Below are 115,343 nucleotides of genomic sequence, written 5' to 3' on the forward strand. Positions count from 1 at the left end.
GCGGTTTAATTATTCCCGGGCTATATTCTCTTTCAAATACAGTAAACGCACCATTGTCACCAACTGAATATGATGCCACAAAAGAGGTTGACGGTATTTTTGCAGGCGCTACACTCACCTGGAAAAAGATGCTGACCTTAGATGGTACCATCAGGAGGGATAAATCATCCACGCTGCCGGCTGCAAATAACAGCTATTATTATCCTTCAGTTTCGGCAGGTTTCGTATTCTCAGAACTGCTGAAAAATTACACCTGGCTTTCATACGGAAAAATAAGGGCGAATTACGCACAGGTGGGCAGTGATGCACCGCTTTATACAGTTAACGATACTTACTCCATCGTTCCGCCGTTTGGTGCAAACCCTCAAACCCTGGTTAACACCACAAAAAACAATCCTGATTTAAAACCTGAACAAACCAAAAGCAAGGAAATTGGTATTGAAATGGCTTTCCTGAAAAGCAGGCTTGGGTTTGATGCAAGTTACTACAGCACCAACACTTTTAATGAAATATTACCGGTAAACGTTTCAGGCGCAACAGGGTACAACTTTAAATATTTAAATGCGGGTTCTGTTGAAAATAAAGGTGTTGAGCTCTCATTAAACGGAACCCCTGTATTAACCAATAGCTTTAGCTGGAAAATTAACGTAAACTTTACCGCTGCAAAGAATAGGGTTACATCACTTTATACTGATGCAACAGGTAAAGAAGCAAGTAACCTTGAGCTGGCAAGTTTTCAAAATGGCGAGTCGCTTAATGCGCCGCTTGGTCAGCCGTTTGGCACTATCCGTGGAACAGACTACGTTTACAACTCAAAGGGACAGAAAATCGTTGGGGCCGATGGGCAATACCTGATCACATCGACATCTAACAACAATATCGGCAATACCAATCCCGACTGGACCGGTGGTATTAACAACAGTTTTACCTATAAAAACTTTTCGTTAAGCTTCCTTATTGATATCCGTCACGGCGGTTCGGTGTTTTCAAATGATTTGGCTTATGGTTTGGCTGATGGAATTTATCCGTTAACAGCCTATACAAATGACCTCGGCAAACCAGTTCGTAATACATTAGCTGATGGCGGTGGTTTCATCAGGCCGGGCGTTTATGCCAACGGACAGCCAAATACCACCAGGGTGACCGCCTATAATTACGGCGACTTTGGCGATGGCGCAGGTTTATTGCCGTTATCTGCTTTTGTATACGATGCAAGTTATGTAAAACTGCGCGAAGCGCTTATTGGCTATACAATGCCTCAAAACGTGATCAGCAAATTAGGCCCGATAAAGGAAGTAACCTTTCAGCTTATTGGACGGAATTTATGGATCATCCATAAAAACCTGCCCTATGCCGATCCCGAAGAAGGGCTAAGCGCGGGTAATTTGCAGGGCATCCAGGAAGGTGCCTACCCGACCGTTCGTACCATTTCGTTCAACCTAAAATTACGTTTCTAATCATACAGACATGAAAAAAACAGCATTTATTTTTGTACTCGTCTCGATGCTTTCGGCCTGTACAAAAGATATAACCAAACTAAATATCGACCCTAAAAACCCGGTGAATGTTCCGTCTTACAGTTTGTTTACCGAGGCTGAAAGATCAATAACAAATACCGTTACATCAGCGAGCGTCAATTTAAATATTTTCCGTTTAATTGAGCAGCAATGGACCGAGACTACTTATTTAAATGAGACGGATTACCAGATAACCTACCGCAAGCAACCGGATGCCATCTGGAGCGCTATTTACAGTGGCGCACTTACCAATTTGGACAGGGCCAAAAAATTAATTCCAACGGATGTAAACGATGCCGGAACCCAAAAAATGAGATAGCAATTGCCGACATAATGGAGGTTTACAGTTACTATTACCTGGTTACTACTTTTGGCAATATTCCCTATTCGCAGGCATTGGATATCAACCAGCCTTTTCCAAAATACGATGATGCGGCCACCATTTACAGTGAACTGTTAACTCGCCTGGATGCAGATATTGCGGCACTGAATCCTTCCGCAGGCAGCTATGGCAATGCGGATATTATATATGGCGGGATACCTGCCAACTGGGCAAAATTTGCAAATACGCTAAAGCTGAAAATGGGAATTACCATTGCAGACTTTGACAATGTTAAGGCTAAAGCCGTTGTGGAAGCGGCTGTTAAAGCAGGCGTTTTCACCTCAAATGACGACAATGCTTTATTCGCATATGTAACAACCCCGCCCAATACCAATCCTGTTTGGGTTGACCTTGTGCAAAGTCAAAGACATGATTTTGTTGGTACCAGTCAGTTTATTGGTTTATTAAACCCTAACACAGCAACGCAGGACCCGCGCACGCCATATTTCTTTGCCGAAAACAAAAACAGTGTATACTTAGGGGCCGATAACGGCTCAGGTAGCGGTGGTATTGTTTATAGCAATTACTCGCTGCCCTCCGGGCCGCTGTTAACACCCGGGCCACCCACATCATCCCAACCCAAATCAATTGGCAGTGTAACAAACCCTGATTTCCCCGGCTTGCTGTTGGATTACTCTGAAACTGAATTTAACCTTGCTGAGGCTGTTGAAAGAGGGTACAATGTAGGGGGCACAATTGAATCTCATTATGATGCTGCAATAACTGCGTCAATAACATATTGGGGCGGTACAGCCGCGCAGGCAAATGCTTATTTGCTGCTTCCAAATGTAGCATTTGCTACTGCCACAGGTACAACGCCACTACAAAAAATTGCCTTGCAGGAATATTTGGCTTTGTATAACCGCGGCTGGGATGCATGGATCGTAAACCGTAGGCTTGATTATCCCGCGTTAGTTGCGCCACCCAATGCTTATAGTGCGTTCCCCGTGCGTTTTACCTATCCGATAAGCGAGCAGAACGTAAACGTGGTTAATTATAACCAGGCATCAACTGCCATTGGGGGCGATAAAGTTACAACGAAACTCTTCTTCGATACGAAGGGGGCTTATTAACTATAACTGGCCCTTCTGTAATTAACTACGAATAGGTGTAGTGGTAATTGTACTTTAAATTAAAGGCGCCCTTGGTAATACAGAGGCGCCTTTTTATATTTATAACAAAGCGTCAAGCTTTTTGAATCGCCGGTTAATTGTTTTGTTTTACCGGTTTGTCCTGTTGCTTTGGTTTGTTTTCTGCTGGTTTGGCCGGTTTAGCCTGTTGTATAACGGGCTTCGGTGGATTAGCCGGCTTATTAACGGGCCGGGGCGGATTTGCAGGTAGTCCTGCTGGTTTTGCCGGGTTATTACCCTGCCCGCCTGGATTGTTACCCACACGTGCTGGTCTGTTTGGATTGGTGGCCGGTGCGTTAGGGTTACCCGGATTGTTGCCTAAACCTGCCGGTTTGTTTGGGTTAGCGGCTGGCGCATTAGGATTAGCCGGATTGTTACCAGCACCCGCCGGGTTATTTGGATTAGCACCCGGTGCGTTAGGATTGCCGGGATTATTTCCTAAACCTGCCGGTTTGTTTGGGTTAGCGGCTGGCGCATTAGGATTAGCCGGATTGTTACCAGCACCTGCCGGTTTATTTGGATTAGCACCCGGTGCGTTAGGATTGCCGGGATTATTTCCTAAACCTGCCGGTTTGTTTGGGTTAGCGGCCGGTGCGTTAGGATTAGCCGGATTGTTACCAGCACCTGCCGGTTTATTTGGATTAGCACCCGGCGCGTTAGGGTTGCCGGGATTATTTCCTAAACCTGCCGGTTTGTTTGGGTTAGCGGCCGGTGCGTTAGGATTAGCCGGATTGTTACCAGCACCCGCCGGTTTATTTGGATTAGCACCCGGTGCGTTAGGGTTGCCGGGATTATTTCCTAAACCTGCCGGTTTGTTTGGATTGGCACCCGGCCGGTTGGGATTGCCCTGGTTGTTACCAACACCTGTTGGTTTATCTGGATTGGCCCCCGGTGCATTTGGATTTCCCGGATTTGCATTCTGGATACCAGGTTTTCCCGGGTTATTTCCCCGGCCGGTTGGCCGTCCCGGATTATTGCCTTGTGGCTGATTTTGTTTGCCTCCTACACCCTGGCCTACCTTGTTTCCGCCATTATTTTGCGGGTGAAAGGGGATAACTTTTGGAACGGCTAAGTTGGCGGGTTTTCCCCCCGGGTTCCCTTTGGTGAATTGGTTGGGATTCTGCCTTGCCCGCCACTGGTTACCGTTTTGTTCGGCAGTTGGCTTGTAATGGCGCTCACGGCCTGCAGATACTTCTGCTGCTGTCGGCCTGTCATCTACGCCTCCGCGCCCGCCATTAAAGCTGTTGCGGTTATGCCTTTCGTTATTTCTGATCACTATCCTGTTTTCGTAAACATTCCTTATTACCGTTCTGTTTACCCTAACCACGGCTGTATTATAGTGAAAACGCCCTTCACGCCATTCTCCGCCATAATAACCATGGCCTGAATAACCATATCCATAGTTTATCCCACCGTAAAAACCAATATGATCGCCCCAATAACCTATATGGAAAACGTAGCGGTTGCCTTCATAACCCCAGTAAGGAGGTGTCCATAAAACACCCGGATTTGGCGGAGCCACCCATGCTCCCGGCACCCAGTAATAATCTCCTCTTTCCCGGCTAAAGGCCCAATAGCCAGGCTGCCACAAGTAGCCATCGCTTGGGCATTCAGGTTGTTCGTATTCAGGCATTTCTGGTGGCGCAGTGTCTGCGGCAACATCCGCATCCACGGGCTGGTCTAAATCAACCGAAGCATCAACAGCAACCTGCCCGCCCTGCTCCTGTAAAGGTTGGTTGGCAAACTCCTCATTAAACTTTTGGGCATACATTGCGGCTTTTCTAAGGTTAAACACATTGTTGGCCAATATTCTTTCCTGTACCCATGCCTGCGTGTTCTGGTCATAATAATATAAGGTATTATCATCTGCGTGATAAACGAAGGTGTAGAGATTAACATTTTGCTCCGGATCCGGCGCCTGGTAATCAAGGGAGATCTGGTAGCCGTTAATATTCGTTTCAACCCCCATTTGCGTAACGGTAAAAGTTCTGTTTTTGTATTCAGGAGAAAGGCCTGATATTACTGCTCTTGCACTTGGCGTAGCTCTTACCAGCTCGATGAGTGAATTTTTAAATAAGATCGCCAAATCGGTACTCACAGGAGTTTCCTGGCCCGATTGGGGGTCGATAACGTAAATTTGGGCCCTCGGATGTGTGTCCACAACAGGGTTTTGCGCATAACTTATGCTGCAAAAAGCGAACATAAACAAAGCCAGAAAAAATGATTTCATAAAATTAGAGGTTAAATGGTTGTGAAACTGTAAACGGGTTATTTAAATAAGGATGTAATAAAACGGCGGGGTATTATAAAAGTAGTTATTTTCGTATGTTATCAAAGATAAACAGTATTTTTTTTTCAAAAAATGATATACATCAGGAAAATATATGTCACTAACTTTTTTAATATCACCTGATTAATCATTGGTTTTTGAATTGTTTTTTGCTGCACTTTGCGATTATATGATAAATTTGATTTTTCCTGTTATTCTCTCATAAATCATTAAACTCCAGGCGGATGACTGCATCTTTTTTTTACTTGTTAATATGCCTGATTGCCGCAATCGCCTTAATTGTTCTGCTTACCACCAAATATAAAGTTCCTGCTTTTTTTGCTTTGATCTTATCTGCGTTCATGGTGGGTTTGAGTGTGCAAATGCCCATTGGTTTAATGATAGGAACAATTAAAGATGGGTTTGGCAATATCCTTAAATTATTAGGCCTTGTGATTGTTTTGGGCACAACGTTAGGGGTATTGCTTGAATACACAGGAAGTACGGCAGTAATGGCTGGTTATATTTTGAAAAGGACCGGCGAAAAACACGCAGCCTGGGCGATGAGCATTACAGGTTTTATAGTCGGGTTACCTATATTTTGTGATTCAGGATTCATTGTATTGAGCGGATTGAACAACAGCCTTGCACGGCGGTCCGGAGTACCGTTAACCATGATGTCGGTTTCATTGGCGACTGGCCTTTATGCCGTTCACTGCCTGGCGCCCCCGCATCCCGGCAGTACAGCGGCCGCGGGAATCATAGGAGCCGATATTGGTAAACTAATGGTATACGGAGCCATCATCGCTATCCCCGGAATGATTGCCGGAAACCTATGGGCAAAGTATGCGGGAAGAAAATACCCGGGAGAGAAACCCGTGATTGAAGTAAACACCACAGTAACACAGCCGGGTCCTTCGGTTATCAAAGCCTTTTTGCCAATTATAGTGCCTTTATTATTAATAGGATTAAAATCTTTTATCACGTTGGCCGCTTTAGCCAATACACAATGGCTTATCCAACTGCTCCCGGTTGGTGACCCTGTAACCGCTCTTATGATCGGCATTTTACTGGCGTTCAATTGCAAAAGAAAGTGGACGAAGACTGAATTGGGACACCTTTTGCAGGATTCGGTGGATAAAGCGGGCGGGATATTGATCATTATTGGTGCAGGAGGCGCTTTTGGCGCCATATTGGCTGCCACAAAAATAGGAGCCCACTTCAGTGAGTTTTTAAACCTCGGTTATTTGGGTTTATTTTTCCCGTTCCTGTTAACCTTTGTTTTAAAAACTGCGCAAGGTTCGTCAACAGTAGCCATTATTACGGCAGCTACTATTGTGCAACCCTTGTTGGCAAACCTGGGCCTGGATACCGAAAACGGAAGGGTATTATGTGTACTGGCAATGGGAGCCGGTTCAATGATGATATCGCATGCCAATGACGCCTATTTTTGGGTGATCGCCAGATTTTCAGGCCTCGAAATGAAGACAATGCTTAGGGTTTATACTATCGCTACTATTTTCATGGGGTTAACGTCCATCACTTTGGTTTATATTCTTTCTAAATTCATCTGACATGCACATATTAATAGCCCCAAACGCTTTTAAAAACAGCCTTTCTGCTGAAGATGCGGCATTGGCTGTCAAACAGGGGCTGCAAATGAGTAAACTTAAATGTACGGTCACCTGTTTCCCGATTGCCGATGGGGGCGATGGCACGGGATCATTGATTATCAAACAATGCAAGGGTAAGGTTATAAAAAAAGAAGTCCATCATCCTTTCGGTACGAAGATCATGTCTCAGTTCGGCCTGATCGATAACGGGAAAACGGCCGTTGTTGAAATGGCAGATGCATCAGGATTAAGACTTTTAAATAAAGATGAGCTAAATCCAATGCTGGCCTCGTCAGCAGGAACCGGCGAACTGATCAGCTTTGCACTGGATGAAGGTGTAAATAAGATTATTATTGCGATGGGTGGCTCAGCCACGGTTGATGGCGGTTGCGGCATATTGGCCGCGCTGGGCGCAAGGTTTTTTGACCGGGCAGATAATCTTTTGCAACCTGTTCCACAAGGTCTTGCAAATCTCGCACGGATAGACATATCGCAGCTTGATGAACGGGTATTTGATTGCGAAATAATTGTGTTATGCGATGTAAATAACAAACTGCTGGGCCCCGATGGTTCAGCTGCTATATTCGGTCCGCAAAAGGGCGCTGGCCCTGAAGAGGTGGCCAGGCTCGAAAAATTCCTGGTCAACCTTGATGATATTACCGGTAAACAGGCAGGAAAAAGACTATCGGCAATGAAGTATGGCGGTACTGCCGGCGGGGCAGCTGCTGGTTTAAGTGCCTTTTTAAATGCAAAACTGGTTAATGGAATCGGGTACTTTTTACAGGTAACCGGTTTTGATGCTGTGCTTAAAAAGAGTAATTTATTGATAACCGCCGAAGGTAGTATTGATATGCAAACGCTGCAGGGCAAAGGCCCTTTTGGCGTTGCCGAACTGGCAAAAAAAAATGATATACCGGTAATTGGACTAGCCGGCCTTATCCCGCTCACAGAAAATATAGAATTGAATAAATATTTCGATATCCTGTTGGCTATTGGAAACGGGGCTGAAGACCTGCCCGAAGCTTTAAAGCATACAAGGGTGAACCTGGTGAGGACAGCCAGGGTGATTGGAGATTTGCTGTCGATGAAAAAGTAAGCCAGCCGGATAATAAAGCCATCTTATTTTTGCTGCTTACCTTCCACCAGGTAGTTGAAACTCAGTCCTGCTGCCGGGTATCGTATTTCCAACTGGTGCTGAATTTTTTTATAAACCCTTATTTCGGGATATGGCGCTACATTGGTTTCGGATAGGGCCCAATATCCAAGGTCGATAGTACTGTAGTCGTTGCAAAGATGGCGGTAATCAGGCTTGCAAAATCGCCTCAACCCGGGGCATTTGCTGGTGTCTTTAACACAAATAATCATTTGGGGTAGTTTGCCGGAATACATTGCCGACGATAAATAATTGTCCCAGTAACCTGCCAGGTTGAAGGCAGGTAAAATGCCCCAGCAAATCAAAACAGGTACATTCCTGCCGGAAAGAAGATGTTTAAAAGCCAGATCTGATTTGTTATTTTTAAAGAAGATGAGGTATAAATAGAGGATCATTGCCATATTCCAGGGCCAGACAATGCGGTTATAGTTTAAGCCGGGCGGACCTAAAAATATAAGGATAAACAGGTGCATTAATATCAGCAGCCCTGCTGCTATTCTCCTGGTTCTGGTAAATAGCAGTCCCAACCCAGCCGTTAACTCAAAAAATCCGGCACAATACCCGCCATAAAATAACCATCCCTGTTGTGCTGTTTTTGCCGGGATCCGGAGGAACAAATGAAGGATCATTTTACTCCAGATAGTTTGCAAAAAGCCCTCATTAAGTTTGCCCAAACCGCTGTAAAAATAAGTTGACGCTAAAATAAATGCAAAAGCAATGGTGGCTAACTTTTGATTGCCTGTATTTACAATAAAAATAAAGAGCGTAAACATGTACAGGTAATCCCATGGCTGAATCCTGTTTTGATCGAGCAGGCAGGATATGATTTCTGCTCCCAGTAAAGCGGCCAAAAATATTTTGTTTTTTGGAGAGATGAGCAATAAAAAAAGAAGTAAAATGGAAAGGCTAAACAGGGCGATATGAATGGCCGGCGGGAATCGGCCAGTAATTTCAAAAACCGGCGCCGTTGGAAATAACCGGTTGGTAGTAAACATTCTCCACCCCAACACTTTAACCGGCAGCCAGCATAAACAGGTTATTCTTATGATGAGTATATTTAATTTGTTATAGTCGCCGGGTAAGGAGTTGTTGTGCATTGGCGGATTTTAAATCTCAGCAAAATAAAAAAATAAAACCCGATTTACTTACGTAAACCGGGTTTTATTTATAATGATAGCGGCCAGTGCTGTTTGTTGTTTAACCGTTGCGCAGGCTGCTAGTAAAAATAAGCGTTAGTGATCAGGTCAGCAGCCAATTTGTCCCCGTTATTTGTGGTATTGGCCAGGCCATGAAACAAAATAGTATATACAAAACCGTTACTGATGGTTACACCTGGTAACGTTGCTAACACCGTATTTGTGCCGGTTTGCATGATTTGGAAAGTATAATTTGTTTGCCCGCTGATTGGCAAAAATGACGAATATCCTTTAAAAGCCTTGTTTGAAACCAAAATAGCACCCCCCTGTATTTTCAGATCAACGGAAGGGGCATCAGGACTCAGATTTACAAGGCGTACACTTGCTTTGCCGGAAGCTGGTCTGTTAAGTGTATCGTTTAGTAATACAATTTCCGGGTGGGCGCTCGTGTTGGCCAGGAAAAGCGAGTAGGCATTATTGGCTACAAGTGTAACGGGCGCTGTTGCAATGGTGTTTAAGGAGTTTGTGAAAAAGAGATTAACAGTTCTTTGTCCTGCGTAAGCCCTGAAATAGTCAATGTCATCACCATAGTATATCGGGTTTTGATTAACCTGGTTGGTGTTTAAAGCAAGGTTCATAGCGGGTTCATCAGGTGAGGCCTGGTAAAAAGTTACCAGGGCTGTAGGCGGGGCCACGTAATTAGAGGTATCTTTCAAACAAGAACTTAGCAATAAGGAAAATAAACCCAACGCCCCGATTCCCAACTTCATTTTTTTTGAATTTTTTAAAAGCCTTTTCATAATGCGGAAATTTTTGAAACTATTTTACTGCCATAACGAGTTCCGGGCTTAATTCGCTACAAAAGCGATGTGAAATTTGCCGTTTTTAATGAAAGTGAAATAGCACGAAGCGGCAAACACTTCGCATCGGCATTCATAAAATCCCGTAAAACTACGTGGCCAATTGCCGTAAAAACCCTTTAAATTCCGGGGTATAATTTTTTTAGATTTATACTAACATTACTAAACACGCAAAATCTTAACGCTATGGAAGCTCACAAAACAGATCATTCCAATATGAAACTTGGAAAGTCGCCGGCAGTTCACGACCCCCGGACCTTACTGATGGCTAACTATTTAACCCCTGACGCATTGCCGCCAACGCCTGCAAAATACGTGTATGCAAAAAATATACCTGCAAACGGATGGGGGATGATGGTTAATGATAAAATTGGAGATTGTACCTGTGCCGCTGCCGGTCATTTAATAATGGAGTGGACGGATGATAACGGCGCCCTGTTTACCCCATCAGATCAGGATATCGTTAATGCTTATTCGGCCATAACCGGCTATAATCCGGTTACAGGAAAAAACGACAATGGCGCGGTTGAAACCAATGTGCTGAATTATTGGAGGAAGAACGGAATTGCCGGGCATAAAATAATGGCGTACGCATCGCTTGAACCCAAAAATGAATCTCATATCAAATTAGGTACTTTTTTATTTGGCGGCTGTTATATCGGGGTATCCTTACCTTTAACTGCGCAAACACAAAAAGTTTGGTCGGTGCCGCCGGGCGGGGCAGCGGGTAGAGGTGCACCGGGATCATGGGGCGGCCACGCAGTTTGCGTTGTGGGTTATGATAGCCATGGTTTAACCGTTATTACATGGGGCGCTACCAAGAAAATGACATGGTCTTTCTGGAACGCCTATTGTGACGAAGCCTATGTCCTGATCAGCACTGATTTTGCTGCCGGAAAGACCGCTCCAAGCGGGTTTGACCTCGCCGCATTGCAGGCCGACCTGAAATTAATTGTGGCGTGAGGAAGTTGAAATAAGTTGTAAGGGTTGTAAATTGCCGCACCCTTACAACCCTTGCAACCTTTTTTACCAACTAATCATAACAAAGTATATATTTGAACAACCTTCAATTATTTCACCTTTATTATGATTCAGAGAAAAGTTATCCTATGGTCCGTCATTGTCGCTATTGGCGGATTTATTTTTGGGTTTGACACCGTTGTAATTTCCGGCGCCGAACAAGCCATCCAGGCCTATTGGCAATTAGGTGCATTAGCGCATGGCCTTACTACATCAATAGCTATTGTCGGCACCGTTTGCGGAGCGTTTTTCGGCCGGATCCCGGCAGACGCCCTTGGACGCAAAAAGTCGCTCCTTATCATTGCGCTTATATTTTTATTTTCCGCGATATTTTCTTCCTTCGCAACCAACTGGTATCTGTTCATGATCTTTCGCTTTATCGGCGGGATAGGAGTGGGCGCTTCATCAATTATTGCCCCTATATACATCTCCGAAATTTCGCCGGCAGCTGCCAGGGGCAGGTTGGTGGTTTTATTCCAGTTTAATATCGTGTTTGGTATCGTTATCGCTTTACTTTCAAATCTCGTGATCGTGCGCATCCTTGGCCCCTCGCATAACGATGCATGGCGATATATGCTTGGCGTAATGGCGGTGCCTTCACTTATATTTTTAATCTTGCTGAAATTAGTACCTGAGAGCCCGCGCTGGCTACTGCTGCAAGGCCGTTATGATGAAGCAAAAAATATATTTCAAATTATTAATCCTGATGGTTTTCAAGGCGAATTGGATTCGATCGTAAAAAGCAATAAGGAGGATGCTGAAGAACCGGGTGGTAAAGAACTATTCAGCGGCAGGTACAAAGTGCCCGCCAGGCTTGCCGTACTGATTGCATTTTTTAACCAGGTTTCGGGTATTAACGCTATACTTTACTACGCGCCCCGGATATTTGAAATGACGGGCCTGGGTAAAAACGCTTCCCTGGCCTCGTCGCTGGGCCTGGGTATCGTTAACTTTACGTTTACGATGATAGCCATCAAATTTATTGACAGCGTAGGCCGCAGAAAGCTGATGTTTATTGGGTCGGTCGGGTTGATCCTCACCTTAGGGCTGGTAAGCTTTTCGTTTTTTACACAAAATTTCAGTGGCTATTATATTATTATCTACCTGTCGTTGTTTATCGCATTTTTCTCTTTTTCGCAAGGCGCCGTTATCTGGGTGTTTATTTCCGAGATCTTTCCGAATCAGGTGCGGGCCAAAGGGCAAACATTGGGCAGCTTTACCCATTGGTTTATGGCAGCGCTCATTACGTTTATCTTCCCCTATTTTACAGAAAAACTTGGCGGCGGAAATACCTTTCTGTTTTTTACCATTATGATGATGTTCCAGCTGCTGTTTGTTTGGAAAATGATGCCCGAAACCAAAGGGAAGTCACTCGAAGATATTGAGCATACTTTAATAGGGCATTGAAACGTAGGTAAACATTGATTTAATTTGAAAATTTAACAGGCATGAAAAAGCTGATTCTTTTTGCGGTGCTTTTTTTGAGCATTACAACGGTCCAATCGCAAAACCAAACTAAGGTTACCAATCCTGATTATGATGAGGTGCTTGCAAAAAAGCTTGGGGCTGATAACTATGGTATGAAGCAATATGTTATGGCTTTTTTAAAGGATGGCCCGAACAGGATAACGGATTCTGTTAAAAGAAATGATTTGCAGCGGGCGCACCTTAAAAATATTATCAGGCTGGCTAAAGAAGGGAAGCTATTGATAGCAGGCCCGTTTTTGGACGGTAAAGAAGTAGAAGGTATATTTATTTTTAATGTGCCCACTGTTGAAGAGGCACGGGCGCTTACCGAAACTGATCCTGCTATTCAGGCTGGTTCGCTGGTAATGGAATTAAGGCCCTGGTACGGTTCGGCTGCTTTGGTCGAAATCTATTCCATCCATAAAAAACTGGAAAAAAAGAGTGTTGCCGATTTTTGAGTTTTTATATTGATTGCCAGTGTGTTATGAATTTATAGCGTGCTTGATAGATAGAGTTAATTGATTTAGCGGCGTTATATTTGTTGGTTTTTATTATTTGTTCCCAATTTGATTACTTGGTAAATAACACCAATTAAAAAAATAGCCAACAATACCAATTGCGCTTTTTGCACAAGCGGATCGTCAGGGCCAGCGGCTAATGGGTGGCCCATTGGCAATCTTGTTGATGTTTCAACAATAGCCGGTATAAATGAAAGAAAAACGGTTGTTGACAACAGGATAAGCTGGATGTAAGCCCTCGCTTTTCCGGAAATACGCTTTGCATAAACCCCAAGCGCAAGCAATACCAGTATGATTACACCAAGATAGTGCCCCGGCGTGGGGTGTCCGAATCTCATTATTGGGAAACCCGTAATACAGGTAATAACCGTCAATAAAATGTACAATTTCCCGGGGGAAGTCGCCGGGTTTATTTTTCCGTCCTTATATAAGGCATAGAGCGCAACCAGGATGGCTAATATGCTGATTGCTGTATGAATAATTCCCAAAATTGAAAGGTGGTTCGGCATAGTGTTAACGAATAAAGCGTTCGGTGCAGTTTAATAAACTAAATATCAGAAATAAATTTCATAAAACGCAACCACTTCATTTCGGCATTAGTTAACAAGCGGAATGTTTTTCCGATCTGTTTTTACTCCCATTTGAATGACCTGATGGATAAGGGGATGATGGCACAAGTCCAAAGCAAAAGACCGGCAACCGTGAGGGGCATTTGCCAGATATGGGTGCCCTCAAAGGCTATTTTACGCAAACCGGTTACAAAAAGCGTTAAGGGGAGCGCACTGCATATTTGCTCCATAAAATGCGGATAGTTTGTAATCGGGAAAAATAAACCGCAAAGCAGGATCTGCGGCAACACTACCGTATTGGCAATAGGGGTGATGGAATTTTCATTTTGCACCAACCCGCTGATGATGAACCCTATGCCCATAAAAATACTTAAACCAAAAAGCGAGAACACCAGCATTTCAGCTAATGTGGCAAACCCGTTTACCAGGGTGAACTTAAAAACAAAATAGCCAATGGCCACCATTACCAGGAAGCTGAGGATATGGAAAAATAAACGACTCAGCATTTCGCCTGCAATAATGGCCCTGCGCTTTACCGGCGCGGTGCGTAACCGCTTGAGCACCATGTTTTGGCGGAGGCTGAACAGCAGGAATGACGAACCGTAAACCCCTGCCATCAGCAATGAAAACCCCAGCTGCCCGGGTAAAATAAAATCGATATTGCGGTAAATGCGGCCTGGGGCTTTAGTCACCTGCAATAAAGCAATTGATGGATTATGCGGGAAGGCTTTGTGGTCAATTTTACTGATCGTTTCATTCAGCTGGGTTTGCAGCAGGCTAAGGTTATCTCCGGACGAGCCAGAGCTCCGTAAATGAACATTATAATGCGGCGCCAGGGTGAAAATATGATCGGCCGTAATATTTAAGATGGCGGTTATTTGCCCTTTCCGGAGTTCCTCGGATTGCCCGGTTTCGGATAAACCGGTGAGCAATTTAAGGTTTGGAACAGTTTTAATTGCTTTATACATCACGCTGCTTGTATCACATCCCGGCGCTACAGCTAACTTTATTGCCGGCGGCGCACCTACGTTAATTGACCCGAAAACGGTAATAAAGATTAATGGAAACAGCAGCGAAAAGACAATAGAAGTAGGGCTGCGTAAAGTAGCGAGTAAACTGTACCTTGAAATAGTTAACGCTGCCTTAAGCTGGTTTGCGGGATGGCTCATACCAACAAATATATTTCATTAGATACAAATAACTGAGTGGCCTGGTATTTTATTCAAATATTAAAACAAAAAAAGGAAAGCTTTATTATTTTTGCTGCCGCTGAACCGTCGGGCTGTTTAAGCGGTAAAGCGTTAAATTTCCCCTTAAAATGAAACTAAAACCAAGGCTCCTTTACGCACTTATTCTGTTAATCTTTACCTTTTATTCGTGCAAAACATTAAAACCATTGGCGCCGGCAAATGAGCAATCTGCAATCCCAAACATAGTTCAACCGGTTTCAAATGTGGAGGTGCCCGTTTCAGTGGACCTAAAGAATTATATTGTGCAGGCAGAGAATTCCGTCCCGCTTAAATTTGCCGATAACCAGCAGGCCTGCCAGGGATTAAGCTATGCTTATACCTTCACCCGCACCCCTTTTACCATCACCGGCAGCAATAACGTTGCCAGCCTTAAATTTACGGGCAGTTATGGCATCAGCGCATCTTATTGCGCCAAATGCGCCGCTGTTTTTGGCTCCGGGCCAAGGTGTATTGTGCCTACGGTTTCTGCACAATGCGGCTGGGGCGATGAGCCGCAACGGCGGATGGTGATCTCCTACCAGTCTACCATAAGCGTTATGCCTGATTATCACCTGCGTTCAAAAACTGTTTTATTCCCGGCCCCAAAGCCAATTGACAGGTGCAATATCCTATTGGGAAATATTGATGTAACCGACCGCCTCATCCAATACCTGAGCGGCCCGTTAAACGACCTTGGTAAACAGGTGGATACCAAAATTGCCGCGTACAACATCCGCCCTATGGTGGAACAGTTATGGAAAAACATTGCCACCGAATATAAGATGGAGGATATCGGCTACCTGTCCATTAACCCGCAATCAGTTCGGCTCAGCAGCTTTAATTTAAGCGGGTCGCAGCTAAACTTTTCTGTCGGGCTCTCTGCAAAGCCGGTGGTTACTACGGTAAGCATTGCCGCGCCGCCCAAACCTTTGCCCAACTTAACCACTTATGTGCCCGCCAAAGGCTTTAACGTGTACCTGGACCTGGTGGAAAACTATGATCATCTTACCAATATGGTGAACCAGCAGGTGGCCGGCCAAAAGACCACGGTGGCAGGCAACGAATTTATTGTTGACCATGCCCGCGTCTTCGGCACGGGTAAACAAATTGTGATGCAGATCGATTTCAGCGGTTCTTCAACCGGCACTATTTACCTGGTAGCAACGCCTACGTACGACCCGGTAACGCACATCCTCTCGTTCCCCGACCTGAGCTTCGACCTGCAAACCAAGGCATGGATGCTTAAAGTGGCCAAATGGATGTTTAATGGCAAAATAGTGGATGCTATCCGACAAAAGTCCGCCTATAATTTCACTAAGTTTTTGGCCGACAGCAAAAACCGCATCCAAAAACAAATGAGCCGCGACTATGGCAATAACATCAGCTCCGAAGTAACCATACAGGATATGGATATCCAGGCCATTTATCCAACGGTGGATAAGCTGGTGATCCGCACCCTGTCAAACGGGCAGCTGAAGGTAAAGGTGGTGATGTAATTGGTAACCGTCGCTTTTGTCCGCGGGTGTTCCTCCTTATAGCAGGACAGCCTGTCAACAGTATGAAACACCCTGAACAGGATCTGAAAACCGGGTACATTTACCTTTGCAATCTGTATTTTTCTTGACACTTACGCCGATTCTTTCATTTTTACGGGCTGCACAACGAGTTGATAAACAAGTAGTAATGCTTTTTAATTAGCCATAAATTATTCTTTTTTTAACCTTTGCTAAATATTACGTTGGAATTTGATTGCTTAATAAGTAATAAATTCAACTGGCAGAATTTCAAAATAATTTGCATTTATTCTTCCTGTTGTCTATATTCATCGGTAGTTAAATATCACAAAGCCCGGACGCCGAAAAGGGAACAAAAGAGTAGGCATACCTAAAATCTTTTACATCATGAATCATCATTTAACCATCATCCTGTTGCGTATTTAGTGGCTTTGCCTTGGCAAACCAAATTTTAAATACCGTAAAAACACCTTTTTAAATACCGTGAAATTGCCCGTTACCGGGCGGTTTTGGGTGTTTAGTTTTGAGGTAGTGAAATAGTAATAAATACCCGGAAGCTGAAAAGGGATTTTAGAGTAAGCGGACTTAAATCTTTCACATCATGTTCAATAGTGTTATCTTGGATGTCGCGATTGGAGTTGTGTTTATTTTTCTGACTTACAGTTTGTTGGCTACATCCATACAGGAAGCGATTGCAACTGGCCTTTCCCTTAGGGCACGTAATCTCAAGGACGGTATCGTTAACGGAATGCTCAGTGATACGCCAAACGATCCGAGGTGGTTAAGCTTTTTTAAAGGTATATGGTCAAAAGGTGTTTGGTCGTTTCTTTTAAGTCTTTTTTATATTTTTGTTCCAAGACCCAAACCCAAATGCAAAAATCTGGGGCATCATTTTTATGAGCATCCAATCATAAAAAATTATGGTTCCAGTCGTTTCTACCCGCATCCCTCGTATTTGCCTACTTCCAATTTTTCAAGCATCTTGGTGGACGTTTTAAAAAAGGATTTTACATTTAAAATTAACGACATCGCCAATAAAAAGGCGATGATGCAGCCAAACCTTACTCAAAATCAAATAAAACAGAATCTTCAAAACAGCCCTGATGTGGTTAAACTAAAGGAGTTGTTGTCTTATTACGACAATATAATATACCGACAAAGTAAAGGGGTCGATAAAGAAAGTCAAGCAAACGGGGGAGTAATCATTGATAAAGACACATTGCGGATACTTCAAATGCATTTGCGTAATAGTTTATATAATATTGATGATTTTAATAAAACCCTCGAAAGTTGGTTTGATGATACTATGAACCGTATTTCCGGTTGGTACAAAAGGCAGGTTCAGGTCATTCTTTTTTTGATAGGATTTTCTTTCGCGGTTATTTTTAATGTTGATATTATTCAAATCGAGGGGAAACTGTCTACGGATAAAGATGCCCGCGATCAACTAGTTCAGCTTGCTGTCAAGCAAGCCGCCACAGATAAAGCTAACCCGCCCGGCGCGCCTGCAAATGCAACCCAAAATACTAATCATCTTGAGGAAGCTAAAAAATTGATAAACGATAATGCAATAAAAGCCAATACGCTAATGGGCCTTGGCTGGGGCGACTATGGCAGAAAGCAGGATAGTGCAAAAATTGTTTCTGATTACTTTAAAAGCAATAGTGATTCATCACATATACTATTTAATCAAATTGCGGATATTAAAAAATTAGCCTTAAGCCAGATAACGCCATTAAATACCATAGTTAAACAAACAAAAAACCTGAGCGCACTTGAGGCAAAAAAAATAAACGAAACAAATTCAGCTAAAGCTCAGAAAATTCAACAGCAGGCAATGGCAGAGGCCAATAAGATCAGAAAAAAAATAGTTGATAGCGAATTCGGTGCTGGTGATAAGATATCTTTTGTTTGGCACAAGTTGAGAAATTGGGAAAAAGTTCTTGGCATGTTGATCACTGCTTTTGCGGTTTCACTTGGTGCTCCGTTTTGGTTCGATTCGCTTAGCAAACTAATTTCTTTACGTGGCACCGGCGCAAAGGAAGGCAGTAGCGGCAATAAACCGGCAAACAATGCTTCCGCTGCTCAAACCCAACCGGTAACAGTAAATGTTGCACAACAACCAGGTAAGGAGGCGGTAGGATAAAATGGCTATATATGTTGTAACCGTGGATAAACTTAACAGACGCAGCGTGATACCGTCAAAAATGCCCGACACGAATAATATTGTTGGAGTAGTAAATAAGGGGTATAAATTTAATGGTCATGAAGTAGACCCGGACGAAATACCCAACTACACCTTGGGAAAATGGTATCGGGGAACCGATGGGAGCTTTTATTGGGGCGGTGGCGTTTCACTTGTTCAGGCGGATGTGAAAAAAACATTATTGGACTTAAACCAAATCGTTATAGTAACCGGGGCAACCCTGGCAATCGCCCAATTGTTTCTTCAGTATATTAACCATGCCTGTGCCAGGTATCAAATTAATACGCCGGTAAGGCAATTGTGTTTTTTGATTCAGCTTGGCCACGACAGCGACGGGCTTTTTTATACCGAGGAGGTAGCGACCGGACATGGATACGAGGAAGATAAACATTTGGGCAATACACATAAACACGACGGGGTAACCTACAAAGGGCGTGGGCTGCTGAAAATTGTTGGCCGGCGCGCGTATGAAGAACTTGAAAATGAATTTGACAAAAACTTTGTTTTAAAGCCAACCATTTTAGGAGGCAAAAACGCCACTTTGTGCGAATCGGAACAACTAAAATATGCTGCATTAAGCGCAGGCTGGTTGTGGGATAAAAAAGAACTAAATAAACTAGCTGATAAAATCGATATAAAGAAACCCATCGATGAAGAAACAAATCTTAAACACTTTGAAGCAATAACCTATAAGATCGCTGGCAGCTATCAGGGCCTTTCCGATCAAATAAAAAAGTTTAACGCTGGCTTGCAATATTTTAAATAACCATGACACAATACATTGTAACCGCTGATTTATTAAACGTTAGGAGGGAAACCCCGCAAAGTCTTACTGATCCGAATGTTGTGGGGACAGTAAATAAGGGCCATGCTTTTGACGGAACTCCAGTTCCAGCCAATCAACTGACTAATCCTGATTTAGGGCCTTTTATTAAGGATAATATTAGCGGGAATGTTGTTTCGGGCGCCTTTGTGATGGCCGGAGATGAAAATGGTTCTTTAATCCCGACATCCCAAAGTGATATTGACACTTTCAACAACAATGCCAAATTTCCACCAACCTTAATTAATTGGAATAGTAGAGTTGTAAAACTTCCGGCTGAAATAAGAAATACCTTAGGTAGCGGGATTAGAGTTGCAGTTTTGGATACCGGGATCGAAAGGACGCATATAGACTTAGCTCAAAACTTAGTTGATTCAGTAGATTTTACAGATGCGGAAGCCGGGGATTCAGATCAAGTGGGCCACGGAACCGAAATGGCGTCTTTAATAGCGGCAAGCGCATATTTTGCTGGCATCAAAGGGATTACAGGCGTAGCTCCACAAGCGAAAATTTATTCGGCAAAAGTTATGTATGATGAAGGTGGTCCCGGCGACAATGACCCCAAAATATTTCTGAGTGTGGAAAATGGACTGAGTCATGTTTTACAAAAAAATGTTGACATAGTTAATATGTCAATCGGACGTCCTCCAGCATTCCCTTTTCCAGATGTCAAAAAGGGAATTACCAACATGATTTCTCAGAATACTACAACTGTTTTTTTCGCGGCCACAAAGGAAATTAGTCAAATTAATAGTGCATCCGATTTATTAGATATTTTTCCAGCTAATATTGAAAATGTTATTCCCGTTTGCACATTAACAAAAGAACTTGTCAATGAATATTGGGATCAACTGCCGATACCCTTGATAATAATCCCTGTTTTTAAACCATGGGCCTGTGACATCCAAGTTAATCAATATTATTCTCAAAATTCCGGCAGTAGTATTTCTACTGCATTGATGGCCGGGATTACTGCGCTCATCTTAAGTCACAATTCATCCGTCATTAGAACTAAACAAGGAATTATCGACGAGTTGAAAAAGTATACTTCGAACATAGATGAAGCCTTTAGTAATATCGGAAACGAAATTCACCTAATCTTAAAAAGTTAAATAATGTGCCATGAAAAAATTTAGTTTGATTGTATTCTCTCTTTTTCACCTGAGTATTTGTTATTCTCAGGTCGCGTATTACGATGCGAATAGTTTATCGAAGTTACTCGATACTAACAAACACTTTAGCAAAACGGCAGTTAAAGTGTCAATGCTGTATACCATACTGCACAAAAGCTATGGTGTTGATAGTGCAAGCTTCATTAAACTTCAAAACGATCCGAAATATAATCCGTTTCTGTATCCGTTTTTTGAGTCAGCAAACGGAAAAACTTTAGCAGAAACGACGCCAATACTGTCAAATAATTGGGTGTCAACTACAGAGAATGCAATTGGAAATCTGCCAGTAACAAATATCGCCAGTGGGCTAGCTGGTTTTTTAGTAAAAAGAGCCAAGGAAGAGTTGTTTATCTCAATAATCCAAAAACTTCAAGATCCCACAAAATTTCCTGAGTTTCAGATCCTTTTTCCCAAAACTATGGCTTTAATGAAAAATTTTAAAGCCTGGGAATATTCCAATGTATTAAACACTTTAAAAGCAGCCTTTGAAAAGGATTTACAACAATTGCTGATCGATATCCCCCAATTAACTACGTTACCTAACTTAGATACTACAGGTATGCCCGCAGTTAGTAAAAAGAAAATAGATAGTCTTTATTCTAAAGCCGTAATCAAAAGGGTTAATGCAATACGGAAATTTCTTAATACGGCTGATGCACGCGTTTTAATCTCTGCCATGCGGATAGGCGGAGGAATTATTAACGGGGAAAAAATTCCGGATATCATTCATGTTGTTTCAGGTGACAAGTTTCTAGCAAATATACCTGGCGAAAAACCGAATGTCACAAATGCAATCAAATTTCTCGATATCCTCAGTTATAGTTTGCGAAGCCAGACAAAAGGACAAAATTATATTCCATTCAAGGAATTTGAAGCTTTTATTGCTGATAATGTGTCCGCTAAGCTTTATCTGGGTTTGATCTATCAGCAAATGATCAATGAAAATATACAATTTACAAACATTAATATCAGTAAATTAGAAGGAATTCTTAATTCAAATGGGCTTAGAACATATTTGGACAGTTTGGTACATAATGGAGAAGATTTAAATACAGCAATGTCTGGCTTGACGGCTGCAAAAAAGAAAGGTGAAAAGGATTTATCCACCTACTGGTCGGCAATATTTCAATCTGCAAATGGATTGATCCAGTCATTATCCGATATTAAAGTAATAGACAATGACTTCGAGGTTCCGGCCAGGGTTGATTCAGTGTTTAGTTACAGTTCAAAAACATTGGAGGTTGCCCAGGATATTGCAAGCAATAACTATAGCGGTGCGATCGTTGGAATAGATGCTCTTATACCAGCAACAGGTAAGGATAACGATTTTAAAAAGCTTTTTCTAAAATATGGATCTTTTGTGGCGAATTTGGTGGAGGCTAAGACTGCCGGTGATGCAGAAAATGCTATCGAGGCGGTTGCCTTGCCCGTTGGAAGTTATACAGTGAAACAAAATTCAACATGGAATATCTCCGTTAACGGATACGTCGGCTATGGGAAAGATGGTAACTACGCAAGCGGGATATATGCTCCCATCGGCTTTTCAGCGTCGACTTCAAACTTTTGGGGATTATGTAATTGCCAAGTGCCTTTAACACTTTTTGTTCCGATATTTGATGTCGGAAGTATTGCTCAGTATCAACTCAACAATCCAACCACAACCGGTACTTCAACAACCGGTACTCCAACTGGTACTTCCACCACGGCATCTACCATTAACACCTCATCAAGCAACCAGCAAATTAAATTAGGGAGTCTTTTTGCCCCAGGTGCCGAATTGCTTTTTGAATACCCTAAATGGCCATTCGCTTTTGGAGCTGGTTATAGGAGAACGCCCACGCTATCTTATTCAAGCGGATCGACTTACACAACGGTAGGGGCAAGGTGGGAAGTGAATTTCACGATTTTAATTGATATTCCAATTTTTACCTTGCTTAATAGAAGTAAAGATTGAAAAGAATTTGTAGCCAGATTTTATAGAATTTTAAATATAACAGAAACCTAAAGTCTAAGCCTTAAAAGCCTTGATCGCAAAACGGTCAAGGCTTCTTAATTTTTAGCGCCGAAGGGACTCAGGGCCTTTTGCAAACCTGGTTTAAAAATAAGCTTATGTTTGTCATGAATCTGTGGAAGGAATTCCCCAATTAAAATGAAACACATTGAAAATAAGTTAGTTACCAGAATGTATTTTAAAAATTAAATTTTAAATAATTGATTATCAGTTTTTTAGCTAAAATCGGTAATTTGTTAAAATGTGAAATATCCTGATAATGAGCGTGTTTCACAACGTTCCACTTTGTTCCGCGAGTAAAAATGGGACACCTGGAACGCCATAAGCAAAGGTTCCGCCAAGCGTGACCTGTTGATCAGTCCCATCCAGATCGTTAATCAAAAAAGAAGAATTTCACAATTTCAGAGGGTTTCTAAGTATAACGCGCTAAAAACCACGATCCCCCCTTACTTCGCTATCCCCTCCAAATATTCCACAAACTTTTTATTCGTATAGTCTGCGCCGCCTTCGTGCCTTAACACCATTTTGCCGGTTTTGTCAAGGATGACGGTGGTGGGGATGGCGTTGCCTAAATAACCTTCGGGCATTTGGCTGGCCAGGTTATAAACGGGCAGGGCGTAGGCGTTCTTCTTCATAAAGGGTACCGACTTGCTGAAGTTATTGTCTACATCTACCGGGAAGATGACGATATGGGGGTTGTTTTTAAACCGTTTGTACAGCGCGTTGATGGACGGCATTTCGGCCACGCAGGGCGGGCACCAGGTGGCCCAGAAATTAATCAGGATCACTTTGCCTTTCAGATCCTGGATATTGAGCGTTTTGCCGTCGGAGGATTTAAGCAGCAGGTAGGGTATTGCCGTATTGCCGGTATTTTCTTTTTCATTAACTGTACTGCCTGTCGGCGGCTGAAAGAAACCGATCTTCATACAGCCTTCAATCATTAACGCTTTGGCTTGCGGGCTTATAATAAGGGTCACCATTAATGCCCCGATGATTATATTGGTTATAGCAGACTTGTTGAACAGTTTCTTTTTCATGCGCTAAATTTATGTTTATTAAGTGGATATTTTATTATATCAGACTGATCCCCGTAAGGGCAGTTGCAAACAGGGGCTAAGGTCGGGATAAATTTATAGCGGTATGGTAACAAAAGTTACCATATACGATGAAATGGTGAGGCGCAACAGGAGGGTCCAAACACCGGCACGCCTGGATAGCCTAGCTATTTTCAAATCGTCCGGATTTTTTGCTCAGCGTAATTTTGTAAACGATCACTTCGATTTTGGTATCTATTTCGCTTTCTTTTTCGGCTATTGCATGGTGAGGGTGTTCCGCAGGTTTGTCAACCAAAGGCATTATGCGGTGGATCAGCCCCTGCATTGCCTGTTGTTTCTCATCAAAATCGGTAATCTCTTCATACTTGCCCCAGGCAATAACGCTTTGCCATTTAAACACACTTTGAATATCATCTACCTGGAAACATACTTTCGGGTTTTTCCGCATCATGTCAATTTTTCGCCCCTTTGCTGAATGTGCGAAAATATACGGATCGCGGTAAAAGTAATTGATTGGTACCACATAGGTAATGCCATCCGCATGGCAACCAAGCCGACCTGTTACCTGTTTCTTCAACAGGTCTTCAATCTGTTTTTCGTTTAGCTTGCCCAGCATGGCCTTAGTTTTTTGGTTATTATTGGATTTGCTTCTTATAAAATTAAGCCGTATTAAACCGGAAATAAATGACAGTGGTCAGTTAAAATAATAACACTCATCATAATGCCCTGCTCCATTTCAGGCAGCACAATTAAATGGAATTTTCGCCATTTAATATGCCGGAAAGGTTGAATGCTTTAAGCAATTAAGTGCTCAAAAGTTAAATTCTGTTTTAGTATCAGGCAAAACTGAGTTCAAATAACGCAGTTGGTATATACAATAACAGCGTTGGTGTAATAAATTTGGAACTCGATTTTTTTAAAACCTAACTTAGGGTATTAATTAATCAATAATCCCCTGTTTTATGGAAGCGGTTAATTAGTAATGTTCCTGAACCCCGATCATATTATCCAAATTATAAATAAAAGACTTGAACCTGATCTGCCTTTAAATAGTGCTTATTAAAATTTGTTCTTAAATCATTGGTAAAGCTAACCAGGTAAAAATCTTAGGTCACCTATTTAAAAACGTCTTCTAAAAAACATAGCATTATGACCATCCTTGGGCCAGACTCTATAAACCCGGTTGCCATGCAAATTGGCACGCTGATAGGGCTTTTTACCAAAGTTGAGGACGAGTACGTGTTTAACAATGCTTGGTTTAATGATCCTTGGTCGTACATCAGCGCCATACCGGCGAACCCGGAGATGTTTGAGCTGCTGGGTACACTGATGACAAGCGCCCAGGGCACAGCGGTAGGTACCCCCAGGCAGGCCCTTAACCGAACCTGGTATCCTATCCTTAACCCTATCGTGGAAGAAGGCGGAACCCCGGCGCCAACCGGTATTTATATTGTTGCCAGCCAGCAGGTTAAAGGGAAACCTACCGAGCTTGGCGTGGGCGCGCTGTACGAGTGGAAGTACGATGATTTTTCGATGCTGCCTTACGCTTATTTCCCTATATTAAAATTACCAACCCAGGAAGGCGGCAGCTTTGAATTTATATTAGGCGATGAGGCACACCCTGTGGAAACCGGTATCAATATCACCGGCTCAAACGGTGTTTTTAATACCGGCAATGGCATCGCGAGCCTGTCGTTCGATGGTTTCCAGGCGGCCAGCCAGATCTATTTTGTGGAGGGCAAATACCCTTCGCTCGACCTCACCTTTTTAAATCTTAAACTACCCGGCGAAAAACAGGGCAGTAACCGCTCGCTTTTCGATCTGATCCAAAATGCATCGGTACAGCAAAGCATCACCGTTGCCCTTTCCGTATTGGGCAGCCAGCTGTCGCAACTGGAAGGCGGTGCGGGCACCGCGGGTAAGATGGTAAATTCGGTATTGGAATTGCTGGGCCTGCTGGGCCCGGTGCCGGGGATAGATTGGGATGCGCTTGTGCGCGACCCTGCCAACGTAGTAAAAATATTTACCGACTGGCTGCAAAACATCACCAGTAACAATGCCACCCTTAAAGCATGGCTGAATGATTGGTATTGCCTGTTTAAAGGTTTGGATGCTACCGAAGATAAAAGCTATGTGACAGGCGATGGCACAAGGGTGAGTCCTTTTTCTGCTAATCTGCTCTCGGCAAAGTTTACTGAAACGCTTTCTGTTGATTTTGACCTTACGTTTGCCACACAGCAAACGCCGGAAGGCGAGTTGAAAATTTATCCCGGCTTTAGCGTGGCGTCCTCAGCCATCAACCCCATTGAAAGTATGCCCGAGTTTGGTGTGAAAGTACTTGCGTCTGCCGAAGTGTTGTGTTACACCATGCATCCAAAATCTACCAACCAAAACAGCACGATCAGCTTTTTCCCGCAATACAGTGTCATGGCTTCGGCGGCCAATACTGTAAAAGGCAAGCCTTTATTTGCGGTAAACGATACTTTTGGCGCCCATGAGCTGGCTGCAGACGAAGCGCCTGCGGGATTTAGTATAGGCAGCATGGAAGTTGGTTTTATTTACGATGCCGCCATTGCTGCAAGTAAAATTCCAAGCCCTAACTTCAGGCTGCACGATGTGCAAACTGCTATTGGCTCCTGGCCGCTGATTGATCTTTCCAACTTCAATGTCGAAACGATTGAAAAGGCGATTGGCCCAATAGTAAGCGCTGCAATAACAGCCTTTTTCGGCGAAAATAATGCCTATGCAAAGGCGTTTACCGCAGTGTTCGGTATCGATCCGCCGTCTTCCTACGTGGGCGAGTGGCCTTTAAAGGATAAAATGCTGCTGTCGCCAAACGAACTGGCCCTGCTGATTAAAAATCCGTTTGCCGCCATCGGCGCATATTATTCCCGGTGTTTGAATACAAACGGCGATGGAAAGCCATTATTCAAATACCTGGTTCCGGATTTTTCGACCCTGTTAGGCAGCGAAAGCGATACGGTAGTGGGCGAGGGGACGGAGAAATTGCCATGGCTGATCCCCATCCTGAAAGTGGGCACAGCCACTATCAACCTGGCATTATGGGAACCTGCAGAAAATCAATTGGGCATCGCCTTTGATTTTGTTGTGCCGATGCCGTTTACCTTTATTTCGGCTACGTTTGATTTGCATGCAGCGATGATGGTGATGCAATTGCCGGGTAATGATGGCGCAGGCACCTGGAACGCTGCCTGGATGCAAACTATAACCGGGACGCTGGTTATAAAAGATGCAGACGGCGGAAAATTGATGACGCCGCAAATTGGCGGTGTTTCCATTGCCGCTACAGATGTTTACGTTACCGGCGGCTGGAAAAATAACAGCAGCTTTTTTGTGGTGGCCGGCATTGATAACCTGCAATTAAATTCAAGCATTGGCACTATTGTATTAGGAGATATTGAATTCAGTACCGTAGGATGGGATGTTGAACAACTAAAGAAATTTACACCGGCCATAGTAAATGGTTTGGGTTTGCTGATGCTGGAAAATGGCGGAACAGTAGGCGTACTGATCACCACCACGCTGGGATTGCTGCCTAACCTGCCTCAAATATTCGACGGGCAGGAACATCCCGAATATAACTTCCCGATACCTGAATACCTGATCATACCACAAAACTGGCCGGTTATTTCGATAGACAATTACACCAATCCATGGATCGATGTAGTGAACCAGCTGAGCGCCCTTTATTCAGGCAGCGAGTTTATGGTGCCGCTGATGCAGATGATAGGCTGGGGCATTACCGGTATAGTGCCGGGCGCGCCGGATATCATCCCCGCAGGCACCCTCGCCGATCCTTGGAATGTGAGTATCCCAGATGTGTTTGGGATAGACCTGCTCACTTATATAGAGGATAGCCAGGCCGGTTATGGGGTGCGTAAACTGTTTAACGTTAACGCAACGGAGTCGGTACAAATAGCTACTATCTTAAGGGCGGATGTTCCGGGCGTAATGCTGAACGGGGCCACCGGTCCTACAAACAATTATCCAGGCATATCGTTCATTAACGTCATTCAGAATCCAAATGTAACGCTGCCGCTGATTGATGAGGGTGGTTTGTTTATCGATAAAGTGCAGCTCGGCGCATTTTTGCAGCTGCAAAATGGTCAGCTGGTACTGATCCCTGTGCTCCGGTTTGTGAACAGCAGGCTAAAAGATACAGAGATCTTAAGAGACATCGAGCTGATCCCCGTACCTGGCAAGCCGCAATTTACCGCTAATGACGCTATCGACGCCTTCAACTCCCTTATCAATGCGATGATGGAAAAACTGTCGGCGACCATCCAGGCTGAAGGCTTTACCCAGTTACAGGCATTTTTAGATATTTTGGCCCTTTACAGGGTGGTGGATATAGTGATTGACGAGGATACCAAATTAAAAACCTATTCCTTCAATCCCGGGGCATGGGCATCTATACTTTCCAACCCGGGCGGCTATTTGTTTACACAAACAACACTCATACTGCAAAATGAACAGCCTTGTGCCGACCTGGTAAAATCGTTGGCGCAACTATTAGGTTATACCAGTTTCAACCTGCCGGCGGCCTGGCAGGGTATCCAGTACCTGCTGCAATCGCTCGAACTGGCGAAAGATTATAACGGATTTTATATCCCCGTGTTTGATGCCTGGCTGGCCTTGTTTAAAGATCCGGTAGGTTATCTGCAAAACAGCGTTTCCCATCTCTTTAACACCCCGGCACTCATCAAACAATTGGTTACCAATGTAGCAACGCTGGTTACCCTGCCTAAAGGGCCTGGCGGCGTTAACCTGGAGAAATATTTTAGTGTTGATACCAGCGGTACCATCCTTACCATACAGGTGCCAACCGATAAAATAGTGATGATAGGTGACGAGATCCAGTTGTTTGCCGACCTGGTAATTGATGTAAACGCCTATACGCTCACCAACAGCATTGCACTTGGTTCGCGTACGCTTGATTCTTCGCTGGCCTTCAACTGGACACCAAGCTTTACCGGCGGCCATCTCAGCGCTGATTATGGATTTTATCTAACAGGTATCCCGCATACCCCGCAGGCATTCCCGCCGCTGCCGCTTTGGCCGTTCCCTGCCGATACCCAAAAGTATTTGCAGCAAATTGGCTTCCAGGTGCCGATGACCTTGCTGAGTTCGTTTTCAGTAAAATATGTGAATGATTTTGTGGTGCCGCAAAACCCGGCGGTCATCAATATTTTCAAGGTGCTGGGTTTAACTTCTACCGTTGAAGGAACTGATTTGGTGAAACCGCTCACCGGCATTTTCATGAACCCGCTGCAATGGCTGCTTACACCCGAAGTATTGGGTAACGGCACTGGTGGTGTCGATCTTTCAAAATTGGGCGGATTACTATACGCCATTACCGATGCTGCAGGCATTAAAAACGGCAGCATTGAGTTAAAGGCTTACGAGCATGACGGTAAAAAGGATGGGGTTGAATTGACGGGTCTGCCATGGGGTGTTAGCTTCATCGTTTTTGCAAACACCTTAGAAGGGGCCAACCTGAGGGGTAACTTTAAACCGGCACTGCCATCGCCGGCGCCAAATATCAATCTTACAGCAGGCGTTGCATTTGGTACACCAAACGGCGTAGGTATTGATGGCAGCATCAGTATGAGTTACGACCTGGGCGAAGGCTCCGGAGGTACCAATAATACCTTCGGTATTACCGCCGCGTATGCCAAAAAAGGATTTGTACTTTCGGCAAAAGCCAATGCGAACGAATATCTGCTGCTGCCATGGGGTGGTTTTAACCAATTTTTAAACGAAGGCACGGCAGGCACACTCTTAACCATTATTGGCGATAAACTCTTTGGCGCCTACCACGAATATGTGCTCGAAAACCCCGGCACCCCGCTTGAACCTTTTGTTAGAAGTATTGAAATACTGACCAAAATAGTTGATGGCGCAACCCTGTTCAATTTCTTTAATGCTATTTACCAGGATCCGCTGGGCCAGTTTACCGAAGCTAACATCACGGTAACCCTGCCAAGGATCAATGAATTCCTCACCACGATATTAACGCTTGAAGGATTTAGCATAAGCAGCGATGAGAAACTGCTGGTATATGAACACACCTTTGCATCGTTCCCCGGTGCAAAAGTGGTCATCAACATTGGTTTGAGGACGGTGGAGGGTGTTACCATATTTGGTTTATGGCTGCAACCGGTGGCTACTTATAGCTGGATGTCGCTCGGGCTCGTGGATACGGGTGTGGGTATAGTGATGCCGGTAAATTACGACAGCCCCGATTTGCGGTATGAAGTTAACATCGCCATCGGCACAAATTTCAGCAGCTTTAATATCCCGAACGTGCCGGAACCAACGCTGGTTTTTGGGTTGAATGGCGATTTGAAGACCATCCATGGGCCAAACCTTAAATTTTACCCGGTTACGGTATCCGATGCTGCCGGGACGTTGCAGATCGAAATATTACCAACCGCTCAATTGCTTATAGCAGGCAGAAGTAATGTAACTACCGAACAATGGATGATCAACTTTGGTGTTGAATTCCTTATTCCTTTTATGGCGAATACCGCCCTCGGCGTAAAAGCGGTTAAAGACTGGCTTGATCTGACCAAAATAGGAAATGTTGTCGGGATCCCCGGTAAGGTACTGGTGGATTGGGGACTGCTGGAAAAAACCGGCGGCAATTATTACCTCAGCAACCTGCGCGAAGCCTTTGACCTGAATGACCCTATTGAAATAGTTACCAAACTTATTTTCAGCGCCCTTAACCTGCTCGACGGACAAAGGGTTGTGCCGATAAAAGACCATGGCATATACGTACAAAGTGAAACGGAAGGTACCAATAGGCGTTACGGTGTCCGCATCCAGATCACTGATATTGAAGTTACCAGTTCCTTAAACTCCGATGGGGCCAAACTCCTGTTCCAACTGGGCAAATACTACGCAGACCAGGATAAAAACAATAACTGGACAGGCCTGAAAAGTGATCCGGGCTTTGTGGTTTATTTTATTAACAGGGATACGGCTAATGATACCATGACCTTCCTGCCAAAATTTGATCTGGTAAGTGTGGGTCTTGATTTTGCCGGCGCTAATGCGCAAAAGCCGTTAATCAATACCAAAGGGGTAACCATTCAATCCATAGAACCCCGCGTGTATGTGTCCCTTGATTTAAATGGTAATTTAAAAACCGATTTCGGCGCGGGGATCATGTTGTACAATTTGGGTGTTCCGCTTGGCCCCGGATTCGATAAACCAAGTAGTAACACCAACCCCGTAGCGCAAAACCTGCTTACCGGTGGCGGAGATCCCGGCAAAACTGATGCCATTAACCCCGCATTCTCCGTTGCGGCATCCTATGTTTATAATTCGCAAACATTCACCCTGCAGCTTTACGATTCAAAAAACCTGCCGGCAGATAAAGTTTGGATCTCCATCATGCGGGCATTCGGGCCATTGCAGGTACGTAAAGTAGGTATTGGGTGGAAAGGCTCCGCCGTACCAAAACGCCTCGATTTTCTTTTCGACGGGCAGGTGTCGCTGGCTGGCCTCATGGCCAACCTGGTTGAACTGGACATCGGGATCCCGATCACCGATCCAACAAACTTTGGCGAATATTCATTGGACCTTGCCGGGCTTGACGTATCCTACAACGCCGGCGCGGTATCCATTGGCGGTGGCTTCCTGAAAGATGATAGCGCCGGCTATATTCAATATACAGGCCAGGCAAAAATACAAACTGCGGCATTCGGTATAGGTGCATTCGGTGCTTATGCATTGATAGAAGGCCATCCGTCTTTATTCATCTTTGCTTATCTGAATGCGCCGCTGGGCGGGCCTCCGTATTTCTTTATCAACGGGCTTTCAGGTGGTTTTGGATATAATCGTACCATCAATATTCCTCCGGCGAAAGAAATTGAGAATTTTCCTTTTGTAGCAGGTATTGAAAATCCGGCTGCACTGGGTGGCAAAGATGGCAAAGCGCCAACCAACGAGGAAGCCTTAAAAACGCTCGGCACAAAGACAGTTCCGCCACAACTTGGTTCATATTGGGTTGCTGCGGGGATCATGTTCGCCTCTTTTGAGCTGATCAACTCCAAAGCAGTGCTGATGGTGATCTTCGGGAACGATTTTGAGATCGCCTTATTAGGCCTCTCGGGCATGGTTTTGCCCAAAAAAGGCAAGACCTATGTGGGTGCGCAAATAGCGTTCAAGGTTACCTACAAAGTGTCAACCGGCTTGCTGGCCATGGAAGCTGTATTGACCTCCAACTCCTATGTGATCGACTCCAATTGCAGGCTAACCGGCGGACTGGCCTTCTTCGTTTGGTTTAAGAACCAAACAGATTCAGCAGCCAAAGCAGGTGAGTTTGTATTTACCCTTGGCGGCTATCACCCGGCCTTTAAAAAACCCGATTATTTCCCGGATGAACCGCGGCTTGGCTTTAGCTGGGCTGTTGGCGGCGGGGTATCCATAAAAGGCGGTGCCTACTTTGCCTTAACGCCATCTGCGGTTATGGCAGGGGGCTCGCTGGAGGCCGTTTACCAGAGCGGCAACCTCAAAGCCTGGTTCACTGCCTATGCTGACTTCCTCATTATGTGGAACCCGTTTTATTACGATATCCGGGTAGGAGTGAGCGTGGGTGCATCCTATACCGTTAAATTTATCTGGACAACAACCTTCAAGGTTGAACTTGGCGCTGATGTGCACATCTGGGGGCCTGAAATGGCCGGCAGCGCTACTGTACACTGGTGGGTTATCTCCTTTACGGTTAATTTCGGCGCAACAAATACCCGTCCGAACACAACCAATATTATTGAGTGGGGCGAGTTTAAACCCTATTTCCTGCCCAGCGACCAGGCCCCTGCCGTTGCCCCGCAACAGCAGCCGCAACCTCAGCCGGACGAGAAAGGTTTGGTAAAACGTACGATAGCTCCGGCTCCGCAGGAAACCATACCGGTGCAGCAGGTATCGCATATCAAGCAGACAGCGGGTTTGATCAAAGAAATTCCAAACCCTGATCCTGCCGTAAGCGAAAAGAGCCCTGTTTTGTGGCAAATAACAGCAGACGGCTTTGCGTTTACCGTAAGCACGGTTGTACCGCTCAATAAGATCACTATTACCGGGGTTGAGCAACCGATCACCAGTGATAAAAAATTCGGCATCCGGCCGATGGGTAATGTGGTTTTCGGTACACCAGGCCAGATGTCTGAACTAACCTTCACCGTAAAATATAACAATGATATTTACAAGGCTTTCCAAAACTGGAATTTTAACGGCGATCTGAATGGGATCCCCGAATCGTTATGGGGAACTACCAACGACGGTAAAACAGCTATCGACGCCAAAATAATACCTGATGCACTGGTAGGTCTTTCGGCTAAGATAATTTCTTCTTCGGATAACCTGCCCGTGGGGGGCCCGCCGATGTTCCCTTTGTCCAACCTGGGTTATGCCGCCTGGCCATGGCGGAAACTGACGCTGGCCAATAACCCGCACCTGCATCCTTCAGAACCGGCCAAACAATCAGATCAGTCGTTGATCATTATTGAAGACACCGTTATGGCAGTCGGAGTGGTCACTGTGAGGGAAATGATTCTAAACGCTATAGTAAGTGCCGGGATAAACGTGGTGACAGATGGCAGGCTTGATCAGATGGCGGCCTATGCATCCGCTACCTTCCAGTCGTTCCCGATGCTGGGCGAATTAGGTAGCCTGGGCTATCAGCCTGAATTACAACTCGCTGCCATTCCGCAAACTTTCCACCGCAGTAAACCTGAGCTTTTACTGAAGGCGGAACCACGTGAATTTGCAGCGCCTTTGGTTCGGGCCGTTGCATTCCAATATGCCGGGCCGGAACTGCCGTCAACCGTGTTTATGGCAGCATCAACCAATGATGTAAAAATGACCCGGCCTGTAAAGGGTAAAATGTTTAGTTACGACAATACCCAGCAATGGATGGTAGATGCCGTAAAACAAGGTACCAACCTGAGGGCTTCGGGTGCTGAAGGCTTGCCTGAATTTACCATATACCCGGGCGTCTCTGTCATTGTTGACTTTGATCCGGATGGCCCTGCATCACTCATCAAATTGGCGGGTAATGATCCGGTATTCGCCTGCTGGTTCGATCAGTATAACCAGTTGCTGGGCAGCGAGGTGCTGAGCGCAAGCAAGGAACTGCCGGCCGGTGTGGCCCAGCTGATCCTGAGCGGGCTGAATATCGAAGCATTAAAAATACCTTATGCCTACGGCTGGTATGCTACATCTGAACTTACCCTGGTTAATCCCAATTCACTGATCGGTATGGGCGCCGTCATCGCGCCGGATGCCCCTGTCCGCGTAAAAACCAGGATTTCGTCAGAAGGGTACGGTTTGATCCAGGGCCAGGGCATGATAAAGGTTAACCGCATCATGAAGGATGGGGTAAGCGTTCCTGCGGGAGTTAAAACAATTATGCCGTCAGATTTGAAAACGGTGGCCGCTATTGCTTTGAAGAAGGACCTGGGAATGCCTTTCAACAGTGATAGCATCAGCCTGGAAATAAAAGTGCTCACCGGAAATATACCTGAATACCGGAAGCTGACACCGGCGAAGGTTATTGACGGATCATACGAAGCTGCTGTATTATTTGAGGTGCCCGGCGATACAGGTTACAATTATAATGTGATCTATACTACATCCGACGCGCAGACGACAATTACCGGGGTAATGGGGCTAACGGAAGAAGTGAAATATGTAGAAGAAAACTGGAAGGATATCGTCATTCAGCCGGCATTACCGTACCCTTATACCTGGCCGCAACCAACTGCTACCATAACCATTGAAACAATTTAGCTATCAAAAAATAGAGCTGTCAATTATGAAAAACTCAGAGTTTATTTTAAATGCTTCCTTAGACGATAGCCAGGTGCAGATGCAGCTGTACGATTATTGTTCGCCCCCGTTGCCCTCGGGTACCTTCACTATTGAAACACACCAGCAGGTAGTGTGGACCGAAAAGAAAGTGAATGAACCGTACGATAAACTGCAGCAATTTTTTGTGGATGGGCCCAGGTTTACCTTAGATCCCAACTATGTTTATTCCATCTTTCCGCCCGCTAATAAGCAGGGGCAGTTTGATGTTTATGTACCCGATATCGTATTAACCAAAAGGACCCTGCCCTGGGAACGCACCATTGATGATAAATCGCCGCTTATTCCGCCCGAGCCCTGGATGGCCCTTTTAATTTTTACGCAGGAGGAGGTCGAAAAAGTAAAAAACGGCACCGTGGGCGATGTGGTAACCCCAACCGATCCAAAAGTGATGGGCCCGCAGAACCTCACGACTACCGAAGCAGAGCGGGCCGTACAGTGCCTTTATGCCGATATCCCAAAAGATATTTTTAGTGCAGTTGTACCTGCACGCGCTGAACTGCCCGACCTGGCGCATTGCCGCGAGGTAGATATGGCTGACAAAGAGCTGCGTGCAGATATACAGGAGGGTTGGTTTTCTGTAGTGGTAGCCAACCGCTTTCCAACGCCCGGAATGGTAAATAATGCCTTCCTTGTTTCGCTTGAAGGGTTTTCCGAATACTTATATGGCGGCAAGCCAATACCGGCGCAATATGATACGGTGAGAATGGCGGTGCTGGCTGCCTGGAGTTTTACCGCTTTGCCCGCACAGGGCGAAACTTTTGAGGGTTTGGTGCAAAATATAAATGTATGCTCGCTGCACCTGCAGAATAAGCCTGTAAATGTAGTTACCGATGCAGAGAAACTGGTAGCCGACGCTTTTCATGATGGCTACGTAGCGATGACTTACCACACCCGCGACGGCGAAAAAACCGCCGCCTGGTATCGTGGTCCCTTAACCCCCGTAAAACTGGACTTTGTGAAGCTTGATCCTTTTTTCAGCGCTGAATCAGGGATGATCTATGATGCAAAAACCGGCCTTTTTGACCTGTCGTATGCCGTTGCCTGGCAGATAGGGCGGTTGTTAGCCCTGTCCGACTCCGAATTTTCAGTCGGGCTGATGCGGTGGCGCAAAGAACAGAAAGTCGCCCAAAATCTTAACATGGAGCAGGGGAACACCCTGGCCAGGATGCAGGGTTTGTTTGGCGATACTGCTGCGCAGTTTGAATACAATGACAAAAAAGCAATAGCTAACCTGATCCACACCTTTTTGTCAATGGATTTCGCCAACATGGTAAGGCCGGAAAGCATAGCCGCCGAACCGCTGATACGCCTGGCCGATCACACCGGTACAAGAGGAAGAACCAGCCAGATGCCAGGCCTGCTGTCAAAACAGGAAGTCGCCGATTTATTAAGACAAGGCCCTTTTATCATGGAAAGGCTGAAACAGATCATTAAAACGCCGGGGGCTAACAATACGGAGGAACAAATATGATAAAGAACTTACCCGACGGAGGCGAGTACCTTAATGCGCTGAAAGGCGGTGCGGAGGTAAAAAAACTAAGACTGAGCCTTAATTTTGAGGAAAGCGTTTTACCTCCGTACCTGGAAGACTGGCTGGGAAAATTATCCCTGTTATACGGCGTGCCATTTGAGCATTTGGTACCTAATGCAGCAATGTTACCCATTGAATCGATGCGTTTTTTTTACGTTGACCCGAACTGGACAAGCTGCCTTGTAGACGGCGCCCTCAGCGTAGGTGCGCAATCTTCGCGGGATACGGCTATCACGAAGTCGGTTTATGCGCAGGTGCAGTTAAGCCTGAATGCATCCATGCAACTGGTACGCAGGAGGCTGGCGCAGGCGGAACTGCCCGGGGAGGTAAATTCAAATATTGCGGTTGCCGGTTTGCTTATCCGCTCGCAACTGATCTCTGGCTGGCCCGGCCTTGAAATAGCGGCCTATGAAAATTATACCGTTCAGGAAAATCCCGAAAAATTGATCCCCGCCGATAAAATTGAAAACCTGCGGCTGGAGCGGCTTGCGCCTGATGTTATGCTGTGCCTATATGGCAAAATGCCCAAACTGGTTCAACTGAACGAGCCTAAAGAGGGGTTATGTTTTGGTGCGCGTAGTAATGGCAAGGTAGTACCGCGCTGGCTGGGCTACCATCCAAACCAGCCGGCCGGTGAATTTATAACTGAAAACCCCGGCCCCGGTGATCAAACGGAAATTTTTAAACGCAATAACGGCAAAGGGGTAATTGACGTTGCTGCCACAAAAGCGGGGCTTGTTAACATATTAAAGGAAAAAAATGCGCTGAGCAGTTCGGGCGAATTATCACCGGCTGACTTTGCCATACAATTGATCAAATCGGCAGAGCAGCAATCCTTTTTAAGCGGCGAAATTGTAATACCCAACATAAATGATTGTACAGATTATTAATTCATTCAATTGAAAAAAGATAATGGCAAAATCTGCAAATAATACCGGGCAATTTTTATGGAACGGCCCATCTCTTTTGGTCCCTGTAGATGTGGAAGCGCTCGTTGTGTCCAATCTTTCGCAAGCGCTACCCTGGGCGCGCGTAAACATGAAATACAACAATGCCGGTGAGTTTTTAAGCGTACAGCCCAACCTTTTCCAGGGAACAGATGCTGATAAACCGAAAGTGGGCATTACCCTGCATTGGGCGCTTCCTGACGGTATTACGCATGGCAGGCAGGAAGTAGCCGGAAACAATATTGTATATCCTTATGTTCCTAACCGCTGGCTGGTGATCAGGTATTATGACGGGAAATCAAAATCATGGATTTTGCAAAGCGATTACCTGGATCCGGATGATGGCGTTAACCTTTTTCTCGACCCCGGCGCGCCCGAGCCTGAAACCACCAGGATTGGAAAAGTTTGGCCGGCAGAAGCCTGGCCCGGCGAAGGCGGCGTAACACAGGAAAAGTTTTTAATAGCATTGGGCCCTGGTAACCCGGGCTTTACCGCATTTACTGCAAATATTGATGCCGTATTTTCTTTTTACGATAGTATGGAAGATATTATCGATAAAACAACCCCGGTTACCTATATGATATTGGGTTGGTACGCTAATGCCGAAGATGATCCTTTATTCAAATTCACTAACCTGACCGAATGGCTGGGCCTGATGGACGAATTAAAATGGACTGTTGGTAATAACAACGATCTGCAAAAAGCAGTGAACGACTGGACCGCATGGGCCACTGCCAACGGTATCACGGTAGATCAGGATAAACCGAAAGATATTTATCCTTCGCGTACGATCTGCCAGGGGATGATATACGATGTTAACTGGGAAGGGCGAAACGGAAAATTGCAAAGTGGCGTTCCTTTGTATAATACATCAACCGACCCGCTCAATACCCTGCCCCAAATTGCGATTGCCAATACGGCTGTTGACGCTTTAGCCGCGCTGGTTCAATATGAACTGGATTTAACCGGGCAGAGCGGCGGGGCTGCCGCTGCTGAATTGCTGGAGGCTTTTAATTATAACCTGCTGGATAATTATGAGAAACAGGGCGGGCAGTTTGAGCTTTATCGCGAGATCTATAAAAATTGGTTCGGGGAGCACGATGCCGAATATTACCATTATATTGAGGATACCGACAAACCCACCAGCCCGTTTATTGACCCGGAAAGGTTAGCCAAACTAATACTGTTAAATAAAAAGTCAGAACAATACGACGCTATCTACCATTTGCTGAATGCTGCACAATCAGGCCTGTATGGCGATTGGTGGAAAACCGGTAAATCCGCCCAATACGTGGTTAAGCCGCCTCCTGATGTTACTCCGGACCAATGGAAAAAAATAAAGGCGGATTTAAAGGCTGCGATACCTGTGGATAAGGCCGCTGTGACAAAATTACAGGCCGATCTTGATGCGCTTGCGGTTGAAATAGCGCAATTGGTAACTGAAGTGAGCACAGGCCTTCCGTCTACCCAGCAATTGAAAAAGAATATAGGTAGCCGTTACCGCCAGGCAAACGAGCCGGTAGTGCTTATTTACGGTGCACACCGGGCGTACAGGCATGGCGAGGACGGACGTTTTGATGAGGACGACAGATTGTTTACCCGTTTTACCGGCCAAACTATCCTGGGCCTTAAAGTGATGCTGCCAGATCAGGCTGATCAGCCCGTAACAAGTGCAAATGTTACTTTACCGCCCGTAAATATCCCGGTAACTTTGGTGCCGAAAGAAACCGGCAGTTTATGTATCGAAACCTACTTTTTTGATACGCTTAATGCTGAATCCATTGCAAAAGCAGCCTGCACATTGCTCGGGATCCCTTTTCTTCCTGAATATACAGCCATTGTAGCCGCACAGCAGACCTCCGCCTGGAATATAGATGTAAATGATCTGGACAGGGAGCAGGTTTTATATGCATCGGGATTTATGGGTACTATCCCTTCAAAAGTTGCCGTTCAGCTATGGGCGGCTCCTTGGGCCCCGCTTTATATGGCCTGGGAGATCAGGTGGTTTCCATCCTATGATACCCCTGTTGAAGCTTTAAAAAAATGGATTTTCGACCCGGCCATACTTGAATATAGGTGGAATACCGATTACACGCCCGATTTAAGTACAGGTGTTACCATAACCGGGAGCTGCATGATTACACCCAAAAGCGCTTATGTAATGAAGCTGCAGCTGGAAAAATATTTTGAGGACACCGGGAAGTTCCCTGATCTCAAAAACTTTTTGGATTCGGTAAGTCACTGGGATTTTTTAACCCAAAGTATGAGTGGCTTTAATGACCTGTTGCTGGGGTTAACCACAGATCAGCTGAACCAGCCGCCGCCTGATATTAACACCCTGGCGGGGACAATGACCCAGCTTTCGCCAATTCCTAATGAAAGCTTTGGTTTTTATCCCATCAGGGCAGGGCATTTCCAGGTAACCAAACTGTGGGTGGTGGATGATTTCGGGCAGGTGTTTGACCCCATTTCGGCTGTCAACCAAAATCCATCCAGCTACAACCTGGTTTTGGGTACGGGCATGGTTACACCCACTAAAACAGGCGAAAATAAAAACCTTGCGCAGTTGCCGCCGCGTGTTACCCAGGCCACAAGGTTTGATTTTAACTTCGTGAACGGAAGCGGCAAAAACGATGATAATTTACAGGAAAACCAGCTGACCGACCCGCTTTGCGGCTGGTTGCTGCCAAATCACCTGGATAATGCGCTGTCCGTATACACGCCCGACGGGCATTTGCTTGGTGAGTTGATTTTAACAGGCAATACCAAATTAATGAGGTTGCGCTGGGATAACGCTCCCGGAAAAAATACGCCCGTCGGTACGCCTTTAAGCGAAATTATTGAAAATGAATATTTACGGTCATTTGTTGAACAATTGCTGCAAAGGGTTGATAATGCAAAGGCTTTCCAGGATTTTTTAAAGATCATAGATGAAACCCTGTGGACCGTAGAACCCCTCGGCGGAAGACGAAATGAACTGATCTCGGTATTTATTGGCAGGCCGCTGGCGCTGGTAAAGTCAGTGATGCAATATAAATTGATGGATTCCCTGGTATACGACCAAAGTTGGTTGGATTCGACGCTCAAAGTGACCAATGGATATGAAAACGTAAGTTTCCCGGTTCAGGTAGGCTCGATACAGGATCCGCAGGATGGTACTATTGGCTATTTCTTTGATGACTTCGCCACCTTTAATTCCATCCTGTCCAAAAAAATATCTGTTTCATCAGGGTATATCACCGATAACCCGGTGTCACTCAACCTTGCCGACCCAAAGAAGAATGTTTTTATACTGGTTGATCCCCGCGGCGAAGTGAATACAATATCGGGCATATTGCCGGTGCAGGTTAATGTATTGCCTGGCCCGCTGGTTGAAGATGCGATGGCCAATATGCATGTAACTTTCCGTACAGGTCCGCTGATCACCGATCCCGATAAGCTTTCGATGCCGCTGCCTTCCGAAATGAGCGGTAACTGGTCGTGGATCCAGCACACCGGGGTAACCACATGGGAAGAGATCGATAAGATAGCGCAGGCAAATGTAAAGGCCCGCCTTGGGCCTGATTACGAACTAAAAGACGGCTGGCTTAAGCTAACCAACGCAATACATGAAAATGATTAATACATAAAAAAATGGACGAGGAACTACCTAAACTTAAATACACCGTACTGCCCGAAAGCGTTTATTATACCCGCGATGCCAAAAGCCCGTCGATGGCGTTGATCACAATAGGCGCCAGCAATATTACGGATGCGGACATAAAAATTACCGGCTTCCAGGTGGTGATCGTTGTGAACAGCGATGTGAAAAAAACCGATGCGCTTACAGCGAATCCCTCGTCAATTATTCCGGCTTCGCTGCAACCCCTCGAATGGGATTTTCAACAGGTAGATGACGGGGTTTACTATGCAAAACCTGTCAAAAAAACAACCGTAGTTCCAGCGGGTGCAAGTATAACTTTTCAATTGCAGGGGGTTACGGTGAATGAAGCTGCAGGAACCACTGTCATCACCATTGCTGAAATTGACGGAACCGATGTGTTGTTTGATTATAAAACCATCGGGAAGGTGAAAAGTGCGCTTGAAATCACCAAATTTGAAGCCGTGCCTGATCATGTTGCCTCTGGCGAAGCCAGTATTTTATCATGGACCACCGTCAACGCTGCGCGGGTAACATTAAGCCCCGGGGAATACCCGGATTTAGAAACAACCGGGCAGGTTACCGTAAACCCGGGAACGACTACTTTTTATACGCTTACCGCTTACGGTGAGGGACCAAATGTATCCGCGCAAAAAACCATTGCTATTGATCCCCCTCAAATCGTAGATTTTAAATCGTCGGCCTCAAAAGTTGATGCAGGCGATATGGTTAACCTGTCATGGGATGTAAAATATGCCAATGAAATTTCCATTTCGCCGGGCGATCACAAGAATCTTCCGGCTACGGGCAACTTCGATGTGCAGGTATGGACAGAGACAAATTTTATTTTAACAGCCAAAAACAAAGGGAACGAGACAGCCAACAGGCCTGCCCCGGTGGGCATTAACCCGGTTACGATCAACTTTTTCAGGGCCACGCCCTCTTATGGGGCACGCCTGGGTGAGCCGATTGTGCTTTCATGGGAAGTTAAATCAGCGGTTTCAGCATCTGTTGAATACAGTACAATAAGCGGGGTGGCACAGGATAAGTTAAAGCAGGGCACCTTAAGTGTAATTCCCAATACAGGTGTGGCCTATTCGTTGATCGCTCAAAATTCCCTGGGTTCGGCCATGAGCAGTATTGAGCTTTTGCCAATGCCTGTGGGCTGGTATAAGTTTACTTCCGGCGCACCCTTCAAGTTTCCTGAACCGCCTTTGCTGCTTAAATACAAGAATAAGATCTGGGCAATGGCCAGCGGCCTGATGAACTCGGTATACCAGTCATTTGACGGGTTAAACTGGATCCCCGTAACAAACAATATCCCCTGGTCGCCGCGTAGTTATAGCGCAGGCACTATTTTTAAAGATAAGATGTGGCTGATGGGGGGATGGGTAAACGGGAACACCTGCATGAATGATGTTTGGAGCAGCGCCGATGGTATTACCTGGACGCAGGAAACACCCGGCGCGCAATGGGCAGGGCGCCGTAGTTTCGGGTGTTTCGTGCTGCCCGGTGTCGATAAGGTATTCATAACCGGCGGAATCGATAATTCAGGCAATTGCCTCAATGATGTATGGAGCAGTACCGACGGCAAAGATTGGGTAAGGGAAACAGAGAATGCATTTTCCCTGGCGAGGGGCGCCTTTGGAATGGCCGTATATAATGGCGCTGCCTGGGTAATAGCAGGGCTGGTGAATGGAAAAGAGGGAACCGGAACACCTACAAATGATGTGTGGTACAGCACCAACGGAAGCCAATGGTCTATCCTTAACAAAAGGCCCAATTGGCAGGAGCGTTATTACCCCAGCGTAGCGGGGCTTACCACCGGACTGTTTATGTGCGGTGGCATTGACGATAAAGGCACCGGTTTAAGCGACCTCAATAAAATGAATACCGACAAAAACTGGTCGGCACAACCCGGGCCGGCATGGGGGGATGTTAAAGTTACCAGCGGCGTGGAATACCAGGATTCGTTATGGTGTGCAGGAGGCAGTTTGCAAAACAACAAAGCAAATACATCGGTATGGGCCTATTCGCCCGCACCGGTGGTTTAAATACCTGTTCTTAATCAATTATCAACATAAACTAAACAACTATGGCAACTTACAATGGTATTTTTATGCGTTCTTCACTGAACCAGCTAAACACAATTCCGCGGCCGGGGGCGCAGAGCAATTCGCCCGACATTATTCCCTACGGGATTTTTAATCCGGATGACCCGCAAAAATATTTCAAGGATACCTATGAGCAGGATGTAGGTAAGTTGCTGGAAGCCAATAAAACCAACTACATTTATTTACGTGGTAAAAACTATGCGGCACAGGATATTGACGATAGCGGCGATAACCGCCCGCGGCTTTACTGGACAAAGGCTTCCCTGCTTTCGTACCCTAATAAATGGAATGAACTAACCCAAACAGGTTCAAGGCAGCCTGTTTCATTAAAAGTGCCGGCAAACGGCGGTATAGGAGTGATCAGCGAACCGCTGATCTGGGTTCCTGACAATATCGACAACGATCATTACTGTATGATTGCCAGCGTACCATCCCCGGGTTATGATAATTCAATACCTAATACCTTGCAGATAAGTGATTTAGCTGGTTGGGTTGCAAAAAGCGGCGGCGTAGCATGGCGGAATGTAACTGTTATCAATTCAAAAACACTTACGTTAACCGGCGAAAAACTATTTTATCAGCAGGGCACAGAAGCGGGTACAATGGAGTTTACCATTAAATGCGTGAATGTACCAATTGATACTGTGGTGTCTTTTTCGGCGGGTAAGGCGGGGCCGGTTCCCCAATTCAGCTTAAGGAAACAAAAGTTTCCACTTATCCCAGTTTTAATACGGGGATAGAATGCCAGGTGCCCGCAAATTACGAAAGTGATATTTATTTTAACCTGGTGGCCCCCTCCGGGGTAACCTCCCTGCCCGACGCCAAAGTAACCATCCAGGCTACCTATACGGTTAGTGGTGAAAGTGAATTGTATGCGTATGGAATGACACGGCAGGAGCTTGGTATGCCAAGCCCGGATGAAGCCTACGCAATGATTTGGCGGCAGCTGCTGGCTGCGGGTAAAAACAGGCTTGAGCCGCATCACGAACAATACCTGGAGCAGCTTACGGATTTATTTAAACCCGGCAATAAGATGCAGGCTGCTGACAGGAAAATTGTGGTAGGACAGAATAATTATGATTGGAAAACGATCTGACTAATAAAAACCAAAGAAAATGAAACCATACGATAAAATATTAATCCGTACATCCCTTGATGAGGGCGGAGAAGTACCGCGGACGGGCGATCTTTCCGATTCGCCTGATGTTATTCCCTATGGCACCACCAAAGTTGAGGATCCGGTAAGTTTCTTTCTGGACAACTACGATGATAACGTGAACGCCGATTTGAAGGCAACAGAGGTAAATTATATTTATATCCGCGGCAAGGACCTGGTTAGGGGGGTTCAAAAAGGTGATATGTATGTTTATTACGCGCTGGATGCGGAACTGGATATGCCGGCATCCTGGGCTAATAACAAGCTGAAAACAAGTTCGGGTAAAAATTTTGTCTCAGTTTTGGGGCAAAATAAGGATGATATATTGGTTGGCGCCGAGCCATTTGTATGGACAGTGCCCAACCCGCCGACAGGCGTTACTTACAGCCTGATAGGGATTGTTGTGCCTGCCGGAACAGTGCCTGATTTTAGCGGCGTTACTGACTTTGAAGCTTTTGTTGCCGATAACGTAAATGTTGGGTGGACAAAAGTGACCATTAAAACACCGCCACCGCCGCCAATACCAAAATTACGCTGGCAAACTACCTTTAACTATAAACAGGGTGATGTGGCAAGAACCATGACTTTTGACATCGGATGGAATGGTATACCCATAGGAACTTACGTGAGTTTTAAAGCCGAAAAAGAGGAAGGCCCGGTACCCCCGATATTTTTGGATAAAACTAAGGTTGTTGAAACAAAGGCTCACTTCAGTATTGATTCTGATGTGCCTGCCGGGTATGAAAGCAATATCACTTTTTACTTTTATTGTGATAATGCGCCGGCAGCCGGTAGTACGGTCACTTTAAAGGCCTATTATCTTACCGGGGAGTCTCCGCAGAAACCTGTTACGGTTGCATCGGTTACTACAGCAAATTAATTTTTTTTGCAGGCGGCAGATAAATCTGCTGCCTGCATTTTCAATATTTTCAAATCTCGATTTTACAAAATATGAATCAGCTAAAAATTACACATAGTCAAAGTCACTCATTAGCGGGAACAGATACCAGAATTGAACATGCTATGCCCTATGAGCAGGGCTCTACGGGAGGGCTTGTACAGTTTTCACTTATTTGCCATGAAATTCCTCTTGGAACGACAGTAGGCTTTAGCAGCGACAAGCCGGGCCCCCATCCTCCTATTAATTTACTGCCCACCATTGTGAGTATCTACCCGTCATTTATTACCGGCATGGTTTCGGACGTGCCTGCAGATTATAGCGCAACAATAACATTTTATGCAATTTTTAACCAGCCCCCTCCGGTGGGGGCCTCAATTCAATTGCAGGCAGCATTTGTGGTCCAAAACTAAAATCTATTTTTTTAAAAATCACCCATGAACGAGGATAAACCCAAACTTGATTACACGATAACCCCCACAAGTATATATTATACCAGGGATTCAAAAAATCCATCAGTAGCGCTTCTTACTATTGGGGTGAGCAACAATACTGAAGGGGACATTGATATAAATGGTTTCCAATTGCTTTTGCCGGTTTCTTCTGATGTCAAAAACCCCGATGCGGTTACGGCTGATCCAGCATCGATTATACCGGTATCATTGCAACCAGCCCAATGGGATTTTGTAACGGTGGATGACGGTTTGTTTACCGCTAAACCGGTGCCGCCGGTTACCGGTATTAAAGCAGGGAAAAGCATAACCTTTCAGCTTAAAAATATCATCGTAAATCAAGCGGCTGGTACCGTAGTGATTCCGATTGCCGAAGATGATGGTGGGGGAGAATATCCTTCAATCAACAAACAAATTATTAAAATAAAAAGCGACCTGGATATCGTAACCTTCACGGCTGTTCCAACAGATATTTCGTCTGGCGACCCCAGTCAATTGTCATGGTCGACTATCGGCGCCGCAAAAGTAACCTTAGCACCGGGAGATTTTCCCGACATAAAAGTAAATGATTCGGTGATCGTTCACCCTGACTTAACTACAACTTTTACGCTAACAGCTTTAGGCGAAGGTCCGAATGTATCAAAACAGGTCACCGTGCAGATTCCGCCACCTAAAATTGTAAGCTTTATTGCCGACCCTTTGAATGTGAATGCGGGCGATTTGGTTACCTTAAGCTGGGAGGTGCAATATGCAAGTGATGTGTCCATCATTCCCGGGGACTTTCAAAACCTTCCCCTCAAGGGCTCAAGGCAGGTTCCGGTAACGGCCGACACTACTTTTATATTATATGCAACCAACCAGGGCCATCAATCAACCAATGCTGCGCAGGCGGTAAAAATAAACTCAGTACGCATAAAATCATTTAATGCCAACCCCGGCTATGGCGTGCAGGTTGGCGATGCAGTTGAGCTTCGCTGGGAAATAGAATCTGCCACCAGCGCGTACATACAACCCGGCAGTATAAATATACCCAAAGATAATTTAAAAAGCGGTTCCTGGTGGGTAACGCCTACGGCTGCAACATCATATTCGCTTTTCGCCCAAAATAGCTCCAACCTGGAGGTAAGTGTGGTCAACGTGCTGCCAATGCCGCTGGGGTGGTATCAATTTTCATCTTCGGCGCCCTTTAATTCACCTACAATCGGTGTGTTAAATTTTAAGATCAGGATGTGGCTTTTTACACAGTCGGGCCGTACCTATAATTCGTGGGATGGCCAAAGCTGGACACCCTCAGCCGCCCTTGCACCATGGCAGGACCGAAAAGGTTGCGCAGTATGCGTGTTTAATGACAAAATGTGGCTGATGGGTGGCGAGAAGCAGTCGAGTTGTTTAAATGACGTATGGAGCAGTGCAGATGGAATAACCTGGATACCGGAATCGAATGCGGCACACTGGCCGGCGCGAAAAGATTTTGGCTGTTATACAATGCCGGGTACCGGCAAAATGTATATTGTTGGCGGGGCAGATAATGGCGGAAATTTTTTTAACGATTTGTGGAGTACTGCCGATGGAACAAACTGGACACTTGAGTCAAACAACGCTTTTTCAACAGGGAGAAGCGGTATGGCTATTGCAGCGCCCGGCCCTACAGCTTTTGCTGTTGGCGGAACCACTTCAAATGGTAATGTAAACGAGACCTATAGCTCTTCTGACGGAAAAACCTGGAATAAAATGGGAACGCCTGCCTGGGCGGCGCGGACCGACGCAAAAGCAAGTATCAATATATCAGGGCTCTATTTTGGCTACGGGACAAATAATAACGCGAGTTTTTATGATCTTTTTACTTTGAATGGAACCGGATGCTATCTTAATCCCTTAAGCCAGCCCGCAAGCAATGTTTCGCCATTTTTACTTGACTACCAGGAAGCCCTTTGGCTTGTCGGCGGTTCGCAGGGCAGCGCCCTCAATCAAAATATATGGTCATATAATCCTCCTGTCACATTAGATACCCCAACACAAAAAAGAATTGTTGATGATTTTGATTCGGGTAATGAACCAGCGCGGCTTCAGTTTGCTATCGTATGCAAAAATATTCCGCTGAACAGCAAAGTTGGTTTTTATGCTGACAAGCCCGGTACCAATCCATTGATTTGCGCGGTAGATATAACCGTGAGTAACCAGGGTAACTTTATGGTCGGGCTTCAAAGTGATGTTCCGGCGAATTTCCGATGCAATATAACCGGGTATGCCAATACCCCTCCCAATGTGGTTTTCCCGGATAACGCGTCAATTTCTATCGTAGTTTTTTATCCAATGGGCGGTGAGCTGATGAATAAATAATCAAAAAAAATTAAATAAAATTAAATAAAAATAGCCATGGTACTAACTTATGATCATTACGCATCTTACCTGATAGATTGGTGCAATGAAAGAGGCCCCACATTTAAATATTATTTTCCGCTAAAAGGCGGATGGGAGTTGTGGGTTCAGGCAGATTTTGCGGCCTATGTTTTAGCCAAAGACAGTACTTATGATATTTTAAGGGAGGTGCAGATCTATAAAGACGTGTATCAAAGGGTTGATATGCTCTTTAATGAAAATGCACCGCTTGTTACTGATAAAATTGCCATTGAAATTAAATGCCAAACATTTTTAAGCCAGAATGATTTTATAGCAGGGGTAGGGGCTGATATTGCAAAGCTTGCACAACCTAAATTAAAAGTTCAGTTTCAAACCTGCCAAACAGGAGTATTGGGGATTTATTTTACACAGCAGGCGCACGACTGGCTGGTGACTAATAATTTTACTATTATTTATAACTATGGCGAAGTTGGCTGCGCCATTAGAAAACTTTACCCGTAAAAAGTAATACTTAAATCAACCTAACCAGTTCGCCGGATTTTCCTGCCGGTATCTCCAATACTTTCCGAAAAGGGAAACGGAACGTTTGCTGCCCGATTTTCTTTACTCGTCATCAAATGAAAAATAAATGGTAAAGGTATCGCGTACCCGATAAACCGTTTACCGGGTAATAATTTCAAATCGAAAAATCGATTCCTAAAATTTTATAATACCTTTAAAAGCCGGCAACGCAAACGATGTTGCCGGCAAAAAAAGTAGTGCACCTATTTTTGCGCGCAGTTATATCATATTAAATGTGAGATAATTAAGGCGCTGTGCGGGTATTCATAAATTAATGCAGATGAAAATTAAACTGTTGTCCTTCGTTTTTCTTTTAGCCGGATTTGCTGCCTATTCACAACAAGTACCTTATACCAATTGCCCTAATTGCTGGCTTCCGGATTCATTGGGGAATCACCGGGTTGTGCTTGAATTTAATGGAACAGGTAAAATTGCGAAAGCGGTAATTAATTGGAGGCGGCGGGATAACGATCCGCAAAATAAACGCATCATTGTTGAAGATGGCGCCACACACCAAAAAGTGGTTAATACAAAAACCGGCACGTTAAACCGGGAGTACGGCGAAATTTATTTTGAGCCTGTTTCGGGGAAAGGCGTATATTACGTGTACTATCTGCCCTATAAAAATGAAGGGCGTTCCAATTATCCAAAAGGCGTTTATTTGAAGCCTGAAAATATTGCTTCAGCCGATTGGTTAAAAAGGGTGCTTGATGCAGGCAATGAGCTGCCATCCGCTACGGTAAGGGAATTTCAATCCATAGATGCATTTAATAGTTTTTACCCGATGGAGGTTATCGCCACCAAAGATGAAACCAACCGCCTGGTTAAAACGCACAAAGCTGATAAATTCCTTGTTTTTCCTGAAGACAGGTTGAATTCGATCAGGATGGAAAACGATTTGCCTGAACGGTGGATAGACCGCGGGCCGCAGGATAATTTTACGGGAGAGGTAGCAAAAGGAGAGAATTTTGCATTTCAGTTGGGTATTTATGCGCTGCAAAACCTTGACGATGTTAAAATTAAATTCAGCGATCTGAAGTCGGCAGCCGGGCAGGTTATTAAAGCTCAAAATCTTTTTTGTATGAATACCAACGGAGTGGCTTATGATGCAAACCTCCTCACAAAAACAGTAAATGTAGCGGCCGGTAAAATACAAGCGATGTGGTGCGGTATTGATGTGCCTAAAAATGCTGTCGCTGCGACCTATACCGGCAAGGCCATCTTAACCCCTAAAGATGGGCCGGCTAAAGAGATCAGGTTATCTATCACTGTAAATAATATCGCATTGGCTGACGGCGGCGTAAATGAACCCTGGAAAATGACCCGCTTGAAGTGGCTCAACTCCACCATGGCGCAGCAAAATACCGTCATAGCGCCCTACACGCCGCTTGTGGTTAGCGACCATAGCATCAGTTTGCTGGGAAGAAAAGTGGAGCTCAATAATGATGGTTTCCCCAAACAAATACAAACGTTTTTTACGCCGGAGATGACGGGCTATTCAAAGCTGCCCAATGATCTGTTAACAGAGGCCATTCATTTCCATTTTACCAAAATGGCGGACGGTAAAAATATGACTCTAAAAAACCAGGGCATAAAATTTACCAGAACCGAACCGGGTACTGTACAATGGAAAGCCAGCAGCGGCAATGATACCCTGCAAATGGAAGTATCCGCATCAATGGAATTTGACGGCTTTATAGCCTATACGGTAAAAGTAAAAGCCCTGCAGGATGTTGATTTAAAGGATATTACCATGCACATCCCTTTTACAAAGGACGTTGCTAAATATATGATGGGTTTGGGCCAGAAAGGCGGCTATCGCCCTGAAAATTTTGACTGGAAATGGGATGTTGCCCATAAAAACCAGGATGGCGCCTGGATAGGCAATGTAAATGCCGGCCTTCAATATTCGCTTCGCGATGAAAAATATGTTCGCCCCTTAAATACAAACTTTTACCTGCAGAAACCTTTGCTGCTGCCATCCTCATGGGGCAATGATAACAAGGGCGGCATTAAAGTTTCCGGCGCAGGAAAGGCTGTTTTAGCCGACAATTACAGCGGCGAAAGAAAATTGATCAAGGGCGAAGAATTATATTATAATTTCAATTTACTCATCACACCCTTCCACCCGGTCAATACCGATTTTCAGTGGGCCACGCGGTTTTATCACGCCTATAAACCTATCGATACCATTAAAGAAATAGGCGCATCTGTAATTAATATCCACCATGCCACGGCGATAAACCCCTATATTAATTACCCGTTTATCGCATGGAAAAAGATGAAAGCCTATGATGATTCTGCGCATGCGGAAGGCTTAAAGGTGAAAATTTACAATACCATCCGCGAGCTCTCCAACCACGCCTATGAAACCTTCGCGCTGCGAAGCCTGGGCCACGAAATTTATTCGCCCGGTAAAGGGGGCGGCTTTAGCTGGCTGCAGGAACACCTGGGTGATGATTATATTGCGGCATGGTTTGTCCCTGAGATCAAAGATGCCGCGATCATCAACAGCGGGATGAACCGCTGGCATAATTATTACGTTGAAGGCATGAACTGGCTAACCCAAAATGTGGGGATAGATGGAATCTACCTGGACGATGTCGCTTTTGACAGGGTTACCATGAAACGCATCAAACGGGTACTTACCGCTGATGGGCATCCCGGGATCATCGACCTGCATTCAGCCAACCAGTACAATAAAAACGATGGGTTTAATAACAGCGCCAATTTGTATATGGAGCATTTTCCATATTTGAACCGCTTATGGTTTGGCGAATATTTTGATTACGAAAAAAACTCCCCTGATTTTTTCCTTACCGAGGTGAGCGGCATTCCTTTTGGCCTGATGGGCGAGATGCTGCAGGGCGGGGGCAACCCATGGCGGGGTATGGTGTATGGTATGACCAACCGCATCCCATGGAGCGATAATGCTGACCCCCGGCCGATATGGAAAGTTTGGGACGATTTCGGGATGAAGGGCAGCCAGATGATCGGCTACTGGGTAGATGCTAACCCTGTAAAGAGTGACAATGATAAGGTGTTGGCCACTGTTTACAAAAAACAGGGCAGGGCCCTGGTATCCATAGCCAGCTGGGCAGAAAGTGATACAGATATTGTATTAAATATCGACTGGGAAAAATTAGGCATTAACCCGTCCGAAGCGACAATCACCGCACCCGAAATCAAAAACTTTCAGCCCGGAAAAACGTTCGGGCTGAACGAAAAAATTCATGTTGAAAAGGGCAGGGGATGGTTGTTGATCATCAAATAGGATCTTCCGCCACAAAAAATGGTCGTTATATCAGGAAAATCAGGCCAAACAGTATGAGTAAGATAGCGATGATAAAAAAGACTACCGATACTCCGTAAAATGTGGTCCACCTCAGCCAGTTTACAAATTGCTTTCCCATTTGCACAACGGGGTCGTCCGTCTCACTTATCACCAGGTAACTGTTTTTTAAGTTCGTCTCGGTATTGATCCTTTTGTCTTCCGCATACCGGAAGCGCCCGGGATCAAGGTGTGCTTGGCAATATGGGCATGTTTCATCAATTTTGCCAGTCCATTTGCTCCACTTTCCGCAAACAGGACATTTTATTTCGCTAACCTGACTCATATCTATTTTTATTTAAAATTATCAAAGTCGTAAAGGATGTAAAAGCGCTAAGCGTATATTAAAATTAAATAAAAATAATGGAGAATACAAAGGCCCGTATGCAGTAATTTTTTTGACCGGCGTGGAAAATTTCGACACCTATTTGCCTGGCCCAATTTTAAATCTGTTGTGCCTGATGTAATTTGCCCGCCACGGCTGTCGCGCAATTTTCCGGCCAACAGCTGTATCACTATACCAGCCATGTAATGCCCACCCCAATTAATTGGCCACTGCAGATCAATTTAAAATGGCCATTTTGCGCATACAGGCCTTACCGGGGCCTTTATATTTATAGCTAAAAGTTAGCATCAGAACCTGCAAAACACTGTAGGTTTAATTATGTCCATATTATACCAGCAAAGCTATTTGGCTGATTACCATCTTTGTTAAAAGAAAATATTAAAACTTATTTTTATGCAACGCAGAAAATTTTTAACTACAGCCACAGTTGCAGGTATTTTAGCAACATCGGCAAAAAGTCTCTTTGGTTATACGGCAGCTAAAGTGGGTTTTGTGTTGAAAAAAGGTAAAAACCGTTTTAATGAACATACCATGCTCATTGGCAATAGCCCTGTTGATATTAAAGTTTCCGGCAAAGATACCGGCGGGGCTTTAACCATCAGCGAATATACCGGATTTGCAAAAGGCGGCCCGCCGCTGCACATACATCCTTTACAGGACGAGGTATTCTACATTCTCGAAGGTGAACATCTTTTTCAGTTAGGCGACCGGCAATTTCATTTAAAACAAGGAGATACCGTCTTTATACCGCGCAATACGCCTCATGCCCCTGCCCAGTTGAGCGAAAAAGGCAAATATTTATTTTTTTCACACCCTCCGGAAAAATGGAGGATTTTTTCCGAGCTTTAAGTGCTTTAAAAAAAGATGCTACTTCGGCAGATGCCGTTAAAATATTTGAAGACCACGATATGAAAATTGTGGGTCCGCCATTATCTGTAAAATAAAACGTTCCCCAATGCCCGTTTACGATTACCGACTTCCCAGCCCCGTTTTGGGTGAATATGTCAGGATCTACCAGATCGTTGGCTGCTGTTTTCCTGCCAGTATGACTGATCTGCCGGTAAAGGCCTACTGGCCGCGGGCCGAGAATTGTCTGTCGTTTACACCGCGGGATCCTGAAAAGGTGGAGTATGGTTTTAATGGCAACCTGATTGAAACGCCAAGATCAAGAATTAACAGCCAACATATAATTGCAACAAACCGGCATGTTGGCCGTGATTTTTTCATATTCCAGGTAGTATTCCAGCCCGGGGCTTTGTTCAGGCTCACAGGCATCCCTTCGCATGAACTGACTAATACATTAATAGATGCAGAAGCTGTTTTTTCTTCGGAGATCGGCATTGTGAATGAACAACTGGCCAACACTGCTCATTATGAGCAAATGATCGGGATTGTGGAGCGCTTTTTAAATTACCTGGTTGCACGTTCAAAAAAGCGGGCCCTTCCGATTGATAAGGTAAGCCGTTATTTGTTAAAAAATCCAAATACCGCCTCATTGGATTGGCTCGCTGACCAGGCTTGCCTGAGCCAAAGGCAATTTTACAGGCAGTTTTTAGAAAGGGAAGGTATCAGTCCGAAATTATACGGACGTATAGCAAGGTTTGAAAACGCCATGAAGATTAAAAATGCCCACCCGGAAAGGGACTGGTTTAGCATTGCCATTGAGTTGGGTTATTATGACTACCAGCATTTGGCAAAAGATTTTAAGGAATTTACATGTTTGAACCCCACCGCGTTTGAAACGGCAACAGCCAAAGGGCCGGAAAGAACTTTTGGCATCAGGGAAACCTGATAATGGCGCCATGACAATTTAATCCCGGATATGATGGTTAATGCTCCTCGTTTTATGGCTTCGGTGTTATTTATGTTCCCCTGGTCTTCAGTCCTTTAAGCCATCTCCGGCGCTATCCGGGGCGATTCAAAAAATGCCATAGATATAAAATCCGCACCGGCTTCCGCTTCTTTGATCGGACTAATTATAAATCTTGTTGTTAAAAGGGTTTGAAATATTTTAACCCCGCATCTGTTATCCATTGCATACTATTACAGATTGTTTAGTTTTTAAAAATGAATGCAATATATTGCTACGGCGGTAGCTGTCGCTATTTTTTACTACAACAGTAGCTGAACTTTTTATATGTTTAAACACTATTTATAGTATACTTGAAGCTGCGCTTGCTGATGAAATAGATTTTAACTATATTGAGGCTTCAACCAGGCAAGGATGTTTAAATTAATAAGGAATAACGATTATGGAATATACGCGACTTTCCAAACCGCATAGTGAAAGGAAATGGAAAGTTTGGGGCCCCTACCTTTCTGAACGCCAGTGGGGAACCGTTAGGGAAGATTACAGCCCTTCAGGAAATACATGGAGCTATATCAACCACGACCTTGCCCGAAGTTACGCTTACCGATGGGGCGAGGACGGCATTGCCGGTTTTTGTGACATTGAACAGGTATTGTGCCTGGCGCCGGTATTCTGGAATGGTAAGGATACTATTTTAAAAGAAAGGCTTTTCGGCTTAACCAACCAGGAAGGCAATCATGGCGAAGATGTAAAAGAACTCTATTTTCACCTTGATTCTTCACCAACGCATGCTTATTGTAAATTTCTATACAAATATCCGCACGCAGCGTTCCCCTATATGGAGTTGCTGCAAAAAAACCAAACGGACCGTTTAAGCCCTGAATTTGAGCTGCTGGATACTGACGTTTTTAACGATAGCCGCTATTTTGACTGCTTTGTGGAGTATGCAAAAGCAGGGCCAAGGGACATTTTGATGAAAATTACGGTCCACAACCGCGGACCCGAAGCGGCAAGTATTCATGTACTGCCGCACTTATGGTTCCGTAATTTCTGGCGGCATAACCCCCGCTATACCAGTCCTGAAATTACGTCGCTATCAGGCCATTGTTTGCAGACCGATTCAAGCCGGAATGGAACTTATTATTTTTACCATGAAGATGGGGAACAACTTTTTTGTGAAAATGAAACCAATAGCGAACGCATTTTTCATAAACCGAATGTAACGCCTTTTGTGAAAGACGGCATTAATAACTACGTAGTTGACCGGCAAAAAACCATCAACCCGGCAAAAAAAGGCACAAAAGCTGCAGTATGGTTAAAGGGAGAAGTAGCGCCGGGAGCATCCAAAATATTTAAGGTAAGGCTTTGTGCTGAGGAGATGGAAGACCCATGGGCGGATTTTGACGGCGTTTTTCAAGCTCGCCTCGCCGAAACGGATAGTTACTACAAAAAGCTTACCCCCGCTACTTTGTCGAAAAAGCAAAAAGGCTTGTTGCGGAGTACACTGAGCGGATTATTATGGGGCAAGCAGTTTTATTACTTCGACGTTTACAAATGGCTTTTTGGCGAACCGCATGAAAAGCAATTACCACGCAACTTTCAGCGGAATTATGACTGGCAGCACTTAACCTGCCGCAATATCATCTCCATGCCTGATAAGTGGGAATATCCATGGTTTGCCGCCTGGGACCTGGCTTTCCATGCCGCCACCTTCGTGCACATCGACCCGGAATTTGCCAAGCAGCAATTGCTGGTAATTCTGCGTGAATATTATATGCATCCCAACGGGCAGATCCCGGCGTATGAATGGAATTTCAGCGATGTAAACCCTCCCGTGCATGCCTGGAGCGTTTGGTATGTATATGAAGCTGATAAAAAGAAAACGGGTGTGTCCGACTGGGACTTCCTGGAAAGGTCCTTTCAAAAACTGCTGATGAACTTTACCTGGTGGGTAAACCAAAAAGACGCCAATGGTACCGATATTTTTGAAGGCGGTTTCCTGGGGCTGGATAATATTGGCGTATTCGACCGAAATTATATGCCCCCGGGCATTAAAAAGCTGCAGCAGGCCGATGCTACCAGCTGGATGGCCATGTATGCCATCAATATGCTGCGCATTTCGCTGGAGCTGGCGCAGCACAACCTGGCCTATGAAGAATCGGCCGCCAAATTTTTCCGCCACTTTTTAAATATAGGCTGGGCCATGCACCATGTCGGCAAAAGAGAAATGTCTTTATGGGACGAAGAAGATGCCTTTTATTACGATGCCATCCAATTTGAAGATGGCGCCAGCGAGCGATTGAAAGTTCGTTCTCTGGTCGGCATTATCCCATTGCTGGCGGTTGAAATTATGAATGTCGATCTGTTTAAAAAGCTGAACGAGTTTAACGCCAGGCTGGGCAGCATCAGGAGTACCAGGCCCGATTTAACCAAAGTAATATCAGACATTGAAAAGAAAAACAAAGACGGCAACTACCTCTTCGCCATTATGGTGGGCGACCGGCTGGAGCATTTGCTGAAAAGGCTTTTGGACGAAGATGAATTTTTATCAGATTATGGCATCCGTTCCTTATCCAAATGTTACCACGACAAGCCCTTCGTTTTCGGTTATAAAGGAAGCGAATACAGCATCCAGTATGAGCCAGGTGAAAGCTCAAGCTCCATGTTTGGCGGTAATTCCAACTGGCGCGGGCCCATATGGCTGCCCATTAATTATTTGATCATCAATTCGCTGCGGAAATATTACGAATATTATGGGGATAGCTATACCTATGAATTCCCGGTTCGGTCGGGTAATAAATTAACGTTGAAACAAATAGCCAATGAACTGACCAAGAGGTTACTAACTATTTTTGAGAAAAATGAGGAGGGGGCCTACCAATACCACTCCGCCACGCAGGAACAATGGACAGACGAACATTTTAAAGAACATCATTTATTTTATGAATTCTTTAATGGCGATACCGGCCAGGGCCTGGGCGCCTCGCACCAAACCGGCTGGACAGCCTTGATCGCAAATTTGTTGCTGGAAATGGATGAGGGGTAGGGGGATGAAAGTAAATTGATATGAAAGTAAAAAAATGCCTGGCCGGGTTGGTTTTCCTGTTAATCATCGCAAATGCTGCTTTGGCACAGGTACATCAAATTAAAACATATACTAATCCCCTTTTGCCGGCTGGAGCCGATCCCTGGGTGATCTATAAAGATGGCTGCTACTATTACACCAATAGTACAGGCAGGAATTTAACGATCTGGAAAACCCGCAATATGGCCGACCTTGACAAGGCTAAGGCAACAGTGGTATGGGTGCCGCCAGCCGGTACCGCATATTCAAATGAGCTATGGGCGCCGGAATTACATTATTTGCAGGGTAAATGGTATATGTATTTTGCTGCCGACGATGGCGACAATAACCACCACCGGATTTATGTGATTGAAAATACGGCCCCGGACCCAACAACGGGCCACTGGGTTTTTAAAGGCCAGGTTACGGACGACACCAATAAATGGGCCATAGATGTATCGGTATTTGAAAACAAAGGCCGGCTTTATATGATCTGGTCGGGCTGGGAGAGTGACCAAAATGGTGAACAGGACATCTATATTGCCGCGCTTAAAGATCCATATACGGTTGGGAGCAAACGCGTGCGGATTTCGAGGCCCGAATTTGACTGGGAACAACACGGCGACCTGGGCAAAGCCTCCAATCCGCCGCATGTAAACGTAAACGAAGGCCCCGAAATACTTCAGCATGGCGACAAATTGTTCCTGGTATATTCGGCCAGCGGTTGCTGGACGGACTATTATTCACTGGGAATGCTCACCGCAACGGTAGATGCCAACCTGCTTGACCCAAACTCATGGCGAAAATTTGCCAGGCCGGTTTTTATGCAAAGCGAAGCCAATGGCGTGTACGCTCCCGGGCATAATTCATTCTTTAAATCGCCCGATGGGAAGCAGGATTGGATCCTTTACCATGCCAACCCCAAACCGGGCTGCGGCTGCGATGGCCAGCGCTCGCCGCGCATGCAGCAATTTACCTGGCGCCGCGACGGTACGCCTGATTTTGGTATTCCCCTGAAAACCGGGATTGCGGCACCGGCGCCGGTTGAGGCCAGGTAAAATTTTAACTACAGTACCCGCACGCCGGAATTTTGGGGTATGTTAGGCAGCAGTAAGTAACTTTAATTAAGTTTACTGCAAATAAAATTAGTAATATTATAGTTTTAAACATGATGCCATGAGAAAAGGCGAGCCTGCAAAATCAGATTTGGAAAAACTGCGTAAGGGCATAGAAAAGAGCAAAGATAAAGAGAATCAAGAACTAACCTTGCCCGAATTAGCGCATGAACTGACAGTTTACGAGGTTGAACTCAAAATGCAAAACATTTCATTGTTTGATACGCTTGAGAAACTGACGGCCGCTCATAACGAGTATGAAGAATTGTTTGAACTATCGCCGGTGGGGTATTTTATACTGGATAAAAACGGTATTATACAAAAGGTAAACGAACGTGGCAGCGAGCAGCTGGGCTTAGACAGGCTGCAGTTGGTAAAACGCCATTTTTCAATATTTTTAAACAGCGAGTTTGATCAGGATAATTTTTACCGTCACATGAACCTGGTAATGGAAGACGGCCGCCCTGGCCGCCTGGTATGTGATATAAAGAAATTCGGGGGTGGCTTTTTCACTGCAGTAATAAAAACTAAAATAACCAGGGATGAGCATTTGAAATTCAAAAATCTGCTTTTAATGGTGAGCGACACTCCATAAACTTTCCAAAAAAGGATAGCAGGTATTCGCCCGGAAACCTGAAAGAGTGCTGTGTACGGAATAGTCTTTTTTTGATCCCGAATTTTAATAATTCTGATTAAATGGTGTTTAAAAATATATGGTTTGGTTTTTTCAGTACACTGGTTTTGTTAAACATTGTATTTATTTGTTTTTAATGACAACTGTCATTTTTTTAAACTTTGTTTATATTTATTTTAGGTATACTTCATCTTAAATTGAATTGAACAGAAAAAGTATCATATCAGAACAATCAATACGCGGACTCGAGCGAATTGAGAACGTGCATTCGATGATATTATATTTTGATAGAGATTTGATTTGCCGTTTTGCAAACAACGCCTGTGAAGATTGGTTTAAAACCAAACCAATTGACATCATCGATAAAAGAAATCTTGCCGACCTTTTTGGAATAGATTACCTGATAAAAACCCGGGCCTTTAATAAAGAAATACTGGAAGGCAGGGAGCAGGTTTTTAAAATTGACATTCAAACCCGTTTACGGGAGGTAAGGAGTGCTATTGTAACCTATTCCCCGGATAATGCAAGCGGGGAAATAGAAGGATTTTATGCCCATATAGTTGATGTATCCTCGTTAAACAATCAGTCGTTCGTTATTGATTTAAACGGGGTTGAAATCAGCAGGCAATATTTAGATGGCAGATATAAACAGCTGGGTGAAGTAGTGGCATTTTTGAAGGGAAACCTAACCACTGAATTTCCGGGCATACCCGAACTTGCAAAAAAAATATTAATATCCGAATCGAAGCTTAAACGTGATTTTAAAGCAAACTACGGAACAACCATATTTGACTATTACCGGCACCTACAAATGGAACTTGCCGAAAAATATATTAATGAAAAAAAGGCCAGCAAGAAACAAATGGCGATTTTGCTCAATTTTAGTAATCCATCCAATTTCTCTGTTTGTTTCCGAAAATATCTAAACGAAAAAAATAGCCTGACAAGAAATGCTGCTTCTGAAAAAGCAAACAACAAAAGTTATCGCATTTTTGTGGCTCAATTGCCGGTAGCCGCAGCGATGTTTGATAATGAATTAATGTTTATGGTTGCATCTGAAAAATGGTTGGATGATAACCAATTACAACCCACTGAAATAAAAGACAAAAGCTTATTCGAGATTTTTCCGTCTATCAGTACAAAATACAAAAAAAAGCTCTGGCAATGCCTGGACGATATTTCAAACCACAACACCCCGGTTTATTTAATGATTGAACAGGATCCGTTAAAGCAGGTACGATGGAATGTGAGTACATGGATCAATGAAAACAGCGGGATTGGCGGCCTGATTATTTGTTCCTGAAATTTAAGCAATGAACATTGCGGCTGAAAGAATTAAAATGGCATTTGACTTCGCGGAAGCTCAACCGTAAAAGTTGTCCCTTCATTTTGCCGGCTGGTAAAATTAATTGTTCCGTTTAACAACTCCACATATCGTTTAACGACAGTAAGCCCCAGGCCGGTCCCCTCCATATTACCTGTATTATGCGCACGGAAGAACCGGGAGAAAACATTTTGCTGTTCGGCCTCCGGGATACCTATTCCATGATCTTTAACTATTAAAAGTATGTTATGATCACTTATATTGGTGAATAGATTGATCTCCTTTTCTTCCCCCGAATATTTGCAGGCATTTGAAAGCAGGTTAATCAATATATGCTGTATTATATTCCGGTCTTCGTTTACTTCGTTGTCCCCGGCATGATGATAATGAATTACCTGGCCTTTTTTCCTGATGGCATGTACCTCCTCTATCAGGTCATTACAAAATTCGGTAAGGTCGAAAATACTTCTTTGGATTTCCACTTTGCCGCTTTCCAGTTTTTCAATAGAGAGAAATTCATCAAGGATAGATACCAATGTTCTGATCGATGATTTTATCCTGGTTAAATGCCTTTTTGTTTTATCTGCCTCTCCATTTTGCAAATATTGCTCAATAAGTGAAGTGCTTGATAATACAGCAGACAATGGTGTACGAAATTCGTGGGAAGCCATACTTATAAAACGCGACTTCATGGCATTCAGTTCCTCCGATTTGATGAGTTGCATCTCCACCAGGTGTTCATGTTCCTTTATTCCCGATATGTCGGTCACTATTGAAAGTAAATGTTTGAATTCGAGTTTTTCCCCCTTTATCACCTTTGACTTTACGAAGGCAGAAAAAACGGAACCATCCTTTTTCTTTATTTCACATTCCAATCGTTGCAACGTTCCTTCTTCAATGGCGAGGTTTTTGTGCCGGTAAAAATTATCCTGGTCAATTTCAGTATAAAGAAATGAAGAAAAGGGCTTTCCGAGCAAACCGGCTTTTTCAAGCCCTAACTGAACGGTGCCCCTTTCATTTACTTTTTCTATAATGCCATTTTTGTCTAAAATAAAATAACCAACCGGTGATAGTTCAAATAATTCGGAATATTCTAAAAGGGCTGCATTTAGTTTTTCCTGCGTTTCAAGCAGCTCCATGTTTTGCATCCGGAGTTCGATCTCATGCACATTAAGTTCATGCTCAATTTCGCCCGCAGCTGTTTTTGCCGGGCTTTGCCTTAATTTTTCTTCCGCTTTTTTTCGCAGCTCCGAAAAATCATGTTTGTTTGACCGGGAATTACTCATCGCCTGATCTCCTGTTAAAAAAATTACTAAAGTTGATTTTTATTTTTCAAAGGCCGGGGCGTTAACGTTTCCTGCCAAACGCCCGCAACGTAAGGCGGTTTCCCGGTTTCCGCCGCGGCATACCTTATAAAATTAATAAACTGTTTGTATTTTCCATCGGCACATTTCCACCGGAACGTTTGGTCGTCATTGCCTTTTTTTGAAATATTGGCGTAGGCGTCAAGTGTTTTCTTTTTATCATCCGGGTGTAACCGGTTGATCCAGAATGAGGGGTTCCCGGTGAATTGTTCCGGCAAAAAGCCGGTGACTTTTTCGCAGCTTTTACCGACAAAACTAAATCCGAGGTCAGGTTCTGTTGTACAGGTATAAGGTACAGCAGGCAAGTTTTCCATCACCAGGTTAAGGTGTTCGTTGCTTTTTGCCAGATTTTGTTCAACCGTTTTTTGAGTGGTGATATCAACCAGCGTAATCAATACGCCTTCAATAATATTTTCCGCTGTCCGGTAGGGGATAATCCGCATGTAATACCAGGCGCCGTCAGTAGCGCTTACTTCCAGGGCTTTTGCCTCCAGTGTTTTGAGTGCATGGGTAACATCGTCCGCAAGGGTTTTGTAGTGCAGGTTAATGGATAATTGCGTAAGCGGCCTGTCAATATCCGATGGGATCAGGTTAAATATCTTTGTGGCGGCCGGCGTAAATCTTTTTACTTTTAACGTTCTGTCAAGGTATACGGTTGCCACTTCTATGCTCCGGAGCAGGTTGTTCAAATCATTATTGGCTTGCGAGAGCTGATCGATTTTGCCGGTGAGCTCCGTATTAACCGTAATTAATTCTTCATTTAACGACTGCAGTTCTTCTCTTGACGTTTCCAGTTCTTCGTTGGTGCTCTGCAGTTCTTCATTGGCGCTCTGCAAGTCCTCATTGGAAGTTTCCAAATCATTGATGGCTGTCTGCAAATCCCCGCGTGTTATTTTCAGTTCATTTTCAAGATCACTGTTCCTGTGCTTTCTGCTTCCGGAATTACCTGTGCTTTGTTTACTTTTTGTTTTTTTTGCGGCTGCGGGTTCAAAAATAATCATCAAGGTGCCTGAGTCATATTCCTTGGTAAGCAGGGGTTTAACATTTAGATTAACAGCCTGAATTCCGTTGCTCCCCATTACCTCAACGCTATTTTTTTTAACGGACGCTTTGGTAGTGCGTGCTTTTTTATCGCTTTTTCCAAAACGGTCCTCAATCCTTTTTTTGCCATTTCAAGGATGTTCCAATTGGCTACACCATCAGGCGGCGCCAGGTATATGCCCGTATTGCCCGAAAAATAAAGGGCATCGTTATTCATGTCAATAATGACCGAAGGAGGCTGTGACGGTTCAGCTAACAGCTTTTCGGCAATATCGGACACGCGCGTTATTTTAGAAACTACGGATGACATATCCTGCTTTTTTACATCTAATTTTCGTTCAACAAAAGGCAAATCAAATATTGGGTATGGTTTACGGGAATTTATATTCTTCTTTTTGAATATTTTGTGTTTGGCATCAATAGGGGTAAACAAATCGCCATGCTCGCCAATGCTTTCAGAAGTTCCTAGCAGCAACAGCCCGTCGGTGTTTAAGCTGTAATGAAATACCGGGATCACTTTTTTTTGCAAGTCGCCTTTAATGTATATCAAAAGGTTGCGGCAGCTGATCAGGTCCATTTTTGAAAATGGGGGGTCTTTTATTAAATTATGATGGGCAAACACCACCATTTCGCGTATTTCTTTCTTAGGCTGGTACCCGTTTTCTTTTTTTACAAAATATTGTGCCAAACGTTCGGGCGAAACATCTGCCAGTGCGCTTTCATTATAAATGCCGTTCCTCGCAAATTCAATCGCTTCATCATCAATGTCCGAAGCAAATATGGTTACCTTTAAATATTGCCTGTTTTTTTCAAGCGCCTCTTTAAGTATTATGGCTAATGAATAAGCTTCTTCGCCGGTTGAACAGCCACATATCCATGCCCTTAGTTCTTGCCTGTCGCGGCATTTCTCCAGCAAATGCGGAACAGCCTTTTTTTCAAAACTATTAAAAACCTCTTTGTCCCTGAAAAACGAGGTAACACCGATCAAAAAGTCCTTATATAGTTTGGTTATTTCATTGGGATGGTCCTGCAGAAACTTCGTATAATCCTCCACGGCGTTGAATCCGTTAAGCGCAATTCGTTTGCTTATTCTGCGGGCAATGGTATTTGTTTTATAATTGGTAAAGTCATACCCTGTTTGTGTGCGGATAGCCTGAAAGATTCCCTTTAAGTCGTTTTCAACCAAATCCGGCGGGCCGGATACTATCCTGCCATCGTTGTTCTGCTTTTTATTGATATAGTCAAGTAGTTTTTCGGGTATTTTTCCGGGGGGCATAATATAATCAGCCACCCTGGCGGTAATAGCGCTGCGTGGCATGCCGTCAAACAGGGCGGTTTCAGGATCCTGCACAATAGCCAGGCCGCCCGCCGCCTTTATTTCTTTTAACCCCAATGTGCCTTCCGTGCCGGTACCCGAGAGGATAATGCCAATGGCATTTTCTTTCAGATCTTCGGCTAATGACCGAAAAAACGAATCGATCGGTCTGCGTTTGATCCGTTCGTCCGGCATCGCTGCCAGGAATAGCCGTTGTTCCGAAATGGCTAATTCCCTGTCAGGCGGAATGACATAAACACAGTCCGGCTTTACGGTGGTACCATTGATGATCTCTTTAACCATCATTTTTGTATGAGGGGAAATCAGATCGGTCAGCATGCTCCTATGGGTAGGATCAAGATGCTGAACGATAACGAAGGCCATCCCGCTGTCAGGCGGCATATGGTCAAAAAGTATCTTTAGAGCTTCCAGGCCCCCGGCAGAGGCGCCGATACCCACAACAAAAGCAGCAGACTGTTGATGAGGAGAAGTATCGGCCGGTTGTGATGCCGCCATTTTTTTTGATTCGGTATGATTTGTTGCTTTCTTCACAACCCGGATGTTTAAACGAAGGTAAACAATAACCTATTAACAGCGCCGGGGTAATGCAATTTTTTTCAATAGCAGCTTCATTGACCATCGGCTTTCAGCAATATTACTTTTATACAAAAAAAGTTGGGGTGGTAGTAGCGCCGGTGGAGGTCAGGTACCCAGGGAACTAAAAAGCCCTGGCATTGAGGTTTTATATTTTAAATGGAATAAACAATTGCGGCTGGTTTTTTCAGAAAAACCAATTGCCAAGACCAATGCCGCAATATGATCAACCCGCTTTCATTAATGCGTCATATTCCATTAGCGTGTTAAAGCCGATCTACGGATGATTATGCGTGGAGACCGTGTCTCCATTATGATAAAATGGCGGTGGAGAGCTATAAGTCCCTTATATCCGGATGGGATCCGTTATTTCTGCCGGACGGGAGGTTTTTTCTGCCTTATGGGTAATAATCCTTTCGATCTGGTTGAGTTGTTCGGTGCTTAAAGCCTTTAAATTTTCCTGGCTGATGATGGTGTTGTTGATTTGGATATAGTTGTTTTGCTCGTTCACCACGGTAGTTTGCGTTTTATGGAGTGCGCCAACCATTTCGAAATAGAGGCGGGCGGCGCGCATATCGCCGCTGCTGGCGTATTTAAAAACGTTGGCCAGTATTTTGGGGGCCATAAATTTAAACTGTTCCATTTGTGCTATAAATTCGGGCTGTGCTTTGTAGGCGGCAAAATGTTTGTTAATGGTTTGCCTGCTGAGGCCGGTTTCTTCGGCGATGGCGGTTTTAGTGGGCATAACGCCATGATGCCGCATCAACCGGGCGATGGCATCGCTGATCATGAGGTGGTTATATTCCCAGATACTGCTTTTTGTAGCGGCGGGAATGATCAGTTCTATTTTATTGAGGAAGGTATCCCGTTCGGCGTCTTTTAATTTGGCCAATGTTTGGGTGGTGGTTCGCTCAAGGCATTGCCGTTCGGCCGGGCTAAAATCTTCAATATCTTTTAAGGTTATTTTTGTGAGGGCCAGGAGGCCTTCAACTTTTTGTTGCACAGCGGTACAACTTGTTAAAGTAGTGTTTTTGGAAGTCATAACGGTTTTTTTGGGAGGGAGAAAGCAAAGGTACGGAAAATATTTGAAAAATACTAATTTAATTAGTAAATAGTAGTCTCGGAGTGTAAACCCGTATATTATGTATATAATTGATTATCAATTAAATATATAAAATATAATTTAAAAAATGTAAACCATTTGTAAACCAATAATGCCTGTTGGTTTTGTTTTTTAAGGAAGGCCGGCGGCTGTAAATAGGGCAGCAACGGTAAAAGCAAAAAGCCCTCAGAGGTTTTTCTGAGGGCTTTTCAGTGGAGCCGGAGGGATTAGCGTTGCTGATCTCCTCCTAACCCGTAAAGGGAACCGAAACAGAGCCGCTATCGCGGCTTGCGTCTCTCACAAAAAGCAAAAACCCGAATAAAATTCGGGTTTTTGCTTTTTACTCGATCCGCTGCCTGTTTCGGTCATCAAGTGGAGCCGGAGGGGGTTGGTATCGAACCCCTTATTCCACTTCTAGAGTTTTTTGACAGGTTGAATTTAAAATGATTTTGATGATTGTTTCGTATTTGCAAGTAGTCATTTTAATTAGTATTCTGCATACTTTGATAAATTGTTGTTATTGGATAAAATAGTTTATCAAATATGAAAGCAGCTTAGTTATATGTTCGCGGTAGTACCGGCTCACGAAAAAGCAAGTTACTTTTTAATCGAACAGGAGGCGCGTTCAATGCACCGTTGTGAAATTAGCAATATAAAAGTCAAATAGTTGTTCATTTAGTTAAACCAGTAAATCGGAATGACCTGATCGGGACTTCAGAATAAGTAAACTGCTGTTTGTGTCCACTTTGAACATTCCGTACTCTATTTTCTGACTTTTGTACACCATCATCCATTTTTTCCTTCTATAATTTTACTCCCAGATTAATAAATCTGGCACTGATAGTTAAAATTTTGTCGCTGAAACAATAGTTGGGTTTCGCTGCATTTAACGTATGTGTGTGTTCATTAATATCCTTTCGCCTTGCGAAGATAGAATTTAACCAATTAAACCGGTTCAGACCCGTTTTATTCTTATTGAAAAATGAAACTAATGTTAGACTCATCCCTATTTGGAATGGCAACAGCCTTATTATTAGTCTTTTTAATAGATGTAATTACTGTAATAAACAGTCTTTATACCTTTCAAAGTGTAGGTAATAACTTATTATTTACTTTAAATAAAGGGTTGAAGAAGGTCACTATTTGCAGTAATGACATCACTGAAATAAAGCATGCTTTACCTGGGCTTATCAATCGGTCTTCTCCCGTGAAAGAAACGAAAAGGGGGGTAATATTTTTTAAGGTTTCGAAAGCTGGGAATCGCGTTGTTGTAATGACTGCCAGGCTAATTGAGTTAACAAATAAAGTCGGCAATAGCATAACGTACTTAAATACTTATCACAATCAAACAGGTAGCCCTGGTTTACCTGGTTGCCTGACACCTTCAATTGTAACTAACCAATTTATTCACAGCGGCAAACTAATAAGTCGCATTAACCAATTTTTTTATGAAGAAAACATCAAACTATCTTTTATGCCTCCTTGCAATCATCGGGTTGACAAGATGCGGTAAGCAACAAATTCCCAATCCGGCCGTTAAACCGCTTATTTCAAAAAATAACAGTAATTCACTGGCGTCGTACCCGAGTTGGAACACCAACCCGATTGCGCCCGATCAAACGGGTATGACCAGTACAGCAGCTCAAATCGCTGCAAACATCAATTTGGGGATTAATATTGGTAATACAATGGAAGCCATAAACAACGAAAACGGGTGGGGTAATCCCAATATTACCCAGGCACTCATTGATACCTACAAACAAAGGGGTTTTAATGCCATACGCATCCCTTGTAATTGGGATTGGTCGCATATTATTAACACATCTACTGAGCAAATAGACCCGGCCTGGCTCGCCCGAGTGCAGGCTGTTGTGCAATATTGCATTAACGATGGCCTGTATGTGATATTAAATATACATTATGATGGCGGATGGTTGCAAAGCAATTGTACCACGGCTGCACAAGCTTCAGTTAATGCTAAACAAAAAGCACTTTGGGAGCAAATTGCCACACAACTGCGTGGTTTTGACCAGCATTTGATGTTTGCCAGCGCGAACGAACCCGATGTAAGCGATGCTACCGGCGAGAGTGTTCTGCTTTCTTATCATCAAACGTTTATTAATGCGGTTAGGTCAACCGGCGGGCACAACAGTTACCGCACTTTGGTTATCCAGGGCCCGGGCACCGATATTACAAAAACAAATAACCTGATGAATACTTTGCCCACCGATGCGGCATCTAGTCGTTTGATGGTGGAAGTACATTACTATACCCCTTATAACTTTTGTTTAATGAACAGCGATGCTTCATGGGGCAAAATGTTTTACTACTGGGGTTCTGGGTATCACACCACCTTCGATCCTACGCGCAATGCTACCTATGGTGAAGAGTCGGACATGAATACATGGTTCGGGCAGATGAAGACTAAGTTCGTTAATAACGGCATCCCGGTAGTAATGGGCGAATTTGGAGCGTGGCGCCGCGGCATTTCGGGAGATTCTTTAACATTCAATGCTGCTTCCGTGGCATATTGGAATAATTATCTTGTACACACTGCTTTGGCTAACGGCATGCTTCCATTTTTATGGGATACCGGTTCAATCATTAACAGGTCCAACTACTCGGTACAAGATCAACAACAGTTAGCGTCCCTCACACAAGGCACACAAAACGGATCGTCCCAAACATTCCAGGTTGGTGGCGTTTACCAAATTCTTAACAGGTACAGCTTTAAGCCTTTAGAGATCTGGGGTTGGGGTACTGCTAACGGCTCGACTGCAGACCAATGGGATTACGCCGCTGGTCAAAATCAGCAGTTCAAAGTCATTAGCGGCAGTAACGGTCACTACCTGTTAATACCTATGCACGCTCAATCCAGGTGTTTGGAAGTATTAAATTGGTCTGGTTCTAACGGTGCTACCGTGGATATCTGGGATTATTCGGGTACAGGCGGTAACAATCAAAACTGGTCAATTCAGGCAACCGATAATGGTTACTATAAGATTCTCAACGCAAATAGCGGAAAGGCTCTTGAAGTTTCACTGGGAAGCAATGCGGCGACTCCGCTCAGAAATGGAACTTCGGTTGATCAATACGATTACAGTGGCGGTAAAAACCAGCAATGGGCATTTGTGAAAATATAGCACAAACCGAAGTAGACTAATTTAAGCTATTTTATAATTCCCGAAAAATTCCTAGTGCCTTATTTTAAAGTGAGGTGTTAGGGATTTTTTAAGTTTCATGCTGATGGCTGAGCGTTACGGTTGATGTAGAGTTTTGCAATAATGCCCTTACAAAGAGTTAGCGGTACCGAAAGCTCATACGAACGTAACAATCAAACCTAAATAGTGCCCCTTATTATATTCCTTTGCAAAGTGTCAACTATTTTCTTTCCGTTAGTTTATCTTTTTCGCGATGAATTTAATTTTTATCAGGTAAGCCACTCGTGATATACATTTTGTTTGAGACTTGCTGATTTTATGGCAATTTGAACATTTCATACTCTATATATTCACTTTTGTACCCGTTCATTCATTTTTCTGATCTATAATTTTGGCGCTTTCAAATAAACCGGGGACATTTCAAAATCGGGCTAAATGAATTTTTATGATCGTGATACAGCCACCTGTAATGAAGATCATTTTTATGAATCAACCTTCGGCCGGGATAAAGAAAAAAATGACCAATAAACTAAATAAACCTGTATTCATGGTAAACAACAAACTAACGTTCAGGTACGGCTTGTCCAAAATTTTAACTGCCGTGCTATTGCTCTTAATTATTAACACTACTGCGGCTATGGCCTCTGTAATATCCTACAAAAAAGAGGCAAACGGATTATTATTAAAATTAGATAAAGGCCTTATGAAGGTTACTGTTTGCAAGGATGATATCATCGAAGTAAAATATACTATTTTTGATAGTTTTACCACCAGGCCGTCCCTTATTGTAAATGCAAAATGGGGCCTCCCTGTTTTTAAGGTTTCAGAAAATAAAAACCAGGTTACTATCATCACCTCAAAGTTGAAGGTGGTAATAAACAAAGCTACTAACAACGTTAGCTATGAAGATGTTTACGGTAAAGAGCTCACCTCCGAAGATAATAAAAGCATTACGCCGGCTGCCATAGCCGGCATAAGCACCTGGAATATAAGCTCCCAATTCAATTCACCCAAAGACGAGGCGCTTTTTGGGTTGGGCTGCCACCCAACCGACACGGGCTCCATTAACTATAAAGGCCGGAACCAGGACCTGGCTATAAAATACCTTACCGGGGCCGTTCCTGTGCTGCTATCCACCCGGGGCTATGGCCTGATGTGGGATAATTATTCGGCGTCAAACTTTTATGGCGCCGAAGCAGGCAATACGAAATTTAAATACGTATCCGAAAGTGGCAGGCAGGTTGATTATTACTTTTTTTACGGCCCGGGTTTCGACCAGATCATCAACCTGTACCGCACCGCCACCGGCAAAGCCCCCATGTTTGCCAAATGGGCATTCGGGCTGTTCCAGTCGCAGGACAGGTATATGAGCCAGGACGAAATTCTCTCGGTAAAAGACAACTACCGGAATAACTACATCCCGGTGGATGTAATTGTACAGGATTGGTATTATTGGGACCCATATCCTATCGGCTCTCATGTGATGAACCCGGCACGCTATCCCGATCCCAAAAAACTGATCGATGAGCTGCATAAAAGTAATATCCATGGCATGATCTCCATATGGCCGCTGTTTGGTAAAGGCACTAAAGACTTTGATACTGTACAAAAAATGGGCGGCTTAACCAGTATTACCTGGGACAACATTGTTACCCATACTTTCGACAGCTATTACGATGCCCACAACCCAAAGGCCCGTGAACTATATTGGGATATGGCCCGTGATAGCCTGATTAAAAGGTATGGCTGGGATGCATGGTGGGTTGATCAGTGCGAACCGGACAATGGCGCTTTATTGGATGAGCGCCGCAAAAGTGATTTCTGGACAGGGAAGGGGATCGACTATTTCAATACTTATTCGCTGGAACATTCAACAGGCATTTACCAGGGCTGGCGACGGGATATCCCAAACAAAAGGGCGTTCTTTTTACTAAGGCAATCCTTTGCGGGTGAGCAGCGCAATGCCGCAGCGCTTTGGTCATCCGATATTTCCTGCACGTTTGAAGCGTTTAAAAGCCAGGTACCCCAGGGTATTAATGCTTGTTCTTCGGGCATTCCTTACTGGACGTCAGATATTGGCGGATACCATTACAACTGGAAAGTTCCTGATTGGTCAAAACCGGATTTCAGGGAACTGTTTACCCGCTGGTTCCAGTTTGGTGCATTTTGCCCTATTATGCGCATCCATGGTAAGGGTGAGCGGGCCATATTTTCAAAAAACTGGGATGAAGGAACAAGGTCAATCCTTTTGAAATATGATAAGTTGCGTTATCGCTTGTTGCCTTATATCTATTCACTGGCGGCAAAAACAACCCTGGATAGCTATACCATGATGCGCTCGCTGGCATTTGATTTCAGGAACGACACCAATGTTTACAAAATACCTGATCAGTATATGTTCGGACCTGCATTTTTGGTTAACCCGGTTACCGAAAAAGGAGCAACAGGAAGAAATGTTTATTTGCCAAAGTCAATTGCCTGGTACGACTTCTGGACGGGAGAAAAGGTAAGCGGGGGTAAAACTATTGACGCAGCTGCTCCGATAGATAAGATGCCTTTATATATAAAAGCCGGTTCTATCATCCCGATGGGCCCCGATGTGGAATATGCTACCCAAAAAACCAACAGAGTTATTGAACTGCGCATTTACCCGGGCGCCGACGGCAAGTTTACCTTTTACGAGGACGAAAACGATAATTACAATTATGAAAAAGGACAGTATGCCACCTTTACATTAACCTGGAACGACCAGCAGAAAAAACTAAGCATATCAGGTACTAAAGGGACGTTTCCGGGTATGTTAAAGCAGCGTACTTTCAATATTGTTGTGGTTAACGGCAAACATGGTTCAGGCTCAGTAGCTACGACGAATATTGACGAAACAGTTAGCTATAAGGGTAAAGCAACCGTGGTAAAATTGTGGTGAGAAACGTTTCGCTATGTGCCGGTAGCTTAGTTGCTGTATTGCTTAATGTAATAAAAGATAGTTTTTAGTTGAAAAACCCTTAATTTATTTGATAAAAGACGGGTTGATGCGCTCCGGGGTGAGATACGGAGCGCATTTTTATATAATAATTCAAGTTTTTAACCAATCAAATAAACTAAAAAAAATGCCAGCCCTATGACGCAAAAATTGCCCGGATGTTTAAATTTTTTTGCTACCTTAGTGTATTGGCTTTAAAAAGTCAACCTGTTAATTTTAGGCTTTTTAAATGATACCCGATGCGCTTAAAATTTTCTTTTCTTTTTCCTTTTGTATTATTTTTCGCATACATAAATGTTTTTGCTCAAAGTAATCAATACCAGTTTTCGCGGCTTAATATAAGCAATGGGTTGTCGCACAACCAGGTTAATTGCATATTTAAAGATTCGCAGGGTTTTATGTGGTTTGGTACGGCTTCGGGGCTTAATCGTTACGACGGGTACACTTTCAAAGTATTCAAACACGATGACAACGACAAAAACTCTATCAATAATGACTTTATAAATGATATTTTTGAGGGGCCGGATAGCAAGCTGTGGGTGTCAACCCGTGGGGGCTGGTGTTATTACGACCCGGAAACAGGGCAGTTCAATGCCGATGTGCCCGCCATGTTCCGCTCTTTAAAACTTCCCGTTTATCCTGCAGTCTCCAAAATAGTGGCTAATGGTAAAGGGGATTTTTGGTTTGTATGTCCTGATTCCGGCCTTTACCACTATAATGCCTTAAACAAAAAGACAATACGTTATCGTCATGATGTCAATTCAAGGTCCGCTTTATGTTCAAATTCTATTTCAGATATCACGCTGGATGTAAAAGGAAATATATGGCTTGCTTATAAAGGCGGTATGGTGGAGATGCTGGATGTTAAACTTGATAAGATAACCTACCGCACGGATATTTTTTATAAAACAAATGATGATAAAAGCCTGGATTATGTTATAACTGTTGACCGGGATAACGATTTGTGGCTTTATTCTTTCAGCGCTGATCAGGGCATATATTATTACAGCCCTTCGGCGGGGATATTCAAGCATATTGATAAGGAGTCGGCCGGGGCAAAATTAAAATCCAATGTCGTTAGTACTATCGTCCAGGCGGACGATGGGCTTATCTGGATCGCCACTGATCATGGCGGGATAAACCTTATTGATAAAAAAGGGTTCAAAATCACTTACTTGCTGAACAGACCAGATGATGCAAAATCATTGGGAGAGAATAGCGTCGGACTTTACAAAGATAACATTGGTATTATGTGGGTCCGTACTTTTAAAGAAGGAGTAAGCTATTATCATAAAAGCATTATCAGGTTCCCGCTTTACAGGCATTTCGCCTCAGATCCGGGCAGCCTGAGTTTTGAAGACGTTGACAAATTTGCGGAAGAAAAAAACGGCAATTTGTGGATTGGAACAAATGGAGGAGGATTAATTTATTTTGACCGCAAAACGGGCAAATTTACACAGTATAAACATGATGCCTCAAATGAAAATAGTCTCAGCAGTGACATTATTGTAGGTTTATGTATCGACCATGAACAAAAATTATGGATCGGGACCTATTTCGGCGGACTGGATTGTTTTGACGGAAAAACTTTCACTCATCATAAACATGATGATAAGGTAGCTACCAGTATTGCCGATGACAGGGTGTGGAGTATTCTCGAAGATTCGTCGAACCGGCTATGGATAGGAACATTTAACGGTGGTCTGGAAATTTTCGACCGTTCAAAAAAGATATTTTATCATCCTTTTAATCAAACCGATATCAGGTGTCCATATGTGTCATCAATAGTTGAAGATAAGCGGAAAAACATATGGATAGGCGGATATTTCGGCGTAGATAAAATATTGAAAAACGAGCGGAGAGTTATACACTACACCAGGTCAAATAACGCCAACAGTTTAATTGGCAATAATGTGAGCAGCATCACCCAGGACAGCCGGGGCCTGATGTGGATGGCAACAGGAGACGGCGTGAGCATACTGAATCCCGAAACAAACCGCTTCACTTCGCTGACGAAAAAAAGGGCCTGCCTGATAACCAGGTTTTAAATATACTGGAGGATAACAAAGGGGCGATGTGGTTAAGTACATCGAACGGGCTGTGCAAGGTAACGTTGATACCCGGGAACAAGTCATATAGTTTTCAGTTGGAAAATTTTGATGAAACAGATGGCCTGCAAGGCAGAGAGTTTAATGTAAATGCGGCTTTAAAAACCCATAAAGGGGAACTGATATTTGGCGGCGCCCACGGCTTTAATATGTTCGACCCCTTAAGTATACATCCAAATATTAATGACCCTAAACTTATTTTTACCGATTTTCAGCTTTTTAATAAAAGCATAGCGGCCAATGAAATATTCAGCGGGCATGTCATCTTATCGAAAGCTATTTCGGCTACCCATGAAATAACGCTGAATCACAGCGAAAATGTGTTTACCATTGAATTTGCATCGTTAAATTATTTAAACCCCAATAAAATAGCCTATCAGTATATGATGGAGGGTTTCGATAAGGGGTGGCGTACTGCGGACAATGCAACGCGGAAAGCCACCTATACCAACCTTGACGGCGGGACTTATATTTTTAAAGTCCGCGCCTTAAACGCAGATGGCGTTGGCCGCCCCGCATACGCCGCTTTTAAAATTAATGTGCTGCCCCCATTCTGGAAAGCCCCACTTGCCTATGTTATTTATTTAATACTGCTGGTTGGTATACTTCTTTTTATTCGCCAGCGCGGAATCCAAAAGATCAGGAAACAATTTGCGGCCGAAAAGGAAAAGCAGGAGTCTCGGTTATTGATCGAACAGGAGCGGCAGGAGGTTAAGCGTATGCACGAGCTGGATCAGTTGAAAATAAAGTTTTTGACAAATGTAAGTCACGAGTTCAGAACGCCACTGTCCTTGATTATAGCACCGGTTGACAAAATGCTTACCCGTGCTGACCAAGAGCAAAAGCAGCAGCTTAACATGATAGGGAAAAATGCTCGGCGATTGTTAAACCTGGTAAATCAACTGCTTGATTTCCGTAAGATGGAAGTTCAGGAGCTGAAACTGCACAGTAAGCCAGGGGATATCGTTAAGTTTATCAAGGAGATAAGCTTGTCGTTTACAGATATTGCCGAAGAAAAAGAGATTGGTTTTATATTTGACACCGCCGTCGATTCCCTGTTTACCAGTTTTGATCATGATAAGATAGAAAGGATATTGTTTAATCTGATATCAAACGCTTTTAAATTTACCCAAGCAGGAGGCCACGTAAGCGTTTTACTAAGTGTGGCAAAGGATAGCCAGCCTGGCAGCGAAGGTTTAATTGAAATTAGGGTGATCGATACAGGCATTGGAATACCCTTTGAAAAACAGGATAAGATTTTCGAACGGTTTTTTCAGAACGATATTCCAGCATCGATGATAAATCAGGGTAGCGGCATAGGTCTTGCGATCACACGTGAGTTTGTAAAGATGCACGGCGGCGAAATAAGCATCGAAAGCGAACCAGACCATGGCAGTTGTTTTATTATCAAACTGCCGTTTGTTATTTACGATACTCCCGGGCAGGGTCTGTCATCCCACGATAATGCTGACATCGAAAAAGAGGACCTGCTTGCCTCCGATGAAATTAAAAATGTGCCCAAACAACAGCACGCCAATAAAAAGCCCACGGTTCTTTTAGTTGAAGACAACGATGATTTTCGCTTTTACCTCAAGGATAATTTAAAAGACATATTTTTTATTATCGAAGCTTCAAACGGAAAAGACGGCTGGCAAAAGGCGCTTTCGCAGCATCCGGACATTATAGTAAGTGATATCAGCATGCCCGAAATGACAGGTATTGAACTTTGCAAAAAACTAAAGAGCGATAAACGTACGTCGCATATCCCGGTTATTTTGCTAACTGCGCTGACGGGTGAGGCCGATCAATTAAAAGGTTTGGAAATCGGCGCCAATGATTATATGACCAAGCCTTTTAATTTCGAGATATTGCTCTCAAAAATCAAGAATCTTCTTGTCCTTCGGGATACCTATAAACGGACCTACAAAAAACAAATGGATGTGCAATTGCAGGAAGCCCCTTTACAAAATGAAGACGAGAAGTTGTTAAGGAGTATTGTTGAGTATATAGAACTCAATATCGTAAATGAAAATCTGTCTGTAGAAGAATTAAGCCGCCAGATGAACATGAGCCGCGGTTCGCTTTATAACAAGGTTTTAATGCTCACCGGTAAATCGCCTGTCGAATTTATCCGTTCCATAAGGCTTAAAAAAGCGGTTTATTTGCTTGAGAACAGCCAGATGACCATAAGCCAAATATGTTACGAAGTAGGCTTTAATACGCCAAAATACTTTACAAAGCTGTTCAAGGATGAGTATAATATACTTCCTTCCGCATATACCAGCTCCATTCGTCAAAAGAAAAACCTAACCGCAAATAAAGAATAACACCCTGATTACTTTCTCATTCAGTTCATGCTTGCCCTTTTCCGGTTATTAGGCAGCTTTGTCATAAATCGTAACAAAAAAGGCTAAATAGCTGCCTTTTAATAGCTTTGTGTAGCATCTATATGTATATAACTTGGTCATTTATAATAGATTAAACGATGTTAAACATTTGGTCTATATTTTTGCTCAACTCTGCCACTTTCCATCTTTTAGATTATCATAGCTTCATCTCCGGAATTTAGTTTCACGGCGAGGTGTTTGAAAGATGCTGCTTTTTTAACAACGTTCCACCAATTATTTATCCATAGACCATATAATTATTTTTTGACTTAGTAAACAGAGTTTGACTGTGTTTAAAGATTTTTTTAAATCAAGTCCCCGGCAGTTGAAAGCAGTGACTGTCAGGAAAGCAGGTTTTAAAGGGTGTTTTGAGGTGCCTATTTATAGTGCGAAATATTAAAAACGATATAAAATATGAGTGAAAATTAAGACTAAGTAATTACTAACCGACAAAACCAATGAACCAATTTTTAAAATACATTAAAATCCCTTTATAAAATGGATAAAAATTTACAAAAAAGAATGAGATACCATATTTCGTTATTTATAGCAAGCATGTTGCTATGTCTTTCAAGCTACGCGCAAACCGTCGGTATCTCCGGAAAGGTAACAGACGCCGACAATGCCGAACCGATGACCGGAGTAAGCATTAAAGTTAAAGGAACAACAACCGGAGCGGTGTCCGATATTAATGGTAATTATAAAATAATGGCAAAGCCGGGCGATGTACTCGTCTTTAGCTTTTTAAGTTATCAACGTCAGGAAATAATTGTAAAAAAAACCAACGTAATTGATGTTAAGCTAAATTCAACATCCAGCGACTTAAATGAAGTGGTTGTTGTTGGATACGGTAAATCGATAAAAAGAAAAGATGTAACGGGTTCGATAAGTTCAATTAAAGGCAATGACCTGCGGCAAACACAACCAACTACTTTTGACCAGGCCCTGCAAGGGAAAGTTGCAGGTGTTGTGGTTCAACAGATCTCGGGGCAACCTGGCGGTGGAGTATCTATTCAAATACGTGGTGTATCGTCAATAAGCGGCTCTAATTCACCAATGTATGTAATCGATGGTGTTATTATTCCTCCTACCAGCGACCCTGGTAATGGTGGCAACCCATTAAATTCTATTAACCCTAACGATGTAGAATCAGTCGATGTTTTAAAAGATGCATCAGCGACTGCTATATATGGTTCGCAGGCAACCAATGGTGTTATTGTTATTACCACAAAAAGAGGCAAGGCAGGGGCGCCGACCATAAGTTACGATGGCTTTGCCGAGCAACAGTTGAGGCCAAAGGAACTCCCTACTATGGACCTGCAGCAGTATGCTACCGTTATAAATGCCCGTTCACAAGTCTGGGGCTTCAGTACCGATGCTGCCGAACTTGCCAATCCACAATATCTGGGTAAAGGCACCGACTGGCAAAAAGCATTATTTCAGAACGCACCGGAGCAAAGCCACACCCTGACCATAAGCGGTGGCGATGTCAAGAACCAATATTTAATATCATCCACTTATTTCAACCAGCAAGGTATTGTGTCCGGGTCTGAATTCACCAGATATTCTGTACGGGTGAACCTCGACAATAAAATGACTGACTGGCTAAAATTGACTACCAGCCTTCAGTTAATACACAGTGGGCAGAATCAAAATGCTACTGCCAACGCTGGAATAAGCAATGCATTGAGCGAGACACCTAATATTCCGGTACAATATCCTGATGGTTCCTATGGTGGAAATACCAACACCGAAGGTTGGGTGAGTTCTGTTGCAAATCCTGTGGCTGTCTCCTTAATTACCACAAATAATCAAACCCGAAATCAGGTGTTTGCCAACCAGTCTATAGATATAACGTTTACTAAAGACCTCTCATTCCGCACGGAATTATCAGGTAATTTCGATTTTAATGCCAACAATAGTTTTAGCCCAAGTTATACTTTTGGTACAGTTGTTAACGGCACCAATGGTGGAGGCCAGGGTGAGTCGCAAGATATTAGCTGGACACTCCGCAATTTTTTAACTTATAACCACAGTTTTAATAAATTTAAAATCAACGCATTAGCGGGGCACGAAGCAAGTTCGGATTGGAATGAAAGTGTTAGTGCCAACCGTACAAATTACCCTTCAAACAATGTAACATCCGTTAGTGCCGGCGATCCTGTCTCGGCTACAAACTCAGGCAATGTTGGCCTTGGTGGCGCAACGGAATCTTATTATAGCCGTCTTAATTTGTCATGGGACGATAGATACCTGATCACCGGTACAGTACGTAACGATGGTTCTTCCAATTTTCCGGCCAACAATCGCTGGGCACTTAGCTATTCTGGTGCATTTGCCTGGAAAATTAGTAACGAAGCTTTTTTGAAAAATGTAAAACAGATAAGTGAATTGAAGCTGAGGCTTAGTTACGGCCTTACCAACAACCAAAACGTACCGGGCAATTCTTATGTGGGTTTGCTTTCAACTCAGGTCAACGGTTTAGGTACTGCAGAGTTTCAAACCCAGTTGCCAAACCCCAAAATAAAGTGGGAACAAACAGATTATTATGATGCCGGAATTGACGGTTCGTTTTTCAACGGGCGTATAAATTTTTCGTTCGATGTTTATGACCGCTTAACAAACGGCCTGTTATTAAGAGAACCGCTTCCCATCTATTCAGGTACTACCACCGGTTATTCGCCAGGTGCTATGGCAGCACCTTATGCCAACGTTGGTAGTATGCGCAATGAAGGGTTTGACTTCCAGATCAGTACTACCAATATTAGTAATAGAAATTTTATCTGGAGAAGTGATTTTACCTTATCGCGCAACGTTAATAAAGTGCTTAGTTTAGGTAACGGCGGATCTGATGCCAGCCTAACCGCATCAGATGGTGGCAGTGGCCAGGTAGCCGAAAAAACGGTTGTAGGCCAGTCAATTGGTGAGTTTTACGGCTATGTTTTTGATGGCGTGTTTGCCACCCCTAAAGATTTTCAAACACATGCCCTGCCGGCTAATCAGGCTGGTGTGCCTTATCCTATTAGTCCAAATTCTGGCGGCATTTGGTACGGCGACCGTATGTTTAAAGATTTGAATGGCGATGGTATTATCGACTCAAAAGATGAAACTTTTTTAGGCTCGCCACTTCCGAAATTCCAATATGGTATCGGCAATACGTTCACATACAAGGGTTTTGATCTGAATATTTTCTTTAGCGGTGACTATGGCAACAAAGTATTCAATGAAGTATCTGTAAGCCATACTGACCCGTCACAAACTACGGCCTGGTTTACATCGGTATTAAATTACTCGCGTTTGGCCTTGGTAAACCCCAATGGCTCTGCATCCGATGTTAACAATGTGTATGTTACCAACCCGCATACAAATATTGTGAGTTTGAGAAATGATAATACCAACGAAAATAACCGCCCTTCTACTATATACATACAAGATGGTTCATTCCTGAAATGTAAAAACATTAAGTTGACTTACCACCTGCCAGAAGGTATTTTGTCGAAAATACACGTGCATTCTGCGCAAATATATGCTAACGTAACTAATGTATTTACAATTACAAAATATGTGGGTATGGATCCGGAAATTGGTTCGTGGAACCCGCTTCAGGCTGGTTGGGACCAGGGTTATTATCCTCAGCCGCGCGGATTTACTATTGGCGCAAACATAACCCTTAACAAATAAAAAAATCATCGATAAAAAAGATATTTATGAAACGAATTAATAAAATTGTAACTATATTGTTATTGGGTGCGGCCGCAGTCGGATGCAAAAAGAGCTTTTTGGACCGCCCCTCTACCACGCTAATCAGCTCTGAGAATTTTTACAAAACCCAGGCTGATTTGCGGCTGGCCACCGCGAACCTTTATGGAGGCTCCCCATGGTGGCAATGGCAGCAACCCTGGTTACTATTAGGCGATGCTTTGCCCGGAACGGCCTTTTATACCTATAATGGCGATATAATGCAGCTTTATTCACGTACAATTACATCGCAAAATGGTGTTGTATTGAGTGGCTGGACAGGTTTGTATAACGTTATTGGCCAGTGTAATATGGTTATTAATGCCATAAACCAGTCAACCTCTGCTTCATTAACGCCAGTAATCAAAAATCAGGCCATTGCCGAAGCCAGGTTTATCCGCGCCATGGCCTATTATCATTTGGCGGTTTATTGGGGTGCTGTGCCTATTGTTACTGATAATACCAAACTGGTAAGTAATGCTTTGCTTTATCGTAATACGGTTTCGGATGTTTATAAATTTATTACCATCGACCTCACTTTTGCAGCGCAAAACCTTCCTCTTAAAGATCAGGCAGGCCGGGTAACCACCTGGTCGGCGCAAGGCTTACTGGGCAAAGTTTATTTAACCATGTCAGGCTGGGGCCACAGCGGCTCGCGAGACCAGGCATTGCTGGATAGTGCCGCCAAATACGCAGGCAATGTGTGTAAAAATAGCGGGTTAGCATTGTTTCCAAGCTATTATGACCTTTTTAAGGTGCAAAACAACAATGCCCCCGAAGATTTATTCTCGCTTCAATGGGCTCCGGGTGTGGGTTACGGATATGGTAACGTGTTAGAAACCTATTATTCGCCCAGTAACAAAATAAATTTCGGGAACAGTGGCGGATGGGAGACCTTACAGCCAACCTGGGATTTATATATGATGTACTCGGCTAAAGATACCGTGCGGCGCAAGGCCACCATTATGCTATCTGGAGATCATTATCCGGAATTGGATCAGGCGGATGGCGGTTTTACCGCAGGCGGAAATTGTATGAAAAAACATATCGTAGGCAACAATGCAGATAACAACTCGCCAACAGCTACGTTGTGGTCATCCCCGGAAGACTTCGCGATGCTTAGGTTGGCCGATGTGTATTTGGTATACGCCGAAGCTATTTTGGGCAACAATGCTTCCACTACCAATGCTGATGCTCTAACTTATTTTAATGCAGTGCGTGCAAGAGCCGGTGTAGACCCTGCCCCAATGTTAACTGCCGACACCATACGTAGGGAAAGAAGGGTTGAATTGGCTTTTGAAGGCCAATATTGGATAGATTTGGTAAGGTGGTCTTATTACCAGCCCGATGCAGCCGTTGCATTTCTTAATGCTCAGGATAGTAATCATAATCGGCAGCCGTTTTCTTATGATCATAAAACGGGTATAGCTACAAGGGATACTACTGCGGCCCCGGCTGCTACTCCGGCAACCATCAATTCATATACAATGCAGATTCCGGCATCAGAGTTATCTACCGACCCGAAATTGGCGCAGCCACCAGTTCCTTATTATTAATTAAAAAATTAAAGTATATAATTATGAAAAAGAAATCATTAATTGGCTTGTGTCTATTGCCGCTCCTCCTCGCGATGGTGGCTTTATTCCCTGCTTGTAAAAAGAACAACGAAGGAGCGCCGTCTATTTCTGATGTAAGGCAATACGTTGCGTCACCAAAGGATACTATTTTGAGTACCGGTAATCCTAGTACAAGTCCGGCATTATATGGAAATGGTGGTAATTATGTGGTTATACAGGGGAGCAATTTGCAAAATCCCATCGAAATTGATTTTGACGGCGTTCCGTCAAGCTTTAACCCTGCTTTAATTACTGCTAACAACGCGGTGGTACCCATACCAACCATTAACTATACAACGGTTGATACTGCCAGGCTTTATAGTATTATTTATAAAACTAAAGCAGGCTCAACAAGTTTTTGGTTTAAATTGGGGCCTGCAAAGCCAACTATTAGTGCTATATCGAACGTGTTTGCCAACCCTGGCGATTCGGTATACCTTTACGGTGCAAATTTAGTTTTGGTTCAACAGTTTTTATATGGGGGCACCAAAATTACATCGTATAAATCAAGCTCAGACGGAAGTTCTCTTGGTTTTTTAATGCCCGCATCAACACCTACCAGCCTCATTACGGTAACTACTAAGTCAGGTACTGTTTTGGATACCATAAAAGCTACGCCAACTATTTCTGGTATTTCCAACGAAAATCCAACCGCTGGCGATTCCGTTTATATTTACGGTACTTATTTAAAAAGCATTCAATCGTTAACGTTTGCTGGTACTGCAATTACCTCCTTTACCGAATCAAAAGATACGAAGTCTGTTAGTTTTGTTATGCCTCAATTATCATCGAATAGCGGGCCGGTATCTGTTACTACAAAGTTTGGCACAGGTACTACTATTTACAAAGTTAATAGTCATACATATTTGCAAGACGGTGTTATAGAAACTATGGATGGTCCTATGTGGACGTTTGGTGGAATGGGCGGATGGTGGGCCGCAGGTTCTGGCGGTATTGATGATGCCGCAAATGATCAATACGGCTGGTTTACACATACCACAGACTTTGATGGCGTATTGGGTAAAGACAAAACTCAGTTTGTCTATTTGAATACCGGACTTGGGAATAGTGGTGACGGGCAATGGTATAATGGTTGGGGTACTGATTTATCAGGTAATCAATGGGTGCCAAAAGCCAACCTTACTGACGACCCAGGCAGTTGGGCCTTAAAGTTAGAAGTAAGTGTCGCAAAAGGCTGGAATGGTGGTGCACTTGATATTTCGCCAGGAGGTGGCTTTATATACAGATGGGAACCATGGAAAACCGGAAAAGCATACAAAACAAAGGGCTGGATTACTTTAACTATTCCGTTGTCATCGTTCCGTGCAAGCGATCCAACGCTTGGCGAGGGTATGGGGGCTTCTTTAGCTAAACTTACCGATATGCTGGACCAATCAGGAAACGCCACTGCTTACATATATGTGCATAATTATGCTACAACTAAAACAACAACAGGTTTTTATGGTGCTTTTGACAATATCCGGGTTGTAAAAATTAAATAAACTACAGCCCCGCAGCCGCATATCGCTGTGGGGCTTTTAAACAAAATTGAATATGAAAATGATGATAAAAAAAATAGGCACGGCGTACAAGATTGCCGGGATATTTATAGCACTGGCGGCTGTTATTTCCTGCAAGAAAAATAATATAAATGCCCCGCAACTTACGCTTAGTAATATTACAGATACTATACCGGCAAGCGGCGGTACTGTAACATTAAATTTTACTGCTAATGCCGCCTGGAGTATTGATACAACTGGTTTTGGATGGCTGCAATTAAGCCAGACAACAGGTGGTAGCGGCGCCGCTACCATTACTTTAACTGGTGCGGCTAATAATAAATCGGGCGCAAGCCGTTCGTTGCTTTTAAATTTAAATGCAAGTAATGGTCAAAGCAGGCGGATTACGGTGTGGCAGGATGTTATTATTTATCCCTCCTATAATACATCGGCCAAAGCAGCCGATGCAACAGGTATGAGTAGTACTGCTTCGCAAATAGCTAATAATATTACCTATGGTTGGAATTTTTATAACACCATGGAAGCCCCGGGTAGCGAAACCGGATGGGGAAACCCGCCAATTACCCAGCAACAGTTTGATTTGCTAAAAGCAAATGGTGTAAATGCCGTAAGGATACCTATTCGTTATGATGGCCATTTCATCAACACGAAAACGCTACAAATAGACCCACTATGGCTTGCCCGTATAAAAGAAGTAATCCAATATGGCATTAACGATGGTATGTATGTGACCATTAATATCCATTATGATCCCGGAAGTACACTTACAGGTGCTCCACAAGATAGTGCTAACGCTAAGCATAGGGCAATTTGGGAGCAAGTAGCTACTTATATGCGCGATTTTGACGAGCATTTAATGTTCGCCAGTCTCAACGAAACCAGCCTTAATAACAGCAATGATGTAACGTCAATGGTTACCACAATGCGTTATCATCAAACCTTTATTAATGCAGTGCGCAGCACCGGAGGAAAAAATGTTTATCGTGTTCTGGTAATTCAGTCGCCTTCTGCATCAACTGATATTCTTAACCAATATCTTGATCCGACCAATGTATATAAAACACCAAAACTGCCTACCGACCCAACGCCTCATAAAATGATGCTTGAGTTCCACTATTATAGCCCGTCGCAGTTTTGCATATTGGGAGGTGGCACTTCTACAACACCTCAAGACGCAAGCTGGGGTAAAGAGCTGTATTTTTGGGGAAACAGGAATACCTATTCTGTAAACGGTACATATACTAATTATCATACAACAAACTCACTCTTCCTGGACCGTAATTGCACATCTGCGAATGAAGAAAGTTATGTCGATTCTATAATGCACACCGTGAAGGTAAGATTTGCTGATAAAGGTATTCCATTGTTTATGGGCGAGTATGCGCCAAATTATCACGCTGCGAGGTTGACAGGCTATCCGGCAGATTCGTTAAAGGCGTTGGCATCTGCTACGCATTTCACTGCTTATGTTGCACAACAAGCTAAAGCAAATGGCGTAATACCGTTTTTATGGGCTGGTATATTTGACAGGCGAGGATTGAACGGGGTTCCGCAAGGGCCTGCAGTTGTGGGAGATCAGGTAACACTGGATTCTGTAAAAGTTGGCGTAAACAGAGGCATAGCTGCATACGGCACAGGCACGAAGTTTCAATAACACGCTGAATGATATAAAACACCTCTAAAAACGCCTTGTGTTTTATTTTATCGCCTCACTTTTAATTCCTCTCCGTAGGATGGGAGTTAAAAGTGGGGCTTTAGAGGTGCCATATAGCAAAAGATCAGCAGATAAGGATGGAATAAATTCATCGTGCGAGTGGTTCTGGATGCAATAGTTTTTATGCATTATTTGAAAAATTGAGGACTAGATGAGTAAAATAAAAAAACAGTATTTTTTTAAAGAGTTAGTATTTCTTATTACAATTTTATTTTTTTTCTCCTGTAAAAAAGCGGCGAAAAATGAGTCGGCGCAGCCAGCGGGTCAACTCTCGGTTAACGTACCTTCTGTAAATTTTACAGCCGACGGAGGAAGCCAGGACATAACTATTACCAGCAATACCGATTGGACGCTCTACAACCCTGCTTCTTCGTGGTTGCAGACAAGCGTAACATCGGGTAAAAGTGGCAGTACCATTGTACATATAACAACAATATCGCAAAATACCACTGGGGCAACCTTGTCGGGCCTTTTGGAAATAAATCCTTCGAATGGTCAGGGCACAAAGCTGATCGTTACCCAGCTAAGCACCATCTACCCAACTTATAATACATCGCCCATAGCGCCTGACATGACTGGTATGACCAACACTGCCGTACAACAGGCATCCTATATGAAACTGGGCATCAACTTAGGCAATACCCTTGAAGCACCCGGCGGCGAGACGGGTTGGGGTAGTCCCGTCATTACGGAGAATATTATAAAATTTATGCAACAAAGCGGTTTTAATTCTATCCGGCTGCCATGCTCCTGGGATTATACCCATATCATAAATAAAGGTACCGAACAAATAGACCCTGCCTGGCTTGCCCGTGTAAAACAAGTAGTTGGGTATTGTGTAAACAACAATATGTATGTTATCCTTAACATCCACTGGGATGGCGGATGGCTGGTTTGCACGCCGGATAAACAAGATTCGGTTAATGCTAAACAAAAGGCATTATGGGAGCAAATAGCCACAGCTATGCGCGATTTTGACGGGCATTTGATGTTCGCCAGCGAAAATGAGCCAACTACAAACGATGCCGGCCAAATGGCCATTTTAGAGTCGTACCACCAAACATTTGTTAATGCTGTCCGTTCGACGGGAGGGCACAATGCCTATCGTATTTTGGTTGTACAAGGGGCGTCACAGCTTATGAACGCATTCCCGGCAGATCCGGCGCCTAACCGGATGATGTTCGAAGAGCATAATTATACGCCATGGCAGTTTACCGAAATGATAGGAGACCAATCATGGGGCAATATGTTTTATTACTGGGGCACAGGTCATCATTCCACAATTGAACCCAGCCGGAATGCTACCTGGGGCGAAGAGAGTGACATGAACACTTATTTCCAGGGAATAAAGCAAAAGTTTGTTGATAAAGGTATTCCGGTTATAATGGGCGAGTACGCTGCCATCAGGCGTTCAGAGCCTCTTGATCAGGTTGCACACCAGGCCTCGGTCGATTATTGGATAACATTTAACACCAAACAGGCATTAGCCAACGGCCTTAAACCATTTTATTGGGATACAGGCGGTGTTTTAAATAGACAAAATTTAACAGTAAATGACCAGCGTACACTTAACGCCATAATAGCAGGAGGCAAATAAAAGCATATTTGCTGAAGTGTTTTTTTACTTTTTATACAGTGGTGATTTAAACAAAATGAAAATCAGGTATTTTTTTATCATATTATTATCTCTTATTACGCTTGCATCTTTTTATTCATTCAAAACGGCTGATAATAGTGCCGGGCCGCGCTCTATTTATCCCTCATACAACACCTCACCAAAGGCGCCTGACTCAACAGGGATGAAAAGTAACGCAGTTCAGCTTGCTGCAAAAATTAAGTTAGGGTGGAACATTGGCAACACCTTTGAGGCTCCCGGTGGCGAAACAGGTTGGGGCAGTCCGGTTATTACAGAAGGTTATATCAAGGCAGTAAAACAGCAGGGGTTCAATGCAATCCGCCTCCCATGTGCCTGGAATCTGACCCATTTAGCTAATAAAAGCGAAGCACGCATAGATCCAAAATGGCTCAACAGGGTTAAAGAAGTAATTGGGTATTGCGTAAAAAATGATATGTATGTTTTACTCAATATACATTGGGACGCGGGATGGCTCGAAAATAACTGCACTGCCCTTAAAAAGGACTCGGTTAACGCGAAACAAAAAGCGCTTTGGGAGCAGATTGCAACCTGCATGCGCGATTTTGATGAGCATTTGATGTTTGCCAGCGCAAACGAGCCTAACGTAGAGAATGCTGATCAGATGGAGGTATTAAATAGCTATCATCAAACCTTCATCAATGCAGTCAGGTCTACCGGTGGCCGAAATAGCTACCGGGTATTGGTAGTTCAGGGGCCGTCGACAGATGTCGATAAAACCAGCAAATTGATGAATCGTCTTCCGATAGACAAGATATACGGACGGATGATGGTAGAGGTCCATTATTATAGCCCCTACCAATTTTGCCTCATGAACGGCGATGCAAACTGGGGTAAAATGTTTTACTACTGGGGAAAAGCACTTCATTCGGCTATTGAACCTGAACGTAATGCCACCTGGGCAGAAGAAAATTATGTAAAAAAGTCCTTCGGTAAAATGAAGGCAAGCTTTTTCGACAAAGGAATTCCGATTGTTGTTGGCGAATATGGCGCCTATCGGAGAAATGAGGGCGAACATGCCCCCAAAGAGTTAGCACTGCATAACGATGCTGTTGACTACTGGTTAACATACATTACAAAACAGGCGAAAGCAAACGGGATGTTACCATTTTTTTGGGACACAGGCGGCGCTTTGGACAGGCAAAATTACACAGTGAGAGATCAGCGGACTATTAATGCTATCGTCGCCGGGGGGAAATAGAAGATTGCTACGTTCAAGCCGTAAATTATTTAAAGGCTAATGGATACCGGCAGGATTCGGGGAAAGTGTATCTAAGATGCAAAATATTATATGAAAAGAGGTTTAATAATTGGTACTATTTTATTGTTTTCGTTAAATCTCTTTGGGCAGTTGCCCTATCAGAACCCTAAGTTGACTTCTGAAGAGAGGGCTAAGGATTTAATATCCCGCCTGTCATTACAAGAGAAAGCTGCGCTGATGTGCGATCAGTCAGAAGCTATCCCCCGGTTGGGAATAAAAAAGTTCAATTGGTGGAGCGAGGCTTTGCATGGCCTCGCACAAAGCAATGATGTTACTGTCTTTCCTGAGCCGATTGGGATGGCTGCTTCATTTGATGATAAACTTGTTTACAATGTGTTTGATGCTGTTTCCGACGAATTTCGTGCCAAATACAACCAGGCAAGGAAAAATGGCGAAGAAAACCGTGCGTTTCTGAACCTTTCGGTTTGGACACCCAATATAAATATATTCCGCGACCCGCGTTGGGGCCGCGGACAGGAGACCTATGGCGAAGACCCTTATTTAACCTCGCGCATGGGCATTTCGGTGGTCAACGGCCTGCAGGGCCCTTCCGATTCAAGGTATAAAAAGTTGCTTGCTTGTGCCAAGCATTTTGCTGTTCATTCAGGCCCCGAATGGAGCCGGCATACGTTGAACCTCAATAATATAAGTCCCCGCGATTTATGGGAAACCTATTTGCCGGCGTTCAAATCGTTAGTACAGGAAGCTGATGTACGCGAAGTGATGTGTGCCTACCAGCGTTTGGACGATGAACCTTGCTGTGGCAGCAACCGCTTGCTGGAAAAAATACTTCGGGATGATTGGGGCTTTAAATATTTAGTTGTTTCCGACTGCGGCGCGATAGCCGATTTTTATAACAATCATAAAGTCTCATCCGATGATGTCCATGCTGCTTCCAAAGCTGTTTTGGCGGGTACCGATGTTGAATGCGGGTTTGGATACGCATTTGGTAAACTTCCACAGGCGGTTCAAAAAGGGTTGATTACAGAGGATGAAATAAACAAGCATTTGACGCGGGTTTTGGTTGGCCGTTTCGACCTTGGCGAAATGGACAGCGATTCACTGGTTTCCTGGTCAAAAATTCCCATGTCGGTCGTGAATTCCAAAGATCATCAGAAACTGGCGCTTCAAATGGCGCAGGAATCAATGACTTTGCTGCAGAACAAAAACAATATTCTGCCCTTGTCCAGATCAGTAAAAAAAATTGCGGTTATTGGCCCGAATGCCGATGAAAAACCGGTGATGTTGGGCAACTACAACGGCTATCCGGCAAATACTGTTACTGTGCTTGATGGAATTAAATCCAAACTCCCGGCCGGCGCGATATTTTACGACAAGGGCTGCGATATTACTGAGGATATGATCACCGAAAGTTTTGTTGGAAACTCCTCGTTTGATGGTAAAAAAGGGATAAAGGCAACCTATTGGAACAACAAGGATTTCAAGGGTGACGTGGCGGCACATGATCAGATCACCAACCCCATACAGTTAACAACGGCTGGCCAGCATCAATTTAGCACTGGGATAAACCTCAAGGGATTTTCAGGCAAATATGAAGCGGTTTATAAAGCTTTACGATCAGAAATGCTGGTTTTTAAATTGGAGTATGCCGGAAGATGCCAAATAGTAGTTAACGGCGACACGTTACTAAATAAGGATTCGTACCAGGCTGTACCTTTCAGAATTCCCTTTAAGGTAGAATCCGGAAAGGAATACAAAATTGAAATCAGGTATTCGGCGGTTTTTGACTGGGTAAACGCCAGTTTAAAACTGAATTTTGGCCGGGAAATACCTGTAAATTATGATGATCTGATCAACAAATTGAAAGGAATAGACGAAGTGGTGTTTGTTGGCGGAATTTCTTCCAAATTAGAAGGTGAAGAAATGCCGTTAGAAATCCCCGGGTTTAAAGGCGGGGACCGCACGGACATTAACCTTCCTGCATCACAGCGTAAATATTTGCAGGCCCTGAAAAAAGCTGGTAAAAAAGTTGTATTTGTAAACTGTTCCGGTTCTGCTATTGCTTTGACGCCCGAAACTGAAAGTTGCGATGCCATACTGCAGGCATGGTACGGCGGCCAATCGGGCGGACAGGCTGTTGCCGATGTATTATTTGGCGATTACAATCCATCAGGAAAGCTACCCGTCACATTCTATAAAAATTCAGAGCAGTTGGGCAATTTTGAAGATTATTCCATGAAAGGCCGCACTTACAGGTTTATGAACAATGCCCTTTTTCCCTTCGGCTATGGCTTGAGTTATACGACGTTCAACATTGGCGCAGCCCGGTTGAGTAAAACAGCAATCGGAACCAACGAAACTATTCAGTTAACCGTGCCGGTAACAAATGCCGGACTGCGCGATGGTGTTGAGGTTGTGCAGGTTTATGTTCGTAAAATGAATGACGTTGAAGGTCCGTTAAAAACACTACGGGGATTTAAACGCGTGGAAATTCCCGCAGGAAAAAGCCAACAAGTTTCCATTAACCTGAATCCTTCCTCCTTTGAGTTTTTCGATTTGAGGCAACAAAAAATGACGGTTACCCCGGGAGAATATGAGGTTTATTATGGGAGTAGTTCCGATTCCAAAGATTTAAAAACAGCCATAATTTCAATTTTGCAATAAAATCGTTTATGAAATATATAATCACATGCGCAATGCTTTTTCTGTTTGTCAGCGTTTTTGCACAAACTAAAAATGAAACAGATCTTCAGATAAAAATCAATAGTATAGTTAAAAAAATGACCCTTGAAGAAAAAATCGCAATGCTTCATGGCAATGCTTTGTTTTCTTCAGCAGGTGTACCGCGTTTAGGTATTCCCGAATTAACTTGCGACGATGGCCCGCTGGGTGTGCGCGAGGAGATCAAACGTTTCGACTGGGCGTCAGCCAACTGGACCACCGATTCCGCCACATTTTTACCAAATGGTTCGGCAATTGCAGCAACATGGAACCCAGTAATGGCAAATAAATACGGTGTAGTCATAGGGGAGGAGGCCAATGCCCGAAACAAGAATATCATGCTTGCACCGGCATTCAATATTTGCAGAATGCCGCTTTGTGGCCGTACTTACGAGTATTATTCCGAAGATCCCTATTTGAACAGTCAGCTGGCTATTCAGTCAGTAAAAGGGATTCAAAGTCAGCATGTGGCTGCCTGCGTGAAACATTTTGCTGCTAATAACCAGGAATTTCATCGCGACAGCGTAAACACAATAGTTGATGAAAGAGCGCTGCGCGAAATTTATTTGCCGGCGTTTAAAGCCGCTGTGCAGCAAGGGGATGCTTACGCCGTTATGTCGGCTTATAATAAAGTGAATGGCTACTGGTGTTCTGAGAATGATTTTTTATTGAACAAAGTACTAAAAAAGGAGTGGGGGTTTAAAGGCCTCGTGATGTCAGATTGGAGCGGCGTGCACCATACCGTTGCTGCCGCAAACAATGAGCTTGATATTGAAATGGGATCAAGCGGGCCGTATGATCAATGGTATTTTGCTAAACCATTGCTTGCGGCAGTAAAAGCGGGCCAGGTTTCGGTAAAAACAATCGATGATAAAGTGAGAAGAATTTTATGGCTGATCTATCATACATCCATGAGTGCAAATCACCCTGAAGGGGCCATTGCTACACCTGCCCACACCAAAAGCGCATACGATATTGCGTCGGAATCTATCGTTTTATTGAAAAATGATGCTAATTTACTGCCGTTGAACGCAGGTAAAATTAAAAGCATTGCGGTAATAGGCGATAATGCTACCCGTACATTTGCTTTGGGTGGGTATGGCGCCGGCGTAAAAGCAAGGCATGAGGTAACAGCATTAGAAGGTATAAAATCAAGATTTGGCAAAACAGCCAGCATCAGTTTTGCCCAGGGTTACAAGGCTGAATATTCGGCAAACAATACTGACGCCCAGAATAGCGGCTATGATCAACCCGACAAAAACCTTATCGGCCAGGCCGTAGCGCTTGCAAAAACAACCGATATTGCCATTTTGTGCATCGGCTCAAATCGCGAGTATGAAAGCGAAGGTCATGACCGCAAAAACCTGGAGCTGCCTTTCGGAGAGCAGGCATTGGTTGACGCAGTCACTGCAGCCAACCCCAATACAATTATTGTTATCATGGCTGGCGCTCCGTACAACCTGAATGAAATTAAAAAATCAAACCATACCATTGTTTGGTCGTGGTTTAACGGCTCGGAGGCCGGGAATGCATTGGCCGATGTTTTAAAAGGCATAGTGAATCCATCCGGCAGGTTGCCGTTTACTTTCCCTGTCTCATTAAACGACTCACCGGCTTTTGCCTTAAATACTTATCCGGGTAAAAACCTCACGGCTGATTATAAAGAAGGCATACTGGTTGGCTATCGCTGGTATGATACTAAGAATATTAATCCTTTATACTGTTTTGGTTACGGCTTGTCTTACACCAATTTTACCTATACCGATTTAACTACCAACAAGACAAACTACCAACCTGGTGACAAAATAACGGTATCGCTAAAAGTTAAGAACACGGGCAGCGTTGCCGGTAAAGAGGTTATTCAGCTTTACGTCAGTAAATTAAATCCTTCGGTTTTAAGGCCTGCGAAAGAACTAAAGGCATTTAAAAAGATGATGATAGCGCCGGCAACCACCGCTGCTGTTTCCATAAATATAAATGCGGGCGATCTCGCCTATTTTGACAGCAAGTTAAGTACGTGGGTTGTTGAACCTGGTCAATATAAAATAATGGCAGCTTCTTCATCGAAAGATATCAGGCAAATAGTTACTATTATTGTCAGGTAAGTTAAAACTGTAATATTAACAGGTCTCCTGCAAAATTGGGGGCGCATATTTATAAAATGAAAAGGAAATATTTATTACTTGTTTTGGCGAGCTTACTTTTTGGTAATGTTTTTGCCCAAAGTAACAGCCGTGAGAAGGCAGCAAAAGCTGAAAGAATAATCAGCGTTGACTTAAAAAAAGAAAAAGGGCCTTTGAATACTTCATTTAAAGCGTGTGTAGGTGCTGGCCGTGCAAATGAAGGGTTACGAGCCGACTGGCAGCAGCAGTTGGCTATTGCCAGGAAAGAATGTGGTTTTAAATATATCCGGATGCACGGATTGCTTACCGATGATATGGCTGTTTACAGCGAAGACAATAAAGGCAACCCGCTATATAATTACCAGTATGTTGATGCTTTGTATGACTACATTATCAGCATCGGCATGAAGCCATTCGTAGAATTGGGATTTATGCCGGGCGCACTTGCCAGCGGCAGTAAAACCATTTTCTGGTGGCGGGGCAATGTAACGCCGCCCAAAGATTATGACAAATGGGAGGGGCTAATCCGTAACCTGACACAACATTTTACAGCGCGATACGGAACCGATGAAGTGAAGACCTGGTATTTTGAAGTTTGGAACGAGCCGAATTTGAAAGATGGTTTCTGGACGGGTTCCCAGGCCGACTATTTCAAACTGTACCAGTATAGTGCCAGGGCTATTAAAAGCGTAAATCCGGCATATAAAGTGGGTGGCCCGGCAACTGCAGGAGCGGCGTGGGTGCCTGAAATGATAGCTTTTTGTAAAAATAATTCGGTGCCTATCGATTTTGTCAGCACACACTCTTACGGCGTAAAGCAAGGATTTTTGGATGAGCACGGCTGGGCGGGGACAGTCCTCGACAAAAACGAATGGAGCGTTAGTGGCGACGTTTTGAATTCGCGCAAGCAAATCCAAAGTTCAGCTATCCCCGGACTGGAATTGCATTATACAGAATGGAGCTCGTCTTATACACCTGCTGACCCTCTTCATGACAGTTATCACGAAGCGGCATATATCCTTAAAAAATTAAAACAAGTGGGAACCGAGGCCAACTCAATGTCATACTGGACGTTTACCGATATTTTTGAAGAGTCCGGCCCTCGCTTTACTCCTTTTCACGGCGGGTTTGGTTTAATGAACATTGAAGGGATCAAAAAGCCTGCATTTTTTGCCTATTCTTTTTTAAACAAACTGGGTGAAACTGAATTGGCCAATCGCGACAGCTCTTCATGGGCCTGCAAAAATCACAAGGGAAATGTTCAGGTATTGTTATGGGATTATACCTATACGCTGCCCGATTCAGTAAACAACCAGGCATATTATATTAAGGATCTGCCCGCCAAAACAAAAGGTAAAGTAAAAGTAAATTTATCGCATATGCCGGCTGGAAAGTACACGATGGAAATTTATAAAGTAGGTTACAGAGTGAACGATGCCTACACCGGCTATGTGGATATGGGCAGACCGGGACAGCTAAACTTGCAGCAGGTTAAAAAGTTAAAGGAACAGAATGGTGCTCCCGTGGAAATACGGCAAATTGAAATAAAACCAGGCGCCGTTCTTTCCAGCGATTTTGATATAAGGGAAAATGATGTTATCCTGATCAACCTGGTTAAACATTAACCGGCACAGTAAGCAACAATAAACAAAAGAGATATATAGCTAAACACCTTGCAAATAAATCCAATGATAAAAATAATTAATAAATATTTTTTGATGTTTTCCATGCTTTTGCTGACCGGCTTGTCAGTTAAGGCTCAAACATTATATGTCGGTTCCAATTATCATCCGCATGATAATAAGGATATTGAAAAAATTAAGAATGACATAGAGTTGATGAAAGCTGCCGGTTTTACGTCCGTTCGTATGGGCCATTTGGCCTGGGATAGTTATGAACCGTCTGAAGGCAAGTTCGATTTTGACTGGTTCGATAAGGTGATGGACCTGTTGAACCAAGCCGGGATCAAGGTGATCCTTGATATCGCTATCCGTCCGGCGCCCATCTGGCTGCACCATAAATACCCCTCAATGGATGTTACAAGTCCGGGTGGCAATGTGCAGTATCCCAACCATCGCTACATGGTTGACGTAGGCGATCCGATGTACCAGAAATATGCCCTGCGCTTTGCGGACACACTTACAAAACATTATGCCAAACACCCGGCACTATTGGCTTTTGGTATTGATAATGAGTCTGGTGATGGCCCTATTTCATATTCAGAAACAGTAAGAAAAAGGTTTGTTATTTGGTTGACGAAGAAATACTCGACCCTCGATAACTTCAACAAAGCCTGGGCTACACAACGCTGGTCAAGAAGAATTAACGATTTTGATGAAGTTGGACTGCCTGCAACCGGCGAAAAAAACGGCGCCCCCGAGAAAATATTAGATTTCAGGCGTTTTATCTCTGATGAGGTTAATCAGTTGCTTTTTAAAGTACTTAACGTGGTTAATTCAAACGCGCCAAATGCTTTAACCAATACCAACGCATGGTATTACAGCGATATGAAATATTTCGATTATTCAGAGATAGCTTATTCAGGCAAATTGACACGTGAAGGTGCAGGCTTTTATCCGGGAGGGTCTTTAATAACGAATTGGGGTGTGATGAATGCTTTGTTTGGAATTGCACGTATCCAGTTTGAAAGTCCAACCCCTTTCTGGTGCAGCGAGTTTACCACAATGACCGCGGTACCTAATTCGATCAGAAAATCGGCCTATGCCACGCTGATGTACGGCAATCAAATGGTTTGCGGGTGGACATGGCAAAGCATGTGGTCGGGCGAGGAACAATACCTGGAAGGTATGCTTGATTGGGACGGAGTTCCCAACCGTAAATATGACGAATACAAAAAGATAGCTACTGAGTTTAAAAAGATCGAAAAATTCCTTCCTTACAAGCCCAGCCCTGAAGTTGGCCTGGCATTTTCCTTTCCAAGTCAGATAGCGAGCCGTGTTTTCCCCGAGACGCAGGACCAGCAATTACAGGCCTGCTGGAATTTGTTTTATTCCCGCAATATGGACGCCCCCGTTGTTGAGATCAGCAAGAGCTCATTAAACTATAAATTACTTTTTGTGCCCGGTGTAACGGTAATGGACCAAACCACTGCCAATAAAATCCGGAACTTTGTAAAAAATGGCGGAACGGTAATTATGACCAGTAATTCTGCCGTGGTTGACGAAACCGGGAAAGTATTTGCATCCACCCACCCGGGCCGTTTAAACGACGTGTTCGGAATACGGGTTGCAGGTTATGAAGAAACAGAGCCGATGAACGAAATATCCCGCGCATCGCTTACAGGCAAAAGAATTCAATTAAATTATCAGGGGAAAACTATTGGAACTGAATCAACCCGGTTTGATGTTATCGAATCAAAAGGCGCCGAAATTGTCGGTAATATAACCAGCTTAGATAAAGATTATCCGATTATTACATCTAACAAATACGGCAAAGGCAGGGCTATTTACGTTGGGTTGCCTGCAAGCGGCGAGGTACTGGGCCCATTGCTTGATAAACTGATAGATGAACTTGGCATAAAAAAAGGGCCGCAGGTACCCGATGGTGTAATGGCCAGGCAAATTGACAAAAATCATATTCTGTATCTTAACATAGGCCGCACTCCGGCTGAAATTCGGGTAAAAGGCACCTTTAAAGGTATACTGACAGGTAAAACCTTTGTGGATAGTTTTACACTGCCGTCTGAAGAGCCTGAACTAATTGAAATTAAGTAATGAGATCCTGTAACCATATTGTGCGTGAAGAAATTATATAGATAAATGTTTAAAAGGTTAGTAAAATATTGTGTCATCTGCTTTTTTTTATTGCTGTCCGCGATAAAAGGAATGTCGCAAAATGCGAAGCAAACGGGTCTTTCCAAAAGAACCAAAGAGTGTTTTGATTTTAACTGGCATTTCCATAAAGGGGATATCGCCATAAAACGCGCAGTAAAAGCTGCCGGTTATGGTGGTTTAACGGATATCAACGTCAAAGTTGAAACAAATAAAGAAGCCGTTATTGCTTATACCGACGTGGATAAAGCATCCACTTTTAAACCCGAAGACTGGCGAGAAGTAGACCTGCCCCACGATTGGTGTGTGGAAGGGACTTTTGTTAATGATAAATCAATCGGGAGCGCGCCTGCTGTTAGCGGGTATTTGCCTGGTGGGATAGGCTTTTACAGAAAAGAATTCGAAATACCGGAATCCGATAAAGGGAAAAAAATATCGATAGAATTTGACGGGATTTTCAGGAATAGTACCGTTTGGGTGAATGGTCAGTTGATGGGTAGCCACCAAAGCGGCTACACCCCTTCAAACTACGATTTGACAGATATTTTGCGTTACGGTAACGAAGGTAAAAATGTTATTTTGGTAAAGGTTGACGCGACCGAATACGAAGGCTGGTGGTACGAAGGCTGCGGAATTTACCGGCATGTTTGGCTCAATAAAACTGACAAACTCCATGTTGACCGCTTTGGTACTTATGTTACAACGCCTGTAGTTTCGCCGGATGAAGCTGCTGTAAACATAAAAACCAGTATTAAAAACGAATACGGAGCAATTAAAAATATTACACTGATCTCTAAGATTGTCGATAATAAAGGAGTCGTTCTTGCCACTAAGACTTCAACCCAGGCAATTGAGCCATTTGGCACAACGGAGGTTTCACAAAAAGGCGCTATTCAAAAGCCCCTGCTTTGGTCGCCCGAAACCCCCAATCTTTATAAAATATTAACCGAAGTTGCTGAAAACGGGAATATCATTGACAATTACGAAACCACTTTTGGGGTAAGGACCATCGAAATATCCCGGAATGGGGTATTTCTGAATGGAAAACTTTATCCTGTAAAGGGCACCTGCAACCACCAGGATTTTGCTGGTATTGGCGTGGCCCTTCCTGATAAAATAAACGAATACAAATTAAAGCTGCTCAAAGAAGTAGGTTGTAATGCTTATCGTTGTTCCCATCATCCCCCTACACCGGAGCTGCTTGACATGTGTGACAGGATGGGTTTGCTGGTACTGGACGAAAATCGCATGTTGTCAAGTTCTGAAGAGGGGATAAAAGATTTAACAACCATGTTATCCCGGGATCGCAACCACCCGTCCATATTTATGTGGAGTATGGAAAATGAAGAATGGATCCAGGGCACGGTTACCGGGGCGAGGATACTTAAAACAATGGTTGACATTACCCATAAAATTGATCCTACCCGGCCGGTGACGGCCGCCATGAATCATGGACGGAACGAAGGTGGCTACAGCGATGTGCTGGACGTTGTGGGCTATAACTATGGTGACAAAGGATTGGCTTATGTAAAAGACCATGAAAAATATCCTAACCGGATCGAATTTTGTACAGAAGCCACCAGTTTTATTTCAACCCGCGGGGAGTATCAGAACGATTGGGGAAAGGGTTATGTTTCGAACCTCGGGCTATGGCAACCCGGCTGGGGACCGCTGCCAGGCGAAGATTGGGCGGATATTGTTAAATATCCCTATCTCGGAGGCTTGTTTGTCTGGACTGGCTTTGACTATCGAGGGGAGCCTACACCATACCAATGGCCCTGTGTTACGTCCCATTTCGGGTTTATGGATATTTGCGGTTTCCCCAAAGACGGGTACTATGCCTACAAAGCGGCCTGGACAAATGAACCGGTAGTCCACATTTTTCCGCATTGGAACTGGCCAGGGAAAGTTGGGGACAGCATACAGGTACATTGTTACACTAATTGCGATGAGGTGGAGTTACTCCTTAACGGCAAAAGAATAGGCACCCAAAAAGCCATTCCTTATACCAAACTGATCTGGAAGCTTATTTACAAGCCGGGTAAGCTAGAAGCCAGGGGCTATAAAGGAGGGAAGCTGGTAACAACTGACATTGTTGAAACAACAAGCGATCCGGCACAGGTGGCATTGAAAAGCGACTGCAGCGTACTTAAGGCCGATGGTTGCGATGTGGCGGTCATCCGGGTCGTCATAAAAGACAAACAAGGCAGGGTAGTACCCGTGGCTGACAATCTGGTCACATTTTCAATTGACGGACCAGGGAGAATTATTGGCACGGGCAACGGCAACCCCAGCAGCCACGAACCAGATAAAGCCAGCCAGCGGATGGCATTCAACGGATATTGTTTGGTGCTGGTTCAATCAAATAAACAGGCCGGGGAAATCCGGTTAAAAGCCGCTTCCGGAACACTCAAAGGAGACGAGGTTGTCTTAAAAGTTCAATAAAGTTGAAGTACTTACATGTCGCTTCTTCAAAAAATAGATTATTATGAAACAACAGCGTATTAATAACAAAGTATATCGCCTAAAAACAATAATTATAGCCTGCCTGCTTTTGGCTGGCAATATGGTATGCCATGCTCAAACTCCCGGGAAAATTGAGCGAAAACAACTATTCGATTATAGTTGGAAATTTTTTCAGGGAGATACAGCATTAGCAAAATCAAAGGATTTTGACGATATGAGTTGGCGGAGCCTTGATTTGCCACACGATTGGAGTATTGAAGGGAAAATAAGTCCTGAAAACTCAACCGGCGGCGAAGGGGGCTATTTTCCGGCAGGTATTGGTTGGTACCGAAAGTCTTTCAAAGCGCCGGGTGAATGGAAAGGCAAAAAAATTTCTATTTATTTTGAAGGCGTTTATATGAATTCTGAAGTCTTCATTAACGGAAAATCGCTTGGAACTTATCCCTATGGTTATTCATCATTTAGTTATGACCTTTCGCCTTACCTGGATTTTGATAGCGAAAATGTGATTGCGGTAAGAGTAGATAATTCCCAACAGCTGAACAGCAGGTGGTACAGTGGTTCCGGTATCTATCGCCATGTTTGGTTGATGGTTACTGACGCCGTACATATTGCTGACTGGGGTGTTGCGATCACCACTCCCGATGTTTCTTCAAAAAAAGCAACCGTTCAAATTAAAACGTTGGTAAAGAACCAAACAGGCTCTGCTCAAAGTGTGCTTATCAGCACCCGTTTAGCAGATGGAAATTATAAAAATGCAGGTCATAGTCAAAAAAAGGTTGAACTGGCTGCCAATAGTGAGCAGGAAATCGCTCAAACCATAACGGTGACTGATCCGCTGCTCTGGACACCGGAAATTCCCCATTTATATAATGCCCGGATTCAGTTAGTGCAAAATAACAATATTGTTGACGAAACAAAAACCAATTTTGGCATACGTTCCATAAAATTTACAGCCCAAAATGGTTTCCAGCTGAATGGCAAGGTGGTGAAACTTAATGGCGGCTGCATGCACCATGATAATGGTTGCCTGGGCGCAGCTGCTTTTGACCGTGCTGAAGAACGTAAAGTCGAGTTGCTTAAAGAAGCCGGATTTAACGCTGTAAGAACTTCTCATAATCCCCCATCCGAAGCGTTTTTAAATGCTTGCGATAGATTGGGCCTTTTAGTGGTTGATGAATCATTTGACTGCTGGCGGTCGGGGAAAAAGAAATATGACTACGCGCAGTATTTTGATCGTTGGTGGAAACGTGATTTAGATGCGATGGTTTTGCGCGACCGTAACCATCCTTCAATTGTGATGTGGAGTATTGGCAATGAAATAGTGGAGCGGGGGAGCCCCGAAGCTGTTGAAACAGCCAGGATGCTTGCCAATGCTGTAAAAGAAATAGATACTACCCGCCCTGTTACATCTGCTATTGTGGAAGCTGGCAAGGATTGGCCGGCCCTTGATCCCCTGATGGCTGCCCATGACGTTGGTGGCTATAATTATCATTTGTGGAGTGCACCTTCGGACCATCAAAGGGTTCCTTCGCGGATAATTTTTCAAACAGAGTCATACCCGAAGGACGCCTTTGCCAATTGGAAGCTGGTGCAAAACAACAATTATGTTATCGGAGATTTTGTTTGGACAGCCGTAGATTATCTCGGAGAATCAGGGATAGGTCGTTGGTATTATTCAGGTGACGTACCCGGTGAGCACTGGGAGCATGATCTTTTCCCCTGGCATGGCGCTTATTGTGGTGACATAGATATAACAGGCTGGAGAAAGCCCATATCACATTATAGAAGCATGTTGTATGATAACACTGAAAAACTTTTCATGGCTGTTCGTGAGCCTGAACCGGCCCCTTTGGAAATTAAGAACACATGGTGGTCGGTGTGGCCGACCTGGGAAAGCTGGACCTGGCCAGGGTATGAAGGAAAGGACGTTCAGGTAGAGATTTATTCAAAATACCCCAAAGTGAGACTCTACCTTAACAATAAACTTATTGGCGAGAAGCAAACGACCGATGAACAGGAACATAAAGCGCTATTTACTATAGCCTATTTGCCTGGTCAACTTAAGGCAATAGGGGTGGAGAACGGTAGGGAAATGGAATCGAAGATTCTGCAAACTTCCGGCGATGCTGCGAAAATTCAATTAAGTGCTGATCGTAAAGAAATTGTAGCAAATGGACAGGACTTGTCTTTTGTCACTATTGAGATAACTGACAAAGACGGTATATTACAACCAAATGCAGTAAACCTTCTGCACTTTAAAATTGAAGGCCCCGGTACAATTGCAGGTGTAGCAAATGCGGATATGAAAGACACCGACTCTTATACCGGAAATACGCGCAAAGCATGGCACGGGCATGCATTGGTCGTAATCAGAAGTACTCATGGAGCGGGCGACATTAAACTTGATGTGAGTTCACAAGGCATGCCCGGGGCCGCTTTAATTATCAGGTCATTTCTAAAAAAATAAATTAACTTCAGGATAAAAGACGATCTTACATTCTGAAGCGCTCAAGGCTCAGAAAAAGCCAGTATCAAAATTAAAAAGTAAAAAATTGAAAACTCCTAAAATTGTCAAAGCCTGTTTATTTACGGCCGTTTTCTTCCTTTGTTGTTATAGCAGCCGTGCGCAAAAAAATGCGCCTGCCCCATTCGGACCTGTCCCTTCTGAAAATCAAATGAGATGGCAGGAAATGGAATACTATGCCTTTGTGCATTTTTCTTTGAACACTTATACTGACCAATCCTGGGGATTCGGTAACGAAGATATTAACCTCTTCAACCCAACCGCTTTGGATTGCCGCCAATGGGCGCGTATCTGTAAAAATGCAGGGATGAAGGGAATTATTATTACCGCCAAGCACCATTGCGGTTTCTGCCTCTGGCCTTCCAAATACACAGATTACTCGGTGAAAAATGCCCCCTGGAAAAACGGCAAAGGAGATGTAGTGAGGGAGATGGCAGATGCCTGCAAAGAATATGGCTTGAAGCTGGGTATCTACCTGTCACCCTGGGACAGAAACCGGGCTGACTATGGCAAGCCGGAATACATTACCTATTTCCGCAACCAGCTTACTGAGCTACTTACCAACTACGGCCCTATTTTCGAGATCTGGTTTGACGGCGCCAACGGCGGCTCTGGCTATTATGGCGGGGCCAATGAAACCCGTATAATTGATCGTAAAACATATTATGATTGGGCCAATACCTATAAACTTGTGCGCAAACTGCAGCCTCATATTGTGATCTGGAATGACGGGGGAGAACGTGCTGACCTCAGGTGGGTGGGAACTGAAGGCGGATCTGTTGGCGAGACAAATTGGAGCCTGCTGAATTCCACCGGCGACGTACCCTACAATATGTTGCATTTTGGTGTTGAGGACGGCAATGCATGGGTGCCCGCAGAAGTAAATACCTCAATCAGGCCTGAATGGTTTTACCACCCCAGCGAAGACAAGAAAGTAAAGTCCTTGCCGCAACTGATGGATCTCTATTACAATTCCATCGGCCATAACGGTAGTTTGCTGCTCAATTTCCCCATTATGCCTAACGGGCTGATCCATCCGACAGATGAAAAAAATGCATTGGCTTTTGGCAAAGCCGTAAAAGCTGCATTCTCGGTAAACCTGGCCCAAAACAAGCCGGCGACAGCCTCCAATGTGCGTGCGGGAAGCAAAGCTTTTAGCGCCGGCAACGCCACTGATGATAATAATAATACCTACTGGGCCACGGATGACGGCGTTAAGGCGGCTTCGCTTACCATTGATTTGGGTAAACCAACCCGATTTAACCGCTTTTTGGCGCAGGAATACATTCAATTAGGACAGCGTGTAAAAGCGTTTAGTATTGAAGCGTTGGTGAACGGCCAATGGCAGGAACTGGCAAAAGGAACAACTATCGGCTATAAGCGTATAGTAAGCTTCCCCACGGTAAAGGCTACCAGGGTGCGGCTGCATATTACGGATGCCAAGGCATGCCTGGTTATTTCCAACGCCGGTGTTTATTACGCACCGCAAATACTTGCCGCCCCCGCGGTTACCCGGAACCAGGCAGGGATAATAACCATAACGCCGGTTGATAAGGAATCGGCAATTTACTACACCACAGACGGCAGCATGCCCACCTCTGCGTCGAAAAAGTATAACGGCCCCTTCCTGTCGGAGGGAAAACCAGAGATTCGCGCCATCGTTTACGATCCTTCTACCCAAAAAAGCAGTCCGGAAACACACGAGAAATTTGATATTTCAAGAAAGGACTGGAAAATAGTTGGCATTGAGGATGAAAAGGCCAATGCAGTTTTGGACGGCGATCCCACTACCGTATGGCACCAGGGCAAAGACAAAAAAATGCCGGTTGATTTGGTGATCGACCTGGGAAAAGAAGAAAGCCTGTCCGGCTTCAGGTATCTGCCTGACCAGGGCCAGTGGGGCCCCGGTATTATTGCCGGCTACGAATTCTATGTTTCAGAAAATAATGCAGACTGGACCCTTGCGAGTAAGGGCGAATTTCCTAATATTAAAAACAACCCTTTATGGCAAACCGTAAAGTTTGCCGCAAAAAAAGCCCGGTATATCAAACTAAGGGCGGTAAAAAACACCGAGAACAACGATGAGACCGGCTATGCAGAAGTAGATATAATTACAGAATAACAGCATTTTGTTCTTACAACCTGTTCCAATGGAATTTAAGGAGCAGGGGTGGAGTTTTGTTGCGTTGCGCAACACGTGCACACCCTGTAACAAAGTGCAAAATCTCTGATAATTAATGACTTAGCTACTGACAAGATTTTGTCACTGACAGAATCTTGTCAGCACTTTTTCTGTTTTCGGGCGAATTTTTTATGATAGATTTATGAGTAAACTTAAAATATTCCTGGTGATTGCGGTCGGCCTGTTTTTCCCGGTGCGATCGTTTTCGCAGACAAACTTTTTCATCTCAACCCTTGGGAAGGATACCAATCCGGGTACCGGAGCAAAACCTTTTCATTCTATTTCAAGGGCGGTAACAGAGGCGCGTACCCATAGCGGCAAAATTAACCTGTACCTGATGGAGGGAATATACCGCTTAAACAAGCCCGTTGTTTTTACCAGCCGGGATTCAAGGCAAAATGGCAGCACGCTAACGATCACCAGCTACAACAAGCAAAAGGTAATTATCAGCGGCGGGGCGGTTCTTCACCTAAAGTGGGCGCCTTATAAAGATGGTATTTGGAAAGCCAGGGTAGAACAAAATGTTCAGTTTGACGAACTGTTCGTCAATGGGCAGCTGCAGCATATGGCACGTTATCCAAATTATCATCCTGCAGCCCATTATTTGAATGGTACTGCAGAAGATGTGCTATCGCCGGAGCGCGTTGCCCGCTGGAAATCGCCGGAGGGCGGGTACATACACGCTTTGCATCCCTCCCAATGGGGTGACGTCCATTACAGGATCACCGGTAAAAACGATAAAGGCGAACCTGTGCTGGAAGGAGGGTGGCAAAACAACCGCCGCATGGGTATGAGTGAAAAATACCGCTTTGTGGAGAATGTTTTTGAAGAGCTCGATACAGTGAACGAATGGTACTTTGATAAGCAGGCCAAAACGTTGTATTATTTTCCACCTGCCGGCCTTAACCTGCGCACCGCTACATTTGAGTCGCCGCAACCTGCCAGCCTCTTCGAGTTTCGCGGCGGGGAAACAGCGCCGGTCAGGAATATTACTATATCCGGCCTGGTTTTAACGCAAACTGCGAGGACTTTTATGCAGAATATGGAGCCTTTGCTGCGAAGCGACTGGACCATTTACCGGGGCGGCGCCGTGACCTGCGAAGGAGCGGTAAATTGCAAACTGGTAAATTGTACCGTGATTAATGTTGGGGGCAATGCTGTATTTTTCAGTAAATATAACCGCAATTGCGGGGTGTCTGGATGTCAGATTTCGGAAGTGGGGGCAAGCGGAATTTGTTTCGTCGGCGATCCCGGCGCTGCCCGTTCGCCGAGTTTTGAATATAACCAGTTTGTGCCGATAGCGCAAATGGACCGGACGCCGGGGCCCAAAACAAATAATTATCCGAAAGACTGCCGCATTTACGACAACCTGATGTTTAACCTGGGGCTGGTAGAAAAACAATCAGCAGGCGTAGAGCTCTCCATGTGCCAGGATATCACCGTCAGCCACAATACCATCTATGATGTTCCCCGCGCAGGCATCAATGTCAGCGAAGGGACATGGGGCGGTCATGTTATTGAGTATAACGATGTTTTTAATACCGTTAAGGAAACCGGCGACCATGGATCATTCAACTCCTGGGGGCGTGATCGTTACTGGCATCCCGATAAAAAGATAATGGATTCCATTGTGGCGGAATATCCTGATTTGGCCCTGCTGGACGTAACCCGGCCAATCATTTTGCGCAACAACAGGTTTCGTTGCGACCATGGCTGGGATATTGACCTGGATGATGGGTCAAGCAATTACATCATCAGCAATAACCTTTGTTTAAACGGCGGTATTAAGCTAAGGGAAGGAGTGAACCGTGTTGTTGAAAACAATATCATGGTGAATAATACTTTTCACCCTCACGTGTGGTTTAAAAACAGCAATGACATCTTCAGGCACAACATCGTAGGTGCGGGATATCTGCCGATAGGGATTTCCGTATGGGGGAAAGAAGTTGACTACAACGTATTTCCCGATGCTGCCTCCTTATCCGAAGCACAGGCAAGGGGAACTGATATGCATTCAGTATCCATGCCGCAGGTTTTCGAAAACCCCGCTGAGGGAGATTTTCGGCTTAAACCCGGCGCTATTGCATTTTCTGTCGGCTTCAAAAACATTGAACTGGATAGTTTTGGAGTCGTTTCCCCGCAGTTAAAGGCCCGGGCAAAGAAAGTGAATTTCCCGATGGTTACAGCGCCAGCCCAGGTAGCCGAAAGTGAAACAATTGATTTTATGGGCGCAAAAGTAAAAAAACTGACCACCCTGGGAGAACGATCTGCAACAGGAATGGATGATATCCGGGGTGTTTTGGTGAAATCAATACTGCCGGGCCAAGCCAGTGCTTTTTTTCAGGCAAATGATGTAATCCTATCGCTGAACGGTGTACCAACCAACAGCCTGAGGGATTTGCAGAAAGCGAGGATGTCGGTTATCGGGGCCTCTGCAGAAATTGTCATTTTCCGTAACCAGCACGCGTTTACTAAACGAGTGGAATTTGACGGCCATAAATAAAGCCCGGCTTTGGAATTATCCGCAGGAACAGGCAGGTGGCAAAACATAAAGACGGGATTTCCCGTGATTTTGCGATGACTTAATATGGTTTATACCGTAATGTGCTGATAGTTATCTTATTATAGTATTTTCCGAATTATAAAGAAATTTTCGTGCCCGTCCAATGAACCTGAACCGGCCCGGTATTCGCCTCAACTAACCCCTCCCTCCAAAGGAGAGCGTGCTTAAAAAGCCGGAATTTAACCACTTTGGAATCGAATTTCTCTCTCTCCTTTGGGGAAGATGAGCGAGGGCTTCGCTGTATAGGTGAGGCGAAACGGCGGAGCCGGAATAAAAAAACATGTAAAGCTGACGTTAATTAAATTGTTTGATCCGAATATAACCGCCTTATTCATACATTCCTGCTGTTTTTTACACATTTGGTGCCCTATTTTTATTCATTTATACCCCCTCGCTTTTTTTTAGTTACCATAGTTTCACATTCGGAATAAGGCTTCAGTGCGGTAAGTTTAAAATACTGCTTTAGAATAATGTTCCACCAATTATCAATTGAACCACCAATTAATTTATTTTTTTGATTTAGCAGACGCTAACTGTATTTAAAGTTTTTAATGATATGTTAAAAAATTTACTACTGAACAGTGATAAGGTATTTGTCCGCGATGTTTCGCAATCGATTGCAAGAGCAAGGCCAACAAATAGTTCCTCTATGCTTATCCTTAATATCCATTAATAAATAATCAACCAATTATGTTACTTAAATTTTAAATTCATGAAAAGAAAACTACTAACACAATTCCTCATTTTTGCCGGGATGACCTTATCACTTCTGGTGATAAGTCTACCGGGCTATTCGCAAATGAGAAAAATTACCGGCAAGGTGTTGGGCTCGGATGATGGACTCCCCCTGCCAGGCGTAACCATTAAAGTAAAAGGCACAACGGATGCCACGAGTACCAATATAGACGGGCTCTATTCCATCAATGCTGCTCAGGGAAGTACATTGGTTTTCTCTTTTATTGGTTACGATCAAAAAGAGATTGCCGTTCCGGCTTCAGGCGCCGTTGACGTAACTTTAGCGAAAAGTACTAACAGCCTGAACGAGGTTGTAGTAATAGGATACGGTAGTGCCCGCAGGAAAGACCTGGTAGGCGCCGTTGATGTGGTAAACGCCAAAGATGCAGGAGCAAATACATCATTAAGCCCTGCGCAATTACTGATAGGCAAGGCACCCGGCGTACAGGTAGTGCAAACAAGTGGCGTACCGGGCGCAGGCGCTCAAATTATTGTACGTGGTGTAGGTTCTTTCACTGATGTTAGCCCGCTGTATGTTATTGATGGCATACAGGGTAGTGAAGGCTTGTTCAATCAGATCAGCCCGCAGGATATTGACAATATTACCATATTAAAAGACGCAGCTTCTACAGCAATATATGGTGTTGCCGGTGCTAACGGCGTTGTTATTATTACAACAAAAAAGGCTAAAGCAGGCGCCACTCAAATAGCATTTACATCGCAGGTTGGTTTTTCAAGGATACCGAAAAAACTCGATCTGTTAAAAGCTGCCGATTATGTTAAGCTCCTTACTGATATTGATGTTACCAACAATAACCCTACACCGGTAAAACTTACCACGCCGTTTGCTTTGGTTGACAGAAACGACTGGCAAGACCAAATTTTTAAAACAGCTTTATCAACTCAAAATGATTTAACAATTAGCGGCGGCGGCGACAAGGTTACCTATAATATGTCGGCAGGATATGTAACCCAGCAAGCAACCGTTAAGGATTATCAGCTTAAAAGGTTTACTAACAGGTTTACGTTAGAAGAAAAATTAGGCCGTTTTCGGTTCGGGCAAACCTTTAATTTGAGGTACACCAAAACTGAGGGCGAGGCAGTAAGCTTAGGTAACGCGCTTCAATATGCGCCTTATCAACCCATTTTTGATTCTTCAATTCAGGGCGGTTACTCCATCCTTACCAATATTGATGATGACAGCAATGCTGTAAATCCATTAGTGGACTTAGGCGTGAAAACACAAAGCAGCCATGAACTGGTATTATTTCCGCAGGTATTTGGCGAAGTAAAAATTATCGAGGGTTTAACCTTCAGGTCACAAGCGTCAATGCAATATGGCAGCAGTGTGAGTGATTCGTATAATATACCCTACGTAATTTCCAATAAACTGTTTTTCGACCGGCAAGCAAACCGTAGTTTTAACAACTACTATAATTACAACATCGACAATTATTTTTCCTATAACCGTACCTTTGGTAAACATAATATTTCGCTAACCGCTGGTACAAGTTACATTGATCCGGGTAGCAGCAGGTTTGTTAGTCTGGCAGGTACCGGTATGCTAAACGATCAGGTAAAGGACATATCCGTTGCCACAACTATCACCGCCGCCAGTTCTTCAGGTTATGCCAATGGAACTGGTATTGAACAATCTTATTACGGGCGTTTGATTTATTCTTACGACGATAAGTATATTCTTTCAGCCAGTTTAAGGCGCGATGGATCTTCCAACTTTCCTCCGGCAAGCCGTTACGGTAATTTTCCGGGAGGGGGCTTCGCATGGCGCTTCAGTCAGGAAGATTTCATTAAAGCAGCCCTTCCATTTGTCAGTGATGGTAAACTTCGCGTAGGATGGGGACGTACCGGTAACAACAGAATCTCTCTTACCGCGAGCGATGTGTATACCTTTAATGGATCGACTGCGGGAAACCTGGTGTATTCTTTCGGCAGGAATGAGCAATTTAATAGTGGCACAACACTTACTACCATCGGAAACGGGTTATTACACTGGGAAACAACAGACCAAACCGATGCAGGCATCGACCTGGGTTTTCTCAACAACCGGATAACACTTAATGCCGATTACTACAATAGAAAAAGCTCAGGGTTATTAGTTCAAATACCTGTACCGCCAAGTTTAGGTATAGGGATAAATACGGGCGGCAGCAGCCAGACAGTTAACGCGGCTGATGCACAAAACAAAGGTTTTGAATTTCAGTTAGGTTACCATTCTCCGGTATCAAAAGATTTTAGCTATAACGTAAGTGTTAACGGCGCTTTTAACACAAATAAAACAATATCCTTAGGTACCCAATCGCCAACGCCAATAGTAGGCGGAACGGGTGTTGCTGAGACATTAACCAAGCCGGGTACTCCTATAGGGGCATATTATGGCTATATGGTTGAACATGTTGCCAAAGACCAGGCTGAAATTGATGCATTAAATGTAATAGCACAGCAGAAAACCGGCAATACGAATGCCGTTTACCAGGCTGGATTGAAACCGGGCGACTTTATATTTAAGGATCTGAACGGTGATGGAACCGTTGATTCAAAAGACCAGAAATTTTTGGGCAGTCCAATTCCTAAGTTTATGTATGGCATTAACATAGGCGCTACCTACCACAACTTTGATCTTAATGTAGTATTGTCAGGTGTTCAGGGCGTACAAATAGGAAATGATCTGAGATCCACTTTGCAGTTCGCAGGAACAGGGCATAATGCCTCAACCGCTATATTAAACAGGTGGGAAAAACCGGGTGATAATGCTCTTCTGCCAAGAGCAGGGCAGGATGACAACGGATCTGGTAACTTAAGGCCATCGAATTTCTTTATAGATAACGGCGCCTATTTAAAGGCCCGTAACGTCACCCTTGGCTATACTTTTACTAAAGCCACTTTACAATCGTTTTCGGGCAATGTGTTAAGTAAACTGCGCATCTATATTGCTGCGGAAAATTTATTTACCATAACGGGCTATAAAGGGTACGACCCCGAAATAGGCTCGGACGGTGGCGATCTTATTTTTAACCGCAATATTGACCATGGCCAGCTACCGCAGCCGCGTACTATTTTATTCGGATTACAAGCAGGATTTTAAGTAACACTTATTAAAAATATAATTATGAAAAAATATATAAAATTCCTTATGACGGGCGGGCTGTTGGCTCTCTCAATAGGGTGTAAAAAAGATTTAAGTTTGATTAATAAAGGTGCGTACACTTCTGATACGTATTTTACCAGCGATGTTGCCTTAAACCAGGCCGTTGTGGCAACATATGCAGGTTTGCTGCATACCGGGATGTGGGCACGAGAGTGGTATTTTACGTTTGATTTGCTTGGCTATGATGCCAAAAACAATCAGCCCCTGGGAGGTGATCTGCTGCAATTGGCCCAGTATAATTTTGGCCCGGATCAGAACCAGGTGGGAGAAACTTGGGCAGCATTGTACCAGATAATAGCGCGCGCCAATGTAGTTATTGATCGTGCCCAGGTATGGAAGCCCGATCCCTCTAAACCTACAGAGGCAACTGACCAAACTCAATATATTGCCGAATGCAAATTCCTGCGGGCTTACGCTTATTTTCAGTTAGTTAATTTGTACGGCCGGGTACCACTCCGCACCCACTATATAACGCTGCCAACGCCTGCAGATATTAACGCACCGAGATCACCTGTCGCTGACATATGGGCATTTATTGAACAGGATTTAAAAGATGCTGAGGCAGGCCTTCCTGTTACATACAGTGATGCCAATTACGGACGTGCTACGCAAGGCGCTGCAGTGGCGCTTTTGGGTAAATCATATTTATATGAGAAAAAATGGGCATCAGCACAAACCGAACTTACTAAATTAACCCAGGCGCCTTTCACTTATTCGCTGGCGCCCGTTTATAACGATCTGTTTGATGACCCGAACCAGGATGACGGCACTAAAAATCCGGAAACCATTTTTCAGGTAATGAATCAGAAATGGACTGATTGGGGTATAGGTAACCAGTACTACGTTTTTGGTGGCCAGGAAACCTGGGGCGGAAAGGCAACGCACTCAGACCGTGCACAGGAATACGGCTTTAATGATTGGAACAATGTACATATAACTACAACCGCTGTTAAAGCTTTCACCTATCCTAACCCGCAAAATCCTTCGGCGAATTATATAGATCCCCGCGCAGCTTTCACGTTTTATGGCGATGCGGCAAGTGGCGGCCAGACACAATATTGCCAGCAATGTTCTACAGGGCCTGTGGATTTTCCTTTCGCCTCAAAAGGGTACGAGTGGCTTAAATATGAATATTATAACAAGGTGGCATCTTTTGGCGGACCGCAAAGTGGTATAAACGGCCAGGTAATACGCTACGCAGATGTGTTGTTGATGCTGGCAGAAAGCTATATACAACAGGGCAATACCGGCGCTGTGCCACTGGGTTTAATTAACCAGGTGCGCAGCAGGCCAAGCGTTAATGCTCCGCTTTATACTTCTTTGGGGACGCAAACTGATGCTATGGCCATCCTGATGCGCGAAAGGCAGTTAGAACTAACCGGCGAACAAAGCCGTTATTTTGACTTAATACGTTGGGGTATTGCGAAACAAACAATAAATGCTGAAATGCAAATTGAAAACGGTACGCAGCCATTTCAAGATAAAAATGTGCTGTTCCCAATACCTTTAGCCGAGAAGAATGCCAACAGTGCTGTTGCTAAAGATATTTCAGGCGACTGGAATTAATTAGTTTTAGTTTATAATTTTATAAGAGCCTGCAACAGTGACTGGTGCAGGCTCTTTTTTTAGTTCAATATTAGTATTTCAATTTCTAATATCAATAAAAAAGAGGCTTTCTCAAAAGTCTCTCCATGTAAAAAGTAAGCAAATTATATTTTGAACCGTTAGGTTTTTGTGGCCATAGTGTTCTTTCTTCGTGTCTTTTGTGGTAAAAAAACAAACCACGAAGGGCACAAAGTACTCACTAAGAACACTAAGTCTAAATTTTATTTCGTTTGCTTTTTAGTTCATAAACTTTTGATACAGCCTCTTCTCTATTATTTATTGAAAAACGCCTCTTAAGGTCCTTTTTTGCGAATCGCCTCCAAATGCCTTTCCAAACTATAATCGTCGGAGAATAAAACATCGCGGGCTTTGCTGCCTTCGAATGGCCCGACTATGCCGGCTCTTTCTAATTGATCGATGATGTGTCCCGAACGGTTGTAACCCAATTTCATTTTATGCCGGATGAGCGAGGTTGATCCCTGTTGGTGCAGAACGATTAGACTTGCAGCTTCATCAAACATCGGGTCAAGGTTGTCCGGGTCAAACTCCTTGGCGCTTGTGTAATGATTTCCATAGGCCGGCAACAGCATTGCGGACGGATAACCGCGCTGGAGCCCGATAAAGTCGCAGACGCTTTCAACTTCCCGGCCGGTTAACAGCGCGCCTTGCAGGCGCATTATTTCCACGCCGTTTGAGTGGAGCATGTGGCCTTGTCCCTGAAGCAGGTCTGCACCCTGCACATCAAGAATTGTCCTGGAATCTGTTGAGGATACCAGCCGGAAGGCCAGCCTGGAGGAGAAATTAGCCTTAATGGAGCCGGTTGTGATGTTTTTACGGAAGGTCTTTGGGTAGAAATGATCAGGTGAATGCCGATTGGACGGCATCTTTGAGCGAGCGAGGCGATCAGTTGTTCTTTGGATTTAAGCAAATCAGCAAATTCATAATCACAACAACGATATGGGGCAGGTAACGGTGCTTTTCGGGATTACCGATTTTTCGCTTTGCAAATTTTTCGTTGTACTCTTTTATATGGCGCACTTGCGCGTCCTTTAACAATTCAAACCGCTGGTCGGCTTCACGGCATAAGGAACTAAGCGTGTCTGTTACATCGCGTGGCGCTGTGATTACCGCATCAGTATCGCGGCAAAAAATAGTGTTATTTGGATGTAATAACATGTAAAAGATGATTTTTAGCTTGGCGCCAGGATCTGTTTCCAGCCGTCTTCGCACCGGTGCCGGGCGAAATGGCGGTCGCGATGAAAACTTGCCAGGCCGGTATGGGTTAATTTAAGCCTGGATTTAATGCCTTTATCAAATAATTCGAACGTCACTTCCGAATAGTGCTTTGTAAACTTTTTCTATTTCAAAAGGTAATTAAAAAGAAATCGCAGATTTATAAGGCATAAACAAAATAATCCCTTTTCATCTGGCGCGACCTGCTTTTGCAACTATTGTGACATTATTCAATTTTAATTCTCTTAATGTCTTTAATAAACCGCTATTTATGCAGCGAATTGGCCATTTTTTGCTAACAGAAAAATAACAAAGATACACTGACGTTTATAATAGCTTAACAGAAATATCATATCTTTTAAAAAAATAATTATTATTGTGCTGAAAATCCGGGTGTTAAATGAAGGGTTTTATTTATGGTGGCTTATAACTCACTTTCTGATCATGAATTGACCGGCTTGTTAAAGACAGGCGACAGGGCTGCATTTACAGAAATATACCAGCGATATAAGTGGGTATTATTTCTTCATGCATTGAAAAGGATCAGGGACAGGGAGCAAGCCAAAGATATTATACAGGAACTTTTCACGACGCTATGGGACAGGCGCAATGACCTGGAACTGAGAACGCATTTGTCAGGATACCTGTATACTTCCGTCCGCAACCGCATCATCAAATCATTTGCCCATCAGCAAGTGGAATCAGACTATATCAATTCACTGGTGGCGTCTGTGAACGAAGACAACTGTATTACCGATCATAAGGTAAGGCAAAGCAACCTGGCGGCATTGATTGAAAAGGAAATTAATGAACTGCCTGAAAAAATGCGTGAAGTATTTTTATTAAGCAGAAAACAAAATCTCAGCCACAAGGAAATCGCCTTTCAATTGGGAATAGAGGAGTCCACTGTTAAAAGACAGATAAGCAACGCATTGAAAATACTTCGTGTTAAACTGGGGCTTTTAGCCTGGCTTGCCTTGCTTTTTAAATTTTTATAACCTTATTTACAGATACTTGCAGATTTATTTAAGCGTCATCTGCATCCTCCCGGCCTGCTAAGGGTCTATATCTGTATAAAGCCGAAGAATTAAGGTTTTTATAAGATATGAATAAGCAGGACCTCATAGAATTATTGAAGCGATATGATCAGGGTTTATGTTCAGACCAGGAAAAAGCCTGGGTTGAAACCTGGTACCTGAACTACGAGCCGCAGCCTCTGGATACTTCTATAGAAGTATTAAGTGCAGATCTGGATGAGGTTGAGCAAAAGCTTATTGAACACACTACCTTCCGGCGGATACCTTTGTGGCCGCGAATCGCTGCGGCAGCCTCCATAGTAATATTCCTTTCCATTGGGGGGTATTTCTTATTGCACAAACCTGCACCTGTTCAAACCGCACAAAATCAGATGCATAATGACGTTGCTCCGGGAGGAAATAAAGCGATCATAACGCTTTCGAACGGTAAAAAGATAAGCCTGACGGACGCCAGCAAAGGCACAATAACCAAAGAAGGTAACACCATCATCAAAAAAACAAATGATGGCACGGTAAGCTATGAAGGCAGCGCCCCAACCGGAACAACCGGGCAATTAGCTTATAATACGATTGCTATACCCAGGGGCGGACAATGGACAGTGATATTACCCGACGGAACAAAAGCCATGCTCGATGCCGCCTCCAGTATTAAATATCCCGTTTCTTTTCCAGGAAATGAACGTAAAGTAGAGATTACCGGCCAGGTTTATTTTGAGGTAGTACATAATGCCGCCAAGCCATTCCGCGTAGTTACTAAAGAGCAGGTTATCGAAGATATCGGCACAAAATTCAATATCAATGCCTATGATGATGAACCGGCAGTAAAAACAACCCTGGTAGAAGGGGCGGTGAGGGTCTCCAGTCCGGGAGCGCATTCTGTTTTGGAAACAGCCGGGGTTATCCTTAAACCGGGGGAACAAAGTGTAGTGCAAAATAATAAATTAACGGTATCCGCTGCCAATATTGAAGAAACCCTTGCCTGGAAAAATGGCTATTTTAAGTTTAATGACGATAGCGTTGAAAGTATCATGCGCAAGCTCTCGCGGTGGTATGATATAGAGGTTGAATATAAGGGTGATTTACCTGATATAAAATTTGATGGTGAAATTCCGCGTAACACAGGGCTTTCACAGGTGTTAAAAGTATTGGAATTGGCCAATGTTCATTTTACTATCCAGGGAAAAAAATTAACCGTTACACCCTGATACACGTTACCCGGTTAAAACGGGGCACGCGAATAAACGATAAACGAGGTTTCTTAACCTGATTGTATTTATAGCTTAAAAATTAAAAAATGAAAAGAATACTCCTTCTTACGGCACTTGTTTTGCCCTTATTTTTGTCTGCCCAGCAAAAATACATCATCAGGGGCAACATTGGCGCCGTTAATGCGCCTGCAAAAGTATTTCTGTCTTACACTGAAAATAACAAGGCAATAACCGATTCTACAGCTATAAAAGACGGGGTTTTTGAATTTTCCGGCCAGGTAGATGGTATTGTTATCGCAGCCTTAACATTAGATCATAAAGGAGGCGGGCTGCAAAGCCTTAATGCAGTCAATCCTGACAGGACGACGCTTTTTTTGCTGGAGGGCACTACGATTATATCGGGCGGCGATTCATTGTCAAAAGCTACCATGAGTGGCGTAAAAGAGAATGAAGATTACATGCGCTTTAAAGTATTGCTGAAACCCGCTGTTGACGCCTCTAAAGCTTTACAGGCAGAATATTATTCGGCTCCCAGCGAAAAAAGAAGTTCCCCACAGTTTATCGGGTATCTTCAAAACAAACAGAAAGCCGTTGACCAGCAGGAAAAAGAACTGACAGAAAAGTTTATTGCAGAGTATCC

General features: G+C 44.0%; 69 protein-coding genes and 1 pseudogene (2 of these 70 running past the window's edge). 55 read left to right on the top strand and 15 right to left on the bottom strand.

The features are described from left to right. The 3 genes in view from MgSA37_RS10525 to MgSA37_RS10535 are tightly spaced (at most 14 nt apart) and all read left to right on the top strand, a layout consistent with a single transcriptional unit that may run on beyond the window. On the top strand, positions 1-1,457 hold the final stretch of the coding sequence (locus MgSA37_RS10525; protein WP_232010835.1) for a SusC/RagA family TonB-linked outer membrane protein. Its footprint begins 1,759 nt before the window's first position; the window shows 1,457 of its 3,216 coding nt (coding positions 1,760-3,216); its start codon lies off the left edge, out of view; it ends in the stop codon at positions 1,455-1,457. 10 nt (positions 1,458-1,467) lie between these two features. After that, positions 1,468-1,836 carry a SusD/RagB family nutrient-binding outer membrane lipoprotein gene (locus MgSA37_RS29385; protein ID WP_157750525.1) on the top strand — a complete coding sequence of 123 codons (369 nt, stop codon included), beginning with the start codon at positions 1,468-1,470 and terminating at the stop codon, positions 1,834-1,836. Positions 1,837-1,850: 14 nt separating this feature from the next. After that, positions 1,851-2,972 carry a SusD/RagB family nutrient-binding outer membrane lipoprotein gene (locus MgSA37_RS10535; RefSeq protein ID WP_172885309.1) on the top strand — a complete coding sequence of 374 codons (1,122 nt, stop codon included), beginning with the start codon at positions 1,851-1,853 and terminating at the stop codon, positions 2,970-2,972. A gap of 133 nt (positions 2,973-3,105) precedes the next feature. Here the strand turns inward: MgSA37_RS10535 and MgSA37_RS28780 are convergent, their stop codons facing one another. Beyond that, entirely contained in the window at positions 3,106-5,259 is a 2,154-nt protein-coding gene (locus tag MgSA37_RS28780; protein ID WP_197706118.1) for a YXWGXW repeat-containing protein, read from the bottom strand. A gap of 284 nt (positions 5,260-5,543) precedes the next feature. On the opposite strand from MgSA37_RS28780, the gene MgSA37_RS10545 reads away from it, so the two are divergent. Further along, positions 5,544-6,872, top strand: a complete 1,329-nt coding sequence (locus MgSA37_RS10545) for a GntP family permease (protein ID WP_096351780.1) — start codon at positions 5,544-5,546, stop codon at positions 6,870-6,872. A 1-nt stretch (position 6,873) separates the two neighbouring features. Then, on the top strand, positions 6,874-8,007 hold the full coding sequence (locus MgSA37_RS10550; RefSeq protein WP_096351781.1) for a glycerate kinase: 1,134 nt from the start codon (positions 6,874-6,876) through the stop codon (positions 8,005-8,007). A 23-nt stretch (positions 8,008-8,030) separates the two neighbouring features. Here the strand turns inward: MgSA37_RS10550 and MgSA37_RS10555 are convergent, their stop codons facing one another. Next, a complete protein-coding gene (locus MgSA37_RS10555; protein ID WP_096351783.1) occupies positions 8,031-9,161 on the bottom strand; it encodes a hypothetical protein in 1,131 nt (376 codons plus the stop codon). A gap of 119 nt (positions 9,162-9,280) precedes the next feature. Further along, complete coding sequence (locus MgSA37_RS10560) at positions 9,281-9,970, bottom strand: DUF4397 domain-containing protein (RefSeq protein ID WP_157750526.1); 690 nt, start codon at positions 9,968-9,970, stop codon at positions 9,281-9,283. A 276-nt stretch (positions 9,971-10,246) separates the two neighbouring features. Here MgSA37_RS10560 and MgSA37_RS10565 point away from each other — a divergent pair, with 276 nt between their 5' ends. The 3 genes from MgSA37_RS10565 to MgSA37_RS10575 all read left to right on the top strand — a co-directional run bounded on the left by MgSA37_RS10565 (position 10,247) and on the right by MgSA37_RS10575 (position 13,005). Further along, complete coding sequence (locus tag MgSA37_RS10565; protein WP_096351786.1) at positions 10,247-11,023, top strand: hypothetical protein; 777 nt, start codon at positions 10,247-10,249, stop codon at positions 11,021-11,023. A 123-nt stretch (positions 11,024-11,146) separates the two neighbouring features. Then, the gene (locus MgSA37_RS10570) at positions 11,147-12,487 is read left to right on the top strand and encodes a sugar porter family MFS transporter (RefSeq protein WP_172885310.1); all 1,341 of its coding nucleotides are present in this window, start codon (positions 11,147-11,149) and stop codon (positions 12,485-12,487) included. A gap of 41 nt (positions 12,488-12,528) precedes the next feature. After that, entirely contained in the window at positions 12,529-13,005 is a 477-nt protein-coding gene (locus MgSA37_RS10575) for a YciI family protein (RefSeq protein WP_096351789.1), read from the top strand. A gap of 74 nt (positions 13,006-13,079) precedes the next feature. On the opposite strand, the gene MgSA37_RS10580 is transcribed toward MgSA37_RS10575, so the two are convergent. Beyond that, on the bottom strand, positions 13,080-13,574 hold the full coding sequence (locus tag MgSA37_RS10580; protein ID WP_096351791.1) for a hypothetical protein: 495 nt from the start codon (positions 13,572-13,574) through the stop codon (positions 13,080-13,082). 122 nt (positions 13,575-13,696) lie between these two features. Further along, entirely contained in the window at positions 13,697-14,803 is a 1,107-nt protein-coding gene (locus tag MgSA37_RS10585) for an ABC transporter permease (protein WP_096351792.1), read from the bottom strand. Between the two features lie 149 nt (positions 14,804-14,952). Here MgSA37_RS10585 and MgSA37_RS10590 point away from each other — a divergent pair, with 149 nt between their 5' ends. From MgSA37_RS10590 to MgSA37_RS10610, 5 genes are all read left to right on the top strand, one after another. Further along, on the top strand, positions 14,953-16,359 hold the full coding sequence (locus tag MgSA37_RS10590; protein ID WP_096351794.1) for a DUF4403 family protein: 1,407 nt from the start codon (positions 14,953-14,955) through the stop codon (positions 16,357-16,359). A gap of 619 nt (positions 16,360-16,978) precedes the next feature. After that, positions 16,979-18,523, top strand: coding sequence for a hypothetical protein (locus MgSA37_RS10595; RefSeq protein ID WP_096351795.1), 1,545 nt, complete (start codon positions 16,979-16,981; stop codon positions 18,521-18,523). Between the two features lies 1 nt (position 18,524). Continuing rightward, positions 18,525-19,349, top strand: a complete 825-nt coding sequence (locus MgSA37_RS10600; RefSeq protein WP_096351797.1) for a hypothetical protein — start codon at positions 18,525-18,527, stop codon at positions 19,347-19,349. A gap of 2 nt (positions 19,350-19,351) precedes the next feature. Further along, complete coding sequence (locus MgSA37_RS10605; protein ID WP_096351799.1) at positions 19,352-20,518, top strand: S8 family peptidase; 1,167 nt, start codon at positions 19,352-19,354, stop codon at positions 20,516-20,518. A gap of 10 nt (positions 20,519-20,528) precedes the next feature. Continuing rightward, a complete protein-coding gene (locus MgSA37_RS10610) occupies positions 20,529-22,532 on the top strand; it encodes a hypothetical protein (protein ID WP_096351800.1) in 2,004 nt (667 codons plus the stop codon). A gap of 503 nt (positions 22,533-23,035) precedes the next feature. On the opposite strand, the gene MgSA37_RS10615 is transcribed toward MgSA37_RS10610, so the two are convergent. Then, positions 23,036-23,626 carry a TlpA family protein disulfide reductase gene (locus tag MgSA37_RS10615; RefSeq protein ID WP_096351802.1) on the bottom strand — a complete coding sequence of 197 codons (591 nt, stop codon included), beginning with the start codon at positions 23,624-23,626 and terminating at the stop codon, positions 23,036-23,038. 181 nt (positions 23,627-23,807) lie between these two features. Continuing rightward, entirely contained in the window at positions 23,808-24,260 is a 453-nt protein-coding gene (locus MgSA37_RS10620; protein ID WP_096351803.1) for a pyridoxamine 5'-phosphate oxidase family protein, read from the bottom strand. A 533-nt stretch (positions 24,261-24,793) separates the two neighbouring features. On the opposite strand from MgSA37_RS10620, the gene MgSA37_RS10625 reads away from it, so the two are divergent. The 12 genes from MgSA37_RS10625 to MgSA37_RS10680 all read left to right on the top strand — a co-directional run bounded on the left by MgSA37_RS10625 (position 24,794) and on the right by MgSA37_RS10680 (position 51,477). Then, on the top strand, positions 24,794-34,462 hold the full coding sequence (locus tag MgSA37_RS10625) for a DUF6603 domain-containing protein (protein WP_096351805.1): 9,669 nt from the start codon (positions 24,794-24,796) through the stop codon (positions 34,460-34,462). 25 nt (positions 34,463-34,487) lie between these two features. Then, a complete protein-coding gene (locus MgSA37_RS10630; protein WP_096351807.1) occupies positions 34,488-36,014 on the top strand; it encodes a hypothetical protein in 1,527 nt (508 codons plus the stop codon). Beyond that, positions 36,011-36,964, top strand: coding sequence for a hypothetical protein (locus MgSA37_RS10635; RefSeq protein ID WP_096351808.1), 954 nt, complete (start codon positions 36,011-36,013; stop codon positions 36,962-36,964). The genes MgSA37_RS10630 and MgSA37_RS10635 overlap by 4 nt, the downstream gene beginning before the upstream one ends. Before the next feature lie 22 nt (positions 36,965-36,986). Continuing rightward, entirely contained in the window at positions 36,987-40,643 is a 3,657-nt protein-coding gene (locus MgSA37_RS10640) for a hypothetical protein (RefSeq protein ID WP_096351810.1), read from the top strand. An 11-nt stretch (positions 40,644-40,654) separates the two neighbouring features. After that, positions 40,655-42,715 carry a Kelch repeat-containing protein gene (locus tag MgSA37_RS10645; protein ID WP_096351811.1) on the top strand — a complete coding sequence of 687 codons (2,061 nt, stop codon included), beginning with the start codon at positions 40,655-40,657 and terminating at the stop codon, positions 42,713-42,715. A gap of 41 nt (positions 42,716-42,756) precedes the next feature. After that, on the top strand, positions 42,757-43,515 hold the full coding sequence (locus MgSA37_RS10650) for a hypothetical protein (protein WP_096351813.1): 759 nt from the start codon (positions 42,757-42,759) through the stop codon (positions 43,513-43,515). An 8-nt stretch (positions 43,516-43,523) separates the two neighbouring features. Continuing rightward, complete coding sequence (locus MgSA37_RS10655; protein ID WP_096351814.1) at positions 43,524-43,871, top strand: hypothetical protein; 348 nt, start codon at positions 43,524-43,526, stop codon at positions 43,869-43,871. A gap of 19 nt (positions 43,872-43,890) precedes the next feature. Continuing rightward, positions 43,891-44,811 (top strand): hypothetical protein, encoded by a 921-nt coding sequence (locus tag MgSA37_RS10660; protein WP_096351816.1) that lies wholly within the window; start codon positions 43,891-43,893, stop codon positions 44,809-44,811. A 71-nt stretch (positions 44,812-44,882) separates the two neighbouring features. Continuing rightward, positions 44,883-45,242, top strand: coding sequence for a hypothetical protein (locus MgSA37_RS10665; RefSeq protein WP_157750527.1), 360 nt, complete (start codon positions 44,883-44,885; stop codon positions 45,240-45,242). Positions 45,243-45,266: 24 nt separating this feature from the next. Next, a complete protein-coding gene (locus tag MgSA37_RS10670) occupies positions 45,267-47,621 on the top strand; it encodes a Kelch repeat-containing protein (RefSeq protein ID WP_096351819.1) in 2,355 nt (784 codons plus the stop codon). 36 nt (positions 47,622-47,657) lie between these two features. Then, positions 47,658-48,143 (top strand): hypothetical protein, encoded by a 486-nt coding sequence (locus MgSA37_RS10675; RefSeq protein WP_096351820.1) that lies wholly within the window; start codon positions 47,658-47,660, stop codon positions 48,141-48,143. A gap of 340 nt (positions 48,144-48,483) precedes the next feature. Beyond that, on the top strand, positions 48,484-51,477 hold the full coding sequence (locus tag MgSA37_RS10680) for a glycoside hydrolase domain-containing protein (RefSeq protein ID WP_096357403.1): 2,994 nt from the start codon (positions 48,484-48,486) through the stop codon (positions 51,475-51,477). Between the two features lie 25 nt (positions 51,478-51,502). Here MgSA37_RS10680 and MgSA37_RS10685 read toward each other — a convergent pair whose 3' ends face one another. Then, a complete protein-coding gene (locus MgSA37_RS10685) occupies positions 51,503-51,820 on the bottom strand; it encodes a hypothetical protein (RefSeq protein ID WP_096351822.1) in 318 nt (105 codons plus the stop codon). 453 nt (positions 51,821-52,273) lie between these two features. On the opposite strand from MgSA37_RS10685, the gene MgSA37_RS10690 reads away from it, so the two are divergent. The 6 genes from MgSA37_RS10690 to MgSA37_RS10715 all read left to right on the top strand — a co-directional run bounded on the left by MgSA37_RS10690 (position 52,274) and on the right by MgSA37_RS10715 (position 59,806). Then, positions 52,274-52,729: a cupin domain-containing protein gene (locus tag MgSA37_RS10690; RefSeq protein ID WP_096351823.1), complete on the top strand. Its 456-nt coding sequence runs from the start codon at positions 52,274-52,276 to the stop codon at positions 52,727-52,729. Between the two features lie 106 nt (positions 52,730-52,835). Then, positions 52,836-53,672, top strand: a complete 837-nt coding sequence (locus tag MgSA37_RS10695) for a helix-turn-helix domain-containing protein (RefSeq protein ID WP_096351825.1) — start codon at positions 52,836-52,838, stop codon at positions 53,670-53,672. A 460-nt stretch (positions 53,673-54,132) separates the two neighbouring features. Next, the gene (locus MgSA37_RS10700) at positions 54,133-56,736 is read left to right on the top strand and encodes an MGH1-like glycoside hydrolase domain-containing protein (RefSeq protein WP_096351826.1); all 2,604 of its coding nucleotides are present in this window, start codon (positions 54,133-54,135) and stop codon (positions 56,734-56,736) included. A 20-nt stretch (positions 56,737-56,756) separates the two neighbouring features. Next, on the top strand, positions 56,757-57,812 hold the full coding sequence (locus MgSA37_RS10705; protein ID WP_096351828.1) for a glycoside hydrolase family 43 protein: 1,056 nt from the start codon (positions 56,757-56,759) through the stop codon (positions 57,810-57,812). 118 nt (positions 57,813-57,930) lie between these two features. After that, the gene (locus MgSA37_RS10710; RefSeq protein WP_096351829.1) at positions 57,931-58,464 is read left to right on the top strand and encodes a PAS domain-containing protein; all 534 of its coding nucleotides are present in this window, start codon (positions 57,931-57,933) and stop codon (positions 58,462-58,464) included. Positions 58,465-58,765: 301 nt separating this feature from the next. Continuing rightward, complete coding sequence (locus tag MgSA37_RS10715; RefSeq protein WP_262497478.1) at positions 58,766-59,806, top strand: AraC family transcriptional regulator; 1,041 nt, start codon at positions 58,766-58,768, stop codon at positions 59,804-59,806. Between the two features lie 32 nt (positions 59,807-59,838). Here MgSA37_RS10715 and MgSA37_RS10720 read toward each other — a convergent pair whose 3' ends face one another. From MgSA37_RS10720 to MgSA37_RS10735, 4 genes are all read right to left on the bottom strand, one after another. Further along, entirely contained in the window at positions 59,839-61,113 is a 1,275-nt protein-coding gene (locus MgSA37_RS10720; protein WP_096351833.1) for a PAS domain-containing sensor histidine kinase, read from the bottom strand. Between the two features lie 26 nt (positions 61,114-61,139). Continuing rightward, positions 61,140-62,270: a PAS domain-containing protein gene (locus MgSA37_RS10725; RefSeq protein ID WP_096351834.1), complete on the bottom strand. Its 1,131-nt coding sequence runs from the start codon at positions 62,268-62,270 to the stop codon at positions 61,140-61,142. Continuing rightward, complete coding sequence (locus MgSA37_RS10730; RefSeq protein ID WP_096351836.1) at positions 62,270-64,099, bottom strand: chemotaxis protein CheB; 1,830 nt, start codon at positions 64,097-64,099, stop codon at positions 62,270-62,272. The genes MgSA37_RS10725 and MgSA37_RS10730 overlap by 1 nt, the downstream gene beginning before the upstream one ends. A gap of 388 nt (positions 64,100-64,487) precedes the next feature. After that, on the bottom strand, positions 64,488-65,183 hold the full coding sequence (locus MgSA37_RS10735; RefSeq protein ID WP_096351837.1) for a hypothetical protein: 696 nt from the start codon (positions 65,181-65,183) through the stop codon (positions 64,488-64,490). A 1,075-nt stretch (positions 65,184-66,258) separates the two neighbouring features. On the opposite strand from MgSA37_RS10735, the gene MgSA37_RS10740 reads away from it, so the two are divergent. From MgSA37_RS10740 to MgSA37_RS10835, 21 genes are all read left to right on the top strand, one after another. After that, positions 66,259-66,756 (top strand): hypothetical protein, encoded by a 498-nt coding sequence (locus MgSA37_RS10740; RefSeq protein ID WP_157750528.1) that lies wholly within the window; start codon positions 66,259-66,261, stop codon positions 66,754-66,756. After that, positions 66,692-68,386 (top strand): cellulase family glycosylhydrolase, encoded by a 1,695-nt coding sequence (locus MgSA37_RS10745; protein ID WP_096351840.1) that lies wholly within the window; start codon positions 66,692-66,694, stop codon positions 68,384-68,386. The genes MgSA37_RS10740 and MgSA37_RS10745 overlap by 65 nt, the downstream gene beginning before the upstream one ends. 487 nt (positions 68,387-68,873) lie before the next feature. Then, on the top strand, positions 68,874-71,330 hold the full coding sequence (locus tag MgSA37_RS10750; protein WP_172885312.1) for a glycoside hydrolase family 31 protein: 2,457 nt from the start codon (positions 68,874-68,876) through the stop codon (positions 71,328-71,330). 296 nt (positions 71,331-71,626) lie between these two features. Beyond that, entirely contained in the window at positions 71,627-73,435 is a 1,809-nt protein-coding gene (locus MgSA37_RS28785) for a ligand-binding sensor domain-containing protein (protein WP_197706119.1), read from the top strand. Then, positions 73,336-75,822 (top strand): hybrid sensor histidine kinase/response regulator transcription factor, encoded by a 2,487-nt coding sequence (locus MgSA37_RS28790; RefSeq protein ID WP_197706120.1) that lies wholly within the window; start codon positions 73,336-73,338, stop codon positions 75,820-75,822. Before MgSA37_RS28785 ends, MgSA37_RS28790 begins: the two co-directional genes overlap by 100 nt. A 558-nt stretch (positions 75,823-76,380) precedes the next feature. Then, positions 76,381-79,563: a SusC/RagA family TonB-linked outer membrane protein gene (locus MgSA37_RS10760; protein WP_096351843.1), complete on the top strand. Its 3,183-nt coding sequence runs from the start codon at positions 76,381-76,383 to the stop codon at positions 79,561-79,563. Between the two features lie 26 nt (positions 79,564-79,589). Then, positions 79,590-81,176, top strand: a complete 1,587-nt coding sequence (locus tag MgSA37_RS10765; protein ID WP_096351845.1) for a RagB/SusD family nutrient uptake outer membrane protein — start codon at positions 79,590-79,592, stop codon at positions 81,174-81,176. Between the two features lie 23 nt (positions 81,177-81,199). After that, a complete protein-coding gene (locus MgSA37_RS10770; RefSeq protein ID WP_157750529.1) occupies positions 81,200-82,738 on the top strand; it encodes a glycan-binding surface protein in 1,539 nt (512 codons plus the stop codon). Between the two features lie 58 nt (positions 82,739-82,796). Then, positions 82,797-84,410: a cellulase family glycosylhydrolase gene (locus MgSA37_RS10775; RefSeq protein ID WP_157750530.1), complete on the top strand. Its 1,614-nt coding sequence runs from the start codon at positions 82,797-82,799 to the stop codon at positions 84,408-84,410. 211 nt (positions 84,411-84,621) lie between these two features. Then, entirely contained in the window at positions 84,622-86,067 is a 1,446-nt protein-coding gene (locus tag MgSA37_RS10780; protein WP_232010836.1) for a cellulase family glycosylhydrolase, read from the top strand. Positions 86,068-86,122: 55 nt separating this feature from the next. Continuing rightward, positions 86,123-87,325, top strand: coding sequence for a glycoside hydrolase family 5 protein (locus MgSA37_RS10785; RefSeq protein ID WP_096357407.1), 1,203 nt, complete (start codon positions 86,123-86,125; stop codon positions 87,323-87,325). A gap of 90 nt (positions 87,326-87,415) precedes the next feature. Continuing rightward, entirely contained in the window at positions 87,416-90,010 is a 2,595-nt protein-coding gene (xyl3A, locus tag MgSA37_RS10790) for a xylan 1,4-beta-xylosidase (protein WP_096351849.1), read from the top strand. A gap of 8 nt (positions 90,011-90,018) precedes the next feature. Beyond that, positions 90,019-92,172: a glycoside hydrolase family 3 C-terminal domain-containing protein gene (locus MgSA37_RS10795; RefSeq protein ID WP_096351851.1), complete on the top strand. Its 2,154-nt coding sequence runs from the start codon at positions 90,019-90,021 to the stop codon at positions 92,170-92,172. 56 nt (positions 92,173-92,228) lie between these two features. Further along, positions 92,229-93,815 carry a GH39 family glycosyl hydrolase gene (locus MgSA37_RS10800; RefSeq protein WP_096351853.1) on the top strand — a complete coding sequence of 529 codons (1,587 nt, stop codon included), beginning with the start codon at positions 92,229-92,231 and terminating at the stop codon, positions 93,813-93,815. Positions 93,816-93,878: 63 nt separating this feature from the next. Then, positions 93,879-95,924 carry a beta-galactosidase gene (locus MgSA37_RS10805; protein WP_232010837.1) on the top strand — a complete coding sequence of 682 codons (2,046 nt, stop codon included), beginning with the start codon at positions 93,879-93,881 and terminating at the stop codon, positions 95,922-95,924. 45 nt (positions 95,925-95,969) lie between these two features. Then, complete coding sequence (gene galA / locus MgSA37_RS10810; RefSeq protein WP_096351856.1) at positions 95,970-98,426, top strand: beta-galactosidase GalA; 2,457 nt, start codon at positions 95,970-95,972, stop codon at positions 98,424-98,426. A gap of 43 nt (positions 98,427-98,469) precedes the next feature. Further along, positions 98,470-100,917 (top strand): glycoside hydrolase family 2 TIM barrel-domain containing protein, encoded by a 2,448-nt coding sequence (locus MgSA37_RS10815; RefSeq protein WP_096351857.1) that lies wholly within the window; start codon positions 98,470-98,472, stop codon positions 100,915-100,917. A 208-nt stretch (positions 100,918-101,125) separates the two neighbouring features. Further along, positions 101,126-103,096, top strand: coding sequence for an alpha-L-fucosidase (locus MgSA37_RS10820; protein WP_172885313.1), 1,971 nt, complete (start codon positions 101,126-101,128; stop codon positions 103,094-103,096). A gap of 202 nt (positions 103,097-103,298) precedes the next feature. Then, a complete protein-coding gene (locus MgSA37_RS10825) occupies positions 103,299-105,659 on the top strand; it encodes a PDZ domain-containing protein (RefSeq protein ID WP_096351859.1) in 2,361 nt (786 codons plus the stop codon). A 772-nt stretch (positions 105,660-106,431) separates the two neighbouring features. Next, positions 106,432-109,557, top strand: coding sequence for a SusC/RagA family TonB-linked outer membrane protein (locus MgSA37_RS10830; RefSeq protein ID WP_096351860.1), 3,126 nt, complete (start codon positions 106,432-106,434; stop codon positions 109,555-109,557). A 24-nt stretch (positions 109,558-109,581) separates the two neighbouring features. Further along, positions 109,582-111,186: a RagB/SusD family nutrient uptake outer membrane protein gene (locus MgSA37_RS10835; protein WP_096351862.1), complete on the top strand. Its 1,605-nt coding sequence runs from the start codon at positions 109,582-109,584 to the stop codon at positions 111,184-111,186. 332 nt (positions 111,187-111,518) lie between these two features. Here the strand turns inward: MgSA37_RS10835 and MgSA37_RS10840 are convergent, their stop codons facing one another. From MgSA37_RS10840 to MgSA37_RS28205, 3 genes and pseudogenes are all read right to left on the bottom strand, one after another. Next, the gene (locus MgSA37_RS10840; RefSeq protein ID WP_232010838.1) at positions 111,519-112,109 is read right to left on the bottom strand and encodes a DNA translocase FtsK; all 591 of its coding nucleotides are present in this window, start codon (positions 112,107-112,109) and stop codon (positions 111,519-111,521) included. Between the two features lie 19 nt (positions 112,110-112,128). Further along, complete coding sequence (locus MgSA37_RS29085) at positions 112,129-112,401, bottom strand: FtsK/SpoIIIE domain-containing protein (protein ID WP_232010839.1); 273 nt, start codon at positions 112,399-112,401, stop codon at positions 112,129-112,131. Between the two features lie 14 nt (positions 112,402-112,415). Then, positions 112,416-112,559, bottom strand: a pseudogene (locus MgSA37_RS28205) (SRPBCC family protein); the annotation flags it as partial. Between the two features lie 315 nt (positions 112,560-112,874). Between MgSA37_RS28205 and MgSA37_RS10845 the strand changes: the two are divergent. The 3 genes from MgSA37_RS10845 to MgSA37_RS10855 form a co-directional block, all read left to right on the top strand. After that, on the top strand, positions 112,875-113,456 hold the full coding sequence (locus MgSA37_RS10845; protein ID WP_096351864.1) for an RNA polymerase sigma factor: 582 nt from the start codon (positions 112,875-112,877) through the stop codon (positions 113,454-113,456). Positions 113,457-113,563: 107 nt separating this feature from the next. Beyond that, positions 113,564-114,700: a FecR family protein gene (locus MgSA37_RS10850; RefSeq protein ID WP_096351865.1), complete on the top strand. Its 1,137-nt coding sequence runs from the start codon at positions 113,564-113,566 to the stop codon at positions 114,698-114,700. Positions 114,701-114,789: 89 nt separating this feature from the next. Continuing rightward, positions 114,790-115,343 carry the 5' end (the start) of a TlpA disulfide reductase family protein gene (locus tag MgSA37_RS10855; RefSeq protein ID WP_096351867.1) on the top strand. The gene runs 592 nt beyond the window's last position, so 554 of the gene's 1,146 nt are visible here — the first part of the coding sequence; its start codon is at positions 114,790-114,792; its stop codon lies off the right edge, out of view.

Origin of the sequence: Mucilaginibacter gotjawali (assembly GCF_002355435.1) — a bacterium.
Lineage (GTDB): Bacteria > Bacteroidota > Bacteroidia > Sphingobacteriales > Sphingobacteriaceae > Mucilaginibacter > Mucilaginibacter gotjawali.

Coding starts and splice junctions, on each gene's coding strand:
- MgSA37_RS29385 (WP_157750525.1), top strand. CDS start 1,468: ATGAAAAAAACAGCATTTATTTTTGTACTCGTCTCGATGCTTTCGGCC.
- MgSA37_RS10535 (WP_172885309.1), top strand. CDS start 1,851: ATGGAGGTTTACAGTTACTATTACCTGGTTACTACTTTTGGCAATATT.
- MgSA37_RS28780 (WP_197706118.1), bottom strand. CDS start 5,259: ATGAAATCATTTTTTCTGGCTTTGTTTATGTTCGCTTTTTGCAGCATA.
- MgSA37_RS10545 (WP_096351780.1), top strand. CDS start 5,544: ATGACTGCATCTTTTTTTTACTTGTTAATATGCCTGATTGCCGCAATC.
- MgSA37_RS10550 (WP_096351781.1), top strand. CDS start 6,874: ATGCACATATTAATAGCCCCAAACGCTTTTAAAAACAGCCTTTCTGCT.
- MgSA37_RS10555 (WP_096351783.1), bottom strand. CDS start 9,161: ATGCACAACAACTCCTTACCCGGCGACTATAACAAATTAAATATACTC.
- MgSA37_RS10560 (WP_157750526.1), bottom strand. CDS start 9,970: ATGAAGTTGGGAATCGGGGCGTTGGGTTTATTTTCCTTATTGCTAAGT.
- MgSA37_RS10565 (WP_096351786.1), top strand. CDS start 10,247: ATGGAAGCTCACAAAACAGATCATTCCAATATGAAACTTGGAAAGTCG.
- MgSA37_RS10570 (WP_172885310.1), top strand. CDS start 11,147: ATGATTCAGAGAAAAGTTATCCTATGGTCCGTCATTGTCGCTATTGGC.
- MgSA37_RS10575 (WP_096351789.1), top strand. CDS start 12,529: ATGAAAAAGCTGATTCTTTTTGCGGTGCTTTTTTTGAGCATTACAACG.
- MgSA37_RS10580 (WP_096351791.1), bottom strand. CDS start 13,574: ATGCCGAACCACCTTTCAATTTTGGGAATTATTCATACAGCAATCAGC.
- MgSA37_RS10585 (WP_096351792.1), bottom strand. CDS start 14,803: ATGAGCCATCCCGCAAACCAGCTTAAGGCAGCGTTAACTATTTCAAGG.
- MgSA37_RS10590 (WP_096351794.1), top strand. CDS start 14,953: ATGAAACTAAAACCAAGGCTCCTTTACGCACTTATTCTGTTAATCTTT.
- MgSA37_RS10595 (WP_096351795.1), top strand. CDS start 16,979: ATGTTCAATAGTGTTATCTTGGATGTCGCGATTGGAGTTGTGTTTATT.
- MgSA37_RS10600 (WP_096351797.1), top strand. CDS start 18,525: ATGGCTATATATGTTGTAACCGTGGATAAACTTAACAGACGCAGCGTG.
- MgSA37_RS10605 (WP_096351799.1), top strand. CDS start 19,352: ATGACACAATACATTGTAACCGCTGATTTATTAAACGTTAGGAGGGAA.
- MgSA37_RS10610 (WP_096351800.1), top strand. CDS start 20,529: ATGAAAAAATTTAGTTTGATTGTATTCTCTCTTTTTCACCTGAGTATT.
- MgSA37_RS10615 (WP_096351802.1), bottom strand. CDS start 23,626: ATGAAAAAGAAACTGTTCAACAAGTCTGCTATAACCAATATAATCATC.
- MgSA37_RS10620 (WP_096351803.1), bottom strand. CDS start 24,260: ATGCTGGGCAAGCTAAACGAAAAACAGATTGAAGACCTGTTGAAGAAA.
- MgSA37_RS10625 (WP_096351805.1), top strand. CDS start 24,794: ATGACCATCCTTGGGCCAGACTCTATAAACCCGGTTGCCATGCAAATT.
- MgSA37_RS10630 (WP_096351807.1), top strand. CDS start 34,488: ATGAAAAACTCAGAGTTTATTTTAAATGCTTCCTTAGACGATAGCCAG.
- MgSA37_RS10635 (WP_096351808.1), top strand. CDS start 36,011: ATGATAAAGAACTTACCCGACGGAGGCGAGTACCTTAATGCGCTGAAA.
- MgSA37_RS10640 (WP_096351810.1), top strand. CDS start 36,987: ATGGCAAAATCTGCAAATAATACCGGGCAATTTTTATGGAACGGCCCA.
- MgSA37_RS10645 (WP_096351811.1), top strand. CDS start 40,655: ATGGACGAGGAACTACCTAAACTTAAATACACCGTACTGCCCGAAAGC.
- MgSA37_RS10650 (WP_096351813.1), top strand. CDS start 42,757: ATGGCAACTTACAATGGTATTTTTATGCGTTCTTCACTGAACCAGCTA.
- MgSA37_RS10660 (WP_096351816.1), top strand. CDS start 43,891: ATGAAACCATACGATAAAATATTAATCCGTACATCCCTTGATGAGGGC.
- MgSA37_RS10665 (WP_157750527.1), top strand. CDS start 44,883: ATGAATCAGCTAAAAATTACACATAGTCAAAGTCACTCATTAGCGGGA.
- MgSA37_RS10670 (WP_096351819.1), top strand. CDS start 45,267: ATGAACGAGGATAAACCCAAACTTGATTACACGATAACCCCCACAAGT.
- MgSA37_RS10675 (WP_096351820.1), top strand. CDS start 47,658: ATGGTACTAACTTATGATCATTACGCATCTTACCTGATAGATTGGTGC.
- MgSA37_RS10680 (WP_096357403.1), top strand. CDS start 48,484: ATGAAAATTAAACTGTTGTCCTTCGTTTTTCTTTTAGCCGGATTTGCT.
- MgSA37_RS10685 (WP_096351822.1), bottom strand. CDS start 51,820: ATGAGTCAGGTTAGCGAAATAAAATGTCCTGTTTGCGGAAAGTGGAGC.
- MgSA37_RS10690 (WP_096351823.1), top strand. CDS start 52,274: ATGCAACGCAGAAAATTTTTAACTACAGCCACAGTTGCAGGTATTTTA.
- MgSA37_RS10695 (WP_096351825.1), top strand. CDS start 52,836: ATGCCCGTTTACGATTACCGACTTCCCAGCCCCGTTTTGGGTGAATAT.
- MgSA37_RS10700 (WP_096351826.1), top strand. CDS start 54,133: ATGGAATATACGCGACTTTCCAAACCGCATAGTGAAAGGAAATGGAAA.
- MgSA37_RS10705 (WP_096351828.1), top strand. CDS start 56,757: ATGAAAGTAAAAAAATGCCTGGCCGGGTTGGTTTTCCTGTTAATCATC.
- MgSA37_RS10710 (WP_096351829.1), top strand. CDS start 57,931: ATGAGAAAAGGCGAGCCTGCAAAATCAGATTTGGAAAAACTGCGTAAG.
- MgSA37_RS10720 (WP_096351833.1), bottom strand. CDS start 61,113: ATGAGTAATTCCCGGTCAAACAAACATGATTTTTCGGAGCTGCGAAAA.
- MgSA37_RS10725 (WP_096351834.1), bottom strand. CDS start 62,270: ATGGGGAGCAACGGAATTCAGGCTGTTAATCTAAATGTTAAACCCCTG.
- MgSA37_RS10735 (WP_096351837.1), bottom strand. CDS start 65,183: ATGACTTCCAAAAACACTACTTTAACAAGTTGTACCGCTGTGCAACAA.
- MgSA37_RS10740 (WP_157750528.1), top strand. CDS start 66,259: ATGGCAACAGCCTTATTATTAGTCTTTTTAATAGATGTAATTACTGTA.
- MgSA37_RS10745 (WP_096351840.1), top strand. CDS start 66,692: ATGAAGAAAACATCAAACTATCTTTTATGCCTCCTTGCAATCATCGGG.
- MgSA37_RS10750 (WP_172885312.1), top strand. CDS start 68,874: ATGAAGATCATTTTTATGAATCAACCTTCGGCCGGGATAAAGAAAAAA.
- MgSA37_RS28785 (WP_197706119.1), top strand. CDS start 71,627: ATGCGCTTAAAATTTTCTTTTCTTTTTCCTTTTGTATTATTTTTCGCA.
- MgSA37_RS10760 (WP_096351843.1), top strand. CDS start 76,381: ATGGATAAAAATTTACAAAAAAGAATGAGATACCATATTTCGTTATTT.
- MgSA37_RS10765 (WP_096351845.1), top strand. CDS start 79,590: ATGAAACGAATTAATAAAATTGTAACTATATTGTTATTGGGTGCGGCC.
- MgSA37_RS10770 (WP_157750529.1), top strand. CDS start 81,200: ATGAAAAAGAAATCATTAATTGGCTTGTGTCTATTGCCGCTCCTCCTC.
- MgSA37_RS10775 (WP_157750530.1), top strand. CDS start 82,797: ATGATGATAAAAAAAATAGGCACGGCGTACAAGATTGCCGGGATATTT.
- MgSA37_RS10780 (WP_232010836.1), top strand. CDS start 84,622: ATGAGTAAAATAAAAAAACAGTATTTTTTTAAAGAGTTAGTATTTCTT.
- MgSA37_RS10785 (WP_096357407.1), top strand. CDS start 86,123: ATGAAAATCAGGTATTTTTTTATCATATTATTATCTCTTATTACGCTT.
- xyl3A (WP_096351849.1), top strand. CDS start 87,416: ATGAAAAGAGGTTTAATAATTGGTACTATTTTATTGTTTTCGTTAAAT.
- MgSA37_RS10795 (WP_096351851.1), top strand. CDS start 90,019: ATGAAATATATAATCACATGCGCAATGCTTTTTCTGTTTGTCAGCGTT.
- MgSA37_RS10800 (WP_096351853.1), top strand. CDS start 92,229: ATGAAAAGGAAATATTTATTACTTGTTTTGGCGAGCTTACTTTTTGGT.
- MgSA37_RS10805 (WP_232010837.1), top strand. CDS start 93,879: ATGATAAAAATAATTAATAAATATTTTTTGATGTTTTCCATGCTTTTG.
- galA (WP_096351856.1), top strand. CDS start 95,970: ATGTTTAAAAGGTTAGTAAAATATTGTGTCATCTGCTTTTTTTTATTG.
- MgSA37_RS10815 (WP_096351857.1), top strand. CDS start 98,470: ATGAAACAACAGCGTATTAATAACAAAGTATATCGCCTAAAAACAATA.
- MgSA37_RS10820 (WP_172885313.1), top strand. CDS start 101,126: ATGAGATGGCAGGAAATGGAATACTATGCCTTTGTGCATTTTTCTTTG.
- MgSA37_RS10825 (WP_096351859.1), top strand. CDS start 103,299: ATGAGTAAACTTAAAATATTCCTGGTGATTGCGGTCGGCCTGTTTTTC.
- MgSA37_RS10830 (WP_096351860.1), top strand. CDS start 106,432: ATGAAAAGAAAACTACTAACACAATTCCTCATTTTTGCCGGGATGACC.
- MgSA37_RS10835 (WP_096351862.1), top strand. CDS start 109,582: ATGAAAAAATATATAAAATTCCTTATGACGGGCGGGCTGTTGGCTCTC.
- MgSA37_RS10840 (WP_232010838.1), bottom strand. CDS start 112,109: ATGCCGTCCAATCGGCATTCACCTGATCATTTCTACCCAAAGACCTTC.
- MgSA37_RS29085 (WP_232010839.1), bottom strand. CDS start 112,401: ATGTTATTACATCCAAATAACACTATTTTTTGCCGCGATACTGATGCG.
- MgSA37_RS10845 (WP_096351864.1), top strand. CDS start 112,875: ATGGTGGCTTATAACTCACTTTCTGATCATGAATTGACCGGCTTGTTA.
- MgSA37_RS10850 (WP_096351865.1), top strand. CDS start 113,564: ATGAATAAGCAGGACCTCATAGAATTATTGAAGCGATATGATCAGGGT.